General features: G+C 70.7%; 86 protein-coding genes and 10 pseudogenes (1 of these 96 running past the window's edge). 43 read left to right on the forward strand and 53 right to left on the reverse strand.

Annotated elements, in window-relative coordinates; translation table 11 throughout:
• From AB0D14_RS20945 to AB0D14_RS20975, 7 genes and pseudogenes are all read right to left on the reverse strand, one after another.
• Window positions 1-7,352, reverse strand: a 7,352-nt coding sequence (locus AB0D14_RS20945) for an amino acid adenylation domain-containing protein (RefSeq protein WP_362781152.1), incomplete at its 3' end; no start/stop codon positions are given.
• Window positions 7,353-7,840: 488 nt separating this feature from the next.
• Window positions 7,841-8,827 (reverse strand): TIGR01777 family oxidoreductase, encoded by a 987-nt coding sequence (locus AB0D14_RS20950; RefSeq protein WP_362781154.1) that lies wholly within the window; start codon window positions 8,825-8,827, stop codon window positions 7,841-7,843.
• Between the two features lie 79 nt (window positions 8,828-8,906).
• On the reverse strand, window positions 8,907-9,635 hold the full coding sequence (locus tag AB0D14_RS20955; RefSeq protein ID WP_362781156.1) for a spermidine synthase: 729 nt from the start codon (window positions 9,633-9,635) through the stop codon (window positions 8,907-8,909).
• A gap of 94 nt (window positions 9,636-9,729) precedes the next feature.
• Window positions 9,730-11,415: a ribonuclease J gene (locus AB0D14_RS20960; RefSeq protein WP_362781158.1), complete on the reverse strand. Its 1,686-nt coding sequence runs from the start codon at window positions 11,413-11,415 to the stop codon at window positions 9,730-9,732.
• A gap of 80 nt (window positions 11,416-11,495) precedes the next feature.
• Entirely contained in the window at window positions 11,496-12,425 is a 930-nt protein-coding gene (locus tag AB0D14_RS20965; RefSeq protein WP_362781161.1) for a squalene/phytoene synthase family protein, read from the reverse strand.
• A gap of 105 nt (window positions 12,426-12,530) precedes the next feature.
• Window positions 12,531-13,448 carry a lytic polysaccharide monooxygenase gene (locus AB0D14_RS20970; RefSeq protein WP_362781163.1) on the reverse strand — a complete coding sequence of 306 codons (918 nt, stop codon included), beginning with the start codon at window positions 13,446-13,448 and terminating at the stop codon, window positions 12,531-12,533.
• A 188-nt stretch (window positions 13,449-13,636) separates the two neighbouring features.
• Window positions 13,637-14,224: pseudogene (locus tag AB0D14_RS20975) on the reverse strand (IS200/IS605 family accessory protein TnpB-related protein); the annotation flags it as partial.
• A 24-nt stretch (window positions 14,225-14,248) separates the two neighbouring features.
• Between AB0D14_RS20975 and AB0D14_RS20980 the strand changes: the two are divergent.
• A pseudogene (locus tag AB0D14_RS20980) lies at window positions 14,249-14,605 on the forward strand (ABC transporter permease subunit); the annotation flags it as partial.
• A 78-nt stretch (window positions 14,606-14,683) separates the two neighbouring features.
• Window positions 14,684-15,682 carry a hypothetical protein gene (locus AB0D14_RS20985; RefSeq protein WP_362781164.1) on the forward strand — a complete coding sequence of 333 codons (999 nt, stop codon included), beginning with the start codon at window positions 14,684-14,686 and terminating at the stop codon, window positions 15,680-15,682.
• On the opposite strand, the gene AB0D14_RS20990 is transcribed toward AB0D14_RS20985, so the two are convergent.
• The 7 genes from AB0D14_RS20990 to rhaI form a co-directional block, all read right to left on the reverse strand.
• Window positions 15,649-16,803 carry a betaine/proline/choline family ABC transporter ATP-binding protein gene (locus tag AB0D14_RS20990; protein WP_362781166.1) on the reverse strand — a complete coding sequence of 385 codons (1,155 nt, stop codon included), beginning with the start codon at window positions 16,801-16,803 and terminating at the stop codon, window positions 15,649-15,651. The genes AB0D14_RS20985 and AB0D14_RS20990 overlap by 34 nt on opposite strands.
• Before the next feature lie 22 nt (window positions 16,804-16,825).
• Complete coding sequence (locus tag AB0D14_RS20995) at window positions 16,826-17,473, reverse strand: lactate utilization protein C (RefSeq protein WP_362781167.1); 648 nt, start codon at window positions 17,471-17,473, stop codon at window positions 16,826-16,828.
• Window positions 17,470-18,960: a LutB/LldF family L-lactate oxidation iron-sulfur protein gene (locus AB0D14_RS21000; RefSeq protein WP_362781169.1), complete on the reverse strand. Its 1,491-nt coding sequence runs from the start codon at window positions 18,958-18,960 to the stop codon at window positions 17,470-17,472. The genes AB0D14_RS20995 and AB0D14_RS21000 overlap by 4 nt, the downstream gene beginning before the upstream one ends.
• Complete coding sequence (locus tag AB0D14_RS21005) at window positions 18,957-19,709, reverse strand: (Fe-S)-binding protein (RefSeq protein WP_362781170.1); 753 nt, start codon at window positions 19,707-19,709, stop codon at window positions 18,957-18,959. Before AB0D14_RS21005 ends, AB0D14_RS21000 begins: the two co-directional genes overlap by 4 nt.
• A gap of 152 nt (window positions 19,710-19,861) precedes the next feature.
• On the reverse strand, window positions 19,862-21,325 hold the full coding sequence (locus tag AB0D14_RS21010) for a rhamnulokinase family protein (protein ID WP_362781172.1): 1,464 nt from the start codon (window positions 21,323-21,325) through the stop codon (window positions 19,862-19,864).
• A 17-nt stretch (window positions 21,326-21,342) separates the two neighbouring features.
• Window positions 21,343-23,382, reverse strand: a complete 2,040-nt coding sequence (locus AB0D14_RS21015) for a bifunctional aldolase/short-chain dehydrogenase (RefSeq protein WP_362781174.1) — start codon at window positions 23,380-23,382, stop codon at window positions 21,343-21,345.
• A gap of 300 nt (window positions 23,383-23,682) precedes the next feature.
• The gene (gene rhaI, locus AB0D14_RS21020; protein WP_362781175.1) at window positions 23,683-24,843 is read right to left on the reverse strand and encodes an L-rhamnose isomerase; all 1,161 of its coding nucleotides are present in this window, start codon (window positions 24,841-24,843) and stop codon (window positions 23,683-23,685) included.
• Between the two features lie 283 nt (window positions 24,844-25,126).
• On the opposite strand from rhaI, the gene AB0D14_RS21025 reads away from it, so the two are divergent.
• The 11 genes from AB0D14_RS21025 to AB0D14_RS21075 all read left to right on the forward strand — a co-directional run bounded on the left by AB0D14_RS21025 (window position 25,127) and on the right by AB0D14_RS21075 (window position 36,958).
• Window positions 25,127-26,644, forward strand: coding sequence for a sugar ABC transporter ATP-binding protein (locus AB0D14_RS21025; RefSeq protein WP_362781176.1), 1,518 nt, complete (start codon window positions 25,127-25,129; stop codon window positions 26,642-26,644).
• Complete coding sequence (locus AB0D14_RS21030; RefSeq protein ID WP_362781177.1) at window positions 26,641-27,681, forward strand: ABC transporter permease; 1,041 nt, start codon at window positions 26,641-26,643, stop codon at window positions 27,679-27,681. The genes AB0D14_RS21025 and AB0D14_RS21030 overlap by 4 nt, the downstream gene beginning before the upstream one ends.
• Window positions 27,674-28,699, forward strand: a complete 1,026-nt coding sequence (locus AB0D14_RS21035; RefSeq protein WP_362781179.1) for an ABC transporter permease — start codon at window positions 27,674-27,676, stop codon at window positions 28,697-28,699. Before AB0D14_RS21030 ends, AB0D14_RS21035 begins: the two co-directional genes overlap by 8 nt.
• Before the next feature lie 24 nt (window positions 28,700-28,723).
• Entirely contained in the window at window positions 28,724-29,809 is a 1,086-nt protein-coding gene (gene rhaS, locus AB0D14_RS21040; protein ID WP_362781181.1) for a rhamnose ABC transporter substrate-binding protein, read from the forward strand.
• A gap of 88 nt (window positions 29,810-29,897) precedes the next feature.
• On the forward strand, window positions 29,898-30,218 hold the full coding sequence (locus AB0D14_RS21045; protein WP_362781183.1) for an L-rhamnose mutarotase: 321 nt from the start codon (window positions 29,898-29,900) through the stop codon (window positions 30,216-30,218).
• 122 nt (window positions 30,219-30,340) lie between these two features.
• Window positions 30,341-31,762 carry a BNR repeat-containing protein gene (locus tag AB0D14_RS21050; protein WP_362781184.1) on the forward strand — a complete coding sequence of 474 codons (1,422 nt, stop codon included), beginning with the start codon at window positions 30,341-30,343 and terminating at the stop codon, window positions 31,760-31,762.
• A 78-nt stretch (window positions 31,763-31,840) separates the two neighbouring features.
• Window positions 31,841-32,866, forward strand: coding sequence for a LacI family DNA-binding transcriptional regulator (locus tag AB0D14_RS21055; protein ID WP_362781186.1), 1,026 nt, complete (start codon window positions 31,841-31,843; stop codon window positions 32,864-32,866).
• 180 nt (window positions 32,867-33,046) lie between these two features.
• On the forward strand, window positions 33,047-34,348 hold the full coding sequence (locus AB0D14_RS21060) for an alpha/beta fold hydrolase (RefSeq protein ID WP_362781188.1): 1,302 nt from the start codon (window positions 33,047-33,049) through the stop codon (window positions 34,346-34,348).
• A 101-nt stretch (window positions 34,349-34,449) separates the two neighbouring features.
• The gene (locus AB0D14_RS21065; protein ID WP_362781190.1) at window positions 34,450-35,226 is read left to right on the forward strand and encodes an SDR family NAD(P)-dependent oxidoreductase; all 777 of its coding nucleotides are present in this window, start codon (window positions 34,450-34,452) and stop codon (window positions 35,224-35,226) included.
• A 67-nt stretch (window positions 35,227-35,293) separates the two neighbouring features.
• Complete coding sequence (locus AB0D14_RS21070; RefSeq protein WP_362781191.1) at window positions 35,294-36,133, forward strand: pentapeptide repeat-containing protein; 840 nt, start codon at window positions 35,294-35,296, stop codon at window positions 36,131-36,133.
• A gap of 99 nt (window positions 36,134-36,232) precedes the next feature.
• The gene (locus AB0D14_RS21075) at window positions 36,233-36,958 is read left to right on the forward strand and encodes a DUF2470 domain-containing protein (RefSeq protein WP_362781193.1); all 726 of its coding nucleotides are present in this window, start codon (window positions 36,233-36,235) and stop codon (window positions 36,956-36,958) included.
• A 30-nt stretch (window positions 36,959-36,988) separates the two neighbouring features.
• On the opposite strand, the gene AB0D14_RS21080 is transcribed toward AB0D14_RS21075, so the two are convergent.
• The 5 genes and pseudogenes from AB0D14_RS21080 to AB0D14_RS21100 all read right to left on the reverse strand — a co-directional run bounded on the left by AB0D14_RS21080 (window position 36,989) and on the right by AB0D14_RS21100 (window position 40,889).
• Window positions 36,989-38,062, reverse strand: coding sequence for a hypothetical protein (locus AB0D14_RS21080; protein WP_362781195.1), 1,074 nt, complete (start codon window positions 38,060-38,062; stop codon window positions 36,989-36,991).
• A gap of 141 nt (window positions 38,063-38,203) precedes the next feature.
• Entirely contained in the window at window positions 38,204-39,424 is a 1,221-nt protein-coding gene (locus AB0D14_RS21085; protein ID WP_362781196.1) for an aromatic acid exporter family protein, read from the reverse strand.
• Between the two features lie 81 nt (window positions 39,425-39,505).
• On the reverse strand, window positions 39,506-40,000 hold the full coding sequence (locus AB0D14_RS21090; RefSeq protein WP_362781198.1) for an FBP domain-containing protein: 495 nt from the start codon (window positions 39,998-40,000) through the stop codon (window positions 39,506-39,508).
• Window positions 40,001-40,230: 230 nt separating this feature from the next.
• Window positions 40,231-40,452: pseudogene (locus tag AB0D14_RS21095) on the reverse strand (PAS domain-containing protein); the annotation flags it as partial.
• 50 nt (window positions 40,453-40,502) lie between these two features.
• Window positions 40,503-40,889 (reverse strand): hypothetical protein, encoded by a 387-nt coding sequence (locus AB0D14_RS21100; protein WP_362781199.1) that lies wholly within the window; start codon window positions 40,887-40,889, stop codon window positions 40,503-40,505.
• Window positions 40,890-41,266: 377 nt separating this feature from the next.
• Here AB0D14_RS21100 and AB0D14_RS21105 point away from each other — a divergent pair.
• From AB0D14_RS21105 to AB0D14_RS21115, 3 genes and pseudogenes are all read left to right on the forward strand, one after another.
• Window positions 41,267-41,404: pseudogene (locus AB0D14_RS21105) on the forward strand (aminoglycoside phosphotransferase family protein); the annotation flags it as partial.
• A gap of 68 nt (window positions 41,405-41,472) precedes the next feature.
• Entirely contained in the window at window positions 41,473-42,831 is a 1,359-nt protein-coding gene (locus AB0D14_RS21110) for an ROK family transcriptional regulator (protein WP_362781201.1), read from the forward strand.
• 86 nt (window positions 42,832-42,917) lie between these two features.
• On the forward strand, window positions 42,918-43,241 hold the full coding sequence (locus AB0D14_RS21115; protein ID WP_362781203.1) for a hypothetical protein: 324 nt from the start codon (window positions 42,918-42,920) through the stop codon (window positions 43,239-43,241).
• A 69-nt stretch (window positions 43,242-43,310) separates the two neighbouring features.
• Here the strand turns inward: AB0D14_RS21115 and AB0D14_RS21120 are convergent, their stop codons facing one another.
• The 3 genes and pseudogenes from AB0D14_RS21120 to AB0D14_RS21130 all read right to left on the reverse strand — a co-directional run bounded on the left by AB0D14_RS21120 (window position 43,311) and on the right by AB0D14_RS21130 (window position 46,512).
• Window positions 43,311-44,288: an SDR family NAD(P)-dependent oxidoreductase gene (locus AB0D14_RS21120; protein ID WP_362781204.1), complete on the reverse strand. Its 978-nt coding sequence runs from the start codon at window positions 44,286-44,288 to the stop codon at window positions 43,311-43,313.
• A 413-nt stretch (window positions 44,289-44,701) separates the two neighbouring features.
• Window positions 44,702-45,367: an HAD family hydrolase gene (locus AB0D14_RS21125; RefSeq protein ID WP_362781206.1), complete on the reverse strand. Its 666-nt coding sequence runs from the start codon at window positions 45,365-45,367 to the stop codon at window positions 44,702-44,704.
• A 105-nt stretch (window positions 45,368-45,472) separates the two neighbouring features.
• Window positions 45,473-46,512: pseudogene (locus AB0D14_RS21130) on the reverse strand (PHP domain-containing protein).
• A 97-nt stretch (window positions 46,513-46,609) separates the two neighbouring features.
• Here AB0D14_RS21130 and AB0D14_RS21135 point away from each other — a divergent pair.
• From AB0D14_RS21135 to AB0D14_RS21150, 4 genes are all read left to right on the forward strand, one after another.
• Window positions 46,610-46,846: a hypothetical protein gene (locus AB0D14_RS21135; RefSeq protein WP_362781207.1), complete on the forward strand. Its 237-nt coding sequence runs from the start codon at window positions 46,610-46,612 to the stop codon at window positions 46,844-46,846.
• Between the two features lie 357 nt (window positions 46,847-47,203).
• Window positions 47,204-47,566: a hypothetical protein gene (locus tag AB0D14_RS21140; RefSeq protein WP_362781209.1), complete on the forward strand. Its 363-nt coding sequence runs from the start codon at window positions 47,204-47,206 to the stop codon at window positions 47,564-47,566.
• A 3-nt stretch (window positions 47,567-47,569) separates the two neighbouring features.
• The gene (locus AB0D14_RS21145; protein WP_362781210.1) at window positions 47,570-48,349 is read left to right on the forward strand and encodes a hypothetical protein; all 780 of its coding nucleotides are present in this window, start codon (window positions 47,570-47,572) and stop codon (window positions 48,347-48,349) included.
• 2 nt (window positions 48,350-48,351) lie between these two features.
• A complete protein-coding gene (locus AB0D14_RS21150) occupies window positions 48,352-48,723 on the forward strand; it encodes a peptidase inhibitor family I36 protein (protein ID WP_362781362.1) in 372 nt (123 codons plus the stop codon).
• 142 nt (window positions 48,724-48,865) lie between these two features.
• On the opposite strand, the pseudogene AB0D14_RS21155 reads toward AB0D14_RS21150, so the two are convergent.
• The 4 genes and pseudogenes from AB0D14_RS21155 to otr(A) all read right to left on the reverse strand — a co-directional run.
• A pseudogene (locus tag AB0D14_RS21155) lies at window positions 48,866-49,741 on the reverse strand (glycoside hydrolase family 16 protein); the annotation flags it as partial.
• 243 nt (window positions 49,742-49,984) lie between these two features.
• Window positions 49,985-50,599: a VanZ family protein gene (locus AB0D14_RS21160; protein ID WP_362781212.1), complete on the reverse strand. Its 615-nt coding sequence runs from the start codon at window positions 50,597-50,599 to the stop codon at window positions 49,985-49,987.
• Between the two features lie 254 nt (window positions 50,600-50,853).
• Complete coding sequence (locus AB0D14_RS21165) at window positions 50,854-51,504, reverse strand: DUF4230 domain-containing protein (protein WP_362781214.1); 651 nt, start codon at window positions 51,502-51,504, stop codon at window positions 50,854-50,856.
• Window positions 51,505-51,749: 245 nt separating this feature from the next.
• Window positions 51,750-53,705, reverse strand: coding sequence for a tetracycline resistance ribosomal protection protein Otr(A) (gene otr(A), locus AB0D14_RS21170; RefSeq protein WP_362781216.1), 1,956 nt, complete (start codon window positions 53,703-53,705; stop codon window positions 51,750-51,752).
• A 274-nt stretch (window positions 53,706-53,979) separates the two neighbouring features.
• Here otr(A) and tuf point away from each other — a divergent pair, with 274 nt between their 5' ends.
• A complete protein-coding gene (gene tuf, locus AB0D14_RS21175; RefSeq protein WP_362781217.1) occupies window positions 53,980-55,173 on the forward strand; it encodes an elongation factor Tu in 1,194 nt (397 codons plus the stop codon).
• 4 nt (window positions 55,174-55,177) lie between these two features.
• On the opposite strand, the gene AB0D14_RS21180 is transcribed toward tuf, so the two are convergent.
• Together AB0D14_RS21180 and AB0D14_RS21185 are read right to left on the reverse strand one after the other, a co-directional pair.
• On the reverse strand, window positions 55,178-55,558 hold the full coding sequence (locus AB0D14_RS21180) for an anti-sigma factor antagonist (protein ID WP_362781218.1): 381 nt from the start codon (window positions 55,556-55,558) through the stop codon (window positions 55,178-55,180).
• A gap of 342 nt (window positions 55,559-55,900) precedes the next feature.
• Window positions 55,901-56,851 (reverse strand): NADP-dependent oxidoreductase, encoded by a 951-nt coding sequence (locus AB0D14_RS21185; RefSeq protein ID WP_362781220.1) that lies wholly within the window; start codon window positions 56,849-56,851, stop codon window positions 55,901-55,903.
• A gap of 70 nt (window positions 56,852-56,921) precedes the next feature.
• Between AB0D14_RS21185 and AB0D14_RS21190 the strand changes: the two genes are divergently transcribed.
• On the forward strand, window positions 56,922-57,956 hold the full coding sequence (locus tag AB0D14_RS21190; RefSeq protein WP_362781222.1) for a helix-turn-helix domain-containing protein: 1,035 nt from the start codon (window positions 56,922-56,924) through the stop codon (window positions 57,954-57,956).
• Between the two features lie 39 nt (window positions 57,957-57,995).
• Here the strand turns inward: AB0D14_RS21190 and AB0D14_RS21195 are convergent, their stop codons facing one another.
• The 4 genes from AB0D14_RS21195 to AB0D14_RS21210 form a co-directional block, all read right to left on the reverse strand.
• Window positions 57,996-58,562: a TetR/AcrR family transcriptional regulator gene (locus AB0D14_RS21195; RefSeq protein ID WP_362781223.1), complete on the reverse strand. Its 567-nt coding sequence runs from the start codon at window positions 58,560-58,562 to the stop codon at window positions 57,996-57,998.
• Window positions 58,559-58,921, reverse strand: coding sequence for a DUF1304 domain-containing protein (locus AB0D14_RS21200; RefSeq protein ID WP_362781225.1), 363 nt, complete (start codon window positions 58,919-58,921; stop codon window positions 58,559-58,561). Before AB0D14_RS21200 ends, AB0D14_RS21195 begins: the two co-directional genes overlap by 4 nt.
• Window positions 58,922-59,043: 122 nt before the next feature.
• Window positions 59,044-60,231, reverse strand: a complete 1,188-nt coding sequence (locus AB0D14_RS21205) for a helix-turn-helix domain-containing protein (protein WP_362781227.1) — start codon at window positions 60,229-60,231, stop codon at window positions 59,044-59,046.
• A gap of 216 nt (window positions 60,232-60,447) precedes the next feature.
• Complete coding sequence (locus tag AB0D14_RS21210) at window positions 60,448-61,872, reverse strand: MFS transporter (protein WP_362781229.1); 1,425 nt, start codon at window positions 61,870-61,872, stop codon at window positions 60,448-60,450.
• Between the two features lie 264 nt (window positions 61,873-62,136).
• Here AB0D14_RS21210 and AB0D14_RS21215 point away from each other — a divergent pair, with 264 nt between their 5' ends.
• The 5 genes from AB0D14_RS21215 (at window position 62,137) to AB0D14_RS21235 (ending at window position 71,059) form a co-directional block, all read left to right on the forward strand.
• Window positions 62,137-63,909, forward strand: coding sequence for a fatty acyl-AMP ligase (locus AB0D14_RS21215; protein WP_362781231.1), 1,773 nt, complete (start codon window positions 62,137-62,139; stop codon window positions 63,907-63,909).
• A complete protein-coding gene (locus AB0D14_RS21220) occupies window positions 63,906-68,192 on the forward strand; it encodes a beta-ketoacyl synthase N-terminal-like domain-containing protein (protein ID WP_362781233.1) in 4,287 nt (1,428 codons plus the stop codon). The genes AB0D14_RS21215 and AB0D14_RS21220 overlap by 4 nt, the downstream gene beginning before the upstream one ends.
• 61 nt (window positions 68,193-68,253) lie before the next feature.
• Complete coding sequence (locus tag AB0D14_RS21225) at window positions 68,254-69,216, forward strand: alpha/beta hydrolase family protein (RefSeq protein ID WP_362781235.1); 963 nt, start codon at window positions 68,254-68,256, stop codon at window positions 69,214-69,216.
• A 55-nt stretch (window positions 69,217-69,271) separates the two neighbouring features.
• On the forward strand, window positions 69,272-70,588 hold the full coding sequence (gene ccrA, locus AB0D14_RS21230) for a crotonyl-CoA carboxylase/reductase (protein ID WP_362781236.1): 1,317 nt from the start codon (window positions 69,272-69,274) through the stop codon (window positions 70,586-70,588).
• 78 nt (window positions 70,589-70,666) lie between these two features.
• Window positions 70,667-71,059, forward strand: coding sequence for a VOC family protein (locus tag AB0D14_RS21235; RefSeq protein WP_362781237.1), 393 nt, complete (start codon window positions 70,667-70,669; stop codon window positions 71,057-71,059).
• A gap of 63 nt (window positions 71,060-71,122) precedes the next feature.
• Here the strand turns inward: AB0D14_RS21235 and AB0D14_RS21240 are convergent, their stop codons facing one another.
• The 3 genes from AB0D14_RS21240 to AB0D14_RS21250 all read right to left on the reverse strand — a co-directional run bounded on the left by AB0D14_RS21240 (window position 71,123) and on the right by AB0D14_RS21250 (window position 73,108).
• Window positions 71,123-71,590 (reverse strand): peroxiredoxin, encoded by a 468-nt coding sequence (locus tag AB0D14_RS21240; RefSeq protein ID WP_362781239.1) that lies wholly within the window; start codon window positions 71,588-71,590, stop codon window positions 71,123-71,125.
• 63 nt (window positions 71,591-71,653) lie between these two features.
• Entirely contained in the window at window positions 71,654-71,947 is a 294-nt protein-coding gene (locus AB0D14_RS21245; RefSeq protein ID WP_362781241.1) for a DUF4235 domain-containing protein, read from the reverse strand.
• 144 nt (window positions 71,948-72,091) lie between these two features.
• Window positions 72,092-73,108, reverse strand: coding sequence for a glutathione S-transferase C-terminal domain-containing protein (locus AB0D14_RS21250; RefSeq protein WP_362781243.1), 1,017 nt, complete (start codon window positions 73,106-73,108; stop codon window positions 72,092-72,094).
• Window positions 73,109-73,220: 112 nt separating this feature from the next.
• On the opposite strand from AB0D14_RS21250, the gene AB0D14_RS21255 reads away from it, so the two are divergent.
• A complete protein-coding gene (locus AB0D14_RS21255) occupies window positions 73,221-74,201 on the forward strand; it encodes a cation diffusion facilitator family transporter (protein ID WP_362781244.1) in 981 nt (326 codons plus the stop codon).
• Window positions 74,202-74,312: 111 nt separating this feature from the next.
• Here AB0D14_RS21255 and AB0D14_RS21260 read toward each other — a convergent pair whose 3' ends face one another.
• The 3 genes from AB0D14_RS21260 to AB0D14_RS21270 form a co-directional block, all read right to left on the reverse strand.
• Window positions 74,313-74,762: a nitroreductase family deazaflavin-dependent oxidoreductase gene (locus AB0D14_RS21260; protein ID WP_362781363.1), complete on the reverse strand. Its 450-nt coding sequence runs from the start codon at window positions 74,760-74,762 to the stop codon at window positions 74,313-74,315.
• Window positions 74,763-74,947: 185 nt separating this feature from the next.
• Window positions 74,948-75,580 (reverse strand): LysE family transporter, encoded by a 633-nt coding sequence (locus tag AB0D14_RS21265; RefSeq protein ID WP_362781245.1) that lies wholly within the window; start codon window positions 75,578-75,580, stop codon window positions 74,948-74,950.
• Window positions 75,581-75,832: 252 nt separating this feature from the next.
• Window positions 75,833-77,293: an aldehyde dehydrogenase family protein gene (locus AB0D14_RS21270; protein ID WP_362781246.1), complete on the reverse strand. Its 1,461-nt coding sequence runs from the start codon at window positions 77,291-77,293 to the stop codon at window positions 75,833-75,835.
• A gap of 172 nt (window positions 77,294-77,465) precedes the next feature.
• On the opposite strand from AB0D14_RS21270, the pseudogene AB0D14_RS21275 reads away from it, so the two are divergent.
• Window positions 77,466-77,746: pseudogene (locus AB0D14_RS21275) on the forward strand (DUF1348 family protein).
• A gap of 51 nt (window positions 77,747-77,797) precedes the next feature.
• The gene (locus AB0D14_RS21280; protein WP_362781248.1) at window positions 77,798-78,322 is read left to right on the forward strand and encodes a flavoprotein; all 525 of its coding nucleotides are present in this window, start codon (window positions 77,798-77,800) and stop codon (window positions 78,320-78,322) included.
• Window positions 78,323-78,336: 14 nt separating this feature from the next.
• On the opposite strand, the gene AB0D14_RS21285 is transcribed toward AB0D14_RS21280, so the two are convergent.
• Window positions 78,337-78,495, reverse strand: a complete 159-nt coding sequence (locus AB0D14_RS21285) for a hypothetical protein (RefSeq protein ID WP_362781250.1) — start codon at window positions 78,493-78,495, stop codon at window positions 78,337-78,339.
• Window positions 78,496-78,589: 94 nt separating this feature from the next.
• Here AB0D14_RS21285 and AB0D14_RS21290 point away from each other — a divergent pair, with 94 nt between their 5' ends.
• Together AB0D14_RS21290 and AB0D14_RS21295 are read left to right on the forward strand one after the other, a co-directional pair.
• The gene (locus AB0D14_RS21290) at window positions 78,590-79,606 is read left to right on the forward strand and encodes an NAD(P)-dependent oxidoreductase (RefSeq protein WP_362781252.1); all 1,017 of its coding nucleotides are present in this window, start codon (window positions 78,590-78,592) and stop codon (window positions 79,604-79,606) included.
• An 18-nt stretch (window positions 79,607-79,624) separates the two neighbouring features.
• On the forward strand, window positions 79,625-80,272 hold the full coding sequence (locus AB0D14_RS21295; protein WP_362781253.1) for an HAD-IA family hydrolase: 648 nt from the start codon (window positions 79,625-79,627) through the stop codon (window positions 80,270-80,272).
• Window positions 80,273-80,370: 98 nt separating this feature from the next.
• Here the strand turns inward: AB0D14_RS21295 and AB0D14_RS21300 are convergent, their stop codons facing one another.
• Entirely contained in the window at window positions 80,371-82,236 is a 1,866-nt protein-coding gene (locus AB0D14_RS21300) for a glycoside hydrolase family 9 protein (RefSeq protein ID WP_362781255.1), read from the reverse strand.
• 154 nt (window positions 82,237-82,390) lie between these two features.
• Entirely contained in the window at window positions 82,391-83,653 is a 1,263-nt protein-coding gene (locus AB0D14_RS21305; RefSeq protein WP_362781365.1) for an arsenic transporter, read from the reverse strand.
• Between the two features lie 399 nt (window positions 83,654-84,052).
• Here AB0D14_RS21305 and AB0D14_RS21310 point away from each other — a divergent pair, with 399 nt between their 5' ends.
• Window positions 84,053-86,503 (forward strand): ricin-type beta-trefoil lectin domain protein, encoded by a 2,451-nt coding sequence (locus AB0D14_RS21310; RefSeq protein ID WP_362781257.1) that lies wholly within the window; start codon window positions 84,053-84,055, stop codon window positions 86,501-86,503.
• An 81-nt stretch (window positions 86,504-86,584) separates the two neighbouring features.
• On the opposite strand, the gene AB0D14_RS21315 is transcribed toward AB0D14_RS21310, so the two are convergent.
• Complete coding sequence (locus tag AB0D14_RS21315) at window positions 86,585-88,996, reverse strand: SpoIIE family protein phosphatase (RefSeq protein WP_362781258.1); 2,412 nt, start codon at window positions 88,994-88,996, stop codon at window positions 86,585-86,587.
• A 279-nt stretch (window positions 88,997-89,275) separates the two neighbouring features.
• Between AB0D14_RS21315 and AB0D14_RS21320 the strand changes: the two are divergent.
• Both AB0D14_RS21320 and AB0D14_RS21325 read left to right on the forward strand, forming a co-directional pair.
• Window positions 89,276-89,665, forward strand: a pseudogene (locus AB0D14_RS21320) (beta-galactosidase); the annotation flags it as partial.
• Between the two features lie 489 nt (window positions 89,666-90,154).
• Window positions 90,155-92,071, forward strand: a complete 1,917-nt coding sequence (locus AB0D14_RS21325) for an RICIN domain-containing protein (RefSeq protein WP_362781259.1) — start codon at window positions 90,155-90,157, stop codon at window positions 92,069-92,071.
• 46 nt (window positions 92,072-92,117) lie between these two features.
• Here the strand turns inward: AB0D14_RS21325 and AB0D14_RS21330 are convergent, their stop codons facing one another.
• The 3 genes from AB0D14_RS21330 to AB0D14_RS21340 form a co-directional block, all read right to left on the reverse strand.
• Window positions 92,118-93,287, reverse strand: a complete 1,170-nt coding sequence (locus tag AB0D14_RS21330; RefSeq protein ID WP_362781260.1) for a lactate 2-monooxygenase — start codon at window positions 93,285-93,287, stop codon at window positions 92,118-92,120.
• 300 nt (window positions 93,288-93,587) lie between these two features.
• Entirely contained in the window at window positions 93,588-95,189 is a 1,602-nt protein-coding gene (locus AB0D14_RS21335) for a cytosine permease (RefSeq protein WP_362781262.1), read from the reverse strand.
• A gap of 302 nt (window positions 95,190-95,491) precedes the next feature.
• Window positions 95,492-96,061 carry a hypothetical protein gene (locus tag AB0D14_RS21340; RefSeq protein WP_362781264.1) on the reverse strand — a complete coding sequence of 190 codons (570 nt, stop codon included), beginning with the start codon at window positions 96,059-96,061 and terminating at the stop codon, window positions 95,492-95,494.
• Between the two features lie 318 nt (window positions 96,062-96,379).
• Here AB0D14_RS21340 and AB0D14_RS21345 point away from each other — a divergent pair, with 318 nt between their 5' ends.
• Window positions 96,380-96,808, forward strand: coding sequence for a protease inhibitor (locus tag AB0D14_RS21345; protein ID WP_362781266.1), 429 nt, complete (start codon window positions 96,380-96,382; stop codon window positions 96,806-96,808).
• Between the two features lie 359 nt (window positions 96,809-97,167).
• Here AB0D14_RS21345 and AB0D14_RS21350 read toward each other — a convergent pair whose 3' ends face one another.
• Complete coding sequence (locus AB0D14_RS21350; RefSeq protein ID WP_362781268.1) at window positions 97,168-97,608, reverse strand: STAS domain-containing protein; 441 nt, start codon at window positions 97,606-97,608, stop codon at window positions 97,168-97,170.
• 258 nt (window positions 97,609-97,866) lie between these two features.
• Between AB0D14_RS21350 and AB0D14_RS21355 the strand changes: the two genes are divergently transcribed.
• From AB0D14_RS21355 to AB0D14_RS21375, 5 genes are all read left to right on the forward strand, one after another.
• The gene (locus AB0D14_RS21355; protein ID WP_362781269.1) at window positions 97,867-98,340 is read left to right on the forward strand and encodes a hypothetical protein; all 474 of its coding nucleotides are present in this window, start codon (window positions 97,867-97,869) and stop codon (window positions 98,338-98,340) included.
• Between the two features lie 16 nt (window positions 98,341-98,356).
• Window positions 98,357-98,890 (forward strand): GNAT family N-acetyltransferase, encoded by a 534-nt coding sequence (locus AB0D14_RS21360; protein ID WP_362781271.1) that lies wholly within the window; start codon window positions 98,357-98,359, stop codon window positions 98,888-98,890.
• Between the two features lie 64 nt (window positions 98,891-98,954).
• On the forward strand, window positions 98,955-100,454 hold the full coding sequence (locus AB0D14_RS21365; protein WP_362781273.1) for an ABC transporter substrate-binding protein: 1,500 nt from the start codon (window positions 98,955-98,957) through the stop codon (window positions 100,452-100,454).
• Window positions 100,455-100,469: 15 nt separating this feature from the next.
• Window positions 100,470-102,230: an ABC transporter permease subunit gene (locus AB0D14_RS21370; protein WP_362781275.1), complete on the forward strand. Its 1,761-nt coding sequence runs from the start codon at window positions 100,470-100,472 to the stop codon at window positions 102,228-102,230.
• Entirely contained in the window at window positions 102,223-103,545 is a 1,323-nt protein-coding gene (locus tag AB0D14_RS21375) for an MFS transporter (RefSeq protein ID WP_362781277.1), read from the forward strand. Before AB0D14_RS21370 ends, AB0D14_RS21375 begins: the two co-directional genes overlap by 8 nt.
• 38 nt (window positions 103,546-103,583) lie before the next feature.
• Here the strand turns inward: AB0D14_RS21375 and AB0D14_RS21380 are convergent, their stop codons facing one another.
• The 7 genes and pseudogenes from AB0D14_RS21380 to AB0D14_RS21410 all read right to left on the reverse strand — a co-directional run.
• Entirely contained in the window at window positions 103,584-105,092 is a 1,509-nt protein-coding gene (locus tag AB0D14_RS21380) for an MFS transporter (protein ID WP_362781279.1), read from the reverse strand.
• A gap of 140 nt (window positions 105,093-105,232) precedes the next feature.
• Window positions 105,233-108,001 (reverse strand): NHLP bacteriocin export ABC transporter permease/ATPase subunit, encoded by a 2,769-nt coding sequence (locus AB0D14_RS21385; RefSeq protein WP_362781367.1) that lies wholly within the window; start codon window positions 107,999-108,001, stop codon window positions 105,233-105,235.
• Window positions 108,002-108,137: 136 nt separating this feature from the next.
• The gene (locus tag AB0D14_RS21390; RefSeq protein WP_362781368.1) at window positions 108,138-110,354 is read right to left on the reverse strand and encodes an NHLP family bacteriocin export ABC transporter peptidase/permease/ATPase subunit; all 2,217 of its coding nucleotides are present in this window, start codon (window positions 110,352-110,354) and stop codon (window positions 108,138-108,140) included.
• 47 nt (window positions 110,355-110,401) lie between these two features.
• Window positions 110,402-111,208, reverse strand: a complete 807-nt coding sequence (locus AB0D14_RS21395) for an HlyD family efflux transporter periplasmic adaptor subunit (protein WP_362781280.1) — start codon at window positions 111,206-111,208, stop codon at window positions 110,402-110,404.
• 141 nt (window positions 111,209-111,349) lie between these two features.
• Complete coding sequence (locus AB0D14_RS21400) at window positions 111,350-111,565, reverse strand: type A2 lantipeptide (protein ID WP_362781282.1); 216 nt, start codon at window positions 111,563-111,565, stop codon at window positions 111,350-111,352.
• 536 nt (window positions 111,566-112,101) lie between these two features.
• Window positions 112,102-112,797 (reverse strand): type 1 glutamine amidotransferase domain-containing protein, encoded by a 696-nt coding sequence (locus AB0D14_RS21405; protein WP_362781284.1) that lies wholly within the window; start codon window positions 112,795-112,797, stop codon window positions 112,102-112,104.
• Between the two features lie 232 nt (window positions 112,798-113,029).
• Window positions 113,030-113,149 (reverse strand): annotated as a pseudogene (locus AB0D14_RS21410) (thioesterase); the annotation flags it as partial.
• Between the two features lie 185 nt (window positions 113,150-113,334).
• Here AB0D14_RS21410 and AB0D14_RS21415 point away from each other — a divergent pair.
• Complete coding sequence (locus AB0D14_RS21415) at window positions 113,335-114,681, forward strand: S1 family peptidase (protein ID WP_362781286.1); 1,347 nt, start codon at window positions 113,335-113,337, stop codon at window positions 114,679-114,681.
• A gap of 112 nt (window positions 114,682-114,793) precedes the next feature.
• Window positions 114,794-115,343 (forward strand): annotated as a pseudogene (locus AB0D14_RS21420) (response regulator transcription factor); its annotated part runs 176 nt beyond the window's last position; the annotation flags it as partial.

The raw sequence follows: 115,343 nt of genomic DNA on the forward strand, positions 1-115,343 counted from the left end.
GGGACGTCCTGGTGCGCGAACGCGGCCAGGCCGTTTTCGCGGACCTGTTCCAGCAGGGCGGTGAATGTGGGGTCACCGGACAGGTCGGTGCGCATTACCAGGGTGTTGACGAAGAATCCGACCAGGTCGTCCAGTGCCTCGTCGGTGCGTCCGGCGACCGGGGTGCCGAGCGGGATGTCGCTGCCTGCGCCCAGCCGGGACAGCAGTACCGCCAGCGCTGTCTGGAGCACCATGAACACTGTCACGCCCTGGGTGCGGGCCAGTTCGGCAACCCGGGCATGTACCTCGGCCGGCACATGGATGTTCACCTGGGATCCGCGGTGCGAGGCCACCGTTGGCCGTGGCCGGTCGAACGGCAGCACCAGTTCCTGCGGTAGCCCGTCCAAGGCCTTGCGCCAGTAGCCCAGCTGCTCGTTCAGCAGGCTGTCGGGGTCGGTCTCCTCGCCGAGCAGCTGGCGCTGCCACAGCGTGTAGTCCGCGTACTGCACCGCCAACGGCTCCCACTGGGGTGCCCGCCCGGTAGTACGGGCCGTGTACGCGGCCGACAGATCCCGTGCCAGCGGTCCCATCGACCACCCGTCACCGGCGATGTGATGCACCACCATCACCAGCACGCACTCACCCGGCCCCACCCGCAGCAGCCACGCCCGCAAGGGAAGCTCCGCCGCCAGGTCGAACGCGTGACCCGCCAGTCCGGCAACCGCCTCCGTCAGGCCCTCCCGTCCCACCTCGACCACCGGCAGATCAAACGAGGCAGGCGGGGCAAGAATCTGCTGATACGGGCTGCCCTCGTCGGCCGGGAAGACCGTCCGCAAGACCTCGTGCCGGGTCACCAGATCGCCCAGTGCCATCCGTAACGCCTCGACGTCCAGGTCGCCGGTCAGTCGCAGAGCCACGGGAATGTTGTAGGTGGCCGAAGGGCCTTCCAGCTCGCCCAGGAACCACAACCGCTGCTGCGCGAACGACAACGGCATTTGTTCTGCCCGCTCGACTCGTTCCAGCGGTTGGCGTCTCGTGCCGGAGGAGGTCAACCGGCCCGCCAGGGCGGCCGGGGTGGGTGCCTCGAAGAGTGTCCGGATCGGCACCTCGGCTCCGAAGACCGATCGGATGCGGCTCACCAGCCGGGTCGCCAGGAGTGAGTGGCCGCCCAGTTCGAAGAAGTTGTCGTCCACGCCGACCTGGGGGAGGCCCAGGACTTCGGCGAAGACGGTGCACAGGATTTCCTCCTGCACCGTGGCCGGCCCTCGGCCGCTGTCGGCCGTCCGGTAGTCCGGAGTGGGCAGGGCCCTGCGGTCCAGCTTGCCGTTCGCCGTCAGCGGCAGCGCATCCAGGACCACCAGCGCGGACGGCACCATGTACTCCGGCAACACCTCGCCGAGACGAGTGCGCAGCGCGGCAAGATCCACACTCGCGGTGTTGCCGTGACTGCCGCCGCCGCTGCTGCCGCTGGACGGGACGAGGTAGCCGACCAGCTGCTTGTCGCCGGGGCGGTCCTCACGCACCACCACCGCCGACTGGGCCACGGACGGGAGCGCAGTCAGTACGGCCTCGATCTCACCCAGCTCGATCCGGAAACCCCGGATCTTCACCTGGTCATCCGTACGGCCCAGATACTCGAGTTGTCCCTCAGAGCTCCACCGGGCCAGGTCGCCGGTGCGGTACATCCGCTCACCCGGGGTGAAGGGGTTCGCGACGAACCGCTGCGCGGTCAGCCCCGGCCGGTCGAGATAGCCACGGGCCAGCTGCACCCCGGCGACATACATCTCACCTGCCACCCCGGGCGGCACCGGCCGCAAGGCTGAGTCCAGCACGAAGACTCTCATGTGCCGAACGGAACGGCCGATGGGGACGCCACCATCCAGCACATCCGGGTCCCCGGGACGGATGGTGAAGGTGACACATCCGACGGCCGCCTCGGTCGGACCGTACTCATTCGTGATCAGGACGTCGCGGTGCGCGGACCGCCACCGTGTGAGCTGCTCGCCTGCAAGGCTTTCGCCGCCGACGACGAGGTCTCCCCGGGCGAAGGATCCGGCGGGCTCTTCGGACAGAAGGCCCAGGTGGCTCGGCGTCACCTTCAGGAAGGTGGGCGCCAGTTCAGCGGGAAGCCCGTCCCGGATATCCGCGATGTGCAGGGCACCGCCCGAGATCAGCGTGCCGTACAACGGTGTGACGGTCAGGTCGAACGCAGCCGACGAGTGCAGCACGGTCCGACCACTCAGCCCGGGGTACGCGCTGATTGCCCAGGTGAGGTAGTAGGAGACTGCTGCGTGGCTTACCACGACGCCCTTGGGGCGTCCCGTGGAGCCGGAGGTGTAGATCACGTAGGCGGGGTGGGCGGGCAGGAGTGCCGCTCCTCGCTCGCGGTCCGTGAGGTTGTCCCCGGCCATGGTGGACAGCGCCGCCGTGGTGTCTGGGGCATCCGTCACGATGCGCGTCACACCGTCATCCACTGTGCCTGTCATCGCCTGGTGTGTCACCAGCAGTGTGGCCTGGGCGTCGTTGAGCATGTAGGTGATGCGGTCGGCGGGGTAGGCCGGGTCGATCGGGACGTACGCGGCTCCGGTCTTGACCACTGCGAGGAGTGCGGCGACGAGGTCGGCGGAGCGGTCCATCATCACCGCCACACGTTCTTCGGGCCGGGCGCCCCTGCCCACGAGGACGCGGGCCAGCCGGTTGGCCCGCGCGTTCAACTCCGCATAGGTCGCCTCGGTACCGTCGAAGACCACCGCGGTCGCGGCGGGGGTGCGGGTGACCTGGGCTTCGAACAGTTCGGCCAGCGTGGCCGGCGGAACCTCGTGGGTCGTGTCGTTCCACCCGGACAGGATCTGCTCCCGCTCCGCGGTGTCCAGGACATCGATGCGGCTGACCGGCAGCGACGGATCCGCGGTCACTGTCTCCAGGACCATGAGGAAGCGCCGTGCGATCGCCTCGACACTCGCGGGATCGAACAGGTCGGCGGCGTAGGTGATCAGTCCGGTCAGGCCCGCCGGGGTGCCGCCGTCGGTGATCTGCTCGGCGATCTGGAAGTCCAGGTCGAACTTGGCAGGAAGGACGCCCGCAGGCAGTGCCTCGATGTTCAGACCGGGCAGGTCGAGACGCGCTTCGGCGGTGTTCTGCAGGGTGAGCATGACCTGGAACAGCGGATGGCGGGCCATCGACCGGGCCGGGGCGAGGTCCTCCACCAGCCGCTCGAACGGCACATCCTGGTGCGTGTAGGCGCCGAGGTCAGCTTCCCGTGTTCTGGCCAGCAGTTGCAGGAAGGTCGGATCGCCGGACAGGTCTGAACGCAGGACGAGGGTGTTGACGAAGAGCCCCACCAGATCGTCCAGTGCCTCGTCGGTGCGGCCGGCTATCGGGGTGCCGACCGGAATGTCGTCTCCGGCCCCCAGCCGGTGCAGCAGGACGGCCAACGCAGCCTGCACCACCATGAACACCGTCACGCCCTGCACCCGGGCCAGCTCAACCAACTTCTGGTGCACCTGCGCGTCAATGGTCAGTCCGACACTGCCACCCCGATGGGAGACGACCGGGGGACGCGACCGGTCGAACGGTAACGCCAGCTCCTCCGGCAGGTCGGCCAGTGCCTGGCGCCAATAGGTCAACTGCTCGCTCAGGACGCTGTCGGGGTCGGTCTCGTCACCAAGCAGCTCGCGCTGCCACAGGCTGTAGTCGGCGTACTGCACCGGCAACGGCACCCACTCCGGGGCCCGGCCAGTGGATCGGGCGGCATACGCGGCCGACAGATCCCGCGTCAGCGGGGCCAGGGACCACCCGTCACCCGCGATGTGGTGCACCAAGATCATCAGGACGTGCTCGTCAGGACCGGTCTCGAACAGCCAGGCCCGCAGCGGGATCTCGGTGGCAAGATCGAAGTGGTGACCTGCGCTCTCGGTGATCGCGGCCTTGAGGTCAGCTGTCCGTTGGACCGCGAGTGGGACCGGGGCGTTCTCGACCGGCAGGATCTGCTGGTGGGGCTGCCCGTCCACCGTCGCGAACACGGTGCGCAGTACCTCGTGTCGGCCGACCACATCACGCAGGGCGGCCCTCAGCGCGTCGACGTCCAGGTCGCCGGTCAGTCGCAGAGCCACGGGAATGTTGTAGGTGGCCGAGGGGCCTTCCAGCTCGCCCAGGAACCACAAGCGCTGCTGTGCGAACGACAACGGCATCTGTTCCGCCCGCTCGACTCGTTCCAGCGGTTGGCGTCTCGCGCCGGAGGAGGTCAATCGGCCCGCCAGGGCAGCCGGGGTGGGTGCCTCGAAGAGTGTCCGGATCGGCACCTCGGCTCCGAAGACCGATCGGATGCGGCTCACCAGCCGGGTCGCCAGGAGTGAGTGGCCGCCCAGTTCGAAGAAGTTGTCGTCCACGCCGACCTGGGGCAGGCCCAGGATCTCGGCGAAGACGGTGCACAGGATTTCCTCCTGCACCGTGGCCGGCCCCCGGCCGCTGTCAGCCGTCCGGTAGTCCGGAGCGGGCAGGGCCCTGCGGTCCAGCTTGCCGTTCACCGTCAGCGGCAGGGCCTCCAGGACCACCAGCGCGGACGGCACCATGTACTCCGGCAACACACCCTGCAGATGCCTACGCACTACGGCGATGTCCACACCCTCCGGACCGCTCGCCGGGACGAGATAGCCGACCAGGCGCTTGTCGCCGGGGCGGTCCTCACGCACCATCACCGCTGCCTGGGCCACGGACGGGTGGGAGAGCAGCGCGGCCTCGACCTCACCCAGCTCGATACGGAACCCGCGGATCTTCACCTGGTCGTCGGTCCGCCCGAGATACTCCAACTGCCTGTCGGCGTTCCACCGGGCCAGGTCGCCGGTGCGGTACATCCGCTCACCCGGGGTGAAGGGGTTGGCCACAAACCGCTGGGCGGTCAGCCCCGGCCGGTCGAGATAGCCACGGGCCAGCTGGATGCCGGCCAGGTACAACTCGCCCGCAACACCCACCGGCGACGGCCGTAACGCCGCGTCCAGCACATAGACCTGCGTGTTCCAGACCGGGCGTCCGATGGGGACACTGCTCCTGCTGGTGTCGCTGTCACACGTCCATGCGGTGACCTCGACCGACGCCTCGGTGGGACCGTAGAGATTGTGGAGCGGAACGTCCAGTACGTTCCGGAACTGCCCGGCGACGTCGCCGGGCAGCGCTTCACCGCTGCAGAACACAGCTCGCAGGTCGGTACAGGCGGCGGCGGCCGGTTCGCGGAGGAAGACCTGCAGCAGGGACGGGACGAAGTGCGCGATCGTGACACGTTCGCGTTGGATCAACTCGGCCAGGTACTCGGGGTCGCGGTGGCCCGAGGGCTTGGCGACCACCAACGTCGCCCCCTGGAGCAGCGGCCAGAAGAACTCCCGTACCGACACATCGAAACCGAAGGGGGTTTTCTGCAACACCCGGTCCGAGGCAGTCAGGTTGTAGGCGTCCTGCATCCAGGTCAGCCAGTTGACGAGACCCGTGTGGGGTACGGCTACGCCCTTGGGCTGCCCGGTGGAGCCGGAGGTGTAGATGACGTAGGCGGGGTGGGCGGGCAGCAGGGGGGTGCGGCGTTCGGTGTCGGTGGGGTCGGTGTCCTGGAGGTCCTTGAGTGCGGTGGTGGTGCGGTCGGCGTCGAGGGCCACGTACGGCGGGTGGCTGTCGGTGAGGCGGGAGGCCAGGTCCGTGCTGGTGAGCACCAGGAGAGGTTGGGCGTCGGCGAGGACGTAAGTGATGCGGTCGGCGGGGTAGTCCGGGTCGATGGGTACATACGCGCCGCCGGCCTTGACCACGGCGAGGAGGGCGACCACCAGGTCGACGGAGCGGTGCATCATGACCGCGACCAGCGACTCGGGCCCCACACCCCGGTCGATCAGCAGGCGGGCGAGGCGGTTGGCGCGGGCGTTGAGTTCCCCGTAACTCAGTTCCAGGTCCTCGAAGACGAGGGCGGTCGCGTCCGGGGTGCGTGCGGCCTGGGCCTGGAACAGTTCCGGCAGCGTCGCCGCGGGCACCTCCCGGGCGGTGTCGTTCCAGCCCTCGAGAACCAGACGCTGCTCGGAGCGGCTCATCAACGTGATCTGGTGTACGCGTTCCTCCGCAGTGGAACGCGCCATCCAGTTCATCACGTCAAGGAATTTCGCAGCATGCTCATGCGCTGCTTCCCGGCTGTAGAGATCCGGGTTGGCATCCACAACCACGGATATGCTTCCGTCGGATGACCTGTCGTACACCGAAATCGACAGGTCATTGAAATTTATGCCACCGAGCCCATGTGCACTGCCGGGGGCGTCACCAAATTTTAGATCGTAGTCAAAGGAGACGATATTGATCAGTAGAGGGTATAGTCCGCTGCGCCCTACGAGTTTCAGGTCTCTGAGGATGTCCTCGTAGCGGTATCGCTGATGCCGCAAGGCATCTCTTACTCCGCGAGACACCTGCTTCACGAGTTCCCTCGCTGTGGCCTTCGGCTGCACTGTGAGGCGCAGAGGAACGATATTCGCCGTCATTCCTGGGATGTTCCGCAGTGCACTTGCTCTGCCCATTACGGGAACCCCGAGAATGATGTCCTCTTGTCCCGTTGCGCGATGCAGGTAGGCGGCGCTCGCGGCTAAGGCCAGTCCCGAGAGGCTCGTTCCCAGCCGACGTGCGGAGCTTCTGAGTTCTGCGGCGGCCTCGGGAGGGATGCGGAGCGTATGACGTGTTAGTTCATGAGGTGTGGTGGAAGGTTCCCGGCCACTCAAGCTGACCGGTTGAGGGTGATCGGAAAGACGATCCGTCCAGTACTCCCGGTCCAGTTCGAATTCTGCGGACGCCCGGTAATCGGCATCGGCGTCCATCAGTACGGAACTCGAGGGAAACGCACCCTCCGTGAGGGATTCGCCGACCAACAGTGCCGTGTATGCTGCAGCGACTCGGGTGGCTATCAGGACTCCTGCGAGTCCGTCCGCGATGATGTGGTGCATTCGCTCGTACCAGAAGAAGAGATCTTCATCCACCTTGAATATGGCGTGGGTGAAAAGTCTACCGCCCTGGAGATCCGCTGGACGTCGCATGTCCGCCTGCATCCAGCTCTCCGCGCTGGAACGGGGATCTTCCTCACCGCTCACGTCGATCACGTGAAACAGCCAATCGCCCCCCAGGTCAAAATGCTGCCGCGGGACTTCGTCTGCGGTTCCCTCGAAGCGCAGACGAAAACAGTCGACTTCTTGGACGACTCTTCGCGCGGCAGCCTCGAATAAGACTGTATCCACCTTTCCGTTAATCTCTACGTATTCGCCCATGTTATAGATCGGATTATCCGGATTCAGTTGCTGCGCATGCCATACGCCAAGCTGTCCGGCCATCAGTTCACGACGGCCGCCATGTGATCCAGACATCTCGATACCTCGGTCAATGTTCGCGCTCCGGGCCAGGAGCGATCAATTAGGCAATTTGACAACAATGTTGATCACTTTACCTTCTCAAGTCGAACTGAACGCTGTCAACTTTCTTGGCGTGGATTGCCCTTTATTTCCTAGTAGGTTCCTTGCCGGGCGGGTGTGGTCTCGTCCGTACGTTTTCTTTGCCTGGTCGATGATTTGTATTCCCGCCGCGTTTTCCGGCAGGCTCGCGGCGGTGAGGTCACGGCGAGGATGGGCCCGGCTTCCGCTGACTCACGGCAGGGCGTGATCGTGGCCGCATCGGAGGGTTTCGTTCGAGCTTCCCCATCGCCTGCTTCTGCGGTGGTCCGGCTCTCGTGAACTCGATGGTCGGAGCCGCCGGCTCCGCAGTTGACGCCGGGCACCTGACCAGGCACGTGCGTCACCGATCTGATCGCCTTTCGCCGCGACTGATGGCCGACCCTCTGTCTACGCGGCGTGGCTGCCTACGCGGCGTGGCTGCTCGATTCACGGGCCCGGCCCGATGCCGCACGAACCGACCTGGACTGCTGTACGAGGGATGTGGCGGCCCCCTCCCACTCGGGATACGCGAAGGCGAATCCGGCCGCGCGCAGCCGACCCGGCACCACCCGACGGCTCTTGAGCAGCAGCTCCGTGTCCGAGCGCAGCGCGAACGCTCCCAGCTCGGCCATCCAGCGTGTCGCCGGCAGCCCCACCGGAACGCCCCAGGCCCTGCGTAGCGCCCACATGAAGTCGCGGTGCGGAAGGGGGCCGGGCGAGGCGAGGTTCACTGGTCCCTCAAGGTCGTCCCGGGCGATCAGGAACTCCACCGCTCGTACGAAGTCCTCGTCATGGATCCAGGAGACGTACTGCGCGCCGCCGGCCACCGGACCGCCCAACCCGAGTCGCGTCAGCCTCGACAGTACGTCGAACACACCGCCCCGATCCGGGCTCATGACCATCGCCGAGCGCAGCGCCACCTTGCGGGTCGCGGGAGTCGGCGCCTCGGCCTGCGCCCGCTCCCAGTTCTTCGCGATCTCGACGCTGTACGCCCAGTAGTCCGGCACCCCGGCCTCCGAGCCGCCGATCAGCCCGGTCGCCTCGTCGTGTGCCGCGTCGAAGCGGTGGGCGTAGACCGTCGCCGTACTCATCTGCAGCCAGACGCGCGGTGGCCGCGCGGCGGCGGCGATCGCCTCGCCGACCACCCGTGCCGAATCCACCCGGGAGTCCATCATGGCCCGCAGGTTCTCGGCGGTGTACCGGCAGGAAACGCTGCGCCCGGCCAGGTTGATCACGGCATCGCAGCCGTCGATCGCCGCGGCCCAGCGGCCGAGCGTGGCCCCGTCCCAGCCGATGTCGTGCGCCCGCACGGGACGCCGGGTCACCACCGTGACCTCGTGGCCGGCCGCCGTCAGCGCACGGTCGAGAATCGCGCCCACCTGTCCGGTTCCCCCGGGCAGCACTACCTTCATCGAGCCCCCTCGGCTTCGGTCGGCATCAACGTATCCCGTATTTTTGAACGGGTTCAACTAATGCCGCCGAACTGTTTGCCTACCGCGGCCCCGGTTCTGTCCTGGCCACGTAGACGGTGTTGGTCGAGGTGCCGCCCTGCAGGGGATTGTCGAAGGCGACGACATGGGCCGCTGACTGGGCGAAGACCTCGGTGAGTGCGGAGGTGAACTGTTCGTCCGGCGGGTCGTTCGACCACAGGGCGAAGACCCCGCCGGGGTGGAGGCGTTCGGTGAGAGCGCGGAGCCCGGCAGGCTGGTAGAGCGCCGCGTGGCGCGGGTGGAGCACATGGCGCGGCGAATGGTCGACATCCAGCAGAACGGCGTGGAAGCGGCGGCCCGGCTCCGTCGGGTCCAGGCCGCCCGAATCGGCCGCCATCGCGAAGAAGTCGCCCTGCACCAGCCGGCAGCGGGCGTCCGAAGTCAGCCGGGAGCCGAGAGGGACCAGGCCTCGCCGATGCCAGTCGATGACTTCGGCGAGGGTGTCGATCACGGTCAACGAGCGCACCCGTGGGTCGTCCAGCACGGCCTCGGCGGTGTACCCGAGCCCGAGTCCGCCGACGGCGACGTCCAGTTCGGTGCCCGGCAGTTCCGCCAGCCCGAGTTCCGCAAGCGCGATCTCGCCGGCTGTGAAGAGGCTGGACATCAAGAACTCGTCGCCGAGCTTCACCTCGTACACATCGGTGTCCGATGCCGGGTCGCGGCGACGCCGCAGGCTGATGTCGCCCATCGCTGTCGGGCGCCAGTCGATCTCCTCGAAACGCGCGCTCATCCATCTACCTTTCTGACGCACCGTCGGCGCCCGAGGCCGGTGCCCGAGGCCGGTGCCTGCTGCCGGCAGGGCGGGAAAAGGGAAGGGCCGCCGGTCAGGCGTCGATGATGACGGGGATGATGAGAGGCCTGCGGCGGTGGGTACGGAAGGCCCAGTTCGCCACGGCGCGGGCGATGAGCTGTTCCAGCTGGTGCGCGTCGCCGACGCCTTCCTGGGCCGCGGTCGCCAGAGTCTTCTCGATGACAGGGATGACCGGTTCGAAGGTGGCGTCGTCGTGGACGAACCCGCGGGCCAGGAAGTCGGGAGTCTCGGCAAGGGCGCCCGTGTCGGCGTCGACGATCGCCACCACGGTGACCACGCCTTCCTCCGCGAGGGTGACGCGGTCCTTCAGGGACGCCTCGGTGGCGCCGCCGACCGCCATGCCGTCCACGTAGACGTTGCCCGCGGGCACCTTGCCGGTGATCGACGCACGGCCGTTCACGAGGTCGACGACGACACCGTCCTCGGCGATGACCACTCGCTCGGGATCGACTCCCGTACGGATGGCCAGATCGGCGTTGGCGCGCAGGTGGCGCCATTCGCCGTGCACGGGCATGACATTGCGGGGCTTGACGATGTTGTAGCAGTACACGAGCTCACCGGCGCTGGCGTGCCCGGAGACGTGCACCTTGGCGTTGCCCTTGTGGACGACATGGGCGCCCCACCGGGTCAGCCCGTTGATCACCCGGTAGATGGCGTTCTCGTTGCCGGGGATCAGGGAGCTGGCGAGCAGAACGGTGTCGCCCTTGCCGACGCGGATCACATGGTCGCGGTTGGCCATCCGGGACAGAGCCGCCATCGGCTCGCCCTGGGATCCGGTGCACACCAGGGTGATCTTGTGGTCGGCCAGTTTCTCCATTTCCTTGGTGCTCACGACCAGACCGCTGGGAACCTTCAGGTACCCGAGGTCGCGGGCGATGCCCATGTTGCGGACCATGGAGCGGCCCACGAAGGCGACCTTGCGGCCGTGCTGGTGCGCGGCGTCCAGGACCTGCTGGATGCGGTGCACATGGCTGGCGAAACTGGAGACGATCACCCGGCGCGGGGCGGTACGCATCACCTGCTCGATCGCCGGGTTCAGATCGCGTTCGGAGGTGGTGAAACCGGGGACCTCGGCGTTGGTGGAGTCGGTGAGGAAGAGATCGACGCCTTCCTCACCGAGGCGGGCGAAGGCGCGCAGGTCGGTGATGCGATCGTCCAGTGGGAACTGGTCCATCTTGAAGTCACCGGTGTGCAGCACCATCCCGGCGCCGGTGCGGATCGCGACCGCGAGGCCGTCCGGGATGGAGTGGTTGACCGCCACGAATTCGCAGTCGAAGGGGCCGAAGCCGCGCCGGTCGCCCTCACGTACCCGCACCGTGCGCGGCCGGATCCCGTGCTCCTTGAGCTTGGCCTCCAGGAACGCCAGTGTGAGCTTGGAGCCCACGACAGGGATGTCGGAGCGCTCACGGAGCAGATACGGCACGCCACCGATGTGGTCCTCGTGGCCGTGGGTGAGCACCACGGCGACGATGTCGTCCAGGCGGTCACGGATCGAGGTGAAGTCCGGCAGGATCACGTCCACGCCGGGTTGGGTCTCTTCGGGGAACAGCACGCCGCAGTCGACGATGAGCAGCTTGCCTGCATGCTCGAAGACGGTCATGTTGCGGCCGATCTCACCGAGACCGCCCAAGGCGACGACCCTCAGCCCTCCTTCGGGCAGGGGAGGGGCGGCTTTCAGTTCGGGATGCGGATGACTCATATTCTGACGTTACCGGAGAGTCCGCCGAGGTGATCCACTGGCTGCCCGGCAGGCCGGTTCAACAGGGCCGGCCGAAGCGGTCACCGGGCGGTTCCGGAAAGCCGGGAAGAGCCCCGGTGCCCCGGCGAGCGGCGGGCCAGCAGGCGCAGGCATGCCACGGGGCGGTCGCGTACGGGACGGCGGGTGATCGAGGCGCCCCGGGCCGTCACCGACCCCAGACGCTGGTGGTGCAGGTCCAGAATGAAACGCATCAGCCGCCGGTGTTCGTCCGAACAGTGGTCCAGCAGCACGGCGGACTCCCGGAGCGTGGCGCGCGCGGCCTGTGCGGTGGTCGCCATCAGCGCGCGCACTCCCGGCAGGTCGCGCCCCTGTTCGAGATCCTCGCGCGTGATGCCGTACCGGTCGAGATCGCTGACCGGCAGATACAGGCGCCCGCCCCGCAGGTCCTCGGACAGGTCGGTCAGTATGTCCGTCCGCTGGGCCGCGTCGGCGAACAGCCGGCAGGCCGCCGCGAACTCGGCACTGCCGCCGCCCTGATGGGCCAGCCCCGAGGTGATCATCAGGAACGGCCAGGTGAGCTCTTCCACGTACCGCTGATAGTCGGCCTCGGTGGCGAAGCCGGGGAAGTCGAGGTCGATCCGCGCGCCGTCCAGGTACGAGTCGACCCACCGGCGCGGCAGCTCACGGTCGGCCGCGGTGTGCAGGAACGCGCGCAGCAGCGGATGGTCGGCGCTTCCCGAGCTGAGCGCCGCGCGCACCCGCGTGTCCCACGCGTCATAGCGTCGGGTGCGCTCCTGGACCGTGCCACGGTCGCAGACGTCGTCGGTGAACGACGCGAACGCGTACCCGGCGAGCACATGCGGCTGATGGGCCACGGGCACCATCAGGCGCACCGCCAGATAACCGGCCGGCTCCCGCCGCCGCATGAACCGCGCGACCTTCGTGTAGTCGTCGCCCAGTACGCCCTGGTTCACCCCGGCCGCTTCCAGGCTCCTCCGCCAGGTCCGCACGTTCCTCCCCGCAACTGCCGCTCTTCACTTCCGGACTTCCGAACTTCCGAAGCGACGCGCAGGCTATCAGTCACGTGATCTTCCGAGGACGGCAGGTCCGGGGCGTCAGCGCCGCCTGCGGAGGGTGAACGCGGCGCCCGCCGTGATCAGGAGACCCGCCGCGCCGCCCGCGATGAGGGGCAGGGCCGGTGCACGGTTGTCCTTGTCCGCGGTGGAGGAGGAGACCGCCTCGCCGGGCGCGCTGGTCAGGGTCTGGGTGGGTTCCACGGGCTTGCTCGCGACGTCGTCCGGGGACTTCGACGGGGCGGCGGTGGTCTTCGACGCGGCGGACTTCGTCGGCGGATCCACGGGCTCCGGCGTCGCGGACCCGACGGACCCGGCGCTCTTCTTCGCGCCGGGGAAGACCACGTCCGAGCACGAGTAGTAGGTGTCCGGCGTGCTGGTGTTCTGCCAGATCGTGTACAGCAGATGGCGTCCGGTGCGGCCGGACGGCAGCTTGGCCTTGATCCGGTAGGCGCCGTTCACCAGCTTCGGGTCGGTGGCCGTCGCGAACGGCTGGGACGGCAGGTCGGACCACTTGAGCGGCTTCGTCGGGTCGTAACCCTCCTCCGTCATGAACAGCTTGAACGTGCCGGTGTGCGGGATCGTCGACCGGTAGGTGAGCGTCATGCCCGCCCCGGCGGTCAGCCGGGTCGAGGGCCAGTCGGCGCGGGCCAGATCGAGGCCCCGGTAGGCGGCCAGACCTCCGCTGCACAGCTTGCCGTCGGGGACGACCTGCCGGTCCCGGCCGTCGACGCCCGCCAGCCGCAGGTTGTCGAAGACGGCGACGCCGGAGGCGACGGCGGCCCGGCAGGCCGCCGACTGCGCCCGCTGCCCGCCCTCGGAGGAGCAGGCCACCGCCCGGCTGACCGGATCCGTCGGCGCCCCGTGCGCGGCGGCGGGCCCGGCGGCCCCCACCGTGAGCAGGAGCGGGGCCGTCCCGACGAGAACGACGAGGGCGGCGGTACGGGGTGCGGTCGTCATGGGCGGGATTCCCTCCTGATGCCGCGGCAGGCAACGTTCGCCCGTCAAGGAGCGGCGGTCGGCGCGGCGAGAGCGCGTGCCGGGCGTCGCGACAGCGCGAACGTTGTCTGTCACGGCACCAGCACGGCGGGCGGGGGAGCCCGCTGCCTCTGAAGTACGGGAGAGGCACAAGGGGCGTTCAACCGTTCCTAGACACTGAGCGGGAGTGAGTCCTGTTGCCAGGACTGTTGCTCGGTGGCGCTGCCCCGGACGGTTTTGGGCAGGCTGGTCTCCCGCTTTCGCTCCACTTCCGGTGGCACGCATCGTGTGCGTGGTCCGGGTGGGTGGGGGCGGGTTTCCTCACGCCGCCGGATCTCCGCTCGGGCCTGGACGGTCCGATGCCCCTGCACATCACTCTGGTGTGCAGGGGGCGGTGTCGTCCGTCGCCGGATCGGATACCCGAGGGCGCGTCGCCCGACCGCGATGCTTGCCGCATCGTGCCGGGAAATTGTGCGAGTCGGTGTGGTCAGTGGTTTCTGCCAGTGCTGGGCACCCCACCGGCTGGTGTAGGCGGGGTCGACCGCGACGATGGCGATGTTCTGTTCGGCGGCCATCGACACCAGCCGGGCTTTGAGTTTCGCCGTCGGGAAGCGGGAGAGCATGCGGCGGAAGCGCTTGTTGCGGCCGTGCTTCTCTCGGCTGGTGCTGTCGGTGAAGTTGAGGTCCTCGATGGCGATCGCGGCGGCCCGGCACAGGCGGGTGTGGTGCAGCAGCCGGGTCAGCGCGTGCCGGATCTCCGGGCCGTGCCCGAGGACACCCGGCAGGCGGCCCGCGGCATGGGATACGGGCCCGTCAGACTGCTGCTGTCCATCGAGCTGCCGCTCGCTCTCCCCGCCGCCATGGCGGGGCTCAGGATCGCCACCGTCTCGGCGGTGTCGCTGGCCACGGTCGGCGCGATCGTCGGCTTCGGAGGGCTCGGCAACCTGGTGGCCACCGCCACGATCGCCGGGCTGGCGGGCGGCGGCGGACTCGGGCGGATCATCACCGCCGGCTTCAACCTGGCGAGTACGGCCCAGGTCGTCGCGGGCGCCGTCCTCGTGGCCGTCTTCGCGCTGCTCGTCGAAGGCGTCTTCGAGGCAGCCGAGCGGCTGGCGCCCCGCAAGGGCCTGCTGAAGTGACGGCTCCGTGACGTCGGTGACCGTACTGGTGCGGTGGGCCGCCTTCCCCACGGCGACGGGCCCCGGTACACGTACTTTATGAAGGACAACGGGGGACACCACCGGACCCGGTGGCAGAAAACACGCGAAACGATCGAGGGCGCAGGGACGAATCCGGCGCCCAAGGGGCTCCTCGACAGTGTGCAGCCCGAACTCGTCCAGGACTACGCGCAGTTCAGCAAGGTCTATCCGAAGCAGCAACTGCAACTGCAGTACCTCCACGGAGCGGCGCAACGCGCCTTCGAGACACAGACCCGGGAGTCGCTGAAGGTCACGGTGGAGTGCGTACTGCGGAACGTGCTGCGGGACCAGCGGCTGTACGACGCGCCCGGCGACCGGGACCTGGGCGACTATCTGAACCGGGAGATCGACGGCTTACGTGCCCGGCTCGGGCAGGACGACGCGGTGGCCGTCAGCCGCGGACTCAACTTCGGGCTCGGCGTCGGCGCGCTGTTCAGCGTGCTGTTACTGGGACTGCCGCTCCTCGCCGGTATGAAGCTGCTCGGCCTGGCCGACGTCACACTCAACTGCACCGACCGCTGGAGCCTGATGGGGGCCTTCGTCTGCGGAGGCGTCGGCGCGTTCGGATCGACGCTCAGCGTCCTGCTGAGGGTCCGCAGCAGTGAGGAGGTGGCACGGCGGCACATCAACGGACACCAGGGGGCCGTCGTCCCGGCCCAGGCGTCCCGGAGCATGCGGCACGAAGGCATCTACCGGGTGCTCGTCGGCTGGATCCTGGCCCTGGCCGTCTACTTCCTGCTCAGCGCCGGCTGGGTCACGGTCATCCACATACCGGCCGGCGCCGACGAGATCTGTGCCACCGACGCGGCCGCCGCGTCGAAGGGCACCGCCTTCTGGGGATTCTGGTGCGCCGTCGGCTTCCTGGCCGGCTTCAACGAACGCTGGGCCTTCGGACTCCTCGACCGCCCGGGCCACCGGAAGGGGAAGCCTGCCCAGACAGGCACAGGCACAGGCACAGGCACAGGCACAGGCACAGGCAAGCATCAGGCGTCGGCCACCGAGTCGAACTCCACCTGACCCCGCGGCACACCGAGCGCGTCCGCGTCGACCGACCGGCGCAGCGCCTCATGCAGCTTCGCCGGAGTCAGTACGCCGAGGAAGCGCGCCCCGTCGAGCACCGCCACCCACCCGGCGTCGTGCTGGAGCATCACGCCGAAGGCCTGCTTCAACGGGGCGCCCACCGGAACCCACGACTTCATCCGGTGGACGCGGGCGCCGACCGTGCCGCCCGCGGCGAGCCCGTCGACGCCCACCCAGCCGTGCAGATCGCCTTCCGCGTCCAGCACGACCGCCCAGCGCGCACCGGCCGCCCGGAGCCGGTCGGCGGCCCGGTCGGCGTCCTCGTCGAGGCGGGCGACCGGCGGCTGCTCCAGGTCGTCGGGCTCGATGTCGGTGACCGACAACCGCTTCAGCCCCCGGTCGGCGCCCACGAACTCCGCCACGTACGGGGTCGCCGGGGTACCCAGTACCGCGCCGGGCGTGTCGTACTGCTCGATGCGGCCCGGCCCGTACACGGCGATACGGTCGCCGAGCCGGACGGCCTCCTCGATGTCGTGCGTGACCAGCAGCACCGTTTTGCGCACGGCCGCCTGCATCCGCAGGAACTCGTCCTGCAACTGCTCCCGTACCACCGGGTCGACCGCCCCGAAGGGCTCGTCCATCAACAGCACCGGCGGGTCCGCGGCCAGCGCCCGTGCCACGCCGACCCGCTGGCGCTCACCGCCCGACAGCTGGTCCGGATAGCGCGGACCGAACGTCTTCGGGTCCAGGCCCACCAGGTCGAGCAGCTCGGCGGCCCGCGCCCGGGCCTTCGCCTTCTTCCAGCCGACGAGGGTGGGCACGGTCGCCGTGTTGTCGAGGACCGTCCGGTGCGGGAAGAGGCCCACCTGCTGGATGACGTAACCGATCCGCCGGCGCAGCCGCACCGGGTCGGTCGTCGCGATGTCCTCGCCGTCGACGAGGATCCGGCCGGAGGTCGGCTCGATGAGACGGTTGACCATCATCATGGTCGTCGTCTTGCCGCAGCCGGACGGGCCCACGAGCGTGACGAGTTCGCCCTTCGACACCTCGAAGGAGAGCCCGTCCACGGCGGTCGTACCGTCCGGATACCGCTTGGTGACCTGCTCGAACCGGATCATGCCTTCACGCCAACCGCGCCCGTCACTCTCCGCTCATCAGCACCACCTCAAGGGTGCGCGGCCCGTGCACCCCCTCGACCCGGTCGAGTTCGATGTCACTGGTGGCGGACGGACCCGAGATCCAGGTCAGCGGGCGGGCCGGGTCGAGGCGTTCCAGCCCCTGGGGGACGGACGACACAACCTGCTCGGGGACGCGTACGACACAGATGTGGTGGTCCGGGACCAGCGTGATCCGGCGGCGTCCCTGGTCCGGGCCGCCGTCCAGCACGATGGTGCCGGTCTCGGCGATGGCGACGGCACAGGCCGTGACCACGCTGTCGACGCGGTCCAGTTCGGCCGGGGTGTCCGCGGCACTGTCGGGCACCCGCGTGACGTCGGTGGCGGCGAGCCAGCCCGGGTCCAGGCCCGTCGGCACGGCGACCGACGCGGAGCCCCGCCCGGCCAGCAGCCGGGCGATCGTCGCCGCCAGCTCGCCGGCCGTACAGCGGTGCACGATCGCCCGGTAGTCCGCCAGGTTCTCCGCCAGCAGCTCCACCGTCCGCTCGACACCCCGGTCCCCGTGCTCGCGCAGATACCCGCGTTCGAAGGCCTGGTCGTACGGCGTGTCGTCCCTCGGCACGTCGGCGAGCGCTCGCCGCACCCGGGCCAGGATCAGTTCCCTGCTGCTCACTTCGAGACGTCCTTTCCGCCGTGCGTCCGCTGCCACCAGTCGCGGAACGGCTCCGCGGGAACCGCCGGCACCGATCGGGTCTCGCTCCAGGCCTTGCCGGGGCCGGGCAGCGTCCGTGGGTGGAAACGGCGCGTCCGGGACGCGAGCCGCTGGCCCGTGCGCAGCGCGCCCGGATGACTGAACGCCCACCGCGCGGCGCGCATCGCCGCACGCTCGGCCGCGTGTCCCTTGGCGGGCTTGATCACGACCTTGGCGCCCTCGCGGGTCACGGCACCGCCCTGCACGACCCGCTCCCGCAGATGCACCAGTACCTCCGGGATGTCGATCGCCACCGGGCACACGTCGTAGCAGGCGCCGCACAGCGAGGACGCGTACGGGAGCGAGGCGTCGATCTCGCTCTCGATACCCCGGAGCTGAGGGCTGAGGATCGCGCCGATCGGGCCGGGGTAGACCGAGCCGTACGCGTGGCCGCCCGCCCGCTCGTACACCGGGCAGACATTGAGACACGCCGAGCAGCGGATACAGCGCAGGGCCTGGCGGCCCACCTCGTCGGCCAGCGTGTCGGTGCGCCCGTTGTCGATGAGGACCAGATGGAAGGTCTGGGGCCCGTCGGCGGTGTCGGAGTCCGTGGTGCCCGTCCACATCGAGGTGTACGGGTTCATGCGCTCGGCCGTCGAGGAGCGGGGGAGGGTCTGGAGGAAGACCTCCAGGTCCTGCCAGGTCGGCACGATCTTCTCGATGCCCACGACCGAGATCAGTGTCTCGGGGAGGGTCAGACACATCCGGCCGTTGCCCTCGGACTCCACCACGACCAGGGTGCCGGTCTCGGCGACCATGAAGTTGGCGCCGGAGACGCCGACCTTGGCGCGCAGGAACTTCTCGCGCAGGTGCAGGCGCGCGGCGTCGGCCAGCTCGGCGGGCGTGTCGGTCAGGCCCTCCGGCGCCGGACGGCCCCACTCGCCCATCTCCCGCGCGAAGATGTCGCGGATCTCGCCGCGGTTGCGGTGGATGGCCGGGACGAGGATGTGCGAGGGCCGGTCCTTGCCCAACTGCACGATCAGCTCGGCGAGATCGGTCTCGTAGGCGTTGATCCCCTCGGCTTCCAGCGCCTCGTTGAGGCCGATCTCCTGCGTCGCCATCGACTTGACCTTGACGACCTCGCTCTCGCCGGTCGTCTTGACGAGGTACGTCACGATCCGGTTGGCCTCGTCGGCGTCGGCGGCCCAGTGCACGGTGCCGCCCGCGGCCGTGACCGACTCCTCCAACTGCACCAGATACCGGTCGAGGTGACGGAGTGTGTGGTCCTTGATCTGCTTGCCGGCCTCGCGCAGCTCGGCCCAGTCCGACAGCTCCGCGACCGCCTTCTCGCGCTTGGCGCGGATGGTGTGCGTCGCGTGGCGCAGGTTGCCGCGCAGGGTCTTGTTGTGGACGGCTTCGCGCGCGGCCTTCGGAAAGGCCGGCATGCCGACGAAAGTGCCACCACTCATGCCAGTTCCTCTTCCGTGCTCGCCAGGATCTCCGCGATGTGCACCGGGCGCATGCCCGTCCTGAGCCGGGTCATGGTGCCTCCGATGTGCATGAGGCAGGAGTTGTCTGCGGCGCACAACACATCGGCGCCCGTCGACTCGGCGTTGCGGACCTTGTCGGCCCCCATCGCCGCCGATACATCGGAGTTCTTGAGGGCGAAGGTGCCGCCGAAGCCGCAGCACTCGTCGGCGCCCGGCAGCTCCCTCAGCTCAAGCCCCTTGACGGACTGGAGGAGCCGGCGCGGCCGGTCGCCCAGACCGAGACTCCGCAGCCCGTGACAGGTCGGGTGGTACGTGACGGTGTGCGGGTAGTACGCGCCCACGTCCGTCACCCCGAGCACGTCCACCAGGAACTCGGTCAGTTCGTAGGTCTTGGGCACGACCGGCGCGAGAGTGGTGGCGAGGCCGTCGCCGCGGCCCTCGGCGCGGGCCCGCTCGCCCATCCGCGGATACAGCTCGCGCACCATCGCGCCGCACGACCCGGAAGGGGTCACGATCGCCTCGTACTCACCGAATACATCGGAGAAGTGCCGGGCCAGAGGCTCGGCCTCGTGCCGGTATCCGGTGTTGTAGTGCGCCTGCCCGCAGCAGGTCTGCGCCATTGGGAAGTCGACATCGACGCCCAGCCTGGTCAGCAGCTTCACCACGGCCCGGCCTGTGTCCGGATAGAGCGTGTCGTTGACACAGGTCAGGAACAGTGCGACACGCATCGCGGCTCCTTGGGATCGGTCATCGGATGAGTGCACGTTACGCGGCGCTGGGCTTCGCCGGAATGAGGTGCGGCGACTGTGGGGTTTCGACTGCCGGTCGACCGTGGCCGGTCGCGCCCCGAGGCGGACCCATCGACACCGCCCGCGCCCCTTCAGAAACCCTCTAGGCGGGCCTCGGCCGCCTGCCACGCCGCCGTGGTGCCCTGCGGCTCGTAGCGGGTCAGCGGCTGTGTACGGGCCAGCAGTTCACGCATCGACGCGCGGTCGCCGGCCTGCCCGTGCGCCCGGGCCTGCACCAGGACGTTGCCCAGCGCCGCCGCCTCCGCCGGGCCCGCCACGACCGGCAGCCCACAGGCGTCGGCGGTGAGCCGGCACAGCAGGGCGTTGCGGGCGCCGCCGCCTACGATGTGCACGACGTCGACCGGGTGGTCGGCCAGCTCCTGCGCCTGGAAGACCGCCCGCCGGTGGGCGAGCGCCAGCGAGTCGAGGATGCAACGGGTGATCTCGGCGCGCGACCCGGGCACGGGCTGCCCCGACTCCCGGCAGGCGTCCGCGATACGGGATGGCATCCGGCCGGGAGCCATGAACGCCGCGTCGCCCGCGTCCACGAGGGACCGCAGCGGCGGCACCCCGGCGGCGGCGGCCAGCAGCTCTCCCAGGTCGGGGTCCCCCCACTCCCGCAGGCACTCCTGAAGCAGCCACAGACCCATGATGTTCCGCAGATAGCGGACCGTGCCGTCCAGGCCCAGCTCGTTGGTGAAGTTCGCCGCACGGCTCGCCTCGGTGAGGACGGGCGCCGTCAGCTCCAGGCCCGCGAGGGACCAGGTGCCGGTGCAGATGTACGCGAACCGCTCGTTCACGGCCGGTACGGCGGCCACCGCGGAGGCGGTGTCGTGGGAACCGACCGCCGTCACCGGTACCGGCCCCGCCAGCCCGGTCTCCTCCAGCACGCCGGGCCGCAGGAGACCGGCCGGATCCCCGGGCCGCCGCAGTGGCGCGAACAGCTCCAGGTCGATGCCGAGGCGCGCCGCGACGTCGTACGACCAGTCGCCGGTGCGCGGGTCGATCAACTGCGTGGTGGAGGCGTTGGTGAGCTCCGTGCCGGCCTCGCCCGTGAGCCAGTACGTCAGCAGGTCGGGGATGAGCAACAGCCCCTTCGCGTGGGCCAGCTGGGCCGAGGAACGGGCCGCCACCAGCTGGTACAGCGTGTTGAAGGGGGCGTACTGCAGTCCGGTGGCCGCGTACAGCTCGGCGGCGGGCACGGTGGCCCACACCTTCTCCGCGACGCCCTGCGTGCGGGTGTCCCGGTAGTGCACCGGGTTGCCGATCAGCGCCCCGTCGGCGTCGAGCAGGCCGTAGTCCACGGCCCAGCTGTCGATGCCGACCGAGTCGACGGGCCCGGCCGCGCGCAGCCCGTCGAGGACCCCCGCGTACAGCGCGAGGATGTCCCAGCGCAGCCCTTCGGGGGTCCGCACCGGCCGGTTCGGGAAGCGGTGCGCCTCCGTCAGCTCCAGCGAGTCGGGGCCCACGCGGCCGACCATGACGCGCCCGCTGGACGCGCCGAGGTCCACCGCGGCGTACGACTTCACAGCCGCCTCCCGAGTCACGTTCGTCATCGGACGAGTCATATCCGTCATCGGAGGAACGCGGCGGCGACACCGGCGTCGACCGGGACGTGCAGACCCGTGGTGTGCGTGAGGTCGCCGCCCGTCAGCGCGAACACGGCGTTCGCGACGTGCTCGGGGAGGACCTCGCGCTTGAGGATGGTCCGCTGGGCGTAGAACTCGCCGAGCTTCTCCTCCTCGATGCCGTAGGTGGCCGCGCGCTGCGCGCCCCAGCCGCCCGCGAAGATCCCGGAGCCGCGTACGACGCCGTCGGGATTGATGCCGTTGACGCGGATGCCGTGCTCGCCCAACTCGGCGGCGAGGAGCCGGACCTGGTGGGCCTGGTCGGCCTTGGTCGCCGAGTAGGCGATGTTGTTCGGACCCGCGAAGACGGCGTTCTTGGACGCGATGTAGATGACGTCGCCGCCCAGCTCCTGCGCGATCATCACCCGGGCCGCCTCGCGCGAGACGAGGAAGGAACCGCGGGCCATGATGTCGTGCTGGAGGTCCCAGTCCTTCGCCGTGGTTTCCAGGAGCGGCTTGGAGATGGAGATACCGGCGTTGTTCACGACCAGGTCGACACCGCCGAAGGCGAGGACCGCCGCCTTGAAGGCCTCGGCGATCTGCTCCTCGGAGGTCACGTCGACGGTGACGGCGACGGCCTTGTCGGGACCGCCGAGCGCGGTGGCGACCTCAGCCGCGTTCTCCCCGTTGAGGTCCGCGATCACGACACAGGCACCCTCGGCGACCAGCCGCTCGGCGATCGCCTTGCCGATACCGCTGCCGGCGCCCGTGACGAGCGCGACCCGCGTGGCGAGCGGCTTCGGCTCCGGCATTCGCTGGAGCTTGGCCTCTTCGAGGGCCCAGTACTCGATGCGGAACTTCTCGGACTCCTCGATCGGCGCGTACGTGGAGACGGCCTCCGAGCCGCGCATCACGTTGATCGCGTTGACGTAGAACTCGCCGGCCACGCGCGCGGTCTGCTTGTCCTTGCCGAAGGAGAACATGCCGACACCGGGGATCAGCACGATCGCCGGGTCGGCGCCGCGCATGGCGGGGGAGTCGGCGTCGGCGTGCCGCTGGTAGTACGCCGCGTACTCCTCGCGGTACTCGCCGTGCAGCTCCTTCAGCCGTGCGACCGCCTCGTCGAGGGAGGAGGCCGGCGGCAGGTCGAGAACGAGCGGCCTGACCTTCGTACGGAGGAAGTGGTCGGGGCAGGAGGTGCCGAGGGCGGCGAGGCGCGGGTGTTCGGCGCTCGCGAGGAAGTCGAGGACGACCCCGGAGTCGGTGAAGTGGCCGACCTGGGGGCGGTCCTGGGAGGCCAGCGACCGGATCACGGGCGCGAGCGCGGCGGCCCGCTCCCGGCGCTCGGCGCCGCCGAGAGCCGCGTACCCCTCGATGACGGGACCGAAGGGCTCGTCCTTCCCGCGCTCGACGAGGAACTCCTCGGCGGTACGGATGATCTGCAGCGAGTTGCGCTCGCACTCCTCGGCGGTGTCGCCCCAGGCGGTGATGCCGTGCCCGCCGAGGACACAGCCGATCGCCTGCGGGTTGGCCTCCTTGACCGCGGCGATGTCCAGCCCCAGCTGAAAACCGGGCCGCCGCCACGGCACCCACACGACACCGTCCCCGAAACACTCGGCGGTCAGCTTCTCCCCGTCGGCCGCGCAGGCCAGCGCGATCCCGGAGTCGGGATGCAGGTGATCGACATGAGCGGCATCCACCAGACCATGCATCGCGGTGTCGATCGACGGCGCCGCCCCACCTTTCCCGTGCAGGCAGTAGTCGAACGCGGCGACCATCTCGTCCTCGCGCTCGACACCCGGGTACACGTCCTTGAGCGCCAGCAGCCGGTCGATCCGCAGCACGGCGAGCCCGCCCTCGGTGAGGGTTCCCAGGTCACCACCGGACCCCTTGACCCACATCAGCTCGACGTCCCCGCCGGTCACGGGGTCGGTGTCGGTGCCCTTCGCGGACGTGTTGCCGCCCGCGTAGTTGGTATTACGAGGATCAGCACCGAGCCGGTTGGACCGACCCAGCAGAGCAGCGGCTTCGGGGTGGGGTGCCATGTTCCAGTTCCTTAAAGAAGAGATTGAGGAGAGAGGAGAAAGGGGCGCAGCCCCCTTTCAGGGGCGCGGGGAACTGCGCGACCAGCCACACACGACCGGCAGTCGCCCACCGGCCGGCAGGTCCCCTGAGGGGCGCGGGGAACTGCGCGACCAGCCACACACGACCGGCAGTCGCCCACCGGCCGGCAGGTCCCCTGAGGGGCGCGGGGAACTGCGCGATCAGCCGAACTCGACCGGCAGCCGACCACCGGCCGGCAGGCCAACGGCGAGCGAGCGGGCTGCCAAAGCCGAGCGCACCGACTACGCCCCCCAGCCGGCCTGCTGCCCACCCACCCGCTCCGCGGCGATCTTCTGCGCCCAGCCGGAGGCGTGGTACGCCGCGATCGGGTCCGCGGCCAGCCCCAGCTCCTCGCGGACCTCCGCCACCAGCGGCCGCACATCCGTGTTGTAGGCGTCCATGATGACGGCGTTCGCGGCGAGCACGTCACCGGACCGCTGCGCGGCGGCCAGGGCGTCCCGGTCGACGAGGAGCGCCTTCGCCGTGGCCTCCTGCACGTTCATCACCGACCGGATGATCGCCGGGATCTTCGCCTCGATGTTGTGGCACTGGTCGAGCATGAACGCCACGTCCGCGGTGAAGCCGCCGCCGCGAATGACCTCGTACATGATCCGGAACAGCTGGAAGGGGTCCGCGGCGCCCACCATCAGGTCGTCGTCCGCGTAGAACCGTGAGTTGAAGTCGAACGCCCCGAGCTTCCCCTCCCGCAGCAGCGTGGCGACGATGAACTCGATGTTGGTGCCCGGAGCATGGTGCCCGGTGTCGACGACGACCTGCGCCTTGGGGCCGAGCTTCAGGCAGTGGGCGTACGCGGTGCCCCAGTCCGGCACATCGGTCGCGTAGAAGGCCGGCTCGAAGAACTTGTACTCCAGCAGCATCCGCTGGTCGTCACCGAGGCGCTCGTAGACGAGGGCGAGAGCCTCGGCGAGCCGGTCCTGGCGCTCACGGAGGTCGTCCTGGCCGGGATAGTTCGTACCGTCCGCGAACCACAGCTTCAGGTCCTTCGAACCCGTGGCATCCATGATGTCCACGCACTCAAGCAGGTGACCGACGGCCTTACGGCGCACCGCGGCGTCCGGGTGGCAGACGCTGCCCAGCTTGTAGTCGTCGTCCTGGAAGGTGTTGGAGTTGATCGCGCCAAGGGTCAGGCCGCGCTCCTCGGCGTGCTTCGCCAGCGCCGCGTAGTCCTCGACCCGGTCCCAGGGGATGTGCATCGCCACGGTCGGCGCGGCCCCCGTGAACTCGTGCACCTTCGCCGCGTCGTCCAGCTTCTCGAAAGGATCGCGGGGGACCCCGGGCTGCGCGAACACCTTGAAGCGGGTTCCCGAGTTCCCGTACGCCCACGACGGCGTCTCTACTGCCTGGGTCTTGAGGGCGGCCTTCACCGCGGAGAGCTCGGTCACTTCGGGGCTCCTGTGACTTCCGTTGTGGCATCGGTTCCGAACGGCTTCTGAACACCATGGCTCTGAAACGATTCAGAAGGCAGAAGTTATGAGCCCCCCGAACGACTGTCAACCCCTCGCGCGATTACGCGTTGCCGTGACTTGGTTGTGACCTTTGGCTATCGAAAATTTCGGCCTGTACCCATTGACGTGACCTGGGCTACATGTCTAACGTCCCGGCAACCTAGTTGAAACCTTTCACGACGTCGTGAGGCCGCATCGCCCGCGTCGTTGAGGAGCCCTCATGACCCACCGGTCCGACGCGGATCCGGCCCCCGTGCTGGCACTCAAGGACATTTCGAAGTCCTTCGGCGCCGTACGCGCCCTGCGGGACGTGTCCCTGGAACTGTTCCCCGGCGAAGTGCACGCACTCGCCGGTGAGAACGGCGCGGGCAAGTCGACCCTCATCAAGACGCTCGCCGGCGTGCACCGACCGGACGCCGGTCAGGTGCTCCTGGACGGCGAGCCCACCATCTTCCACGGTCCCGCCGACGCCCGCGACGCGGGCATCGCGGTGATCTACCAGGAGCCCACGCTCTTCCCCGACCTGTCGATCGCCGAGAACATCTTCATGGGCCGCCAGCCGCGGCGCGTGCTCGGCCGGATCGACCACAAGGCCACGCACGCCGCGACCCTGTCCCTCATGCAGCGGCTCGGCGTAGAGCTCGACCCCGACCGCCCGGCGCGCGGCCTGTCCATCGCGGACCAGCAGATCGTCGAGATCGCCAAGGCGCTCTCCTTCGACGCGCGTGTCCTGATCATGGACGAGCCGACCGCCGCCCTCACCGGCAGCGAGGTGGCCCGGCTCTTCGGAGTCGTCCGCGCGCTGCGCGAGCAGGGCTCGGCCGTGCTGTTCATCTCGCACCGTCTGGAGGAGATCTTCCAGATCTGCCGGCGTGTCACGACGCTGCGTGACGGTGTCTGGATCTCCACCGAACCGGTCGACGACATGACCGAGGAGGACCTGGTACGCCGTATGGTCGGCCGCGACCTCGACGAGCTGTACCCCAAGCAGGACGTCCGGGCGGGCGAAGTCGCTCTGAGCGTAAGGCGCCTGACCCGCGAAGGTGTCTTCACCGACGTCTCCTTCGACGTCCGGTGCGGTGAGATCGTCGGCCTCGCCGGACTCGTCGGCGCCGGGCGTACGGAGGTCGCCCGGGCCGTCTTCGGCGTCGACCGCTGGGACGCCGGGGAGGTGGAGATCGACGGCAGGAAGCTGACGAACGGCGCGCCCTCCGCGGCCATGGCCGCCGGACTCGCCCTCGTTCCCGAGGACCGCCGCGCCCAGGGCCTGGTGATGGACATGTCCATCGAGCGCAACATCGGCCTCACCGGACTGCGCAAGACCGTCAAGGCGGGACTGATGGACCGCGGCGCCGAACGCAGCCGCTCCCTCGACTGGGCCGTCAAGCTCCAGGTCAAGTACGCGCGGATCGCCGACACCGTCAACACCCTGTCCGGCGGCAACCAGCAGAAGGTCGTCCTCGCCAAGTGGCTCGCCACCGGCCCGAAGGTGCTGATCGTCGACGAACCGACCCGGGGCATCGACGTCGGCACGAAGGCCGAGGTGCACCGACTGCTCAGCCAGCTGGCCGCCGACGGGGTGGCCGTCCTGATGATCTCCTCCGACCTGCCCGAGATCCTCGGCATGGCCGACCGGGTCCTCGTGATGCACGAGGGCCGGCTCACCGCCGAGATCGCACGCACCGACGCCACCGAGGAAACCGTGATGGCCGCAGCCACCGGGAGGGCAGCCGCGTGACGGTCACCACTCCCGAAACCGCCCCCGCCGCCGAGGTGCCCAAGTCCAGCGGCACCCGGCTGGTGGACCGCGTCTTCAAGATGCGTGAACTCGCCATCCTGCTCGTGTTCCTGGTGATGATCGTCATCACCCAGATCGGCAACAGCGACTTCCTGTCCGAACAGGGCATCAAGGACCTCCTGCTGAACGCGACCATCCTCGTACTGGTCGCCACCGGCCAGTCGCTGGTCGTCATCACCCGCAACGTCGACCTGTCGGTCGGCTCGACGCTCGGCATCAGCGCCTTCGCCGCCGGCACGTATCTCCAGGGCGGCGGCAACCCCGCCGTCGCGATTCTCCTCGCGGTCCTGCTCGGCATCGGCTGCGGCCTGGTCAACGGACTGCTCGTCAGCCTCGGCCAGGTACCCGCACTCGTCGTCACCCTCGGCACGCTCTACATCATCCGAGGCATCGACTCCATCTGGGTCGGCTCCCGGCAGATCACCGCGGCGGGCCTGCCCGACGGCTTCATCGACTTCGGCTCAGGCGGCCTCTCCGCCGTACCGTGGCTGGCGATGATCGCGCTGGTGGTGCTGGTCGCGACGGCGTACTACCTCAAGCACTTCGGCAGCGGCCGCGAGCTCTACGCGCTCGGCTCCAACCCGGAGGCCGCCCGCCTCGCCGGCATCCCCGTACGCAAGCGGATCCTCGCCGCGTACACCTTCTGCGGAGCCCTCGCGGGTCTCGCCGGCGCCCTGTACCTCGCCCGGTTCGGCAACGTCGACTCCGGAACCGGAAACGGCTACGAACTCACCGTCGTCAGCGCGGTCGTCGTCGGCGGCGTCGTCTTCACCGGCGGCTCCGGCAGCGTCTACGGAGCGGCCCTCGGCGCACTCCTCCTCACCTCCATCAACAGCGTGCTGCCCGCCCTCGGCGTCAGCTCCGTCTGGGTGCTCGCCATCAACGGCATCCTGCTCATCCTCGCCATCGCGGTCGACCGGATCGTCGCCCTGCGGGTGGCGACCGCCCTGAAGAAGAGGAACGCCCGCCATGGCTGACTCCGCTCTCACGCGCGCCGTCCGCTGGTCCGCCTTGAAAAGGTGGGATTCAGCCGTCGGCGCCCTCCTGATCGTTGTCCTGCTGCTCTCCTTCACCACCATGGACGGTTTCGGCAACGCCCTCAACCTGTCGTTCCTGATCGGCAACACGCTGCCCATCGCGCTGATCGCGCTGCCGATGACCCTGCTCGTGGTGTCCGGTGAGATCGACCTCTCGGTGGCCTCCACGGCCGGTCTGTCCGGAGCCGTGATGGGCGCCCTGTGGAACCAGGGCATGACCATCGAGACGATCATCCCGATCTGTCTGCTCCTCGGCGTGGTGTGCGGGCTGATCAACGGTCTGCTGGTGACCCGGCTGGGACTGCCGTCCCTCGCCGTCACCATCGGCACGCTCGCGGCCTACCGGGGCATCGCACAGATCGTGCTCGGTTCCGACGCGGTGACCGACTTCCCCTTCCAGTACCTGGACTTCGCGTCCGGCCGCATCGGCGACACCTTCGTCCCGTACGCCTTCCTCCCCTTCGTCGTGCTGCTCGCGATCGCCGTGGTCGCGCTGCACGCCACCCCGTTCGGACGCTCCCTGTTCGCGGTCGGCGCGAACGAGGAGGCCGCGCGGTTCGCCGGCATCCGCGTCAAGCGGCAGAAGCTGATCCTGTTCACCATGACCGGGCTCATGGCCTCGCTGACCGGCATCTTCTGGGCACTGCACTACGCCAGCGCCCGCTACGACAACGCCACGGGGCTCGAACTCTCCGTCGTGGCGGCCGTCCTGCTCGGCGGCATCGACTTCGACGGCGGCAAGGGCACGCTCGGCGGTGCGATCGCGGGAGTCTTCCTGCTCGGCGCGCTGCAGAACGTGATGAGTCTCCAGGACGTCTCCGCCCAGTCGCAGATCGTCGTCACCGGCGTTCTGCTCGTCCTCTCCGTGCTCGGCCCCCGGGTCGCACGGCAGATCTCCGTAGCGAGGGCGGGTCGCAGAGCCGCCTCCGCACCCGTCTCTGCACCCACCTCCTCGTAACTTCTGGCGAAAGGCTCCACCACCATGTCTTCCACCAAGCTCCGCCGGGCCTGTGCGGCTCTGGCCGCCGTCACCTCCTTCGCGCTGGCCGCGACCGCCTGCGGTGGCGGAACCTCCAAGGACGACGTCAAGGACGAGGGCGGCTCCAACGCCGCGGCCGGCAAGGCCGACCCGAACGCGGCCACCAAGAAGGGCCTGACCGTCGGCTTCCTGCCGAAGCAGGTCAACAACCCGTACTTCACCTCCTCCGACAAGGGCGGCGAGAAGGCCCTCACCGAGCTGGGCTCGAAGTACAAGGAGGTCGGCACCAACAGCGGCACCGACACCGCCGGACAGGTCTCCTACGTCAACACGCTCACCCAGCAGCAGGTCGACGCCATCGCCGTCTCCGCGCAGGACCCGGGCGCCCTGTGCACCTCGCTCAAGCAGGCCATGAAGAACGACATCAAGGTCGTCACCTACGACTCGGACACCAAGACCGACTGCCGCAACGCCTTCGTCTCGCAGGCCAGCGCCGAGGACCTGGGCCGGACCGAGGTGCAGCTGCTCGCCGAGCAGATCGGCTACAAGGGCGAGATCGCGATCCTGTCCGCCGCGCAGACCGCGACGAACCAGAACACGTGGATCGAATTCATGAAGGACGAGCTCAAGGACCCGAAGTACAAGAACATCAAGCTGGTCAAGACCGCCTACGGCAACGACGACGCCCAGCAGTCCTTCCAGCAGACCCAGGGCCTCCTCCAGGAGCACCCGAAGCTGGCCGGCATCATCTCCCCGACCACCGTCGGCATCAAGGCCGCCGCCCAGTACCTGTCGGGCTCCAAGTACAAGGGCAAGGTCAAGCTGACCGGCCTCGGCACCCCGAACGACATGCGCAAGTACGTGAAGAACGGCACCGTCGACGCCTTCGAGCTGTGGGACCCGGCGAAGCTCGGTGAGCTGGCCGCCCGCACCTCCGTCGCGATGGTCTCGGGCCAGATCACCGGCAAGGAGGGCGAGACCTTCAAGGCCGGCGACATGGGCGAGTTCACCATCGGCAAGGACGGCGTGATCAACCTCGGCAAGCCGACCGTGTTCAACGCCAAGAACATCGACCAGTTCGACTTCTGACACCGGCGCCGACAGGGGGGCCGCCCTCACGCGACGTGGGTGGCCCGGCCGACGGCACTCCACCCCCACGACCCTGGAGCGGCACTTCATGCAGCGCGTCTGTTTCCTGCTCAAGGTCCGCGAGGACCGGCTCGACGAGTACCGCGAGAGACACGCCTGCGTGTGGCCCGAGATGCAGGAAGCGCTCTCGGCCACCGGCTGGCACAACTACTCGCTCTTCCTTCGCGAAGACGGCCTCCTGGTCGGCTACTTGGAGACCGAGGACTTCGCGGCCGCGCAGGCAGGCATGGAGGCCACCGGGGTCAACGCCCGCTGGCAGGCCGAGATGGCGCCGTTCTTCGAATCGCTGGACGGCGCCAGGCCCGACGAGGCCATGAAACCGCTCACCGAGGTGTTCCACCTCGCCTGAACGCCTGAACGCCTGAACGCCTGAACGCCTGAACGCCTGAACGCCTGACCGCCTGACCACCTGATGACTGTGCTCTTTCCTCGCTCGTCCTCCTCGTCCCCACACGCTCAGGAGCCCCGGACATGAAGAGACGCACCCTGCTGGCGACCGCCCTGCTCGGCACCGTCGCGGTCCCCGCCTTCGCCGGTACCGCCAGGGCGGCCGCCCCCGGCCCCTCGGTCACCCGGGCCGGCACCACCACGCTCGACAGCCAGGCCCTCTACTTCGTCTCCTACGACGGCCTGGTCAACAACAACTCGTTCCAGAAGAACGGCCTGCTCACCTACAAGGGCTACCAGTACGCCGGCTGGTACACCGCCGACCGCAACGCGGTCATCGGCCGCCGGGTGCTCGGCGGGAGCAGCTGGTCGACGGTGAAGGTCGGACACACCCTTCGGTACGACGACTCCCACAACGTCATCTCGATGGGCCTCTCCAAGACCGACGGCCGGCTCCACCTCAACATGGACTCCCACAGCGACGGCTTCACCTACGTGAAGTCGATGGCCGGGCTCATGGACAATCCGGCGGGCCTGACCTGGACCACGAGCCGGTTCGGCGCCCCCCAGTCCAGTCTCGACGGGCTCGCGCCCACCACGCAGTTCACGTACCCGCAGTTCGTCTCCATGCCCGACGGGAAGCTCCAGCTCAGCTACCGCACCGGGGTGTCGGGCAACGGCCGCCACGCTCTCGCCGAGTACAACGGCACCTCCTGGACCAACCTCGGCGAGTGGAGCAGCTCCACCGGCACGTACACCAGCGAGCACGGCTCCAGCACCGTCCGCAACATGTACCTGCACGGCATCGACTACGACCGGAACGGCCGGCTGCACTCCTTCTTCACCTGGCGTGAGCAGAACGGCGCGGTGATGTGCAACGGCGGCGGCATCACCAACCACGACACGGGCTATGTCTACTCGGACGACCGCGGCCGTACCTGGCGCAACGACGCCGGTACGGTCGTCGGCACCACCGGCGCCTCCGACAAGGTCGCCGTCACCGACAGCGGCCTGGTGGTGGACGCCCTCAACCCGGACCACTCCCTGATGAACCAGGAGAGCCAGGCCACGGACTCCGCGGGCCGGCCGCACGCGATCATCAGCTATGTGCCGGGCCGCTTCGGGCAGTGCACCACCGACTATGTCGGTGACCGGACGGCGAACGGCCGCGCCTTCCACCTCCGGAAGACCGCCACCGGCGCCTGGCGCAAGACCGAGATACCGGTCGCCCTGAACTCCAGCCAGCGCACCAGGCTGATCCTCGACAAGTACGACAACGCGTACGCCGTTCTGCCCTTCGGACGCATCGTCGCCGCGTCCGCCGCCTCCGGACACAGCGACTGGACGACACTGTTCGACGGCAGCGGGCTGAACGCCTTCGGCGAGGTCCTCGTCGACGAGACCAGGATCGCCCAGGACGGCGTGCTGTCCATCCTGTACCAGGTCAGGTCCAGCGGCACGACACCATCGGCACTCCGTGTCATCGACTTCGGGCTGCCCGCGTGACGGAGTCCGTTCCGGGTGGGCACGCGGGTAATGTGACTGCGTGCCCGCCACTCCCCGTTCCATGGAGGTAACCGCCTGATGGCCCAGTCGGTGGGTATCAAGGACGTCGCCCGAGTCGCCGGAGTCTCCGTCGGCACGGTCTCGAACGTCATCAACCGCCCGGACACGGTCGCCTCCGAGACCCGCGCCCGCGTGCTCTCCGCCATCGACCGGCTCGGCTATGTCCGCAGCGAGTCGGCGCGGCAGCTGCGTGCCGGGCGCAGCCGGATCATGGGCCTGCTCGTCCTGGACATGGGCAACCCCTTCTTCGTGGACGTGGCGCGCGGCGCCGAGCGGGCGGCCCGTGAGACCGGGCTCGGCGTGATGGTCTGCAACAGCGCGCAGAGCGCCGGCGAGGAGGCCGACTACCTGTCGCTCTTCGCCGAACAGCGTGTACGGGGCGTCCTGCTGACCCCCGCCGACGCGACGGGGCGCAACATCGAGGCGTTCCGCCGCCACGGCATCCCTTTCGTCCTCGTCGACCGGGTCGCCGAGGGCACCACCGAGTGCTCGGTGTCCGTCGACGACGTGGCGGGCGGCGCACTGGCCGTACGGCACCTGATCGACGCGGGCCACCGCTCCGTCGCGTATGTGAGCGGGCCGCCCGGACTCACCCAGGTCACGGACCGTCGCACGGGCGCCCTGAACGCCCTCGACGAGGCGGGACTGGGTGCGCAGTGCCTGCGCGAGCTGCCCACCGAGCGCCTCGACGTGGCCGCGGGCCGCGACGCGGGAGCCCGGCTGCTCGGTCTGGCCGACCGTCCGACCGCTGTCTTCTGCGCCAACGACCTGCTCGCCCTCGGCGTCCTCCAGGCGATGTTCGCGGCCGGCGTGAGCGTCCCGGACGACCTCGCGATCGTCGGCTACGACGACATCGAGTTCGCGGCCGCGGCGGCCGTCCCGCTGACCTCGGTACGGCAGCCGGCCGTGACCATGGGGGCGCTCGCCGCGGAACTCCTCCTGGAGGAGACCGAGGCCGAGTCGGCACCCGTCCCGCACGAGCACCGGCGCGTGGTGCTCCAGCCGGAACTGGTGGTCCGGCGCTCAAGTCTCCCGCCGCGCTGATCGGTTGTCCCGGCCGATCGCCCGGTCGGTGGTTCGCGCTGAGCGGTTGTTCAGTATGTTCGCCGTCATCAGTCTGATCGGCCGGTCAGTAAGGATTTCTTGATCCCCGGGCTCGGCTCACCGGAGAACTTGTGCTGAACTGGTTCGCGAACAGGAATCCGTCCGTCTCGGGAGCCCCTTTTGAGCGCCAGTTACCGTCAGCCCGGTGTCGTCCTCAGCGACCGCCGGTTCACCGTGCCCCTCGACCACGACGCCCCCACCGGCGAGACGATCGAGCTGTACGCCCGTGAGGTGGTCGCGAGCGACCAGGCGGACCAGGACCTGCCCTGGCTGGTGTACCTCCAGGGCGGACCGGGCTTCGGCGCCAACCGCTTCGTCGGCAGGCAGGCCTGGCTCGGCCGCGCTCTGGAGGAGTACCGCGTCCTGCTCCTCGACCAGCGCGGCACCGGCAGCTCCACGCCTGCAAACCGTCAGACGCTCCCGCTGCGCGGCGGCCCCCGTGAACAGGCCGACCATCTCGCCCTGTTCCGCGCCGACTCCATCGTCCGCGACTGCGAGGCGATCCGCCCGGCGGTCACGGGCGGTGCCCCCTGGACCGTCCTCGGCCAGAGCTTCGGCGGCTTCTGCGCGACCCACTACCTCTCCACCGCCCCCGAAGGCCTCAGTACCGCCCTGATCACCGGTGGACTGCCCACCCTGGACGGGCACGCCGACGACGTCTACCGGGCCGCGTACCCGCGTATCGAGCGCAAGGTCGCCGCGCACTACGCGCGTTACCCCCAGGACGTCGAGCGGGCCCGGCGGATCGCCGAGTACCTCCTGCGGAACGAGCCCGTCCTGAACGGCGGCTACCGGCTCACCGTCGAGGCCTTCCAGTCCCTCGGCATCCTCCTCGGCGGCGGCGAGGGCAGCCACCGACTGCACTACCTCCTGGAGAACGCCTTCGTCCGCACCGCCCAGGGGTCCGCCCTCTCCGACGCGTTCCAGGAGGAAGTCCAGTCCCTCCTCTCCTACGCCGGGCACCCTCTGTACGCGCTGGTCCACGAGGCGTGCTACGCCCAGGGCGACCGCCCCACCGCCTGGTCCGCCGAGCGGGTCCGTGCCGACTTCCCCCAGTTCGACGCGGCCAAGACCCTCGCGGGCGACGGGCCCGTCCTCTTCACCGGCGAGTCCGTCCACCCCTGGACCTTCGACTGCGACCCCGCCCTGCGCCCGCTGCGCGAGACCGCGGACCTCCTCGCCGAGCGCACCGACTGGGCCCCGCTGTACGACGCCGGCCGCCTCGCCGCCAACGAGGTCCCCGTCGCCGCGGCCGTCTACCACGACGACATGTACGTCGACACCGAGCACGCCCTGCGCACGGCCCGCACGATCCGCGGTCTGCGCACGTACGTGACGGACGAGTTCGAGCACGACGGAGTACGGGCAGGCGGCCCACGCGTCTTGGACCGCCTCCTGACCCTGGCGAGGGACGAGGCCTGACCCATTGGGGGCGCGGGGCTGTGACAAGGTGCGGCTGCGCCTCGTGGGCGCGCCCAGCCACATCGCACCCGCAGATCAAGACCACTCCCTAGGGTGAGCCCATGACACGATTCACCGGCTACGGCGTACTGATCACAGGCGCAGGACAAGGCATCGGCGAGGCAACCGCACACCGCTTCGCCGCGGACGGCGCGTCCGTGCTCGTCACGGATCGCGACCTGACGCGTGCCACGCGGGTCGCCGACGCGATCAAAGCGACCGGCGGCACGGCCGAACCGTACAAGTGCGACATCGCCGACCGCGCCGAGGTCGAGGCGGCGGTCACCACGGCGGTGGACTCCTTCGGCAGCCTGGACGTCCTGGTCAACAACGCCTGCGCGTGCCACCCCGATCCCGCCTCCTTCGAGGAGCACGAGGACGGGCCCTGGTACGAGGACTTCGAGATCACGCTGCACGGCGCGTACCGCTGCATCCGCGCCGCCCTGCCGCACCTGGCAGCGGCCGGCGGGCGGGGCGCGATCGTCAACATCGGCTCGGTCAACGCCGAGCAGCACTTCGGTTCGCACGCGTACAGCGCGGCGAAGGCCGCACTGACCTCACTCACCCGCACCGTCGCCGTCGAATCCGCCCCGCGAGGGGTCCGGGTGAATCTCGTCGAGCCCGGCACCGTCCGAACCAACGCCTGGGACGGCCGTGGCGAGATCCTCGAACGAGCCGCCGCCCACTACCCGTTGGGGCGGGTCGGCGAACCCGCGGACATCGCTTCCGCCGTCGCCTTCCTCGCCTCGGCCGACGCGGCCTGGATCACCGGCGTGACGCTGCCGGTCGACGGCGGCCTGCTCGTGAGCAACCTGGCCATGCTCCGCGACATGTCGTAGGGCGGGCCGGGCAACCGCCGGCAGACCCCCTGATCGGGCTGGGCGCATGCTGCGTAGGGTGGGAGTCATGCGAGACGAACCCGCCAGTGCGGCACCCGCCCGCGCCGAACTGCAGGCGGACTGTGCCCAGTGCTTCGGGCTGTGCTGTGTCGCGCTGCCTTTCGCCGCCTCGGCGGACTTCGCGATCGACAAGGCCGCCGGCAGTCCGTGCCAAAACCTCCGGACGGACTTCGGCTGCGGCATCCACACGGAGCTGCGGCAGCGAGGCTTCAACGGCTGCACGGTCTACGACTGCTTCGGCGCCGGCCAGAAGGTCTCGCAGGTCACCTTCGGTGGTGAGAGCTGGCGCTCGGGCTCCCGGGACGACGCACGGCTGATGTTCGACGTGTTCCGGACCGTACGGCAACTGCAGGAACTGCTCTGGTATCTCACCGAGGCGCTCGGCCTGCCGGCGGCCCGCCCGATCCATCCGGAACTGCGCCGCGCTCTCGACCGGACCGAGTCGCTCACCCGCCAGGCGCCGGAAGAACTCGCCGAGCTGGACGTGGCGGCGGTCCGCGAGGACGTCAACGTCCTGCTGCTGCGCACCAGTGAGCTGGCCCGTGCCGGTCTCGGCCGGGGCAGGAAGAAGGAGCGCCGCGGCGCCGACCTGATGGGTGCCCGGCTCAAGGGTGCCGATCTGAGGGGCGCCAACCTCCGCGGCGCGTACCTCATCGCGGCCGACCTGACGGGCGCGGACCTGCGCGGCGCGGACCTGATCGGCGCCGACCTGCGAGACGCCGACCTCACGGACGCCGACCTGACCGGGGCCCTCTTCCTCACCCAGCCGCAGCTCAACGCCGCCAGGGGCAGCGCCGGCACCAGGCTTCCGGCCTCATTCACCCGCCCCGGTCACTGGACACCGTGAAGCCGACTGTGACGAAGGTGCCGTGACCGGCGCCGTGTGGTTGGCGTACACCTCGATCTTCGGTAGGTTAGGCAAGGCTTACCTAAGGGAGGTTTTGGGATGGGTGACCGTCACAGCTGGACGGCCGTACCGGCCATGGCGCAACGTGCCAGGTCGGTGCTCGCCGCCGCGTGGTCCTGCGCGGTGACCGCGGAAGGCGGTCGGGAGGAGTTCATCGGCGTACACACCGTCGCGGAGGACGGCCGGGTACTGCTGCACCTGCCGGACGACAGCATGCTCACCACGGCCGCGATCTGCGCCCCACGGGGAGAGCCGTCCGCCGTACTGGAGTTCGCCGACGTCGCGCCCGTGCCCGTACGTGACCGTATCCGCGCGCGCCTGTGGATGGCGGGCTGGTTCGCGCCCGAGGACGGACATCTGACGTTCCGTCCGACACGCGCCGTGCTGCGCGAGCCCGGCGGGGCGGTCGTCGTCGACCTCGACGAGTACGCCGCCGCCGAGCCCGACCCGCTGGCCCTCGCGGAGGCCCACCTGCTCACCCACCTCGCCGACGCCCACCCGGACGCCGTCGAGCGGCTGACCCGCCTCGTCGAACCGGACAGCCTGCACGGGGCCGTCAGGGTGCAGCCGTTCGCCGTCGACCGCCACGGACTGACGCTGCGCATCGAGCGCGCCCGCGGCCACGGCGACGTGCGACTGCCGTTCCACCGGCCCGCCGACGATGTCGGACAACTCACCGAGCGCATGCACGTCCTGCTGACGCAGGCGAGCACCGCGAGCTGCCCCCGCGCGTTGCAGCGGCAGCGCACGGAAGGCGACAGGTGACACGGACAGGCTCTCCGGCTCCGGTCGGGCTCACCAGTCCCCGTCACCGACCGGCTTGCCCGGTGCGTCGCCCAGCGGCTTCACCTGACCGGGCGACGGCGGCTGCCACGGTGTGTGGTCGTCGCCGAGCCAGTCACCGACCGGCTTGACCGCGCCGAGCTGGTCCGTGGGGTCGAGATCCGCGGCGTCCTGGTCGTAGTAGTCGAACCAGGGCAGCCCGGCCCTGGTGTAGGCCGCGCGGTCGACGGGGGACGGCGGGGGAGCCTCACCCGTGATGCGCCGCCACTCGGGCGGTGTCACGAGGTGCACGAAGACCCGCCCGGCCGCGGTGGTCGACCAGTCGGACAACGGGCGGTCGTCCCGGTAGACCTCCTGGCGCATCGAACCGCCGACGCCGAGGCCCATCGCCGCCGGGGCCCGGGGCGGAGCGCCCGCGGGGGCCGGCACCGGACCGCCCGGCTGCGCCGCGGAACCGGGCGCGGCGGACATCATCGGAGCGGCGGCGCCGTAACCCCCGGAGGGCATCATGTTCCGGTTGCGCTCCGCCACCTCCGCCAGCCGGCGCTGCTCCTCCCGCCACGCGTGCAGTGCGGCGTCGTTCAGCGGGAACGACTGCAGCTGTACGCCGCCCCACACCTCCTCGCCGGTCACCTGGCCCTCGACCGTGGCGCCCAGCCCGAGGGGGACCGCCACGAACTGACGGACCGTGCCCTTCCCGGAGTTGATGCCGTCGAGCCACGGCTGACGGGGCAGCACCACGTAGTTCTGCGGATCCCGAGCGGGCCGGGGGGTCCACGGCTTGCCGGACACCGCGCACACCTTGCCGACGCCCACCTGCAGGGCCGCCGGCTGCGTCGTGCCGCCGAAGCTCAGCCACATGGCCTCGCGCAGATAGACCGGCAGCATCACTCCGCCGCGTGCCAGCCACTCGGCGGGCACCGTGTCCGGATACTCCTCCACACGCCGCAGCGGGAACTCGCCGAGTCCCGGGGGCAACGCGTGCGTGCCTGTCTCGGGCAGGCGCAGGGTGCGAATGAACCGGACCCGCACACCGCCCGGCAGAAGCAGTGAATTCCCGTCGATCCGCACGGTGCCGTCGGCCATCCGCACTCCTCTGTCGCCATGTGGGCCGTTGCCGGGTGGGCAAGCGGTCCTGTCGTCGCCATGCGGTACGTCACACGGCGCTCGGTACGTCACTTAGAACGACTCGACAGGGCCGGGCGGTTCCGTCGGGCCGTTCTCACGTCAAGGGCGCAGGTGCAGGCGCAGGCGCTTGCCGAGACGGTCCAGCCGGGGCATGCGCTCGCGCTGTTCGCGTGTGCAGCGGTCCAGTTCCTCCAGGAGCCGGTGGGAGCGGCGCTCCATGTCGAGCTCGTCGAGGATCCGGGTGACCTCGGTGACCACGGCGCCGTACAACTGCCACTGGTGCGCGTCCCGCTGCACCTCTGTCAGCAGGAGTTGCGCCAGTTTGTCGCGGGTGGCCGTCGCGGCGGTGAGTTCCGAGCTGAGCCGGGACTCCGCGGACTCGGCGCTGCGGCTGACGTCGGTGGTGACCAGCACCGCGAAGCTGACCACGGCGTCACCGACCTCGGACAGGAGTTGCTCGAACGTCGCCCCGATGTGCGACTCGAACAGCGGCTCGGGGGCGCGCTCCTTGGTGAGGTCGGTGAGAGTGCGCGTGAGCACCCGCAGGACCACCGTGCAGATCTCCAGCGTGTCGAGGCCGGTGCGCAGGACGACCCGGTGCAACAGCCCTTCCCGTACCCGCGGATTGAGGCGCACGCTGTCCTCGGCCTGTTTGAGGGCCGCGTCCACGTCGACGATGTCGTGGTCGAGCCGGCGTGCCTCGTGGAGTCTCTCGGCCGCCACGGCCACCGGCGTGTGGCCGGCCGCCTCCTCGCCGACATGCAGCATCAACCGCCGCATCCGGCGCGCCAGATCCTCGATGGACTCGCCGGCGGCGCCGACCCACACCGGGGGAGCGAACAGCAGATTGCAGCCGAGCCCGACCACGGCGCCGATCACCGTCTCCAGGATCCGTGCCCAGGCCGTGTCACCGATCCGTGTGACGCCCAGGACCAGCATGGCGCTGATCGCCACCTCGGGTACGAACTCGCTGACCCGCACCAGGTGTCCGACGGCCAGCGAGGCCAGGATGAGCAGTCCGAGGCTCCACCAGGTCAGCCCCACCAGGGCGCTGAAACCGATGGCGACGAGGACGCCGGCCACCACGGCGTTCACCCGCCGTATGCCGGTGGTGAGAGTGGCGTAGAGCGTGACCTGGACGACGAGGAGCGCCGTCAGGGGAGCGGTGAGCGGGGCGGGTCCGGGGCTGAACCGCAGGGCGACCACGTACGCCACCGTCGCGGCCGCCGCCGCCCGGACCGTCTGGACGATCACGGGTTCCTGGCGCCACTTCGTCACCCGGGCGGTACCGGCGGTCCACATCTCACGTACATCTCGCATCCCTGGGCACTTCCCGTTCGACAGCCGCGTCGAACGCGTCCGAAGGATGCGGCTGCGCCGATGAGACGGACCGCCGGTCGGTCAGGAGCGCAGACGGTCGAGGAAGGCGGAGAGATGGCCGGTCATGCGGACGATCTGCTCCTCGACAGTGAGGCTCTCCTCGAAGCGGGACCCGGACCCGGGCAGCTTCTTGCCGCGTACGTAGAGGGAACAGGCGAGGTCGGCGCACATGTAGATGCCGACCGAGTTGCCTTCGCGGCCGACCGGGCCCGCCTTGCGTGCCGTCATCAGGGAGACACCGTTTCCCGGATGGGTGGTCAGACACAGCGAGCACATGCTGCGGTGCAGGAAGCCCCGCTGCTGGGAGGGGAAGCGCAGGGTCACGCCCTCGGCCCTGCCGGACCGCTCCGTCACCAGATAGCTGCGGTCGGGTGCCCCGGGATCGCGCCAGCCCAGGAAGTCCAGGTCGTCCCACGGCCGGTCCGCCAGGTCGCGTGGTACCGCCAGCCGTTTGGCCTCTCCCTTGGAGCAGTTGACGAAGGAGTCGCGGATGTCCTGCTCGGTGAGCGGTTGCATGGTGGGGGTCTCCTGACGGGGCGTGGGCAGCGCGAAAGCAAAACCTAGGGTCACTAGGTTATGGCCTAGGCTACATAGCCGTTCTGGAGAGAGCCAACGGATTTTCGGGCGTCCCTTATGGCGGTTCTTGTGGCAGTCCTTTATGGCGATCCTTTGGGCGAGGGTTCGGTAGGAGCGACGGACGGCGGCCAGAAGCCGGGGGCGAGGACACCCAGCGGGGTCTGTCGGCGGACCGAGATCTGATAGCGGGAGCGGTGCCGCAGCCGCAGTGTCTGGACGATCCGCTCCACCTGCGTGGCGTCCTGGGGGCGGAACAGGTCCAGGGCGTCGCGGCCGCGGAGGCCTCCGGGCGACGCGCCGCATTCAGCCGCCATCGCCGGGTTGGCCACGGTGATCGTCCCATGGAGATCACACACCGCGATCGGCATGGGGACGCGGTAGAAGAGGTCGATGGCGCGGTTGCGTCACACCACCGCGGCCTCGGAAGGAGCGTCGGGCATCGCTACGCGTCGTCGCCGAGGTCCGCGTCGGGGCCGGCGTTCGAGTCCGTGTCCGACAGGCGGAGTGCGAGGGTGCGCAGGAGATCGGTGCTCTTGATGTCGGAACGGTCCGTGTCGTGGATGTCGGCGAGTTCCGAGAACAGGAACGCGAAAGCGCCGACCAGGGAGATGGCCGCGGGCATCAGGGCGTCGACGACGGCTTGGCCCGCCTCGGCCGGGGTCGCGTCGCCGGGGACCTCGACCGACGGGAAGACCTCGGTCACCAGCCTGCCCAGCTGAGCCTCGCCGGCGTCTATGTCGACCTCGGTGTCCTCGTTGAGCCTGCGCACCATTTCCTGGGTCTCGGTCAGGACGCCGATCGCTCGGAGGATGATCTCGCTCTGTTCCATGCGCCGGAGCCTATGCGTTCCGCTTGTTCCGCGGGGAAAGGGTGCGGGCGTTGTGGCCCGGGTGCGCAGTTCCCCGTGTTCCCGGGGGCGCAATGGGTCGTGGGGACGAAAGAGGTACGCGATTGTGTAGTGGTGTGGTGTGGTGTGAGGGGGGCTGGGGAGTGCCCGTGTCTACGTCTGCGGCGACGGTTCACGTATGGCACCCGGTGTGCGCGACGCCTTCCGTACCCTGTACCGGGACCGTACGCCCGATGCCGACGGGCGCGGCTTGTGGCGAGTGGCTCAACGGGCTGATGGCGGCGGGCCGTTACGTGGAGGACGTCTACACGGCCAGGTGGCCGACGGGACGACGCTGCGACAGGACAGGGTGGGGCGGCATGCCGAAGGAACGGGCCGGACGGATTCTGGAGGCGGCCGGGATTCCGGCGAGCCGCCTCGCGCACTGCCGTCCGCTCAGCGGCGGAACGTACAACACCGTCGAGGAACTGCTGCTCACCGACGGAACTCGCCCGGTGACCCTCCGAGCCGCTTGATCCAAGGCGTGAGTATCTTGCAGGCAGGGGGTCCGGCGGGAAGGAACCAGATGGCGGGGCGGCACGGGCGCACAGTGCGTGACCTGCGACGAGGAAATCGCACGGCCGTGCTGAGGCGGCTCTACTTCGACGGGCCGATGAGCCGGTTCGAACTCGGGCCGGCCACCGGGTTGAGCTCCGGTTCCGTCAGCAACGTCGTCGCCGCCCTCGTCGCCGACGGCCTGGTGGAGGAGGCGGGCAGCGTCGACTCCGACGGAGGCCGCCCCCGCATCCTGCTCCGGGTCGCCCCCGCCAGCGGCCACATGATCGGCGTGGACGTCGGCGAGACCCGCGTCCGCGTCGCGCTCTTCGACCTGGCCCTGACCGAACTCGCCCGTACGGAAAGGCCCTTGGAGCATCAGGGGTACGACGTCGGCGTCATCGTCGGCCACATCCGGGACGGTGTCGCGGAGGTCCTGGCCACCGCCGGCATCGCTCCCGAGCGCCTGCTCGGCGTCGGTATCGGCGTCCCAGGCATCGTGGAACGCACGGCGCCCGACGGCGCGGTGGTGCACGGTCAGACCATCGGCTGGCCGTCCGTCCCGCTGGAGTCCCTGCTCCGCGCCGCCTGCGGGCTCCCGGACTCTGTGCCGTACTTCACCGACAACGGAGCCAGGACCCTGGGCCAGGCCGAGATGTGGTTCGGCGCCGGGCGCGGGGCGCGCAACGCGGTCGTGGTCCTCTTCGGCTCGGGTATCGGCGCCAGTCTCGTCTCCGACGACGTGGAACTGGGCCGGGCCGTGGAATGGGGACACCTCACGGTACGGGTCAGAGGGCGCCGCTGCCGTTGCGGTGCACTCGGCTGTCTTGAGGCGTACGCCGGGGCCGGAGCCCTGCTCGAACGCTGGGAGGAGGCAGGGGGAGAGCCGCCGAAGGGCGTCGACGAGGAGACCGCCCTCGCCGCCATGCTCGCTGCCGCCTACCCTGCCGACGGAGGTCAGGCCGACGGCGCGGCTGCCGACGGTGCGACGGCCGCGGGCTCGGCGGCCACGGGTTTGACGGCCGGGGGCTCGGCGGCGACCGGCTGGGCCGCAGTGACCGGCTCGGCGGCCGACCCGGTGGCGCTGGCCGTGCTGGAGGAGACGGCCGAATACCTGGGCGCGGGGCTCTCCGACCTGGTCAACCTCTTCCAGCCGGAACGGATCCTCATCGGAGGCTGGGCCGGACTCCAGCTGGGCTCCCGCTTCCTGCCCGCCGTCCGCGCCCATGCCGTCTCGTACGCGCTGCGTCACCCGGCCGAGCGGGTCACGATCGAACTCGGTGCCCTCGGTCCCGACGCGGTCACGGTCGGCGCGGCGATCCTTCCGCTGGCCGACTTCTTCGCACGCGGCGGACGTCGCGCGGCCATGGAGGAGCGCGCTCCGCATTGACGCCCGGGGGTTTGCCGAGCCGTTTCGGCAGGTACCCGCACCCTGGCCGACAAGGCATTTTCGCCCGACGAGGAGGGGAGCGCACCGTGAGCGACTACGGGACCAGGACGCCCGAGGAGAACGACGGCCCCGTGCCCCGGGACCTGCCGGACCAGCAGGCGCAGGAAGGCGAGGACCCCTGGGACGTCGTCACGCCGCCCGAGTCCGGGCAGAGCGCGGGCTCCGAAAGGGGTTCCGACGGGGATTCCGAGGGGGATTCCGACGGGGCCGGTGCGGAGGCGGAGCCGGACACCGGCGTCCCTGACGCCGGCGTTCCCGACACGGACGAGGCGGGTACCGGCCGACAGGGTGACTTGGGCACGAGCACCGTGCATCCCGAGGACCCGGAGCCGGAGGAGTCCCCCGCCTGAGACGGACGCGAAGCCTCCGGCGGGTGCGATGTCTCAGGGCGAATCGGATGCGATGCCCCAGCTGATGTCTCAGGCGAAGGCGTCGACGCCGGTGAGTTCCGCCGAGAGGGCCCACAGGCGGGCCGCCGACGCCGGGTCGACCGCATAGCCGCGCACGCCGGCCCGTTCGCTGTCGGCCGGAGTGATCTCGGCGATGTCGCAGTCCTCGCAGTAGACGCCGCCGATGCCGGAAAGCTGTGGAGAGGTCGCCGCCCACACCTGGGTGGCCGCGCCCTGTTCGGGGGTTTTGAAGGCCTCGGGGTCGAGCAGGGCGCCGTTCTCGTCGATCCAGCCGCGCTCCACCATCTCCTCCTTGGCCAGGTGTCGCTGGAGCGGCGTGAGGATGCCGCCCGGGTGGAGCGAGAAGGCCTGGACACCGTGGTCCTTGCCGAATGCGTCGAGCTGGACGGCGAACAGGACGTTGGCTGTCTTCGCCTGCCCGTACGCCGCCCACTTGTCGTACTCGCCGCTGTTCCAGTGCGGGTCGTCCCAGCGGATGTCCGAGTTGTGGTGGCCCGTCGAGGAGACGGAGACGACACGGGCGCCGCCCGGGGCGATCGCCGGCCAGAGCCGGTTGACCAGGGCGAAGTGGCCCAGGTGGTTGGTCGCGAACTGGGCTTCCCAGCCGGGGCCGACCCGGGTCTCGGGACAGGCCATGATCGCGGCGCTGTCGATGAGGATGTCGATGGTGCGGCCAGAGGCGAGGAACCGGTCGGCGAACGCCCGGACGCTGTCCAGGTCGCCGAGGTCGAGCTCGTCCACCTCGACGCCGTCGATACCGGCAACCGCTTCCCCGGCGACCGCGCGGCGCCGCGCGGGAACGACGACCCGGGCGCCCGCCTTGGCGAGGGCCCGCGTCGTCTCCAGGCCGAGCCCCGAGTAGCCGCCGGTGATGACCGCCAGCTTCCCCGTGAGGTCGACACCGGCGAGTACGTCGTCCGCGCTGCTCCGACGTCCGAAGCCTGACCCGATCTTGTGCTGTGCAGTCCTGTGCTGTGCTGTGGTCATACGGTCGACGTTACGAATTGAAGCGCTCTCGAAGTCAAGCGAAGCCGGTCCCGGGCCGCACGAACCAGGGTCCTGGGCCGCATGAACGGGAAAGGCCCCGACCGGACGGGGGAATCGCGGTCGGGGCCGTCTGTGGGTGGCCACGGATGGCGGTCGCCTCTCGGCGGATTGCTCCACAGGGCTTCAGCCGAACGATCTTCCCTGTGGGCGGAAGGTGAGGCCCGGGGACACTGTCCCATCCGCACCCACACGTGATTTAACGGGAAACTACTGGGGAGTGTTCCCAGGTCGGAAAGGTGCAGGTCGTGATCTGCGTCACGGCCCGCCCGCTGCGGCAGCGCACGCGCCGCCCGACGCCCCCCGGTTCGGTTGCCCGTTCAGCCGTTCGGCTGGTCGGCTGGTTGGCCGTGCGGTCAGCCTCTCGGTGCCAGAGGGCTTCCGGAGAGTGACGCGAGGAGATGGGCCGGGTCCCGATAGACGGCGCTCGCGCCGGCCTCTTCCAGGTCGGCACGGGGGATGCCGCCGCACAACAGGCCCACGCAGCGAACACCCGCCCGGGCGCCCGCACGCATGTCCCAGACCGTGTCACCGACGAAGACCGAGTGCTCGGCCAGGGCCCCGACCAGCTCCAGGGCGTGCTCCACCGGCTCGGGCGCGGGCTTCCCGGCGTTCACGTCGTCGGAGCTCGCCGTCGCCCTGATGACGTCGTCGGCGTCGATGGCCCGTCGGAGCGCCCCCAGCTCCGGTCCGCCCGCGGAGGTGGCGAGGACGACCGCCCAGCCGTCACGGTCCAGCCGGCGCAGCAGGTCCCCGGCAGCCGGCAACGGGGGCAGCCGCTCGAAGTACGTGCCGTACAGGGCCTTGTGAGCGGCGCTGATCGTGTCGTCCTCCCCGGTGTCCCGCCCGTCGCCCAGCAGATGTGCGATCAGGTCGTCGGAACCGAGGCCCACCGCCCGGTGGACGGCATGCATCGACACGTCGTGTCCGGCCTGCCGGAACGCCTCCCACCAAGCCGTCACGTGCAGATGGTTGGTGTCGACGAGAGTGCCGTCCACATCGAACACGGCCGCCCGCTCCATATGTTGTCCCTTCGCCGCAAAATCGCGTTGTCGCGCTGTCCAAGGTCTCCAAGGTCTCCAAGGTCTCCGAGGCCTCAAAGGCCCCCGAAGTCCCCGAGTACCGCGTCAGCGAGTCCGCACGCCCGACGGCGTTACCCGATCTCGCGTCCAGGCCAGCAGCTCCTGCGCCGGCCAGGTGGTGACCACGCGCTCCGGCGGCACTCCGCATTCTTCGGCCCGCGCACATCCATAGGCCTGCCACCCGAGCTGTCCGGGCGCGTGCGCGTCGGTGTCCACGGAGAACAGCACACCCGCGGCGACTGCCCGGCGGAGCAGCCGTCGGGGTGGATCGAGCCGTTCGGGGCGGCTGTTGATCTCCACCGCCGTGCCCGTCTCGGCGCAGGCCGCGAACACGTCGTCCGCGTCGAACTCCGACTCGGGTCGCCCGCGCCCGGTGACCAGCCGACCCGTGCAGTGCCCCAGCACGTCGGACCGCGGATCGCGTACGGCGGCGACCATGCGGCGGGTCATCGCGGCGGCGTTCATCCGGAGTTTGGAGTGCACCGACACCACGACGACGTCGAGCCGGTCCAGCAGCTCCGGTTCCTGATCCAGGGACCCGTCGTCCAAGATGTCGCACTCGATGCCGGTGAGCAGCCGGAAGGGCGCCCAGCGTTCGTTCAGTTCCGCTACAACGTCCAGCTGTTCCCGCAGCCGTTCGGGGGACAGGCCGTGGGCCACCGTGAGGCGCGGCGAGTGGTCCGTGAGGACCGCCCACTCGTGCCCGAGCCGCGCCGCGGTACGGCCCATTTCCTCGATGGGGCTGCCGCCGTCCGACCAGTCCGAGTGCAGATGGCAGTCACCGCGAAGCAGCGCCGTCAGCTCCTCGCCGCCCTGGACGAGGGGGTCCTCGGCAGCCCCCCCTCCAGTTTCTCCAGATAGCCCGGGACCTGCCCGGCCAGCACCTCGCGTACCACCTGCGCGGTCTTCGGCCCGATGCCCTTGAGCGATTCCAGTGAGCCCTCGGCCGCCCTCCGGGACACCTCCTCGGCGGGCAGCCCCGTGACGACGTCCGCCGCCGTGCGGAACGCCCGTACGCGATAGGTGGGGGCCTGGGACCGCTCCAGCAGGAAGGCGATACGGTCCAGCGCCCCGGCCGGGTCCATGCCTCCAGCGTGGCCCAGACCGCCCGGCACCGCACGACGACCGACAGCTCCGCCCGGGCAGGCTTATCGGCGGCACGCCTGTGGAACCGGTGGGATCATGACTGAAATCGCCAGCCCGCACATCTCGCACCCGAGGATCACGGTTCTGGGCGTCCAGCCCGGTGATCCGCCCTTCCGCATCGTGGAGATCGACGGTGCCGTCGTCGGAGAGGCCAAGAGCTTCACGGATGTCCTGGAGGCCGCCGCGGCATACGGCATCCCGGTGCACGACGCGGACGACCCGGCAGTGGTCCGCTGGGTCGGCGGCGACAAGCTCACCTGGCACCTGCGGTAGGACCTGTCCGGTCGATCATGGTGAAGGGGAGCTGCGGTGCTTTGTGAGCGCAGATGTGCGCACCACACCCCGCGTCTTCGCCGTGATCGACCAGACAGGTCCTGGGCGCTTCTGATGGTTCTCCGCGGCGACGGCGCGTCCGGGTGAATCGTGCGAGGGGCGCGTTGACCAGCGTCTTCGCGCCGTTGTGAGCCGTCGCGGGCGGCGTGGCGCCACGCATCCGCGGACTCCGGGAGACGAGCACGGCCGCGCATGGGGCGATTCCCAGGAGGGAACTTTGATCTTGCCGGCCGCCGGTGATCAAGGCCCGGCCAGGTTCTCCACGGCTTGCCCCGCTCTCGTACGACAGGAGTCGCCATGTTCCGCCGCCTCGCCCTGCCCGCAGCCCTGCTCGTCGCCGTGGCCGCCCTGGGCGCCGCCCCCGCGACGGCCGCCCCCACCACTCCCGCCGCGGGCTCCGTGTGCTTCTGGACAGGGGCCGGACAGCACGGCACGTCCTGGTGCTACACACCACCGGGCTATACGGACGTACCGGAGTTCCTCCATGACAAGGCGTCCTCCTTCCGGTCGGACGCCGACACCGCCGTGTACGCCATCGACTGGGCCCGCGACACCTGCTACCACCGCCTGATCCGTGCGCACGACCTGGCCGACAACTGGGCCTGGGGCGCCAGAATCGACGGGGTGTCCGACACCACGATGGGCTGCGAGGTCGGCTGAGCCGTGCGATTCGCACGCGCACTGTGCGCCGCCGTGCTGGTCGCGCTGACGCTCGGCGGATGCGGAGCCACGACCACGGATGCCGAACGGGCGGGGCCCACCCTCCCGAGCGGCGAACGGGAGCGGGACGACCTCATCAGGGCCGCCCAACAGGTCCTCGTCGAACGCTGCCTGACCGTGCGAGGCCTGTCCTTGGAGCGAACCGCCCGCGAACGCCGGAAGGACGGGGCCGGCCGGGAGAGGACCCGCGACGAGGACCGCCGGCTCCAGGGCGCCCTCTTCGGCAGGGGTCGTCCCGAGCTGTCCGTCACCCTCCCCACCGGCTACACGGTCAAGGCGCACACCGACGGCTGCCTGGCCGCCGCCCAGCGTGAGCTGTACGGGGACGAGCGGCGCTGGTTCCGTACCCAGGTTGTTGTGAACAACCTCCGTACAGAGGCCCGGCAGCACTTGAAGAGAGACCCCGACTACCGCGCGGCGCACGCCCGTTGGGTCCGCTGCGCCGAACCCGCCGCGGGGGCGAGGCCCGACCGGCCCGACCCCGGGGTGGCCGCACAGTGCGCCCACGAGAGCGGCCTCGACGAAGTGCGCGCCCGGCTCGAACCGGTCCTGCTGGCCCGGGTCCGGGCGAAGCGGCGCGACCAGTTGACCACCTACCGGCAGCTGCGCTCCCGCGCACTGCACCGTGCGGCGCATCTGTACGCCACACGGACCGTCCCGGAGCCGACCGTTCCGGAGCGGACCATTCTGGACAACCGACAGAAAGGCAGTACCCCTTCGTGATCATCAAGCGCTTCGCCGTCTCCGCAGCCGCAGCCGTCCTCACGCTGAGCGGCGGCCTGGCCCTGGCCGCGCCCGCCGGCGCCGCGAGCTGCCCCAGCGGTGACTTCTGCGTCTGGGAGAACGCGAACTTCGCCGGTCAGCGGGCCAACTGGTCCGGTGACGACGGCTGGTGGGAAGGCTGGATCGCCGACACCGACTCCTCGTGGGCCAACCACGGCATCTCGGGCCCCGGCGTCAAGGACCACGTCCGGGTGTACGAGGACGCCTGGCAGGGCGGCGACATGACGATCTGTCTCACTCCGGGTCAGGAGGTCGGTTACAACGGCGTGGCGAACGACCGGGGGGACTCCCACACCTGGGCCATGAACTGCTGACGGCGCCCGGGCGCGCGTCCGGCACGTGACCCGAGGAGGGGAGTGGCACGCCCGGTGGGGCCGGGCGTGCCACGTGACACATGGGTCACATGACGAACGTGCGGCAACTTCGTCCACCAGGACCCCTGTCGCGGCACTAGCCCGTCGTCACCTTCACCTCGTCCACGACGAGCTGCTGCGGGAAGGTGGTCGAGCCGTCCGGGTCGCCCGGCCAGTAGCCGCCCACCGCGAGATTGAGGATCAGGAAGAACGGCTTGTTGAACACCCACTGCTTGCCGCCCAGATCGGCGGGGGTGCGCCGCTGGTAGACCGTTCCGTCCACGGACCAGGTGACCGCGTCGGGCGTCCAGTCGACGGCGAAGGTGTGGAAGGCGTCGGCGAAGGCCTGTCCGCCGGGCAGCGAGTAGCCGGCGCCGATGCCGCCGGACCCGGAGTAGCCGGGGCCGTGCAGGGTGCCGTGCACGGTCGAGGGCTCGAAGCCGACGTTCTCCATGATGTCGATCTCGCCCGAGTTGGGCCAGCCGACCTGCCCGATGTCGTTGCCCAGCATCCAGAAGGCGGGCCACATTCCCTGCCCGCGCGGTACCTTCAGCCGGGCCTCGACCCGTCCATAGGCCGTGGTGAACTTGCCGGAGGTGTTGAGGCGGGCCGAGGTGTACTCGCAACGCCCGTACCAGCATTGGTAGTTGTTCGGGTTCTCGCGGCGGGCCGTGATCACCAGGTGGCCCTGGCCGTCCAGGGCAGCGTTGTTGTTGCCGGCCGTGTAGTACTGCCGTTCGTGGTTGTTGACGTTGTCGCCGGTCTCGATCTGCCACTTCGAGGAGTTGACGGCCGAACCGGCGGCGCCGTCGAAGGTGTCCGAGAACGTCACCGCCGCGGCGGCACGCGGGGTGGGGGCCGCCGGCGGGAGATCCGTCCGCACCGGATCCGCCTGTGCGGGTCCGACTGCGGCGGATGCGAGGAGGACGGCGGACAGGGCGGCGAAGAGGCTTCTGCGGAGCAGGCGTGGGGAATCCACGACTTCTCCCTTCCGTACGGCGATCCCGTGGGGAGGAGCCGACTGAGGTGGGGGGTATGTGCTGCCTCTTGTTTTAAGGAGTGAAGTAAGGGCGCGTCAAGACTTTGGTACGGACCATTCGTTCACACCCCGGACCAGCCTTCACGTCCCCCCGCCTCGGCCCACGCACCGCCCGGTCCTTCCCGCGCCCCAGCCCTCCCACGTCCCTGGCCTCCGCAACCCCGCCCTCCCGTCGCCCGGCCTTCAGGCCTTCCGGTCGCGCCGCTTCGGGTGTACCGCGCGACTGAGCCGGCGGCCGAGGAGCAGATATCCGATGAGGGCCCCGGAGGTGTTGAGGATGACGTCGTCGATGTCGAAGGCGCGTCCGGTGATCAGCGCCCCCTGTACCACCTCGACCATGAGCATCGCTGTCGCGGTCAGCAGGATGACCCGCAGAATGCCGCGCGCCCCGGGTACCAGGGCGGGCAGCAGCACGCCGAAGGGGATGCCGAGAACGAGATTGCCGCCGATCTGCTTGAAGGCGTCCCGCAGTTCGGGCTGGTCCAGATAGGCGCGCAGTGAACGGCCCGGGTGGAAATTGCTGTGCGTCAGCGACACGGAGGCCGGTGACGGCTGGAGCGTGAGCCGGGCCAGCACGGCGGCGAACGCCACCATGGCGGCGAAGGCGATGAGCATGACCAAGAGGCGCACGACGAGGGGAGGCCGACGTCGCTCGCGTGGCGCCTGCGGGGGCCGACGGCCGGTCCTTCCACGGCGGAAGCGCGATTTCGTGGAGTGAGAGTCCGACTTCGTGGTGCCTGAGCCTGACGCGGAGCGGAATCGAAAGGTGGTGCGAGGTCGTAGCGCTGCGCGGGCCATGCAACCCTCCAGTTTTCAACTGTGTTTCGGTGAAGGCCGGTTACCCGTGAAGTGGCCGAAGATGCGGCGGGACCACGGTCGGTGATCTCGGGGTGATCGCAGGATGGTCCTGGGGCGATCTCGGGGTGGTCTCGGGGTGGTCTTGGGACGATCTCGGGGTGATGTGAATTGTTCGGTCCGGCCCGAGTGGAGGCCCTGAACGAACGCGCCCGCGAGCAGTCACGCGCTGCTCGCGGGCGCGGTCCTGCCGGGACTCAGGTCCCGTAGGTCACGCGTACCTCCTTGAAGCCGAGTGAGCCCAGCAGCCCCTTGAGCATGCCGGTGGTGTTCTCCTCGGCGCGGGCGGTCAGTTCGCTGTCCTTCGCAGCGTCACCGATGTGCCGGGCGGCGAGCCGCTGCACGGCCCGCTCGTCGTTCGGGTTGTCCGAGAAGACATCGCCGAGCCGGTCGAGGAGGCCGCGCTGCTTGGACACGGCGTACGAGTGGTCGGGGTCGAGTGCGGGCTTGCCCAGGGCGGCGTGGGGGAGCTTGATCGTGGCCGCCGTGCGGTCTTTGTTGACCTTCACATCCTTGTCGCGGATCTTTCCGAGGTCGACATAGGAGTCGACGGTGCCCGCACCCACGTACAGGGTGCGTTTGCCGCGGACCGCGTCCGGCAGATACTTGGTGTCTTTCTCCAGATCCACCACCACCTGGAAGTTGCCCGAGGCGGCGTCGTAACGGCTGATGTCCTGGATGGACTTGAGGAGCGTGGGCCCCGTCCGGTCGTGGGTTTCCTCGCCGAACACGTCGCCCAGGCCGGGCAGCAGGCTCCACCGCAGACCGGCGAAGAACACCACCAGAACCAGTACGACGGCACTCACGATCTTCGCCCATCCGGGCATGCGCTTAAGGGACGTCGTCATGTGGACCGCCCTCCTTCCTCCTTTCTTGTGCCCCTCAAATGCCTTGGCAGACAGTCTTGTTGACCGAATGGTTGATTCTGAAAGGATGTCGGCGGCCGACGGGTGCGTGGAATCTCGTCCGGCACGCCCCACCAGTACCTGGCGGCTGCCGGAGCACCACTGGCCCGTCCGCCTCCGTTCGCCCCGTTCGTCCCCGTCAGTCGCGTGAGCCCGGCCCGCGACCGGGCGGCCTCGCTCCGTACCGGCTACCGGAGCGGACGGTCCCCCGAGTGCCGCGACCACCAGACGCCCTCCCCGTGCGTCAGGCCGGGCAGCCGTAGTTCGATGTCGCGCACGTGCCGGGCGGGGACCTGGCCCGTGACCAGCCATGAGGTGCGGCCGCCCGTGGTCTCCCCGAACTCCGCGCCGCACACGGCGAGGCGGGCGGTGACGGCGGCGAGCGCGTCGAGGGGCAGTTCGGCCTCGAAGGAGTGGTACGGCTCGTACACCCGTGTTCCCGCGTGCTTCAGAGCGCGGTGCAACACCACCGGCGTGAGCCCGCGGAAATCGCCCGCCGTGCTCATCGGTGCGAGGAAGCCGGAGCGGACGAGCGTGACCCGGCAGTCGGCCAACGGCCAGCCGTGCGGCCCGCCGGTGAGCAGCGTGGCGTGCACCGTGTCCTCGATGGCCTGGTGGAAGGCGCGGGGCAGGGCGCCGAGTTCGGTCTCGTACGTGAAGACCGTGCCGCGGTCGCGCGGACCCGGCTCGACGCGAAGGCCGACCGTCGCCCAGAAACCGGTGTGACCGTGTCGCTGGATCTCCTCGTACGCCTCACCCGTGCCCGCCGGACGCTCCAGGCACCGGATCCGGCTCGGTTCGAACTCGGCCTCGATGCCGAAGTCCTGTGCGAGGGTCGCGGCGAGGACCTCCTTCTGCACCTCGCCGTACAGGAGCAGCGCGGTGCTGCCGGACGGCCCGGGCCGCGCGTGGATCAACGGGTCCTGGTCGGCCAGGGCCAGCAGGGCGGAGCGGAGCGACGCCGCCCGATCGGACTCCCGGGCGCGGACCACGGTCTCCAGGGTGGGGGCGGCGAACTGCGGGGCGCGGTCCGGGCCCCGGCCGAGGCGGTCGCCGACCCGGATGCCGTGCAGGCCGTTCACCGCGGCGATGTTGCCGGCGGTGAGCGGCCCCGGCCGGCCCACCACGTCGAGGCCGAGAGCCCGGCCGGGCACCTGCGTCTCCCCGCCGTCCGCCTCGCGCCGCAGGAAGGTGAGCCGTTGACGACGCGTCACCTCGCCCTCGTACAGGCGGAGATAGGCGGTCCGGCCGCCGTCGGGCCGGGTGCGTACGGCGAAGACCGTGCCGCGTGGCTCGACGGCGGCCGGGGAGGTGGTCGCCCCGGGTGCGGGGACGGGAGCCGGGTCGGGTGTCGGAGCGGGTGCCGGAGCGGGTGCCGGAGCGGGTGCCGGAATCAACCGGGGCAGGGCTTCGACGAGTTCGGCGATGCCCTGGCCGCCGAGCGCCGACCCGAAGAGGACCGGATGCAGGGAGCCGTCGGCGGTCCGTGCGGCGAGCGCCGCGCGGAGGTCGTCCGGAGTCGGCGGCGGCCCGTCCACGACCGCGGCGAGGATGCCGGGGTCCGCCTCGGCGAGCGTCTCCGTCGTACGCGGCTCGTCCACGGCGCGCGGTACGACCTCGGCGTGCGCCGTGCCGATGCCGCGTACACCCGTGAGCGGGACGAGGTGCGGGGTCAGCTTCCGCCGGATGTCGTCGAGCAGGCCCTCCTCCCGCGCGCCCGCGCGGTCGATCTTGTTCACGAAGACGAGTGTGGGCAGCCGGAGCCGCCGCAGGGTCTTCATCAGGACCCGGGTCTGGGCCTGTACGCCCTCCACGGCGGACAGCAGCAGCACCGCTCCGTCGAGCACCTCCAGGGCGCGTTCGACCTCCGCGATGAAGTCGGAGTGCCCAGGGGTGTCGATGAGGTTGATCTGTACGTCCCCGGCGGTGAAGGCGGCGACGGCCGAACGGATGGTGATCCCGCGCTGCCGCTCGATCGCGCCATCGTCCGTACGGGTGTCGCCGGCGTCGACGCTGCCGAGCCGGTCGATGACTCCGGTGTCGAAGAGCAGCCGCTCGGTGAGGCTGGTCTTACCGGCGTCGACGTGCGCCAGGATGCCGATGTTCAGGGTGCGCGAGGAGCGCGCGGTGTTCAGGGAATGCATGCGTGGTCGAGTCCTCGAGAACGGTCGTCCGATGGGGGCGAGGGGTTCCGAGGAATCGGCGCATGCGAGCTCCTGAGGTCGTGGAGTGGTCCGTGGCCATCATGGCCCGTTCACGTGGGTCGGCCGCAACCGGATTTCCCGTCCGTGGACACGGCGTGCGAACGGCGGTACCGAGTAAGTACCGAACAGGCGAGGAGAGCGACCGAGCGGAACGGACCGCGGAACAGACCGAGCGGAGCACGCTCGCGTCACCGGGTGATCAGGAGGGCTTGCAATGGCCAAGGCGAAGTTCGAGCGGACCAAGCCGCATGTCAACATCGGCACCATCGGTCACATCGATCACGGTAAGACGACCCTCACGGCGGCCGTGACGAAGGTCCTGCACGACCGGTTCCCCGACCTCAACCCGTACACGCCCTTCGATCAGATCGACAAGGCGCCCGAGGAGCGGCAGCGCGGCATCACGATCTCCATCGCGCATGTCGAGTACCAGACGGAGCGGCGGCACTACGCGCACGTCGACTGCCCGGGACACGCCGACTACATCAAGAACATGATCACGGGCGCGGCGCAGATGGACGGCGCGATCCTGGTGGTCGCCGCGACCGACGGCCCGATGCCGCAGACCAAGGAGCACGTTCTGCTGGCGCGGCAGGTCGGCGTCCCGTACATAGTCGTCGCCCTGAACAAGACGGACATGGTCGACGACGAGGAGATCCTCGAACTGGTCGAGCTGGAGGTGCGCGAGCTGCTCACCGAGTACGAGTTCCCGGGCGACGACGTCCCGGTCGTACGGGTCTCGGCGCTCAGGGCCCTGGAGGGCGACAAGCGGTGGACCGAGTCTGTCCTCGAACTCCTCGCCGCCGTCGACGAGTTCGTGCCCGAGCCGGTGCGCGACGTGGACAGGCCCTTCCTGATGCCGATCGAGGACGTCTTCACCATCACGGGCCGCGGCACGGTCGTCACCGGCCGCATCGAGCGCGGGGTGCTGAAGATCAACCAGGAGGTCGAGATCATCGGCTTCCACGAGGAGAAGACGAAGACGACGGTCACGGGCGTCGAGATGTTCCGCAAACTGCTCGACGAGGGCCGGGCCGGGGAGAACGTCGGGCTGCTCCTGCGGGGCGTGAAGCGGGAGGAGGTCGAGCGGGGGCAGGTCGTCATCAGGCCGGGCTCGGTGACCCCGCACGCCGAGTTCGAGGCGAGGGCGTACATCCTGTCGAAGGACGAGGGTGGCCGGCACACGCCCTTCTTCCACAACTACCGGCCGCAGTTCTACTTCCGCACGACGGACGTCACGGGGGTCGTGACGCTGCCCAAGGGCACGGAAATGGTCATGCCGGGTGACAACACGACCATGCACGTCCAGTTGATCCAGCCGATCGCGATGGAGGAGGGGCTGAAGTTCGCGATCAGGGAGGGCGGCAGGACCGTCGGGGCGGGCCAGGTCACCAAGATCCTCAAATGATCCCTCACAAGTGCCCCGAGGCGGCCTCCGGGCGCCCGAGGGCCTCGTCCATGCTCGACAGGGGTGGCATGAGCGCGGCGAGTTCGGTCACGCGCAGGATGCGCAGGGTCAGCGGATGGGTGCAGACCAGGTGCACCTGTCCGTCCTGATCGAGGACCCGGCGCCGGGCCCGGTGCAGCAGTCGCAGGCCCGAGCAGTCGAAGAACTCGATGTGCCGCAGGTCGAGGACGACCTGCGCGCCCGGGTGTCCCGTCGCCGCGTCCAGCACCGGAATGATGTCCAGCGCGGCGAGGATGTCGATCTCGCCGTGGAATTCCAGCACGGTGTGCCCACGGTTCTGGTGAACGCGCAGGTGCGGGGAGTGTGGCCCAGGATTGTCACGCACGACGACATCACCTCCATCAGGGTCACCGGGGACCAGGGCGACGTCGTGACGCGAGCATAGAGCCGACATGGTGCAGCGTGAGACCCCTCCGCTGTCCCTCACCCAGCAAGTTACCCTCGTTAGAGGGAATTTCAGCATGTTCGATTGACATATGTCTGCCATTTAGGGAAAGCGTCGCGCATTCAATGCGCCCCGCGGTGCGCCCCCTGGCGCCCCGGTGACCGCCTGATCGGCGCATACCCGTTCGCGGCCCCCTCCGCCCCGTCGAGGGCGGCCCGCAGCGTGACAGAACCGACGGTGCCCCGCGGCGTCATCAGGGACGCCACGGGGCACCGCGAAGACCTACCGCACCTGCAGAACCAGCTTCCCCACAGTCCTCCCGGTGTCGCCGAGCGCGTGCGCCTTCGCGGCCTCGGCCAACGGGAACACCTCGGACACCGTGGCGCGCAGCCTCCCCGCGGCGACGAGTTCGGCGATCGCGCTCATCCCGGCGTGATCGGCCTCCACGAGCAACTCCACCGCCCGCACGCCGAGCCCCTCCGCCTCCTCGGCGAGCTCCGGGGACCCGGACACCAGGATCGACACCAGCAGCCCGCCCGCCCGGAGCGTCCGCAGCGAACGTGAGCGGTAGTCGCCCCCGACGGTGTCCAGGACGACGTCGACATCACGCACGGCCTCGGCGAAATCGGTCTCCCGGTAGTCGATCAGTTCGTCGGCGCCCAGCCCCCGCAGGAACTCGTGCTTGCCCGAACTGGCCGTACCGATCACATACGCCCCCCGCTCCTTGGCGATCTGCACAGCCAGGTGCCCCACCCCGCCGGCCGCGGCATGGATCAGCACCCGCTGTCCCGGCCGGACGTCCGCCGTGTCCACCAGTGCCTGCCAGGCGGTCAGCGCGGCGAGTGGTACGGCGCCCGCCTGGGTGTGGTCGACCTCGGCCGGCTTACGGGCGAAGGCCCGCGCCGGCGCGGTGACGTATTCGGCGTGCGCGCCTACGCCATACGGGTAGGGCAGCATGCCGAAGACCTCGTCGCCGGGCCGGTGGATGCTGACGCCGAGACCGACGGCCTCGACGACGCCGGAGACGTCCCAGCCGAGGACGAACGGCGGCTCTCCGAGGAACATGCCGTTCGCCCGGTGCTTCCAGTCGGTCGGGTTCAGGCCCGCCGCGTGTACCCGGACCAGCACCTCGCTCGGCCCCGGCTTCGGGATCTCCAGCTCCACCTCCTTGAGGGCCTCGGGACCGCCAAGGACGTCCTGACTGATCGCGCGCATCGTGTTCGCAGTGCTCATGCGCCCCAGCCTGCCCGGCTTTCACGGCCGCGGAAATGGCATGATTGCCATTGTTCGATAGGATCGTGCCATGCGAGCCATGCTGCAGACGGACTGCGGGGAGCGCCCCGTCCCTTCCGGAACTCCCGGCCCTCCTGGGGGCCGGGAGTACGACGGACACGTGGAGCGAGTCGTCGTACTCGCCCTCGACGGGGTCTATCCCTTCGAACTCGGCATCCCCAACCGCGTGTTCGGCTCGGCCGAGGGCCGGTACGAGGTGCTGACCTGCACGGTCGACGGGCAGCCGGTCCGCACCAGCTCGGACTTCTCGATCACCGCCGAGCACGGCCCCGAAGCGCTGTGTACGGCCGACACCGTGGTCATCCCGCCTTTCGCGCTCACGAACATCAGCGCCGGCCTCCCCGGCCCGGTGGCCGACGCGCTCCGGGCCATCCGGCCGGACGCCCGGATCGTCTCCATCTGTACGGGCGCCTTCGTGCTGGCGGCGGCCGGGATGCTGGCCGGCCGCCGGGCGACGACGCACTGGCGGCTGGCCGGGCTGTTCCGGGAGATGTTCCCGGACGTGGACCTCGACGCCGACGTGCTGTTCGTCGACGAGGACTCCCTCCTCACCTCGGCGGGGGCCGCGTCCGGCGTGGACGTCTGTCTGCACCTCGTGCGCAAGGACCACGGCAGCGAACTGGCCAACCGGGTGGCACGGTCCTGCGTGGTGCCGCCCTGGCGGGACGGCGGTCAGGCGCAGTACATCGAACAGCCCGTGCCCGAACCCACGGCGGCGAGTACCGCGGCCACCCGGCACTGGGCGCTGGAGCACCTGGACGAGCCGCTGACCCTGGCCGAGCTGGCCGGCCACGCCCGGATGAGCCCGCGCACCTTCGCCCGCCGCTTCAATGACGAGGTCGCAATGAGCCCCGGCCGCTGGCTCATCCAGCAACGCGTGCTCAGGGCACGGCAGTTGCTCGAATCCAGCGATCTGCCGGTCGACCAGGTCGCCGGCGAGGTCGGCTTCGCCACGGGCACCTCGCTGCGCCAGCACCTGCACGCGGCGATCGGGGTGTCGCCGCAGGCGTACCGGCGTACGTTCCAGGCGAGCCGGCAGCCCTGACCCGCCGGGACTCCCGGCAGCCCTGACCCGCCCGGACTCCTAGGAGCCCGTGTCCCACGGGACCGAGTGCAGGGCCACGAGCAGGCGCCACACCTTGTGGGCGATCTCCTGCGGCGTGCCCTCGACGAGCCCGTGCAGCCAGTCGGCGAGGACGCCGGCGAAGGCCGAAGCGACGGCGGTGGCGACGAGAGGGGCTTCCGGCGCGCCGACGAGTTCGCGTTCGGCGAGGCTGCGGGCGCGCAGGTCCTGGTGGAGCACTCGCCCGAGTGGACCGCCGCCGCCCGGGCTCAACAGGGTGCGGTAGAGCGGGGCGTGCGGGGGCAGGTCCGCGAAGAACGCGAGCAGGGCGTCCGGCGCCGACCTGGGGTCGGGCCTGCCCCGCCACGCGTGGAGGGCGTCCACGGCGTCGCGTACGACATCGGCGCAGGCGTCGACGGCCAGCGCCTCCAGGTCGGCGTAGTGCAGATAGAACGTGGCCCGGCCGACCCCGGCCGCGCGCACCAGCGCCGCGACGCCGACCTCCGAGAGCGGCCGTCGGGCGCACTCGTCGAGGAGGGCCCGGCGCAGCTTGGCCCGGGTGCGTTCGGCTCGGGGGTCGGAGGTCACCGGGCGGCGAGGACGGCGGCGAGGGCGAGCGCGCCGGGCAGGGCCTGCGCGAACAGGATGCGGCGGTTCGCGGTGACCGTCCCGTACACGCCCGCGACGACCACGCACGCCAGGAAGAAGACCTGGGCGCGGAATCCCGTCGGGTCGTCGGAGACCAGACCCCAGACGAGGCCGGCCGCGAGGAAACCGTTGTAGAGCCCCTGGTTGGCGGCGAGCGGGGCGGTGGCCCGCGCCATCTCGGGGTCGAACCCGTGCAGCCCGCGCCCCGGCTTCCGCTCCCACAGGAACATCTCCAGCACCAGGATGTACGCGTGCAGGGCGGCGACCAGGCCGACCAGTATGTCGGCGAGCGTCTGCATCGGAGAGGGGCTCCTTCGGAACGGCTTCCTGAAACTTCCTGGACAGTTGTCCACTATACATGGGCACCTGTCCAGAAAGTTTCGGATCGCGCACGCGCACGCCCGGGCGGTCACTGTGAGCGTCAGCGCGCCGGGGCAGCCCGTCGGAGGTTGAGCGCGCGCAGGGCCAGCTGCATCTCGAACTGGGCCGTGGGGTCGTGGAGCCGGTCTCCGAAGAGTTCGTCGAGCTGACGCATGCGATAGCGCACCGTCTGGGGATGGACGGCGAGACGGGCGGCGACCTCGCTCGCGTTGTGGCCGCACTGGAGCCAGCTGAGAAGCGTCTCCGCGAGGCGCTCCCGCTGGGGCAGCCGGACGCTGTCCAGGGGACGCAGATGCCGGTCGGCCATCGCCTCCACCAGGGCCTCGTCGCGGAACAGCAACAGCGTGGCCAGGTGGTCCCGGCAGCGCACCATCTCCGTGTCGGGCAGCACACCCCGCCGGGCCAGGTCCAGCGCCTCGGTGGCCCACCGCAGCGACCGCGCCCCCTCCTGGAGCGCGACGTTCGGCCCCATGGCGGCCCGTAACCCCTGCAGCGCCGCCGCGACGGCACGCGCCCGCCCGGGGCCCTCGGGGTCGGGCACCACCAGCACCGCGGGCTGTGCGTCGAACCGTGCCAGGAACCCCGGCGGCAGGATGGGCGGCGGTCCCGCGGTCCGCGTCCCGCGGTCGATGACGACCACGGCCAGTGAGCGGGGCACGGGCCACTGCGCGGTGTGCGCGAGATCGGTGATGGCCGCGATCGACGCGGGCGGGTCCACGATCAGCAGATCGATCAGCCGCGTACGCCGCTGCCGCAGTTCGCCGACCGCGTGCAGCCGTGCCTCCGTGTATCCGGTCGTCGTCGCGGCCGCCATCTCGTCCATGTGCAGGAACAGCGCCTCCCCGAACGCGGCCAGCACATGACGAGGCAGCAGATCGGCGTCGACCAGGGCGTTGATCCGACGCCAGGCCACCCGCGCACCGAGACGCAGCGCCGACTGGAACGCGTCGAGACTGCGCCCCTCGTCCGCCTCGCCCCGGCCGATGCGCTGATACGTCGCCTTCACCGGCTCCCAGTCGGTGTCGGGCTTCGCCATCCGCTCCAGGAACCCCTGCAGGGCGTGGTCCACGCCCTGGTGCACGACCTGCATGTATGTGTCGTCCGTCGGCCGGGCGTACTCCGGGATCTCGGTTCTGATCGCCTGTACGACCTCTTCGGTGATGTCGGCGAAGAACGGTTTGAGCTGGTCGTGCAGACCCGAGGGGAACGTCTCGAACGGGCCGTCCACCGGCTCGACAGAGGCAGAGGCAGAGGCAGAGGCAGAGGTAGGGGCAGGGACAGTGACGGCTGCGGCAACGGCTGTGGTCCCGGCCTCGCTCGCCGGCAGACGGAATCCGTTCACGCGGCGGCTCCTTCCGCGCACGGGAAGTGGGGCACACCGACGGTACCGGCACGGATTCTGCCCAGCTTCATCGGCGGCTGACAGAGGCACGCAGGGGACTTGTCACTTCATGACAACGGGGACCCGCGAGCGCGCCACGACCCGCCGGTGCCGGCCGCGGCGGCGCAGCGTCAGCAACGTGACGAGCGCGCCCGCCAGCACGCAGCACGCCGCGATCCGCAGCCCCAGGTCGTACCCCTCCAGGAAGGCATCGCCCGGGTCGGCGCCCGACCGCAGTTCGGCGCGCTCGCGCCGGGTGAGGACCACGCCCACCAGGACCACCCCGAACACTCCGGAGACCTCGCGCGCGGCGCTCACCAGACCGGTCGCCATCCCCATCCCGCTCTCCGGGACCCGGAGCAGCGAGCGCACCGTCAGGGGAGTGGTGAACGCGGAACCCCAGCCGATCAGCACAAGACCCGGCTGCAGATCCCAGAAGCCGGCACCCGCGCCCGTACCCGAGACGTACAGCAGCCCCACCGCCACCAGGCCGAGCCCCGCCGCGATCGAGACATGGGCCCCGAGCGCACGAGCCGCCGGCTCGGCCATCGGCGTCCCGAGCAGCAACGCGCCCGCCAGCGGCAGAAAGGCCAGCCCCGCCCCGGTCGGCGAGAAGCCCAGCACCCGCTGGAGATAGAGGGCCGTGAAGAAGAACACCCCGTTGACACCGATGCCCCACAGCACCTGCGCGACGATCCCACCGGTGAGGAACCGGTCCCGCAGCAGCCGCAGTTCGACGAGCGGCCGCGCGGCCCTGCTCTCCACGGCGACGAACGCGCAGGCGGCGACCGCCGAGACTCCCAGGCACAGCCGCACGGACATGGTGCCGAAGCCGTGCTCCTGGCCGCGCACGAGTCCGTACGTGAGCAGGTAGAGCGCGAGCACGGACAGCAGTACGCCGGGCACGTCCAGACCTCCGCGGCGGGGCACGGACCTGGCGGGCACGGCCGGCATCAGCAGCAGGGTGAGCAGCCCGAACGGGACGTTGAGTGCGAACACCCAGCTCCAGCCCCACCGCTCGGTGACGAACCCGCCCACCACCGGGCCCAGGGCCAGCGCCAGTGCCAGGGCCGCCGTCCACAGGCCCACAGCGGTCGAGCGCAGTCGCGCGGGCAGGTCGACCGCGATGACGGCGAGCGAGGCCGGAATGACCAGTGCGGCCCCGGCCCCCTGCACCGTACGGGCCGCTGTCAGCGCGCCCCCGCTGTCCGCGAGGGCGCACGCCGCCGACGACGCCGTGAACACCACGATCCCGGCGGCCAGCACGGACCTGCGTCCCCACAGATCGGTCAGTCGTCCGCCGGGCAGCAGCAGTGCGCCGAAACTGAGCACATAACCGGCAGCCGCCCACTCCAGGTCCGGGACCGTCAGGCCCAGTTCGCGCTGCACGGTCGGCAGGGCCACGTTGATGACCGTGTTGTCGAGCGTCGTGATGAAGCCGGTCAGTGTGAGCAGGGAGAACAGCGCGAACAGCCGTGCACGTCCCACTGGACGCTCCTTCCGCCGTCGCACGGATTGTCGGCGGGGAAGCGGCGCCCGGGCTCTGGCCCACGGCATGGAATCGACCAGGTGTCTTTGTCAGCGAACTGACAGAACGCGCGAGACGAACTGTCAGCGCGTCCTCTAACCCACCGGTAGCCCGTAGGCGGAACCTGGGTCACCGCTCCAGGCCGGTGTCCGCCCCACCGGGCACCGGCCGACCGACCACCGCCCGCCCCGACTCGCTTCGCCGCCGACCCAGTTGGAGCCGCCATGACCTCCGCCAGGCCCGCTGCCGACGCAGCCTCCCTCACGGACCACCTGAGTCACTGGGCCGCACACCGGCCGCAGCAACGCGCCTTCAGCCAGGTCGACTTCCCCGACAGCTCGGCCACCGGCCTGCACCGCACACTCGGCTGGCGGGCCCTGGACGCCCGGGCCAGAGCAGTGGCGGCCCGCCTCGTCACGGTCGCGTCCCCCGGTGAACGGGCCGCCCTCGTGCTGCCCCAGGGGCTGGACTACGTGGCCGGGTTCCTCGGCTGTCTGTACGCCCGCGTCATCGCCGTACCCCTCTTCGGGCCCGAACTCCCGGGGCACGAGGGCAGGCTGGCGGCCGTACTCGCCGACTGCGAGCCGGCCTGTCTGCTCGCCGACTCCGGCACGGCTCCTGCGGTCCGCGACTTCGTGCGGGACCGCCGGCTGCCGGACCTCCCGGTGATACCCGTCGACGAACTGCCGCTGCAGCGCCGCGGATCCGGCTCCGACGAAGCCAAGCCCGAGCCGAACGACATCGCGTATCTCCAGTACACCTCCGGGTCCACCCGCAGCCCGGCCGGCGTGATGATCAGCCACGCCAACGTCGTCGCCAACGCCCGCCAGGCCCTCGACGCGTTCGTCGACGACCCGGAAGCGGCCACGACGGTCGGCTGGCTGCCGCTCTTCCACGACATGGGCCTCGTCCTCAGCATCGCCGCACCCGTCGTGGGCGGATTCCCGTCCGTCCTGATGAACCCCGCATCCTTCCTCCAGGACCCCTCGCGCTGGCTGCGTCTCCTCGGCTCGTACGAAGGCACGATCAGCGCGGCCCCGAACTTCGCGTACGACTACTGCGTGGCCCGCACGGCCCCCGAGGTCGTCGACGAACTCCGCCTGGAACGCGTACGGGTGCTCATCAACGGCAGCGAGCCGGTACGGGCCGGCACGGTGGACCGCTTCCGTACGGCCTTCGCGCCCGCCGGGCTCGCCCCCGCGACGCACTGCCCGGCGTACGGCCTGGCCGAAGCCACCGTGTTCGTGACCGCGAGTTCGCCGGGCGAGCCTCCCTCGGCCGTCGCCTGCCACCCCGGCGCTCTCGCGGAAGGGCGTGTCGAGGAGACGGCGGTGGACGAGGGAGCGTCCGTGCTGGTCTCGTGCGGCACCCCGGTCGGGCAGGAGCTGCGGATCGTCGGAGCCGACGGTGCCGTACTGCCCCAAGGGCGCGTCGGCGAGATCCAGCTGCGCGGGCCCAACATCGGCCTCGGCTACTGGAAGCGGGCCGGCCTCACGGCCGAGACCTTCGGCTTCGGCGCGCGGGAGGACTGGCTGCGGACCGGCGATCTCGGCGCCCTGCACGACGGACGGCTGCTCGTCACCGGCCGCCTCAAGGACGTACTCATCGTGGACGGGCGCAACCACTACCCCCAGGACATCGAGGAAACCGTGCAGTCGGCTCTCCCGCTGGTCCGCCCGGACCACCTCGCCGCCTTCGGAGTGGCCCGGCCCGACACCGTCGGCGAGGAACTCGTCGTGGTCGCGGAGCACCGGCGGGACGCCGACCCGACGGAGGAGGACCTCCGCGTCGCCGAACGCGCCGTACGCGCCGCCGTCTCGGCCCGCCACGGGCTGCGCCTCGGCTCGCTGCTGCTCGTACCGCCCGGCTCCGTCCCCCGTACGAGCAGCGGCAAGGTGTCCCGCGCGGCCACCCGGACGCGGTTCCTCGACGAGGGCTTCGGGGGCGACGGGCTCGGGGGCGACGGCTTCGGGGACGACGGGTCCGGGCCGCGATGAGCGCGTCGCGCACGGAGGTCCGCGGGCTGGTCGCCGAACGGCTGCTCGACTGGTACGGCCTGCCGCCGGGCGAGTTGCCGGACGACCGTCCGCTGGCCGAGGCCGGACTGACCTCGCGCGACGCGCTGGCTCTGACGGCCGCGCTGAGCGAGCTGGTGGGGCGGCGGCTGCCCGACACGCTGTTGTGGGACGCGCCGACGATCGACGCCCTGGCGGAGCGGCTGGCCGAGGACGGGACGACGGCGCCCGCGACGCGCGAGGCATCCGGGCCGGCCGACGGGTCGACTGCCCCGCAGGAAAGATCGTCGTCCGCGCCGACCGCCGCGTCCACCGCCGCACGGGCCGCACCGCACAAAGGCGTCCCCGCGTCGCCGCCCCCCGATGCCGTCGCCGTCGCCGTCGTCGGCGTGGGCTGCCGCTTCCCCGGTGGCGTCACCTCCGCCGACACGTACTGGCAGCTCCTCACCCGGGGCCGGGACGCCGTCGGCACGCTTCCGGCGGGCCGGTGGGACCCCTTCGTACCGGACCCGGAACGGTTGCCGGACGACGTGAGCCGGCACGGCGCCTTCCTCGGCGGTCTCGACGTCATCGCCGGCTTCGACGCCGAGTTCTTCGGGATCCCGGCGCACGAGGCCGCCGCCATGGACCCCCAGCACCGCATGCTCCTGGAGGTCACCCGCGAAGCCCTCGACCACGCGGCCCTCTCCGCCACCGCGCTCACCGGCACCCGTACCGGGGTCTTCGTGGGCATCAGCGGCAACGAGTACGCGCACCTCACGACCGCCGACCTCCGCGCGGTGGACGCCTGGACGGCGACGGGCGCGGCCCTGAGCATCGCCGCGGGCCGCCTGTCGTACGCGCTCGACCTGCGCGGCCCCAGCCTGTCCGTCGACACGGCGTGCTCGTCGTCACTGGTCGCGGTGCATCACGCCGTACGCAGCCTGATGACGGGCGAGAGCGACACGGCACTCGCCGCCGGAGTGAACCTGCTTCTGACCCCCGCCGTCACGCTCGCCTTCCAACGCGCCGGCGCCCTCGCACCGGACGGCCGCTGCAAGGCCTTCGACGCCACGGCCGACGGGATCGTACGCGGCGAGGGCTGCGGGGTCGTCGTCCTGAAACGGCTTGACGACGCCGAACGCGACGGCGACCGCGTCCTGGCGGTGATCCGTGCGACAGCCGTCAACTCCGACGGCCGCTCCAACGGGCTCACGGCCCCCAACGCCGAGGCCCAGCGCGCCCTCCTCGCCGAGGCGCACACCGATCCGGGAACCGTGGACTACGTGGAGGCCCACGGCACGGGCACCGCGCTCGGCGACCCGATCGAGGCAAGCGCGCTCGGTGCCGTCCTCGGCCGGGACCGCGCCCCGGAACAGCCCCTCCTGATCGGTTCCGCCAAGACCAACCTCGGTCATCTGGAGGCCGCCGCCGGTATCGCGGGCCTGGTCAAGACCGTGCTCGCCCTGCACCACGGCGAGATCCCCGCCCAGTTGCACTTCACCCGCCCGGGCCCGCACGCCGACCTCGACGCGCTCGGCCTGCGCGTGGTCACCTCGCCCGAGCCCTGGCCCCGCTACTCGGGCACGGCCACCGCGGGCGTCTCGGCCTTCGGCTTCGGCGGCACGAACGCCCATGCCGTCCTCACCGAACACCGCCCGGCCGCCCGGCCGTCGGGGCCCGGAGCCTCCGACCGGACCCTGCGGGCCGAGTCGGCCGAGCGGGCCGAGCGGGCCGAGCGGGCCACGCTGCTCCTGCTCGACGGGCCGACCGCGGAGCGCGTGCGTGCGTACGCGGGCGAGCTGGCCGCCTGGCTGGACACCCCCGACAGCAGACGCGTACGCGAACGCGACCTGGCCCGCACCCTCGCGGGCCGCACCGGCCGCGGCCGCCACCGCGCGGCCCTCGTCACCCGGGACCGCGCGCAGACCGTCACCGCGCTCACCCGCCTCGCCGACGGCGCTCCCTCCTCCCACCTGATGACGGGGCACGGAGCACCGGGCGGGCCGGGACCCGTGGTGTGGGTCTTCTCCGGCTACGGGTCCCAGTGGCCCGGCATGGGAAGCCGGCTCCTCGCGACGGAGGATGTGTTCGCGGCCGCCGTCGACCGGCTGGAACCCCTCCTGCACGAGCACGCGGGCCTCTCGCTGCGCGCGGGACTCCGGCCCGACGCCGACCTGTCGACCCCCGCCACCGTCATGCCCCTCCTGTACGGCATGCAGGTCGCCCTCGCCGAACTGTGGCGCTCGTACGGCCTTGAACCCGCCGCCGTCATCGGCCACTCTCTCGGCGAGATCGCGGCGGCGGTCGTGTCCGGGGAACTGGACACGGCCACCGGCGCACGCATCGTCGCCGTACGCTCCCGGCTGCTGGCCCGGCTGGACGGCGGAGCCATGGCGGTCGTGGAACTGCCTGCCTCCGGCATCCCCCCGGCGGCGAAGGAGTTCCGGACCCTGCGGGTCGCCGTGCACGCCTCGCCGACCCAGAGCGTGGTCACCGGGTCGGCCGAGGACGTCGCCGGCCTGGTCGCCCGGGTGACCGAGCGCGGCGGATTCGCCCGTTCGCTGGGCGTGTCAGCGGCCGGACACTCACCCGAAGTCGAGCCGCTGCTACCGGAGTTCGCGTGGGAGCTGGGCGAGATCCAGCACTCGGCGCCCCGCTGCCGTCGCTACTCCACCGCGCTCGGTGACCCCCGAGAGGCCGGGCCCTGCGACACGGCGTACTGGGCGGCCAACCTGCGTAACCCCGTCCGCTTCACCCAGGCGGTACGCGCGGCGGCCGAGGACGGACACCGTGTCTTCGTGGAAGTCGCCCCGCACGCCACGCAGTCGCATCCGCTGAGCGAGACACTGCGCGCTGTCGCTGCCGGGGACGCGCTCGTCGTGTCCACGCTGCGCCGCGGCACCGACGACGCCGTGAGCTTCCGCACCTCGCTGGCCACACTGCTCGTCCACGGGGTCCAGGTCGCCCAGCCGCGGGAAGGGCTGCATCCCGGGGGGCGCATCGTGGACGTCCCGCCGCCCCGCTGGCGGCACCGCCGGTTCTGGGCAGGGGAGGAGACTGCCGAGGAATCGCTCCGGGCGACGCGGCCGGACCCGGCCGCGCCGCTGGGCCCCGCCGCGGACCCGCTCGAACGGCTCCGGCTGTGCGTGGCCGGGGTGATGGGGTACGGCCCCGAACGCCTGGACCCCGACACGCCGTTGACCGACCTGGGGCTGGACTCCCTCACGGCCGTGCGGATACGAACCGTGGTACGGCGGGAGTTCGACGTCGACGTGGAGCCGGGCGCACTCCTGAGGCGCGGCACACTCAGAGGGGTTGCCGAACTGCTGGGCGCCGGCGGCGAACCAGGCCCACCCGCCGCACCGGAACCGCGTGCATCCGCCTCCACGACGGGTTCGGCTCCTGGGCCTTCCGAGGCTTCCGGGGGGTCCGGGGGGTCCGGGGTTTCCGGGGGGTCCGGGCCCGAAGGGCCTGGGACGGCCCCCCTCGCCGGTCTGCGGACCTTCCCGGCCACCGGCCCCCGCACCCCCCTCTTCCTGGCCCACGCCGCCGGCGGTTCGGCCGCCGTCTACGCCCGGCTGGCGCACCGCCTCGACGGAGATCGCCCGTTGTACGGCTTCGACCGGCAGGCGGACCCCGACGACGTGCCCGGCCGGGCGGCGGAGTTCGCCCGGCGGATACGGGAGGTGAGTGCCGACGGGCCCTGGGCACTGGGTGGTTGGTCCTACGGAGGGCTGGTCGCCCAGGAGGCGGCCAGGCTCCTCGCCCCGCACGGCAGAGTGCGTGCCCTGGTCCTGCTCGACTCCGTGCTGCCGTTGCCCACCCGCCTCACCACGGCCGACCTGGCGCTCCAGCACTTCCGGGACTTTGCCGCATACGTGGAACGCACCTACGGCACAGGGCTCGACCTGCCGTACGACGAACTCGCCGGGCTCGACGACGCCGGGCGGATCGACCTCGTCGTCAAGGTGCTGAGGGACACCGTCGACCTGCCGGAAGCCGTCCTCGAACACCAGCGGACGTCCTACCTGGACCTGCGCGGCGGCGAGCGCCACCGGCCCGGCGGTTACACGGGAACCACCCTCCTCTACCGAGCGAGCGAGCCCGCCCCGCACACCGTGCGGGACCCCCGCTACGAGCGCGGTGACGCGACGCTCGGCTGGGACGCGCACTGCACCGACCTGACCGTCGTCCCGCTGCCGGGGCACCACCTGTCGCTGCTCGACCCACCGGTCGTCGACCACCTGGCCCGGCTGCTGACACGCGATCTGCGGGACTCCTGAAGGGACTTGGCTCATGACTCGTAAGCGCCCCCCGATGTGCAACCGAAGAGGTGCTGCTCTCGTGGTGGCAACGGCCCTGCTCGGCACGGGAGTTGTGCTCACCGCCCCGCCGGCCGCGGCCGCACCCGCCGTGGAGGCTCCTGTGGAGGCCGCCGCGGGCGCCTCCATCGTGGGTGAGAAGTGGCTCGACGCCCGGACCGTCGACCTCACGGTCGCCTCCCCGGCCGTCGGGGCCTCTCTGCCCGTACGCGTGATCCTGCCGACCGGGTACGCCGCTCAGCCGTCCCGTACCTGGCCCGTCCTCTATCTCCTCCAGGGCGCACACGACGACTACACGTCCTGGACCAGGGAGACGGACGTCGTCGACTTCCTCGCCGGACAGGACGTCCTCACCGTGATCCCCTCGTCCGGCCCCACCGGTATCCCCACCGACTGGTGGAACTTCGGAAGCGCCGGCGCACCGGACTACGAGACCTTCCAGGTCGGCGAGCTGATGAGCCTGTTGCAGCAGAAGTTCCGGGCGGGGACGAAGCGAGCCGTCGCCGGAGTCTCCACCGGCGGTTACGGCGCCCTGGCCTTCGCCGCCCGGCATCCCGGCACATTCGGAGCAGCCGCCTCGTACAGCGGGATCCTCGACACCACGGCCTTCGGCATGACGACCGTGCTCAGCGCCATCGTCGCCCGCGAACAACTGCTGCCCCTCACCCTCTGGGGCAGCTCCCTGCTCAACCGGGACAACTGGACCCGGCACAACCCCTCCGCACAGGCCCTCGGCCTCAAGGGCACCGGGCTGTACATCTCCCAGGGCAGCGGCCTGCCGAGCGGCGACTACAGCAACCTCGAAGGCGCCGCACTCGAAGGCGCGCTCTGGTCCCAGGCACACCGTTTCACCGAGCGGTTGGACGCCTTGGGCATACCGGCCCAGGTGCACTTCTACAGCGGGGGTGCGCACGCCTGGCCGTACTGGCGGCAGGAGTTCAAGGCGTCCTGGCCGACGCTCGCGAAGGGCCTCGGCCTGAGCTGACCCCCGGCCCGAGCCGAGCCGCCCCGAGCCGACCCCCACCCAAGGAGGAACCACCATGGACGCGCTGGCACAGGCCGTCGTCGCGGGAGCCGACCGCACGGAACTGGAACGCCTCCCGGTACCCGGCCGCTTCACCGCCGCCCACCTGCGCGCGGAGGACGTGGACAGTTTCGCCGGAGTCGCCGACAAGGACGTCCGCAAGTCGATCCACCTCGGTGACGTACCGATGCCCGAACTCGCCCCGAACGAGGTGCTGGTGGCCGTCATGGCGAGCGGCATCAACTACAACACCGTCTGGTCGGCGATGTTCGAACCCATCCCGACCTTCGCCTTCCTGAAGCACTTCGGCCGCCAGGACCGGTGGGCCGCCCGGCACGACCAGCCGTTCCACGTGATCGGCTCGGACGCGTCCGGCGTTGTCGTCCGCACCGGTTCGGGGGTACGGAGATGGCAGGTCGGCGACCAGGTCGTGGTGAGCCCCGTGTACGTCGACGAGGAGGACCCGGCGACCCACGCCGACGGCATGCTGGGCACCGGGATGCTGGCCTGGGGCTTCGAGACCAACTACGGCGGCCTCGCCCACTACTCCGTCGCCCGGGCCAGTCAACTCCTCCCCAAACCAGCCCACTTGACCTGGGAGGAGGCCGCCTCGAACCCGCTGTGCGCGGGCACGGCGTACCGCATGCTCGTCAGTGACCGGGGCGCCCGGATGACTCAGGGCGACGTGGTCCTGATCTGGGGAGCGGCAGGCGGTCTCGGCGCGTACGCGGTCCAACTGGTGCGCAACGGCGGCGGGATCGCCGTGGGGGTGGTCAGCAGCGAGCGGAAGGCGGAGTACGCCCGCCGCCTCGGCTGTCAGGTGGTCGTCAACCGGGAGGAGATCGGACTCACCGGCAGTGAGCCGCCCGCCGATCCCTCCGCTGTCGGCAAACGCCTCGGCAAGCTGATCCGTGCCGCGACGGGGGAGGACCCGCACATCGTCTTCGAGCACGTGGGCCGGGCCACCTTCGGCGTCTCCGTCTTCGTCGTACGCCGCGGCGGCGCGGTGGTCACCTGCGGCTCCAGCACGGGCTACCAGCACGAGTTCGACAACCGGTACCTCTGGATGCGTCTCAAGCGGGTCATCGGCAGCCACGGATCCAACCTCCACGAGCAGGCAGCGGTGAACCGTCTCCTCGACCTCGGCCACCTCGCCCCCGCGCTCACCGAGACCTACCCCCTCACCGACACGGCGGAGGCGGCCAGACTGGTCCAGAGCAACGCCCACATGGGCAAGATCGGCGTTCTCTCCCTCGCCCCGACGCCCGGCCTCGGGGTCACCGATCCCGTGCGCAGGGAAGGGGTCGCCCGCCCTGCCGATCGCACGTGCTGATCACGCGTTGACGGGGTACCCGGACACCGGAGCAGTGGGCGGACCGCCGTTCGCGCTCCGTCGGTCTTCGGAGGAGATATGGCACTGGTAGTGGCAGGCATCGTGGTCCTGGACTGTTCAGAGCCCGAAAAACTCGCCGAGTTCTACAAGGAGTTCCTCGACGGCGAGGAGACCGACGCGACGGCGAACCGGGTGGAGATCCAGGGAGCCGACGGAATGAGGATGGCGTTCCGGCGGGACGTGAACGCCACTCCGCCCAGCTGGCCGCGCCCCGAGAACTCCCTGCAGGCCCACGTGGACTTCCACGTCGAGGACATGGACGCGGCCGAGCGCAGGATCGTCTCCCTCGGCGGGCGGGCGCTGGAGGCCAAGGACGCGGGCGGCCCGCACGAGGAGCGCGGGTACGCGGACCCGTCAGGCCACTCGTTCACCCTGCGTCTGGCGCCGGCCACGGCTCCCAAGCAGGGCTGAACCGCCCCCGCGGCGGGCACGCAGGGGGCAGCGGCACGCAGAGGTCCGCGCAGCGGCGGGATCTCAGACGCGGTGCGCGCGCAGGGCCGCCAGGGCGCGGTCCGCGTGCGCACTCATCCGGATCTCGCTGCGCACCACTTCGAGTACCTTCCGGTCCTCGGCGATGACGAAGGTGACCCGCTTGGTGGGCATCGCCGAGAAGCCGCGCTTGACCCCGAACCGCGCACGGATCTCACCGTCCGGGTCGGACAGCAGCGGGAACCCGAGGGAGTGCTTCTGGGTGAACTCCTGCTGACGCTCGACCGTGTCACTGCTGATGCCCACCGGCCGCGCCCCGGCAGCCGCGAACTCGGCGGCCAGATCGCGGAAGTGGCAGGCCTCGGCGGTGCAGCCCGTGGAAAGCGCCGCCGGATAGAAGAACAGCACCACAGGCCCGACGCCCAGCAGCTCCGAGAGCTGCCGGGGCGTGCCGGTCTCGTCGGGGAGGGTGAAGTCCTCGACGGTGTCGCCCACTGCTGTCCCGTTCGTCACGACTGGCTCCCCTGGCTGTCGGCCACCTGAATGAAGACCAACCGTACTGGACGGTACGGGGCGTCAGTCGCGACCCCCCTTGTCGTCGCCGGGCCACACGCCGGTGGACCGCTCGATGGCCGTCGCACCCGTCCGGTCCACCGCGCTGCGCACGACCGCGAAGATCGCGCCCTGCACGGCCGCGGCGAGCAGCACCTCGCCCCAGCCGCGGTTCTTGTCCAGCGCGTCGGGTGCGTCGTCCTCGTGGCGGATCATCTTCCAGGTCTTCTGGAACGCCATTCCGGCGAGGGTTCCGCTCGTCCAGCCGAGCAGGAACCCGATGGGCTTGTAGACGACGGGCAGCTTCTTCTTCTGCACCTGGCTCTCCTTCGGCTCGTGTCTGAGGGCTCTTGTCCCTCAAGGGGCTCTTCTTCCTTGAAGACGACAGGCGAGTGTCCAGTTCAGCGGCGAATACGCGGCCGACCGCGCGGTATGCGCCCGGTGGGTGCCGGACACAGGCTTTCAGGGCCGGCCCGTCGCCGCCACCTCTTCGCCTGCGCGCACGGGTCCCGGCTGGCTCCCGTCGCCGAACGGGCGCCCGCCCAGTTCCTCGCGACCGTGTGGGGTCAGCCAGCCGGAGAGGTCAGGACCGAGCGGCACGACACGGGTCGGGTTGATGCCCTCGTGGACCTCGTAGTAGTGCCGCTTGATGTGGTCGAAGTCGACGGTGTCCCCGAACCCGGGCGTCTGGTAGAGATCACGGGCGTACGCCCACAGGACCTGGTCCTCCGTCAGTTTCCGGCGGTTGCACTTGAAGTGGCCGTGATAGACGGCGTCGAAGCGGACCAGCGTCGTGAACAGCCGGATGTCCGCCTCCGTGATCGTGTCCCCGACCAGATAGCGCCGCCCCGCCAGCCGCTGCGACAGCAGCTCCAGCCGGCGGAACACACCCTCGCAGGCCGCCGCGTACTCCTCCTGGCCGGTCGCGAACCCGGCCCGGTACACACCGTTGTTGACGTCCTCGTAGACCTCCGCCATGACCTCGTCGATCTCGTCACGGAGCCCTTCCGGGTAGAGGTCGGGCGCCCCTTCGCGGTGCAGGTCCCGCCACTCGGTGGCAAGGTCCAGGGTGAGCTGCTGGTAGTCGTTGGTCACCAGGCGCCCGCTGCGCACGTCCACCACCGCGGGCACACTGACACCGCCCGGATGACCCGGCTCCCGGGCCTCGTACGCCTCGGCGAGGTACCGGATGCCCAGCACGGGGTCGCGGCCGCCCGGATCCAGTGTGAAGCGCCAGCTGCGGTCGTCCTGGATCGGGTCGGTGACCGCCATCGGCAGGGCGTCCTCAAGACCCAGCAGCCGCCGCGAGATCACCGCGCGGCTCGCCCAGGGACAGGCTCGGCTGACGACCAGCCGATAGCGCCCGGCCTCGACCGGCCAGCCGTCGCGGCCGTCAGCCGTCACCCGGTCCGAGAAGTGGCTCTTCGACCTCTTGAAGGACTTCTTCCCGTACGCGCCGTTGCCTTCCGTGTCGCTCATTTCGCGTCTCCTTCCGTACGTGTCGTAGGTGCCGTACGTCTGCCCAGATGAGGGTTCCCCGAAATCCGCCGGCACCTCGTGTGAGGCGGGGGGAGCGGGGCATTCGGCGGAGGTGAACCGTGAGCCTTCCTCCCGTGCCGACCGCCGGACCCGTGTCACCGTGCTGGTGGCGCTGGCCGCCAACCTGGTCATCGCCGTGGCCAAAGCTGTCGGCGGTCTCTTCGCCGGATCGCCCGCGCTGCTCTCCGAGGCGGCGCACTCGGTGGCGGACAGCCTCAACGAGATCTTCCTCCTGGCCGCTCTGCGCCGCAGCCGGCGCCCCGCCGACAACCGTCACCCCTTCGGCTACGGAAAGGAACGCTTCTTCTGGTCCTTGCTGGCCGCCGTGGGCATCTTCCTGATGGGCGGCTGTTTCTCCTTCTTCCAGGGCTTCGAAGCCCTGGGCAGCGAGAGCTCGGAGTCCCACAGCGGGTATGTGGCGGGGCTCGTGGTCCTGGGCGTCGCGCTCCTCGCGGAGGGCGGGTCCCTGCTGCGCGCGCTCCATCAGGTGCGCAAACAGGGCGGCTTCTCCGCCGAGATCCGTGACCCGGCGCTGCGTACCGTCATCGCGGAGGACGGCACCGCCGTGCTGGGCGTCCTCCTCGCGATGGCCGGCATGGCCCTTCACATGGTGACGGGACAGGTCGTCTGGGAAGCCTCGGCCTCGATGGGCATCGGGGCGCTCCTCGTCTACGTGGCGTACCGACTGGGCCGTGACGCGCGCGACCAGCTGATCGGCCAGGCCACCGACGAGGAGTCGAGCAGCCGCATCCGTGCGCTGCTGGAGGCGCAGCCCGAGATCGACTCCGTGGAGTCCCTGCTGACCATGGAACTCGGCCCCGACTCGACCCTGGTGGCCGCCCGCATCGACCTGACACCCGGCCTGGACAGCGAGGAGGTCGAACTCGTCGCGCTGCGCATCAAGGGGTCCGTCTCCCGCTTGGTCCCGGCGGCCGACCAGATCTTCCTCGACGTGACGGATGCCCGTACCGCGCGCCGCGTGGCGGCACACGAAAAGGGCCCCGCCACGACGGGGGAGCGCGGCGGGACCTGAGAGTCGGGTGCCCGGCGCCCCCCGAATCATGCACACCTTTTCCGAGCGAGTTTCCGGACTTCGCGAAGACGCCGCTGAGGTGCTGCACAGACCCCACGGGCCGCTAGTTCGTCACTCGCCGCCGACGGGCTCCAGGACGAAGACCGGGATCTCCCGATCGGTCTTCTTCTGGTAGTCGGCGTACGACGGATACGCGGCGACCGCGCGCTTCCACCACTGGGCCTTCTCCTCGCCGGTCACCTCGCGCGCAATCATGTCCTGGCGCGTCGGGCCGTCCTGGAGTTCCACGTGGGGATCGCCGATGATGTTGTGGTACCAGACTGGGTGCTTGGGCGCGCCGCCCAGCGAGGCGACGGCGGCGTAGCGGCCCTCGTGCTCGACCCGCATGACCGGCGACTTGCGGATCTTCCCGCTCTTCGCCCCCCGGGTGGTCAGCACGATCACGGGCAGGCCCGTGTCCTGCAACGTCGTTCCCTCGGTACCGCCGGAACGCTCGTACAGCTCCACCTGATCGCGTACCCACTTGGTGGGGCTGGGCTCGTATTCGCCCTCAAGAGGCATGGCATCCATCCCATCGGTCGTCGCTGCGTATGATTTCTCCGTCCTTGATTGAACACGCTCACCCCGGCAGTTTCATCCCTCAGGAGCCGTTTCACCCGCACGCCCGCCCGGGTGCGGCCGGATGAGTCGACGGGCCCTGCCCGACAGGTGACCGTCGGGTGTTCCGAAAGCCGGCGGTGTGGGGATCACGAGGGGGCCACGATCATGTGTGCGGCCAGTGCCAGGATCACGGCACTGGACACCAGCGCCGTGACCAGCCGCCCCCGCCGGCCTGTCAGCGCCCGGCCCAGCAGCGTGCCACCGCCTGCGAGCAGCAGCTGCCAGCAGGCCGACGCGGCGAACGCGGCGAGGACGAAGACGCCCCGTTCCAGCGGGCCGGCAGCCGTCCCGGCACCGCTGCCGAGTACGAGCGCCACGAAGTAGACGACGGTGGTGGGGTTCAGCATCGTGATCCCCAGCAGAGCCAGAAAGGCACGGCCGGGACCAGAGGGTGCGGGGCGGCAGCGGGTCACGAGCCGGTGCTCCCGGTACCGGCGCAGTGCGGTGAGTCCGCCCCGGACGGCCAGGGCGATCAGCACGAGTGCCGAGGCCAGGCGCAGCGGGTCCAGAACGGGCTGCAGCGCGGTGGCGAGTGCGGAGCCGCCGAGTACGGCGGCCAAGGCGTACAGCCCGTCGGCCGTCGCCACGCCGAGCGCGGCGCCCACGCCGGTCTGCAGGGACGTACGGGCAGTGAGGGAGACGAGGTAGGTCGCGACCGCTCCGACGGGGACGGCGATGCCGAGTCCCGCGAGAAGCCCCGCGACGAGCGCGGCGGTCACGACCGCGGGAGCGAGAGCCTCCGCGGTCGGCCCCGCTGCCGCTGGCCCCGCACCGGACGATCGGTGGCGGAGACCGGCGGCAGCGGGGCTTCGAACGTGGTCATGGGCAGATGCTGGCGCCGGGACATTCCCCGCGGCAACTCATTTACGCCGCACGGCGATACGCGCCGTACCGGGACCGGTGAGGCGGGCCCGACTCACCCGGAATGGGAGCTCCTACGGAACGGGTACTCGCCCGAAACGGGAACTCACCTAGAACGGGAAGTGCGCGTGCTGCGTGGCCAGCGTCACCCAGCGGGTGTTGCTGAACGCCTCGATGCCCCAGCGTCCGCCGAAGCGCCCGTACCCGCTGCCCTTGAACCCGCCGAAGGGGGCGTTCGGTTCGTCGGCGACGGACTGGTCGTTGACATGCACGATGCCGGTACGGATCCGGCGGGCGACCTTGAGCCCGTGGGTGCCGTTCTCCGTGATGATCCCGCAGGTCAGCCCGTGCTCCGTGGCGTTGGCGAAGGAGACCGCCTCGTCGTCCGTGGTGAACGTGCTGATCACGGCGAGCGGACCGAAGGCCTCGCCCCGGTACAGCTCGGCCTCCTCCGGAAGGTCGGTCAGGACGGTCGCCGGATGCACGGCTCCGTCGGGGGCGCCGCCGCCGGTGAGGACGGTCGCGCCCTTGGCGACGGCGTCCTCCACGAGGGCCGCGACCCGGCGAGCGGCGTCCCGGGTGACGAGCGGCCCGACGACGGTGTGCGGGTCGGCCGGGTCACCGGACGCGAGAGATTCGGTCTTCGCGGTGAACTTGGCCGTGAACTCCTCGGCCAGGCTCTCGTGCACGAGGATCCGGTCGGCGGACATGCAGATCTGGCCGGAGTTCATGAAGACGGAGAAGACGGCGGCGTCGACCGCGTAGTCGACATCGGCGTCGTCCAGTACGATCACCGAGTTCTTGCCGCCGAGTTCGAGGAGCGCGGGCTTCAGGTGCTGTGCCGCGTGCACGCCGATGATCCGGCCGACGCCCGTGGAGCCGGTGAAGTTGACGGCTCGTACGCGCGCGTCGGCGACCAGGGCCTCGGCGACGGCGGCCGCGTCCTCGGGGGCGTTCGTGATCACGTTCAGGACGCCGTCGGGCAGGCCCGCCTCGCGCAGGATGTCCGCGATGAACAGGCCGCACGCGATCGGCGCGTCCTCGCTCGGCTTCATCACCACGGTGTTGCCCGCGGCGAGCGGCGCGGCGACGGCCCGGACACCCAGGATGACCGGGGCGTTCCAGGGCGAGAAGGCGGCCACGACACCCACCGGTTCGCGGATCGCGAGTCCCAGCGCGCCCTCCTCCTGCGCGCTCAGCACCTCCCCGCGCGGAGCGGTCACCGCGGCGGCGGCCTCGCGGAGGATGTTCGCGGCGAGACCGACGTTGAACATGGCCCAGGGCCGGGTGCCGCCGACCTCGCCCGCCATGATCCGTACTGCGTCGTCGGTACGCGCCTCCAGGAGGTCCGCCGCGGTGAGGAAGATCCTGCGCCGCTGCGCCGGACCGAGCGCCGCCCAGCCCGCGAACGCGGCGTCCGCGGCGTCCACCGCCCGGGTGACGTCCTCGACGCCGGCGGCGGCGACCGTGGCGTACACCTGTGAGCTGTAGGGATTCACGTCCTCGGCGGTGCGGCCGGAGACCGCGGGCAGGTCCTTGCCGCCGATCAGCAGGTCACGATGGAGGGTCATGCGCGGCTCTTCCCGTCGTGCGACGCGGCGCGCTCCGCGACGGAACCACACGCGTTCGCCTGGTGAACAATCGTCCATTGAACATTCAAGCGGAGTCTTGCAACCCGACGCGGCTCAGTCAATGGCCGCCGCGCCCACCCCGCTCCCGAGCTCACCTCCGAGAGGACTCCGCATGGACGACCGTCCGCCCCTGCCACCCTTCACCCGTGAGACCGCCGCCCAGAAGGTCCAGGCGGCCGAGGACGCCTGGAACACCCGGGATCCTACGAGTGCCGTGACACCGACGGGCAGTGGTGGCGCTCGTACGGCAACGAGCTCTGGGAGTTCGACGGGCACGGCCTGATGACCCGGCGCGAGGCCGGCATCAACGACGTGGCGATCGAGGAGAAGGAACGCCGGATCCTCGGCCCGCGACCGGACTCCGAGCGGGGGCACTCGTTCCCGGTGCGGTAGGAGCCGTTCCCGGTTCAGCAGGGGGCGTTCCCGGTTCAGTAGAGTTCTCGGGTGACTGAACCGGCCCGGAAACCCTTTCTCTATGTCGTCGTCTGCGCCGCCGGAGTCGCCGACGGCATCGGTGAGTTGATCACCCTGGCGCAGGAACGGGACTGGGAGGTCGGCGTCATCGCGACCCCCGCCGCGACCGGATTCTTCGACGTCGCGGCGGTCGAGGCGCAGACCGGCCGGCCGATCAGGTCCGCCTGGCGTATGCCCGGCGACCCGCGTCCGTTCCCGGACCCGGACGCCGTCACCGTGGCTCCCGCGACCTTCAACACCGTCAACAAGTGGGCGGCCGGAATCTCCGACACACTCGCCCTCGGCACACTCTGCGAGGCGTACGGAATGGGCGTACCGATCTCCGTACTGCCCTGCGTGAGCGAGGCGTTGACGGCCCACCCCGCCTACCGGGACAGCCTGGAAAGGCTGCGCGGGATGGGAGTCCGGTTCGGGGAACATGCTTTCGGCGGCCCCCGACAGGGAGGATTCGACTGGGAACAGGCCCTGGACCTGCTGGACCTGCTGGGCCGTTGAGGCGTCGCCCGTGCTCAGCAGCCCATGGGAGCGGTGTAGAAGATGTTGTAGAGGCCGTGGCCGCCCTGAGGAATTCCGTGCGGGGCCCCGCTTGGCGGGCAGGTCCGCTCCAGCGATCGCGAGTACGGCCCCGCCTCGGAGCCGTGACGGTCCTTCGGAGCCGTGACGGTCACGGGATTCCCGGTTCCCGAGGTCCGGTTCCCGAGGCCCGGGTGCGGGTAGCGACCGACCGTGCCGCCGAGAACCGTGACGGATGCGAGGAGAACCGTGAGCACCCCGCACAAGCCGCTCGTGATCCTGCGTGCCGCGCCGCACCCCAGGGAACGCATCTTCAGGCCGGACGCGCTGGCCCGGCTCCATGACCGCTTCACCGTCGTCGAGCCGGACACCGAGGAGGCACTCGACCGGGCCCTGCCGGACGCCTTCGCCGTCGTCGGCCAGCCCGACCTGCCTGCCGAACGCCTGGCGCGCGCCGGCGGGCTGAGGGCCCTGCTCAACGTCGAGGGCAACTTCTACCCGAACGTCGACTACGACGTGTGCTTCCGGCGCGGTATCCACGTCCTGGGCTGCGGACCCGCCTACGCCCAGCCCGTCGCCGAGTACGCTCTCGGGCTCGCCCTCGACCTGGCACGCGGCATCAGCCGCGAGGACCGTGCCTTCCGCGCGGGACGCGAGCGGTACGTGTCCGACGGCAACGCCGACGCCGTACTGCTGCGCGGCGCGGACGTCGGCCTGATCGGGTTCGGGAACCTCGGCCGCAGCCTCCATCCGCTCCTCGCGCCCTTCCGCCCGACCCTGCGCGTGTACGACCCCTGGCTGCCGCCCGCCGTCCTGCGCGAACAGGGCCTCGTGCCGGCCACGCTCGACGAGACCCTGGCCCGCAGCACGTTCGTCTTCGTGCTCGCCACCGTCACCGACGACAGCCGCCGGCTGCTCGGCGAGCGTGAGCTGGGACTGCTGCCCGACGGAGCCCGGCTGGTCCTCGTCAGCCGGGCACCCGTCGTGGACTTCCCCGCACTGCTCGCCCGGGTCGCCGCGGGCCGCCTCCTCGCGGGGATCGACGTCTGGCCCGACGAACCCGTCGCCGCCGACGATCCGTCCCGCGGCCTGGAGGGTCTGGTGCTCTCCGCCCACCGCGCGGGCGGCATCCCGGACGCCTTCCTGAGCATCGGCGACATGGTCGTCGACGACCTGACCCTGCTGGCCCAGGGGCTGCCGCCCGCCCGTATGCAGGCCGCCGCCCGTGAACTCGTCGGCCGCTACCGCAACCGCCCCGTCACCTGAGAGGCCCGGACCCCGGACATGAAGATTCCCTGCGAGGGCCTCCTCTTCGACAACGACGGCGTCCTGGTCGACTCCGACCTCGGCGTCGACCAGGCATGGAGCAGATGGGCCCGGGCCCGCGGACTGTCCGCCGAGCGGGTCACGGCGACGGTGCACGGAAGGCGCTCCGCCGACACCGTCGCACTCCTCGTGAGCGACCCCGGGGAGCGGCCGGCCGCCCTCGCCGAGATCGACCGCCTGGAGATCGAGGCGGCCGCCACCACGACCGCCCTGCCCGGCTCCCTCGACCTGCTGACGAGCCTGCCGCGGGGCAGTTGGGCCGTCGTGACCTCCGGAGTCACCAGGCTGGCCCGGGCCCGCCTGGCCGCCGCGGGTCTGCCCCTGCCGCCCGTGCTCATCACCGCCGACGACGTCAGCCATGGCAAACCCGCCCCCGACGGCTATCGCGCGGCGGCGGTGAGGCTCGGCGTGGACCCGGCGCGGACCGTCGTCCTGGAGGACAGCGCAGCGGGCGCCACGGCGGGGGAGGCGGCCGGGGCGTACGTCATCGGCGTCGGGCCGCGCGGCATGGACACCTGCGCCTCCGTGGTCGTACGCGATCTGCGCGGGCTGAGCTGGCACGAAGGCGTACTCGACCTGGGCGCGGCGGAGTTGCTCCGCTCCTGACCGAGCGCGGCCCCGGAGCCCGACGCGGCGTCCGAGGCACGCATGGCGCCACGGAGCCCCGCCCGGCGCGTACCGCGCGGGACTCCGGCACACACGCCCTAGTCGCGTGGCGGGCAGCGCTCGGCGGCGAAGGCCGCCAGCCAGGCCAGCGGGGCGTTCCAGTTGATCGTCACCTCGTTGGTGGAGTACGAACCGATGTCGTCGATGTAGCAGGCCGCGGGCGAGCACCCGGTCAGGTACTCCTGCGCCACCGGGTCCTGCAGACCGCTGTTGGGACCGCCCGCGAGGGAGCCCGCAGGCGGGTTCGGCAGCGAGGCGTCGTACTGGTTCGCCCAGAACCGGTGATGCTGGTTCCGGGCGTACGTGTCGCCGTAACCGGTGACGTACGAGAGGTCCATGGTGTTACGGCCCAGCAGGTAGTCCATCGACTCCAGCACCCCTGCCCGGTACCGCTGTCGACCGGTCAGCGCATAGGCGGTGGCCACGACGATCGCGTTGTTGGTGACCTGGCTGTTGGAACCCCACACATACCCGGTCGCAGGGATGGGCACCGCGTACCCCTGACCGGCCATCGTGGCGAGGTGCCCGTCGGCCGCGGCCGTCACGGACGCCCGTACGCGCCTGATGTCGGAGGCGGGCAGCCCGTTCGGCACGGTCGCCAGGGTCAGCCGGCCGAGGGCCGCGGTGTCGGCCCAGTTGAAACCGGTCGGCGTGAGCGCGTCGGCCGAGGTGTGCCAGGGCGAGGTGGTGACCGCGTCACGGTAGGCGCGTTCCCCGGTCGCCGCGTACAGCTCGGTCGCCGCCCAGTAGAAGTCGTCGGTGACCTGGGTGTCGTTGTAGGGGCCGCCGCCGGTGCTGTCCGATTCCGGCGCGTACACGGCGGGGTTGGCCTTCGCCGCGGTCCACGCAGTGCGGGCCACGCTCAGACACCGCTTCGCGTAGGCGGAGTCGTACGGCCTGAAGACGCGCGCGCACTGGGCCGCCGTGGCGGCGAGGTTGAGGGTGGCCGCGGTGGAGGGGCGGTGCAACTCGCGTGGCTGCGGGTCCTGGTCGGGCCGGGTCGGGATGCCCGTCCAGGCCGCGTCATGGATCTTGTGGAAGGCCATACCGGCATAGGGCTTCCCGTCCGGGACCTGCATCCGCATCAGGAAGTCGAGTTCCCAGCGGGCCTCGTCCAGGACGTCGGGCACGTCGTTGCCGCGCTCGGGGATCCGCAGGGTCGAGTCGCCGAGCGCGGACGCGGTGCCCGCCCTCTTGGCCCGCGCGAAGGAGTCGACGAGCAGCCAGACGGAGATACCGCCGTTGACGACGTACTTGCCGTGGTCGCCCGCGTCGTACCAGCCACCCCGCACGTCCTGGGTGTAGTCGCACACTCCGGCCTGGCACGGCACCTTCGTGTCACCCTGGTTGGGGGCGACCCCGACATGTCCGGCGGGCCGTGCGTAGGCGGGTCCCACCAGCGAGGCCTCGATCGGTGTGCCGCTGCGCTGGTGGTAGAAGAAGGCCATCGCGTCGGTGCGCAGGCCGTCGTAGAGGTCCGCTCGGATGTCGAACGGCGCGCTGCTCCACCCGTCGACCACCAGGACGTATCCCTGGCCCGTCCTGCGGTACGCGGAGAAGTCCGCCCCATGGGTCGCCTCGCCCGAGGCCGCGTCCGTGCCGCGTACGACGGTCCGGCCGGAAGCGGCCAGAGCGCCCGACGCGGTGCGCAACTGCCAGGTCAGTGGCTGGGTGGCCGCGGTGACCACCGTGGCACGTTTGGGGCCGTCCGGCAGGTAGCCCGCCTGGTTGACCCGTACCGGCGTGGTCGCGGCGGCGGGGTCCGCGGCGGACGGCGCCGCGGCCGCGCCAGGTGCGAGGGCCAGCCCGCCCGACAGCAGGACGGCGGTCAGCAGGCCGGCTGTCGCGCGTCTTCCGGTATGTCGTCTCCTGGGGCGGCGGTGCACGAGCGGGAACGTGAGCATGGAGCGCCTCCCGGTGCCTGGAATGGGGTCCATGGTGGCCGTCCCGTAAGGGCGCCAGGGACGGCAGAATGGTGGGAGCGCTCCCAAAACGGAGCATCGCATGGCCATGTCACAGCGTCAATGCTCCGTGCACGACCTCGCCGGACACATCGCGTCAGATCCCGAACACGCGCAGCGAGACCCACAGGGCCGCAACGGCCGGGATCAGCGTGGCGGGCACGGTGATCAGGCCGAGGCGGGTGAACTCGCCCAGATCGACGTCGTGATCGTGCTGGTGGACGATCCGCCGCCACAGCAGGGTCGCCAGCGAGCCGGCGTAGGTGAGGTTCGGGCCGATGTTCACCCCGAGCAGGACGGCGAGGATCGGCCCGGGTCCCGCCACCGCGGCCAGGGGCAGCAGGACCAGAACCGCCGGAAGGTTGTTGATGAGGTTCGCGAGTACGGCGGCGAGGGCGGCGATGCCGAGCAGCGCGGGCAGGCTCGCCGAGTGCGGGACCAGGTGCCCGAGCGCGTCCGAGAGGCCGTTGTCGACCACGGCACGCACCACGATGCCCAGGGCCAGGACGAAGGCGAGGAAGGGCAGCGAGGTGGCACGCGCGACGGCGAGCGGGGTGGTGCGCCCGCGGACCAGCGCCCGGACGGCCAGGACGAGGGCTCCCGCGAACGCCGCCCAGGCCGGTTCGACACCGAGCGCGGACGTCACGACGAAGCCCGCGAGGGTGCAGGCGACGGTGGCCAGCGCGAACACCGGCATGCCGACGGGATCGGCCTCGGCCTCGGCCGGTTCCGGGGATTCCCCCTTCAGGTCGTCGGCGAAGAAGCGCCGGAAGACCAGGTACTCGGCGGCGATGGCGACGGCCCACGCGGGGCCCATCAGCAGGGCGAACCGGGTGAAGCTCAGGCCACTGGCCGTGAACGCGAGCAGGTTGGTGAGGTTGGAGACGGGCAGCAGCAGCGACGCCGTGTTCGACAGGTGGGCGCACGCGTACACATGGGGCTTGGGGCGGGCGCCGAGGCGGGCCACGGTCGCGAACACCACCGGAGTGAGCAGGACGACCGTGGCGTCCAGGCTCAGTACGGCCGTGATGACCGACGCGAGAAGGAAGTTGGCCGCCAGCAGGCGTGGTGGCCGCCCCTTCGACGTACGGGCCAGCCAGGCGCCGCAGGCATGGAAGAGCCCCTCGTCGTCGCAGAGCTTGGCGAGCACGAGCACCGCGGCGAGAAACCCCACGACCGGGCCGAGCAGCTCGGCCTCGGCCCGCGCGTGGTCGAGGGAGATGGCGCCGGTGGCCATCACGAGGCCGGCGGCCGGGACGGCCACGGTGGCCTCCGGCAGGCCGAACGGCCGGATCACGGCTCCCGCCAGCACCGCCACGAGCAGCAGGGCGGAAATGGCGGTCGCGAGTGTGGAGCTCAGGGTTCGTCCTTCGGGAATTGCTGGTCGGTTTCGTTCCGTGTAATCGAATCAGACGGCAGCGCACTGCCGTGAAGGGGGGCGCGTGTCGCCGTCCAGTGCTTCTGCTCGCTCTTGAGCCGCATATTCCAACGTAATGGCGGCCGCTGTCGTCGGCCCGCCGACGTCAAATCGTTACTTACTCCAGGTAACTCGCTGTTCGTCATTCCGAACGGCATTGTCCGGGGCCCTTGTTGACACTTTGTCTCCGTCAAAAAGTGTTTAGGGAAAGGGGGTTGGCGGACGTTCTCTTGTTGCCTGAGGGTTTGCTGTGTCAAAGTGCAGCTTGTCAGCGTGCAGACAACGACTTCCATACCTCCTGGTATGGACTAATTCTGCAAGGGGCCATGGAGGAAAGTGCACGTGAACGACGCGACCCCGCCGAATTCTGCCGCCACCGGCAGTGCAACCGGCAGCCTGTTCGAAACGACCGACGAACGGCTCGCGGCAGAGCTGAAGAAGGGGTCCGGCAAGACGCCCGCCCGCTATCCCGCGGGGGAACTGCTGGGTCGGCACTGGGCGCCCGTCTTCTCGTACGCCCGGCTGTGTACGAACGGTGTGCAGTACGCGGGAATGCTCACCACCGCCGCATTCACCCGCCTCTTCGGGGAATCGGTCCGGCAGGTCGGGCCCAGGGCGGCCTGGCGGCCCGAGTTGCTGGTCGCCGTGCGCCGAATGGCGGGCGAATGGGACGCGGACAATCGTCGGGCGATGCTCCACCCCGAGCTGCAGTCCGCCCCGGACGGCAACGGGGACAACGGCAACGGAGGCAACGGGGACGCCTCGGCGCGGCTTCTTCCAACGGAGAACCGGCGCCTGGTGTCCCTCGCGTTCCAGCGGCTGCCGGAGGCCGCCCGCTGCCTTCTGTGGCACGCGGAGGCCGAGGCGGAGGAACTCGCCGTGCCGGCCCGGCTGCTCGGTCTCTCCGTCGCGGAGGCGCTCCGGGGGCTGGAACGGGCACGGGAGCTGCTGCGCCAGTACTGCCTCGAAGCCCATCGCGAACTCGCCCCCGACGACGAGTGCCGCCGCTACAGCAGGCTCCTGGACGTCTCGCTCCGGCGCGGCGGCAACAGCGTCGATCCCGATCTGCGGCAGCACATGGCCGGCTGCGAGCACTGCACGCACTCGGCTGAGCAACTGGATCAGTCGGGCGGTCGACTGGCTGTCCTCCTGGCCGAGGGGGTGCTGGGGTGGGCGGCCCGGCCGTATCTCGCCTCCAGGCCCGGACGCCGCGAGGGAGGCGAGGAGGTGAAGGCCGGGCCCGTGATGTCCACGGCCCCGGAAGGGGGGCCCCGCCCGTTCACCGGCCTTCGCCCGGGGACGGGCTTCCATCGGGCGGTCGGCCCTCAGCCGGGCGCCGGGCGTGCCTCGGGCGAGGCGTTCTCTGTGGACGCGCCCCTCGACTCCGATGTCGACCTCTACTCGGATTCCGACTCCGTATGGGGTAGCAGTCCCGGGCAGGGAGCCGATTCCCGTCCGGACACCGGCTCTCCGGCGGGTTCCGTCGCGTTCGCAGGCCCGGCTGCCGGGTCTCACCCGGCCCCCGGGCCCCTCGTGGGTGCCGGCGGCGGCGACGCGCGTACCGATTCCGAGCGAGGTTCCGGTGCCCGCCCGGGAGCCGGTGCCGACCCGGAGGCCGGTGCCGGTCCATACTCCGGTGCCGCCTCGTACCGCGGTGCCGGGCCGGCCCCCGGTGTGGCCCCGTACCCCGGTGCCGGCTCCCCTCTCGGCGGCGCGGGCCCGCGGTCCGGCACGAGTCCTCGCCCCGGCTCCGAGGCGTATGCGGGCTCCGGCCCCCGCCACGCCCTGCGGCTTCCGCCGCACGCGGACGCCCGCCCCGGCGATCCCGGGAGCCGCTTCCCGCGGCGGCGCCGCAATCTCGCCCTGGCCGTACTCGCTGTCAGCGGATGCGTTCTCGTGCCGCTGGTCCTGTGGTCCGGTGGCGGCGGCGACCCGGCGCCGTCCTCGGACGCGGGCTCAGGCGTGGGCACGGCGGCGGAGGAACCGGCCGGCCGGCCGAGCGGGATAGGCGCCGGCGACGCGGAACCCGGCACCCTGAGTGGACGGCTCCGCAACGTGGGCAGCGGCGACTGCGTCGGTATCGCCGACGGCAAGGTGCGCGGGGGCACGGAGGTCGTCCTGTCCACCTGTACCTCCTCGGAGCGGCAACAGTGGTCGTACGAGAGCGACGGTCTGCTGCGCAGCCTGGCCGACGACGACCTGTGCCTCGACTCACGGCTCCCCTCCTCGGTCCGTCTGGGGGCGTGCGAGGGGAAGGAGAACCGGGCGAACGCCCGCTACGACTTCACCCTGAAGGGGAACCTGGTGCCGTTGGGGCGGCCGACGCTCGCGTTGGCCCCCGTCTCGGGGGACGACGAGTCGGGGCTCGTCCTGAAGGCGCTCAGCGACGGACGAGCCCAGCGCTGGGAGATCGACCCGTCGGTGGACTCGCTCCAGATGGAGTGGATCACCTCGTACACGAACGGCGGCACGAACGGCGGCGCCGCCGCGCCCACACCGAACAGTGAGCCGAAGCCCAGCCGCACACCGCCGCCTCCCAGGCCCAAGCCCACGCCTACCGAGGCGTCCCCGACCCCGCAGCCCACGACCTCCGCTCCCGCCGGGACGTGTTACGGCTACTCCTGCTGGTACGACGACGGATTCGGCGGCGGCTACGGGGGCGGAGGTGGTTACGGCGGTGGCTCCGGATACGGCGGGGGAGGCTGGGGAGGTTACGGCGGCGGCTCCGGATACGGCGGCTCCGGATACGGAGGGGGCGGATACGCCGGGGGAGGCTACGGCGGCGGCCGTTGACGAGGCGGCGCGTCGGCCGGGCGGCACACCATCCGGTCGCAGGCCCCGTGGCGCGTGGCGTGTGGCAGTCCTCGCGGGACATCACGCCTCGCCGAACGTCAGTTCCGCCCAGATCGTCTTGCCCTCGGTGGTGTGGCGGCTGCCCCAGCGCTGGGTGAGCTGGGCGACCAGGAGCAGACCGCGGCCGCCCTCGTCGAACGTCTTGGCGCGGCGCAGATGCGGCGCGGTGTGGGAGGAGTCCGACACCTCCATGATCAGGGTGGTGGCGTTGTGGATGAGGCGCAGCCGGATCGGGCGTTCGCCGTACCGGATGGCGTTGGTGACGAGTTCGCTGACCACGAGCTCGGCCGTGAACGCCACCTCGCTCACGTCCCAGACCTCCAGTTGCCGCACGACCTGTTTGCGGATCGGGGCGACGAGGGCCGGGTCGGCCGGGACCTCCCAGGTCGCGACCTGGGAGGTCGGCAGGCCCTTCGTGCGGGCGAGCAGCAGGGCCACGTCGTCCGAGGACCCGGCCGGCGGCAGCAGGCACTGGAGAATGTCGTGGCACGTTTCGTCGAGGGAGCCCGAGGTCCGTGCCAGCGCCCGGTACAGCAGGGCGTGACTCTCGTCGAGGTCACGCTCGCGGCTCTCGACGAGACCGTCGGTGTAGAGGGCGAGGACGGTGCCCTCGTCGAGTCTCAGCTCGGTCGACTCGAACGGCAGCCCGCCCAGGCCGAGCGGCGGCCCCGGCGGTACGTCGATCTCCTCGGGCGGCCCGCCGGGCGGGAGCATCACCGGCGGTGGATGACCGGCCCGGGCGAGTGCGCAGTGGCGGGAGACCGGGTCGTAGACCGCGTACAGGCAGGTGGCGCCGACCTCGCCCGTGGTTCCTTCGCCGCCCGCCTCCGCCGAGAGGCGGACGACCAGGTCGTCGAGATGGGTCAGCAGTTCGTCCGGTGCCAGGTCGATGTCGGCGAGGGTGCGCACGGCGGTCCGTAGCCGGCCCATGGTGGCCGACGCCTGCAGCCCGTGCCCGACGACGTCTCCGACGACCATGGCGACCCGCATCCCGGACAGCGGGATCACGTCGAACCAGTCGCCGCCGACCCCAGCCCGCGCCGCGGGCAGATAGCGCGAGGCCGCCTCGACGGCGGCCGTGCGCGGCAGCGACCGGGGCAGCAGGCTGCGCTGCAGGGCGATCGCGGTCTCGCGCTCGCGGGAGAACCGGCGGGCGTTGTCGATGCAGACGGCAGCCCTGGCCGTGACCTCCTCGGCCAGCAGCACGTCGTCGGCGGTGAACGGGTCGGGCCGCCGGAACCGGGTGAAGACGGCGACGCCCAGGGTCGCGCCACGGGCCTGGACGGGCACGGACATCGTCGAGTGGATGCCGTGCTCCCTGACGCGAGCCTCGCGCACCGGGTCCCAGGCGAGCCACTCCGTGAGTGTGGTCCCGGGATCCGCGGCCACGACGGGCCGGCCGGCCAGCAGGGAGTCGGCCTGCGGTGAACCGGCGGGATAGGCGTCGATCTCTCCCAGCTTGGTCACCGCCTCCGGATCGCCGGGGTTCACCGACCGGTGGGCGGCGCGGCGCAGACTCACCGGGGCGACGACCGTTCCGGTGTACGGCTCGCCCCCGCGGTCCGGGGGATCCAGGAGGTCGACGCTGACGAAGTCGGCGAGCGCGGGCACACAGACATCGGCCAGTTCCTGCGCCGTACGGGTGACGTCGAGGGTGGAGCCGATACGGATACTCGCCTCGTTCACGAGCTGCAGGCGCTCCCGGGCGAGGTACTGCTCGGTGAAGTCGTGGGCGGACAGACAGACGCCGCGGACGCGGCCCTCGTCGTCGGTCAGCGGTGCCATCCGCGCCAGCCAGGCCTGGGCACGGCCCTCCGGGGCGGTGCCCAGATATGTCTGCACGTCCGCGCGCCGCCCGGTCAGGAGTACCCGGAGCATGTGCCCCTCCAGCTCCTCGTTCTGCGGTCTGCCGCCGATCTCCGGGATCCGCAGTCCGCGGATGTGTTCCTCCGGGAGGCCCATGAACTCTGCCATCACCGCGTTGACCCTGCGCAGCCGCAGTTGCTCGTCGAAGATCGCGGTCGCGCACGGTGCCTGGTCCAGGAACGTGGCGGCGAGCGAGTCGTCCTCCGTCACCGGGTCCCCGTCGTCCAGCGGGGTCACCACGAGCCAGTCGCTGCGGTCGCCGAGCGCGGGCCGCCGCCGGTGAGCGAGCAGCCACACGCACAGTGTGCGGCCGTCCTCGTGACGCAGCCCGAGCGTGCCGCTCCAGCGGTTTTCGGCCGACGGACGCCGTGGGGCCGCGGTGTCGGGGGCCAGCAGGTCCGCGGCGGGCCGCCCCACGACATCGGCCGCCGCACGGCCCAGCAGACGCCGGGCACCTTCGTTCCACTCGACGACGATGCCGTCACTGTCGATGACGGCCTTTGCCGTGCAGGTCTCGTCGAACGGGTAGCCCGGGTCGTCGCCCGATGTATCGCTGTGGCTCGTCACATCGCCGCCACTCCATTGCGCACACTCACGGTGAACAGGTGCATCACTTGTGTTCCAGCGTAGTGCGTCGGCGTTCTGCGCACACGGCGCACCGGTTTCCGCACCCGGGCACAGGCCGCCTTGCCAGGCCCGTCCGTCACGGCGGGATTCGGGCCGACGTGCCGGGGTGGACAGAATGCGCTTACCGGAGTCTTGACGGGCGCGTGTGTCCCGCTGTCAGAATCTGTTTGTTCACGTCTGGTTGTGAGTAGATGTGGGCCCTTGGTGAAAGGGAAACGCGTGACGGTGACTCGTAGGTCTCTACTGATCGCAGGCACAGCGACTCCGGTGGTCCTCGCCGGAGCCTCGGACACGTGGGCCGCCGAGGGGGCTCAGTACCGGGCCCGGACCGCGACAGGAGGGCGTTCGGTCCCGCTCCGCGACGGCTGGCGCTTCGCGCTCGTCGAGCCCTCCGGCAGCACGGTTCCGTCCGACGGCACCGATCCCGCCGACGCGTACGCCCGGGCCGCCGAACCCGGCTACGACGACTCGCGGTGGCGCCGGATCGCGGTGCCGCACGACTGGAGCATCGGGCCACCCCCACCACGGACCACGGCGCCGGCAGCGGGACCGGTTTCCTGCCGGGCGGTCTCGGCTGGTACCGGATCGCCTTCACCACTGCCGCCCGCGTACGACGGCACCACCTCCAACGTCATCGCGGTCCAGGTCCGGGCCAACTGCCCAGCAGCGTCTGGAGGCCCCGCCCCGCTGAAGTGACGCTCGCCCGCCTGACGTTCGGCGCCCTGCCCGGCATACACGAGGTGCTTGGCAACGAATACCATTGCGAAATCCACCGCGCCCGAGCCGAGTTGACCGCGATGAACACTGACTTACTGTCAATACGGGAATGTTGTTGAAGTAGCCCGAGCGCCTTGTTGGGTGTGAGCGACCTGTGCAAGGGTGAACGTCCGCGCACATGGCCAATGACCAGGTCTGATTCACTGCTCGGGATTCCATCGTGCCGCCAGGCCCAAAAGGCTCACGGCTGACGGACGCCGAGCGGTCGAACGCCCGGCCGCTTTCCGTTCGCCCTGCCCAAGAGGTACGCACCAACAGGAGCTCCTTTTCGGCGGTCGGAACTCCTGTGTGCCACCTTGTGCCTTGGAAGGAAACCGCTCAGTGCACACGCCCCACCCGCCTCGCCCGCCGTATCCGCCTGGCTTCGACGCCGTCCCCGGCGAATCCGACGAGATCCTCACGGCCCACCTCGGAGCACAGCCGGAGGGCGAACTCACCCACTCCGCCGCGCTGTTACTCGCGCGACACTGGCAGCCGACGCACGACTACGCGGTCATCTGCCTCGCTTCCTCGGCGAACGTCGCCTCCATGGTCACCGCGGCCGCCTTCCAGCAGGAGCTGGCACGCCTCCGGCACGCCGGGTCCGTCGTCGCCCTGCGTCCCCAGCTCCTGGTGGCAGTACGGGACATCATCGAGGTGTGGTCCGCGCAGGACCGTATATCCGAGGAACTGCCCGATCTCCGGAAACCGTCCGGGGGCCGGGGCATGCGCGTGACGAAGTCCATGACACCGAAGAATCGCAAGCTCGCGGAACGTTCTTTCCAGTCTCTGCCGGGACTTGCCCAGTGCCTGCTCTGGCACACCGAGGTCGAGGCCGACCACATATCCGTACCGGCCGGTCTCCTGGGTATGGACGCCGACACCGCGTCGGTGGCCCTGGATCAGGCCCGTGAGAAATTCCGTGAGGGCTGCGTACGGGCGCATCACGAACTCGCGCCGAACCAGGATTGCCGCCACTACAACCGACTCCTCGATGTTCCGATTCGGCGCGGCGGTGTCTTGCTCCCCGATGTGCAGCAGCATCTGCTGGGGTGCCGTTACTGCCGCTATGCGGCCGAGCAACTGAGCCATTTCGAGGGCGGACTCGGCGGTCTGCTCGCCGAGAGCGTGCTCGGCTGGGGTGCCCGTCGATATCTCGAATCGCGACCGAGCCGTCGTCACTCGGGGATCCGGTCCGTTCGCCACACCGGCAGACGCGCGGGCAGCGCCGGCCGCACCCCTCTGCTGTCCCCGTTCTCCGCCAGGCAGGGACGGCATTCCTCACCCGGCCCGCGGCACTCGAAGACCCTCCTCACCGGAGCGGGCCTCGTCTCGGCGGCGCTGCTCGCGACCGTCCTCGTCGCGAGCCTCTGGCCGGAGGACGACGGCGGCGCTGATCCCTCCTCCTCCGCCGGGGCGACCAGCAGTCTCACCCCCGGCGGGCAGGCACCGCCCGCCAGGTCGTCGTCCCCGCCCGACTCGGCGGGGCTCCCCACCGGGCCCGTCCGGACCCGGTTGCGCAACCTCGACGCCAACCTCTGTCTCGACATCAAGGGCGGCACCGCGAAGGACGGCGCAGGCACGGAGCTGGACACCTGCTCAGCCGCCCGGACACAGAAGTGGTCGTACGAGAAGGACGGGCTTCTGCGCAGCGCCGCCGATCCCGAGCTGTGCCTGGACTCGCATGTGGACGCCGGTGTGGTCATCCTGGGTCGCTGCGCCGCCGCGTCCGCCGCGCGGGGTGACGACGTGCGCTACGACCTCACCGTGCAGGGCGAGTTGCTGACCCGCTGGCAGGCCGGGCTCGCCGTCGCTCCCTCCTCGGACGACGCGGAGGCGGAGGTGGTGGTGAAGATCCGCGACAGGAGCGATGCCCAGCGCTGGCTCACCGACGACACCAAGGCGACCCCCGAGTCGCTGTCGATAGCGGGCACGGGTGCGCCGTCCAGCCCGCAGGCTGCCGACCCCTCGGCGGCCGACACGCGTATCGGCTCGGCCCCGGCGTGCGCCGAGCCCACGTGCGACGCCGGGCCGCGGTCCTCGGAGCCGGACGACCGGACGGAGCGGAACGACGTGACGGTGCGGGGCGACGTGACGGTGCGGGACGAGGGGACGGAGCGGGGCGACCGGGCGGAGCCGTCCCCCTCCGCGTCGAGCCCCTACGCGGTGCGGCGCGCCGGCACGGTCGACGACTCCGGCCCGCTTCCCGCCGATCCGCTGCCCCTGTTGCTGGTGAGGTCGGTCATCGGCTTTCTGTGACCTTGTGCGCTACGGCGTGACCTCACGGAGGCGGGTCGCGCGGCGGTCACGCGGGGCCCTCCTCCAGGTCGTCCGCGCCGAGGCCCGTCGGGCCGGAGTGTCCCGACAGGGCGAGGGTGAGGTCGAGTTCGGCGAGCAGACAGCGGATCACGTGCTCGACGCCGGCCTGGCCGTCGAGGCCCAGCCCATAGGCGTACGGGCGTCCGACGAGCACCGCCTCGGCGCCCAGTGCCAGCGCCTTGAAGATGTCGTCGCCGGTGCGGATCCCGCTGTCGAAGAAGACGGCCAGCCGGTCCCCGGCGGCCTCGACCACCCTGGGCAGCGCGTCGGCGGCGGCGACGGCGCCGGCCACCTGGCGGCCGCCGTGGTTGGAGACGACCACGCCGTCCATCCCGGCGTTGACGGCCCGTCGGGCGTCGTCCGGGTGGAGGACGCCCTTCAGGACGATCGGGCCGTCCCAGTTGTCCCGCAGGAACTCCAGGTCGGGCCATGTCTTCGCGGGATCCGCGAACATCCCGACGAAGTGCATGACCGCCGCGTCGGGATCCTCATGGACAGGCTTGGCCAGAGCGGCCTGGAACGCCGGGTCGGAGAAGTAGTTGGCGGTACCCACACCGTGCAGGAACGGCAGGTACGCCTGGTCCAGGTCGCGCGGACGCCAGGCCAGCAGGGGGGTGTCCAGAGTGACGAACAGCGCGGTGAACCCGGACGCCTTCGCCCGGTTCAGGAAACTCAGCGTGACCTCGCGGTCCTTCGCCCAGTACAGCTGGAACCAGCGCTCCCCTTCGCCCATCGCCTCCGCGACCTGTTCCATCGGCGTACTGGACGCCGACGACAGGATGTACGGCACGCCCTGCGCGGCGGCGGCCCGGGCGGCCGCCGACTCGGCGTCCGGGTGCATGATCGACAGGACACCGATCGGTGCGAGCGCGAGGGGCGCGGGCAGCGGGCGCCCCAGCACCTCGACGGACAGGTCACGTTCGTGCACGTCGCGCAGCATGCGCGGCACGATCCGGCGGCGGTCGAGCGCAGCCCGGTTCGCCCGCGCCGTACTGCCGGTTCCCGCGCTGCCCGCCACATAGCCCACCGGGCCGGGCCCCAGCCGCTGTTCGGTCAGCTCCTCCAGCCGGCTCAGGTCGGTGGGCAGCCGGGGCACCTCGCCGGTCATCCCGTTCAGATAGATCTCGTACTGGAAGTCCGCCCAGTGCTTCGTCATCCGTACGTTCCGCCTCTCGCCCTGGATCTCGTCGTCGAGATCGTGCCGCTCCGGCCCAGGACCGAGCGCCTGCGCGGCCGAAGACCGCGACGGTCCCGCGACGATCCTGACGAGCGGGACAAGATCCGTCCAGCACGAGGGCGTACCTGACGCGGCGACCGGTGCCGGCGACCCCTTCCGCAGGAGCTGTCCGGGTTTCGCCGTCGAGAGCCGTCGAGAGCCGCCGAGAGCGGTCGAGAGTCGTCGAAGGCGGGCGAAGGCCGAGCGGAGTTCAGCCGCAGGCGTCCCGGCCGCAGGCTCTCAGGACCCTTCGGCCGCCTTGGCGCTCCGGCTCATCCCGTGCTCGGCCTCGGCCTCGGCCTCGGCGCCGGGCCCGGTGATCGGCGGCACCGGCACGTCGACGGTACGGACCAGCCGCGCGCCCTCCGGCCCGTACGCCGCTCTCGGCTCGGGGAAGAACCACAGCAGCGACAGGAACAAGAAGGCCGCGACGGCCATCGAGATCGGCAGGCCGATGTCGACACCGCCGGCCAGATCACCGAGCGGGCCCACGAACTGGCCGGGGATGTTCGTGAAGAGGACACCGAGCAGGGCCGACACCCACCAGGCGGTCATGCCACGCCAGTTCCAGCCGTGCGCGAACCAGTAACGGCCGCCGCGCTGGCGCCGGTTGAAGACCTGGAGCGCGTCGGGGTCGTACCAGCCGCGCCGCGTGAGGAAGCCCAGCATCATCACGACCATCCACGGCGTCGTACACGTGATGATCATCGTGGCGAACGTCGAGATGCTCTGGACGAGGTCGAAGCCGAAACGGCCGACGAAGATGAAGGCGATGGACAGCACGCCCACCAGCACCGTCGCCCGCACCCGGGACAGCCGGGGGAACACGGACGAGAAGTCGAGCCCGGTGCCGTACAGCGCGGTCGTGCCCGTCGCCATGCCGCCGATCAGCGCGAGCAGACACACCGGCAGGAAGAACCAGCTCGGCGAGATGGCCAGCAGCCCGCCGACGAAGTTCGGGGCGGCGGGATCGACGTACTCCGGAGCCTTGGCGGCGATGATGCTCGCGGTCGCCAGGCCGAAGACGAACGGCAGCAGGGTCGCGATCTGCGACAGGAAGGCCGCCCCGACCACCCTGCGGCGCGGTGTGCTCGCCGGGATGTAGCGCGACCAGTCGCCGAGGAACGCGCCGAAGGACACCGGGTTCGACAGCACGATCAGCGCGGAGCCGATGAACGACGGCCAGAACAGATCCTGGGTCGCCGCGTCCGCGGACGCCGTGAAGGTCCCCGCGTACGAGGGGTCGAAGTCCCCGGCGAAGGCCACCAGGCCGACCAGGAACAGCAGGGTCGCCGAGACCACCGCGATCTTGTTGACGAACAGCATGAAGCGGAACCCGTACACGCACACCGCGAGCACCAGGACGGCGAACAGCGCGTACGCGACGACGTACGACAGGTCGCCGCGCTCCAGGCCGAAGAGCCGGTGCGCACCGCCGACCAGGGCGTCGCCCGAGCTCCACACGGAGATGGAGAAGAACGCGATGGCCGTGAGCAGCGACAGGAACGAACCGACGACCCGGCCGTGCACGCCCAGGTGGGCGGACGAGGAGACGGCGTTGTTCGTGCCGTTGACGGGCCCGAAGACCGCCATCGGACACAGGATCAGCGCGCCCGCGAGCACTCCGAGCAGCGTCGCCGCGAGTCCCTGCCAGAAGGAGAGCCCGAAGAGGATGGGGAAGGCCCCCAGCACACAGGTGGAGAAGGTGTTGGCCCCGCCGAAGGCGAGCCGGAAGAGGTCGAGCGGGCTCGCGCTGCGGTCCGCGTCGGGAATCCGCTCGACACCGTACGGCTCGACCTCGGTGAGTGACGGCGGGGGCGTGGCGGGGGAGTTCTGGGACAAGGAGGGGCTCCAGCGAGGGGCCGACACCCCGAGGGGCGGCAGGACGGGGGAGCGCGTGGTGACGCGGCTGGCCGGACGGCGTGTCGCTGTCGCGGGGGTGCGCGCAGCGCGGGGAAGCCGTCCCTTGGTGCGGTGATCCACCGAAGCTATGGGGCGGACCGAGGACCGCACCAGTGGACGAACCATCCATCTTTACATACTGGAGTGGACGAATGCGCCACCAGTCACGGTCGATCCACCAGCCGCAAGGGCTTCATCAGTCGCGGCCACTCCACCAGTCGCTGTCACTCCACCAGTCGTGGTCAGCTGTCGCCGGGAGCGGTGCCCGGCTTGTCCTCAGGGGCGGGGTCCGGTCCGTCGGGGCCCTGTGCGCGGACCCGCTGCACATGCTCCAGGGAGCCTCGCAGTTCCGTGAGCCAGTCGTCCGCGTGGCGTTCGACGAGGCGTACGCACCAGGCGAGGGCCTCGCTGCGGCTGCGGGCGACACCGGCGGCGATCAACGTGTCGAGCACCTGGCGCTGGGGCTGGCGCAACCGGGTCATGACGGGTGCGGCGACATGAGTGAACAGGGCGCGCTCGGTCCCGCACTCGACGCCCCACGAGACCTTCTTCTCGAAGCGCTGCTCGGCCTCCCGGGCCACGGCCACACGGGCGTCGCGGGTGCGCTCGCGGAACTCCTGGATCCGGGAGCCGACAGCCGCCTCCCGCTCGGTGTCCGAGGCGCCCTCGGCGAGCCGGGGTTCGGGGATGCGGCCGACGACGGTGATCTCCTCGCGGTCGATCGTGATCTCGCCGAGGCTCTCGAAGAGATCGTCGGGCAGACGGCCGGCGAACCAGCCGCGCAATTTCTCGTGCTGTTCGGTTGTAATCATGTAAGTACGATTACGCCGATGCCGTGGGAACGCAAGAGGTCGGCGTCCAGCGGGAAGCGGAACGTTTCAGGCCAGTTTCAGGCCCCCTGCTGAGCAGGGGATATTCGGCCAGCGAGTCCTTGTGGCGGCGCGGAACCCGCTCCGTTCCAAGGGGCGCGTGTTCGAGTTCCGTAACTTCGCGCCACTGATTCAATACGCAAGGTTACTGAAACGCGTGGGGTCGACGTGTGTTTCCGTCGTGGACTCGGCAGACTCGCGCTCGCCGCACCGGCACCACAGAGCCGACGCGGCGACCGACCGAGCGGAAGGATGCACACAATGCCGAACACCGCGCGCTGGGCAGCGACGATCACACTGACGGCCACCGCCGTCTGCGGTCCCCTCACCGGGACCGCTCTCGCCACCCCTTCGCCGACCTCGCTCTACGCCCCCTCGTCCCTGGTGTTCACCGTGGGCCACGGTGAGATCGCGGCCGAAGCCACACCTGAACGCGCGGCCACCCTGAGCTGTGCGCCGACGGCCTCGGGGACCCATCCGGCCGCGGCGTCGGCCTGCGGCGAACTGCGCGCGGCGGGCGGGGACCTCGACGCCCTGCCCGCCAGACCCGACGTCCTGTGCACCCGTGAATACGATCCCGTCGTCGTCACGGCCGACGGAGTCTGGCAGGGCAAGCGGGTCTCCTACGAGCGCACCTTCTCCAACGAGTGCGTGAAGAACTCCTACGGGATGACCGTCTTCACGTTCTGAGGGACCGGGGTCGCGCGGCCCTCCGAGTGCGTCGACGGAGACCCGCGGATGCGGATGGGGAGTGCGAGTCCCGTCGCGGAGCGCCACGTGACCTCGCAACAGGGGCCGGCGGAGACGGAGTGGGGCCGTCTCCGCCGGCCCTGGCGTCATCCGGAAGCGGTGATGTTCCAGACCCCCACCTCGCGGTGGCCGAACTGCGCGCCGGCGGGAGCCCCGACCGCGTACGAACTGAACTGGGACGCCGTGAACGCGAGTTGTACCACCGCAGCTTGTACCACCGCAGCCTGACCCGGTTGCGGGGCTCGGCCGCCCTCGACGCGTATCTCGAACGGCTCGGGACGACAGCTCGGTAGATCTCCTCAGCCGCTTTCCGGACGGGATGCGGGAGGAAGTTCCGCCAGGGGAGGGAAGCGGCTGAGCAGGCCCGAGGCCCGCAACAGCTGGTGGATGCGGGGCTGGTCGGAGACCACGCGGAGGGTGCCGCCGCGCTCCCTGGCACGGCGGTCGGCCCGGCACAGCACCCGCAGCCCCGAGCAGTCGAAGAAGTCGACCCTGCGAAGGTCCACCACGACCTGGGGTACGCCGCCCGAGGTGAGGGCGTCCAGGTGCTCGCCCAGTGCGCCGGCCGTCGCGATGTCGATCTCGCCCAGCGCCTCGACGACCATGAAGCCATCGCTCCGATAGCTGTGGGCGTAGGGGTTCGCCGGAGGTGGTCGTAACTGCTCCGCACCGCTGAGTCCGGGCTCCGGGGCGCAGCCCTCGGACGGTCCAGCGGGGTGGTCACGGCGGTTTGGTGGCACAGGTTCCACCTCGACGAGGGCAGACGTATCCGATCTTGGTTGCTACCCCTGCCGCGCCGGAATGATCCATACCGCACCTATTGCAAGATCTAATTCACTCGCCTCAGTGAATTTCGGCTGCAGCTGTTGACTTTTGGTCTTTGTGTTTGCTCAACATGTCCTGTTCACGGGGGTGTTGTGGACGTACAGTCACCGTGCTGCCCCGGACCCTGGCCGCACCACTTGTTCGTACGACTGTCTGGCCGAGGAGGGTTGGCGGTGGGATCGCCGGTACACGCTTCCTCGGACGGACCTGCGCTGCTCACTGAGCACGGGCTGATGGAACCCGTCCGGGAGATGGAGTTCACGGCCCATTTCGCCCGCGCCGACGGGGAGTTCGCGGCCCAGGCGGCCGCCGTGGCGGTGACGCAGGTGATCGATGCCCCGCTGTCGTTCGTCTCCCCGGTCCTCGACGCCGGCTGCTCCGCGAGCAGGTGCCTGCTGGCCCGCAGCGCCGCCGACACCTGCCGGATCGTCCTCACGGCGGACCCTTCGGGTATCACCGTCGCGGCCACCGACGACGTCGCGGTCTCGCTGGACGCGGTCGACCAGGCCGGCGCCAAGAACCTGCCGCTGCTCGCCGTCGTCGACGGACTGAACGTGCACCACGGCCCCGACGGCCATGTATGGGTCGTGTGGAAGGGATCGTGGCGGCGGACCGGCCTGCCCCCGGACGGACCCGCGCAGCCTTAATGCATATGATGCGCAAGTGCGCGACTACTGCATAAGAACGGCGACCCCCGACGACGTCGACGGCGCCCGGTCCGTGATGCTCGACACCGTGTACCGGGACTTCGGTACAGGGTACGTACCTCGCTGGCACCGGGACATCATCGACCTCCACGACGCCTACCTCGCGCCCGTCCGGCACACCCTGCTGGTCGCGGTCGACGAGCGGGACGGCACGGTGGCCGCGACCGCCGCGCTCGATTCCCGCGGTCCCGCCCATCCGCCGAACCCGCGCCATGTCGCCGAGCGCTACCCCTCCGGGGAGACCGCGCAGCTGCGCCGGGTGTACGTCCGCCCCGAGGACCGGAGGCAGGGCCTGGCCCGGCGGCTCGTGGGCGGGCTGCTCGACTTCGCGGTCGCCGACGCCGGCTATCGCTCCGCCTATCTGCACACCGACCCGGCGGTACCCGGCGCCGAGGCGTTCTGGCGTTCGCTGGGCGACGCGGTCCACGACGAGCGCGGGGAAACGGGCGGCGGCCAGGGAATCGTGCACTTCGAAGTGCCCCTGCCCTGACGGCGTGCCCCTGCCCCGACGGCGCGTCCCGTTTGCACGACGTCCCCCACGAATGAAAGAAATCATGCTCTCATCGCCGCGCCGTCGCCGGTTCGCCGCCGGACTGCTGCTCGCCCCCCTGCTCACCGGCTGCTTCGCCGCAGGCGGCGGCGAAGCGTCCTCCGACAGCCCGGAAGGCTCCCGGCTGCGGGTCGCGCTCGCCTTCCCGCCCGCCGAGAACTTCTCCCCGTACGGCGCCGACGCCACCCTCCTCAGCAGGCTCGGCGTCACCGAGGGCCTGACCCGCCTCGACGCCAACGGCGCCGCGGCCCCCGCGCTGGCCGAGTCGTGGAGCCGTGAGAACGACCGAAACTGGCTGTTCACCGTGCGGGACGCCACCTTCCAGGACGGCACCGAGGTCACCCCGAAGGCCGTCGCCGCGGCCCTCACCCGTGCCGCCGGCGCCGACCCCGTGACCGCCGCCCTGTCCGGCGTCGCGCTCACCGCCGAGGCCGCGGGCGAGGGTCGCGTGCGGGTCACCACCGCCGAGCCCGACCCCGCCCTGCCGTTGCGTCTCTCCAGCCCCGGCCTGGTGATCCTCTCGGCCGACGCGTACGCCGAGAAGGATGCCGTCAACCCCGTCGGCACCGCCACCGGGCCCTTCGAACTCACCGAGGTCACCGGCACCACCGCGGCCACCCTCGACCGCTTCGACGACTACTGGGGCGGCCGCGCCCAGGCCTCCGGCGTCGACGCGAAGTTCATAGCCGACGGCACCGCCCGTACCAACGCACTGCGCACCGGCGAGGCCGACATCGCCGAGGCCGTACCCGTCTCGCAGGCGGCCTCCCTCGACAAGGCGACCCGCCGCGAGACGGCCACCACCCGCACCACCAGCCTGCTGCTCAACACCAGGTCGGGCGCGCTCAAGGACCCGAAGGCACGGGCCGCCGCCCGCGAGGCGATCGACACCTCCGCCCTCGCCAAGGGCGTCTACGAGGGGCACGCCGATCCTGGCGTCGGCATCTACGGGCCCGCCCTGACCTGGGCGGCCGAGAAGCGGGTGAAGCCGGCCGGCCGGGCCGCGGCGGGCGCCGCCGACGGGAAAACGCTCACCGTGGCCACGTACGACAACCGGCCCGAGCTGCCCGAGGTCGCCCAGGTGCTGAAGCAGCAGCTGGAGAAGGCCGGGTTCGAGGTGAAGCTGGAGGTGCGCGAGTACTCACGGCTGGAGAGCGACGCGCTGGCCGGGAAGTTCGACGCGTTCGTGTCCGCCCGCAACACCATGCTCGACACCGGCGATCCCGTCTCCATCCTCGCCAGCGACTACACCTGCAAGGGCAGCTACAACCTGGCTCTGCTGTGCGACAAAAAGGTCGACAAGGCCGTTTCCGACGCCGAGTCGGTCACCGACACCGCGAAGCGGCAGGACGCGGCGATGACCGCCGAGGCGGCGATCCTCGGCACGGACGCCGTCGTGCCGCTGGTCCACCAGCGGATCATCACGGGCGTCGGCGCCGAGGTCAGTGGCGTACTGCTCGACCCGTACGAGCGCAGCCTCGTCGGCGTCGGCACCCGGCGCTGACGGGCGGCTGCACACGTGCTCAAGGCCGCCGTACGAGGCGGGGCGCCGGTGCTGCTCTGGCGCGCCGCCCTCGTGGCCGCTCTGCTGTGCGGCGTAGGGCTGCTGCCGTGGCTCACCCACACGGACCCCGCGCTCACCGTGCTCAAGGCGCGGTCCGCCGAACGCGCCCCGACCCCCGAGGTACTGGACGCGATCCGGGACCGGCTCGGCCTGGACGCCGGTCCGGCGAAGCTCCTCGGCGACTGGCTCGGCGGGCTGCTGCACGGTGACGCGGGCCGGTCGTGGATCTCCGGCGCGGAGGTCACGCCGTCCGTCCTCCAGGCACTCGGCGTCTCGCTGCTGCTGATGGGCGCGGCGCTGGCCGTCGCCGTGGTCACGGCGGTCGCCGTGTGCGCGCGGACCCTGCGGCTCAGGGCCGGGCGACGGCTCGACGAGCGGCGCTCAGCGGGCACCGGGTCGGCGATCCTGGCCACCCTGCCCGACTTCCTGACCGCCTCGGTGCTCGCCGCCGTCGTCGGCGTACAGCTCGGCTGGCTGCCCGCCCTCGGCTGGTACGGCCCCCAGTGGATGGTGCTGCCCGCGCTCTCGCTCGGCCTGCCCGCGGGCGCGCTGCTCGGGCGGATGCTCGACGACCTGCTGCCGGGCGCGTTCGCCGAGCCGTGGGCGCTGGCCGCCGCCGCGCGCGGAGTCCGCGGGCGGAGCATCGCACGGCAGGCACTGCGCCGCTGTGTGCCCGGACTCCTGCCGAACGTGGGGCTGTTCGTCGTCGGGCTGACCGGCGGCGCGGTCGCCGTGGAGCAGGTCTTCGACATCCCGGGGCTCGGACGGCTGTCCCTGCAGGCCGCGGTGGCGCAGGACCTGCCCGTCCTGCAGGCCGGCACCCTGGCCCTCGTGGTGCTGGCGGCAGCCGTCGGCGGCCTCGCCCGGCTCGCCACGCGCCTCATGATCGGCCCGGCCCTGCGCGACGACGCGCTGCCCTCACTGCACCGCCCGACACCGTCCCGGCCCACGACACCGCCACTGCTGTACGGCGCACTGCTGCTCGCCGTCGTCGCGCTGGGCCTTGCCCGGGACCCGCTGCGACTGAACACCACGGCCCGGCTCCGGCCCCCTTCCTGGGCGCACCCGTTCGGTACGGACGCCCTGGGGCGCGATGTGCTGGCCCGGGTCGGCCACGGGGCACTGGACACCCTGGCTGTGGCCGCCGCCGTCAGCGCGGTCGCGCTGGTCCTCGGCGTACTTCTGGGACTGCTGCCGCGGTTCTCCGGGCCGCTGGTCGACACGGTCAACGCCGTACCGCCGGTCCTCGCCGCACTCCTCGTCACCGCGGTCGCGGGCAGCGGGCCCGCCACCCCGGCCCTCGCGGTGACCGCCGTCGCCTGGGCGCCGCTCGCGGCCCACACCTCGGCCCTGCTGCGGCAGGAGCGGGCCACCACCCACCTGGTGGCGACCCGGGGCCTCGGCGCGGGCCCGCTCCAACTGCTCCGCCACGAACTTCTCCCGGCCGTCCTGCCGCCGGTCCTGCGCCACGCCCTGCTCCGCCTGCCGGGTGTGGCCCTGTCTCTCGCGGCCCTGGGCTTCCTCGGCCTCGGCGCGCAGCCGCCGTCCCCGGAGTGGGGCCTGCTGCTGTCCGAGAACCAGCCGTACGCGGAGCGGGCGCCCTGGGCGTCGATGGCTCCCGCTGCCGCGCTGGCCCTGCTGGGGGCCGTGGCGGTCACGGCCGGGGGCGGCGTCCGGTGGCCCCGGGCCCTTCGCATACGGCGGCGGGATGTCTGAGCCGACGCCGGGCCGCCGTAAGAGGAGAACTCTCTCCGCCCTGCGGACCTTCACCTCCCTCTCGCCGCTGCTCCGCCTGCTCGTCCTCACCCAGCTCGCCTTCAACATCGGCTTCTTCGCGGTCCTGCCCTTCCTCGCCGAACACCTGGGCACGGCGATCGGCATGGCGGGCTGGCTGGTCGGGCTGGTGCTGGGGCTGCGGACCTTCAGCCAGCAGGGCCTGTTCGTGGTGGGCGGCGTACTGGCGGACCGGTACGGGGTCCGCCCGGTGGTGCTCGCCGGATGCGTCCTGCGGATCGCCGGCTTCGGCTGGCTCGGCTACGCGCAGTCCACCGGGACGGTCGTCGCGGCCGTGCTCCTGATCGGGTTCGCCGCCGCGCTCTTCTCACCCGCCGTCGAGTCGGAGGTGGCCCGGCAGGCCGTGTGCCGGGAGGAGGCGGGCGAGGGACCGCGGACCCACGTGCTGGCCCTGTTCACCGTGGCCGGCCAGGCCGGCGCGTTCCTCGGCCCGTTCCTCGGCGCGCTGCTGCTGGGCGTGGACTTCCGCGCGGTCTGCCTCGCCGGGGCCGGAGTCTTCGTGCTGGTCCTGGCCGGACATGCCTGGCTGCTGCCGCAGCACATCCCCGGCCGGGCCCGCACCCGCAGCCGGGGCGGGCTCCGGCGCCTGGTGCGCAACCGCGGCTTCCTCGCCCTGTGCTGCGCGTACGGCGCCTATCTGCTGGCGTACAACCAGCTGTACCAGCTGCTGCCCGTCGAGGTGGCGCGCGCGGCGGGCTCACAGGCGCCGCTGGCCTGGCTGTTCGCGCTCTCCTCGCTGCTGGTCGTGACGGCCCAGCTGCCCCTCACGCGCTGGGCGGGCGACCGGCTGGACCTGCGGCTGTCCATGGCGATGGGGCTGCTGCTCATCTCGGCAGGGTTCGCGGTCGTGGCAGCGGCCCGGCCCGCCGGATGGACGGGAACCGTAGGACTCCTGCCCGTGGCCGGTTACGTCATCCTGCTCACCCTGGGCCAGATGCTGGTCGCGCCCGCCGCCCGAGCCTGGGTGCCCGACCTCGCCGAGGACGGCAGGCTCGGCCTCTACACGGGCGCGCTGTCCTCGGTCTCGGGGCTCATCGTTCTCGTCGGCAGCGCGGCCACCGGCTCCCTCCTCGACACGGGCCTGCCCCTGGCGGTTCCGTGGCTGGTCCTCGCGGCGGTCCCGGCGGCGGCGGTCGCACTGCTGCCGCGCCCAGCCCCCACGCCGCCGCAGCCAAAAACACCTTCCCCCCGCTCCCCGGAGGGACCACGCAGCAAAGAGGGGCCGCCGTCTCCCTGAAGACGGCGGCCCCTCGGCCTTGCTGCGACGCGGGTGCGTCACATGTGGACGACCGGCGCGGCGTCCGGGTCCTGCTCGGGAACCCCGCGGCGGAAGAGCAGGAACGTGATCAGCGCGCCCGCGGCGAAGAAGCCGGCCGACCACCAGAAGGCGGTGGTGTAGCTCTCGATCGACGCCTGGGCCCGGACCAGCTTGTCAGCCGGGTTCCTGCCGACCAGGTAGCTGGTCGCGGCGCTCGCGGCCAGCGTGTTGAGGAGCGCGGTACCGATGGAACCGCCCACCTGCTGCATGGTGTTGACCGTCGCCGAGGCGACACCCGCGTCCTGTGCCGCGACCCCGCTGGTGGCCAGGGCCATCGCGGGCGGCATCACGATGCCGAGGCCGGCGCCCATCAGGAGCAGCGGCGGCAGTACCGCGGTCGAGAAGTCGGAGGCGACCCCGATGCCGGTCAGCCAGGCCATCGCGACCGCGGCGAGCGCGAAGCCCGCCGGGATGACGGTCTTGGGTCCGATGCGCGGCACCAGGATCGTGGTGGACACCTGGGCCATGACCATCAGCGCCGCCATCATCGGCAGGAAGGCCACACCGGTTTTGGTCGGGCTGAAGCCCAGGTTCAACTGCAGGTAGTAGGTGAGGAAGAGGAAGACACCGAACATGCCCGCGCCGGTCACCAGGACGGCGATGAACGAGGCCGCGCGGGTGCGGTCCAGCAGGACACGCATCGGCAGCAGCGGGTGCGCGGAGCGGGTCTGCCACCAGCCGAACACCGCCAGGAGCACGCCGCCCGCCACCAGGAAGCCCCAGGTCTGAGGTGAGTTCCAGTCGTGGGTCTCGGCGTTGGAGAAGCCGAAGACCACGGAGAAGAGACCGGCGGAGACCAGCAGCGCGCCCGGCAGGTCCAGCTTGGAGTTCGCGGCGTCGCGGTGGTTGTTCAGCAGCACCCAGCCGCCCGCGAAGGCGGCGACGGCGAAGACGACGTTGACGTACAGCGTCCAGCGCCAGTCCAGCGCGTCTGTCAGCACACCGCCGAGCAGCAGGCCGAGCGCGCCGCCCGCACCGGCGATCGCGCCGTACACGCTGAACGCCTTGGCGCGCTCCTTGGCGTCGGTGAACGTCGTGTTCAGCAGGGAGAGCGCGGCGGGAGCGAGAAGCGCGCCGAAGACACCCTGCAGGGCACGCGCGGTGACGAGCATCCCGAAGCTGTTGGACGCACCGCCGAGCACGGAGGCTCCGGCGAATCCGGCGACACCTATGAGGAAGGCGGGCTTGCGCCCGAAGAGGTCGGCGATCCGGCCGCCCAGCAGGAGCAGGGAGGCGAAGGCGAGCGCGTACGCCGTGACGATCCACTGCCGGTTGCCGTCGGTGAACCCGAGGTCGGCCTGGGCCGACGGCAGCGCGATGTTCACGATGGTCGCGTCCAGCACCACCATCAGCTGCGCGATGCCGATGATCGCGAGGATCCACCACCGGTTCGCCGGCGGCGACGCGCCGGGCGCCTCCGCCGTGCCCTTGCGGGCACCTTCGGACAGGGTCTGGGTCTTGGACATGGGAGCACCACTCCAGGGAAGTTCGCTCGGGACGGAGGAGCACGTAAACGAAACTGTTTCGTACTCATCGAGGCTAGACCACTTTCATCGAAACGACCAAGTTTCGCTGGCGAGATGGACATCACACGCCGATACGGCGGTCACTGCATCTGGCGGCGCACCAGTTCGTGCAGTCGGCCGCCCGTGTCCGCGAGCAGCTGTGCGGGCGTGCCCTGCTGGGCGATCCGGCCGTCCTCCATCACGATGACGCGGTCCGCGTCCATGACGGTGGACAGCCGGTGCGCGATCACCACGCGGGTGGCGTTGAGCGCTCGGGTGCTCTCGATGACCGTGCGCTGGGTCTCGTTGTCGAGGGCGCTGGTCGCCTCGTCGAAGAAGAGGACGCGCGGGCGGCGGATCAGCGCCTGGGCGATCATCAGACGCTGGCGCTGGCCGCCGGAGACCGCTCCGCTGCCGGAGACGATGGTGTGCAGACCCATCGGCATACGCTTGATGTCCTCGGCCAGCCCCGCCATCTCCGCGGCGGCCATCGCCTCCTCGGGCGTGTAGGGCTCCGTGCCGCAGATGACGTCCAGGATCGAGCCGGTGAACGGCTGCGCGTGCTGGAGCACGACACCGCACTGGCGGCGTACGGCGGACTGGTCGAGTGCTGCCAGGTCCTGGCCGTCGTACAGCACACTTCCCGAGACCGGCTTGTCGAAGCCGATGAGCAGCCGCAGCAGGGTGGACTTGCCGCAGCCGCTGGGGCCGACGACCGCCACGAACTCGCCGGGCCGGATCGCGAAGGACAGGTCGTCGAGGACCAGCGGCCCGTCGTCGGTGTACCGGAAGGACAGCTTCTTCGCCTCGATGGCACCGGACAGCTCGGCGGGGCGCGTGCTCGCCACGCGTACCTCCGGCTCCGCGTCGAGAACCGGCTTGATCTCCTCGAACATCGGCAGCGCGGCGACCATCGACACGAAGGAACCCGTCAGCTGGGTGACCGAGGTCAGCAGCATGGTCATCGAGGTGTTGAAGGTCAGGAAGGCGGCCGGCGACAGCGATCCGCGCGCGGGTCCCGCCAGCAGCATGAACATGATGAGCGAGCAGAGCGGCAGGTACACCGAGCCCAGCACGGTCGTGAGGTTCTTGATCCGGCCGACCCGCTGCTGGAGCTCACGGCTGCGGGCGAACTCGCCCGCCCAGGCCGCGTACGCGTAGTTCTCCGCCGCCGCGACCCGCAGCTTCGGCAGACCCCGCAAGGTCTGGAACGCCTGGTTGTTGAGCTTGTTGCTCAGCACGATCAGCCGGCGCTGCCAGCGCACCTGCCACAGACCCAGGCCGAGGAACACCGCGGCGATCACCACGAGCATCCCGATCGCGGCGAGCGCCATCGGGACGCTGAACCAGAACAGCAGCGCGAGGTTCATCACGCCGACCGTGACCGACTGGACCACCACCGGTCCCAGGCCCGCCATCATGCGGCGGATGGCGCTGATGCCCATGGCGGCACTGGCCAGTTCACCGGTGGAGCGCGACGTGAAGAACTTCGTGGGCAGCCGCAGCAGCCGGTCCCACACGGCCGGCTGGAGCGTGGCCTCGATACGGCCCTCAAGCCGCAGCATGGTGAGGTTCTGCATCAGCGTGAACGCCGCCGACACCACACTGGCGACCATGATGGCCAGGCAGACCTGGACGATCAGGCTCTCCTGGGCCTTCGGTACGAACTCGCCCAGCACCTTGCCCGTCGCGATCGGCACCAGGGCGCCGAGCGCCACCGTCACCAGACCGCTGAGCGCCAGGTTGCGCATGTCCCCGCCGGTGCCCTGGAGGCTGAACCGCAGCAGCCGCAGCGGGGTCAGCCCGCGCTCGGGCAGCGGCCGGTAGAACATCACCGCACGCGCCTCGAACTCCGCCGCGTTGGCCTTCTCGACCGGTGTCTCCCGGCCGCTCGACGGATGCACCGCCACATAGCCGCCGCGCCGCCACAGCAGTGCGACCGGAGCACCCGACGCGAGCCGGTGTCCGACGAGCGGGCCGACGTTGTCGCGCCACCAGCGCCCGTCGAGGCGCACGGCACGCGCCCGGACCCGGGAGGCGAGCGCGATCCGCTCGACCGGGTCGATCCGGTCGCTCTCCGCGCCGCCCTTCGCGGGGTCGGAGAGGGTGATCCCGGCCGCGCGGGCGACGAGCACGCAGGCCGCGTACGTGGCATCGGCGTCGGCCGCGCCGGGGCCCGGCCCCGAGCGCTTGGATATGGAGGCCAGCAGGGTGCGGTCGGCCTGGGCGCGGACCGCCTCGCCCGCCTTGATGCCCGCGGCCGTCCGGTTCTCGTGAGTGAGCTCCAGCTGTTCGATCCAGCGGTCGAGCGTGGCCAGCAGCCGGTACTGCCGGTCGACCATCGCCTGCCACATCGCGGGGTCGACCAACAGGTCCGCCGCGGTCTCGGCGCCGTACAGGGAGCCGTACTGCACACTGCCCGGCGCCACCTGTGTCCACAGGATGTCGTCGTCCGTCAGCGCCGCACCGCGCTCGGTGGCGAGCGGTGCCTCGAACAGGATGGCGAGGCCCCGGCCGACGCCGAGGGAGAGGGCGTACTCCAGGGGGCTGGTCGCCGGGGGTACGTACTGGGGGTTGCCGTACTCGTCGTACGTCCACGTCTCGGTCTGCGGCGGCTGGTACAGCTCGCGCAGCTCGATGCGGCGCAGGACGCACTCGCGCAGCGGTCTGCCGACGAGCGTGTGCTGGGGTCCCGCGACCGGGCCGAGCAGCAGCGAGCCCGCTTCGAGCCGGCCGAGGTGGTGCCAGTGGCCCTGCTGGGCGGCGTCGACGGCGAACAGGTCCATGGCCCCGGCCGCGACGAGCCACAGGACGTGCGGCCCTTCGAGGTCCAGCCGGGTGAGGCCCGAGCCGTCGACCGGGGTGCCCATACCGCCGAGCGCGGCGAGCACGTAATCGCCCTCGGTGGCGGGCTGTTGCCGCTGTTCGCTCGCGCCGTGCTGCGGGTGCTGCTGGTTGGAGCCGTGCTGCGGGTACTGCTGGTTCTGCGGGTACGCGGACGTCATCTCATCGCTCCCTGACCAGCTCGGCGTAGGCGCCGCCGGCCGCCACCAGGGCGTCGTGACGCCCGCGTTCCACGACCGTGCCGTGCTGGAGCACCACGATCTCGTCGCTGTCGCGCACGGTGCTGAGCCGGTGCGCGATCACCACACAGGCACAGCCGCGCTTGCGCAGATTGTCCATCACGAGCTGCTCGGTCTCCGCGTCCAGCGCGCTCGTCACCTCGTCGAGCACCAGGATGCTGGGCCTGCGGACCAGGGCCCGCGCGATCTCCAGGCGCTGGCGCTGACCGCCGGAGAAGTTGCGGCCGTCCTGCTCGACCCGGCTCTGGATACCGCCCGGTCGGCGCATCACCACGTCGTACAGTGCCGCGTCCCGCAGCGCGGCCACCACCGCCTCGTCCGGGACCGACGGGTCCCACAGGGCGATGTTGTCGCGGATCGTGCCCTCGAAGAGGAAGACGTCCTGGTCGACGAAGGAGACGGAGGAGGCGAGCGCGCCGCGCGGGATGTCCTCCAGCCACTGCCCGTCGATACGGATCACGCCCTCCCAGGGCGTGTACAGGCCCGAGATCAGCCGGGACACCGTCGACTTGCCGCTGCCGGAACCACCGACGAGAGCGACCTGCTGTCCCGGCCCGACCGTCAGCGAGAACCCGGACAGCAGCGGCTTGTCGAGCGGGCTGTAACCGAAGGTGATGTTCTCCAGCTCGACGTGCCCTTGCAGCCTGCGGGTGCTGTCGCCCGCGCCGCGCCGGGAGTAGAGCGGGTCGGCGGCGAAGTTCTCGACGTCCTTGAGGCGGGCCACGTCGGCCGCGAAGTCCTGGATACGCCCTGCGACACCGTTGAGCCGGGTGATCGGTGCGGTGAAGCGCGTCACCAGTGCCTGGAACGCGACGAGCAGACCGACGGAGATGTGCCCCTCCACAGCCCGCATCCCGCCGATCCAAAGGATCAGGGCGCTGTTGAGCGTGGCCAGCGTGGGCGCGACGACCCCCAGCCAGGCGCTCGGCACTCCGAGGCGCTGCTGCTCCTCCAGGGTGGTGGCGTGCTGCCCGGCCCACTTGCGGAAGTAGCCGTCCTCGCCGCCGGTCGCCTTCATCGTCTCGATCAGCTGCAGACCGGAGTACGCCGTGGTGGTCAGCCGCGCGTTGTCGGCGCGCAGCTTCGCCGTACGCGTCGCGCGCAGCCGGATCACGATCCGCATCGCCACCACGTTGAGCAGAGCGACCCCGATGCCCACGGCCGTGAGCTGTGGATCGTAGGTGTAGAGCAGCACGGCGTAGAGGACCACGACAACGGCGTCCACGCCCGCCGCCGCGAGGTCCCGGGCCAGTGTCTCGGCCACCGCGTCGTTGGACTGGAGCCGTTGCACCAGGTCGGCGGGGCTGCGCTGGGAGAAGAACGTGACCGGCAGACGGAGCAGGTGCCGGAGGAACTTCGCGCTGCTGAGCGTGGAGGAGATGAGCCGGCCGCGCAGCAGGTTCGCCTGTTGCAGCCAGGTCAGCACCACCGTCAGCAGCACGCTCGCGCCCATCGACGCGAACAGCACCCCGAGCAGCGAGGTCTGCCCGCCGATCAGGAACATGTCGATGTACGTACGGCTGAGCGCGGGCACGGCCGCGCCGACCGCGACCAGCAGCAGACTGGCGAGAACGGCCGCGGGCATGGTGCCCGAGGTGCCGCGCAGCCGGGCCGGCATGGCGCCCATGACACCGGGCTTGCGGCCGCCCTTCTCGAAGTCCGGGCCCGGCTCCAGGACCAGTACGACGCCCGTGAAACTGGTGTCGAAGTCCTCCATGGGGACGAAGCGGCGGCCCTTGCCGGGGTCGTTGATGTGCACCCCGCGCCGGCCGAAGCGGCGCCCCGTCCCGTCGTAGACGACGTAGTGGTTGAACTCCCAGAACAGGATCGCCGGAGCGTGCACCTCGGCGAGCGCCGCCGTGTCCATCTGCATGCCCTTGGCCGTCAGGCCGTAGCTGCGGGCCGCCTTCAGCAGATTGCTGGCCCGGGAGCCGTCGCGCGAGACACCGCAGGCGATGCGCAGTTCCTCCAGCGGGATGTGCCGCCCGTAGTGACCGAGCACCATCGCGAGGGAGGCGGCGCCGCACTCCACGGCCTCCATCTGGAGGACGGTGGGCGTACGGACGCTCCTGCCCCGGCCCTTGGGGACCTTGCGCTTCGGCGGTGCGGTGCGGCGGCGGCCCCGTACGGGGGGCGGCAGTTGCGGCCCGGCGGTGTGTGTGGCGGACGAGGTGTCCTGGGGCGCGGTCACGGCAGCAGCCAATCGATCGGGCGCTGGTCGTCCAGGCGGATCGATCCGGAGGCCATGGCCATGGAGTCGAGCCGGAACGGCGGTCCCTGCACGGACGACCACTTGTAGCCGGACTTCGTGCCGGACGACCGGTCGAGCCGGACGAGGACGGCCACGGGCCTGCCCTTCTTGGTGAACTGCTCGCCCAGCTGGCTGTCGCCGAGGAAGGCGCCGATCTGCTGCGCCGACTGGGCGGCCCGGTCGACCGACTTCACATGGCCGCGCAGCACCCCGTACTCCTGGGTCGGCACGGACTGGACGGTCAGGTCGACGGCGGCGTTCGTGGGGATCGAGGCGGCGTTCTCGGCGGGCACGTACACCGTCGCGTACAGGGGGTCGTCGGCGTCGGCGACCTTCTCCACGGCGGCGACGTTCGTGCCGGTGCTGATGATCGCGCCGATCGTCGCGGCCAGCCCGGTGACCCGGCCTGCGGCGACGCTGCGTACGACCGTCTCGCCCTTCGCCGTACGGACCTTGAGGACGGGAGTGTTCGCTTTGATCCGTCGGCCCTGCTCGGTGAGGACCGAGGTGACCTGTCCGGAGACGGGGCTCTGCAGGAGGTAACTGCCCTGCCCGTGCGTGAGGATGGCGGGCGCGCTCACCGTGGACGCCACGGAGCCCGTCACGGCCCAGACCGACGCGGCCGCCATGACGACGACCGTCACGACCAGCACGAGCCAGCCCTGGGGGCGGGCGAAGCGTACCGGCAGGTCGAGTTCCTCCGGCGACTGCAGCTTGGTCAGGGCCTGTTGGCGGAACTGCACGGTTTTCTCACCTGCGAGTGACTGGTGGCGCGTCCCGGAGGCGAACCAAGCCAAAAAGCAAAAATAGGAGAAGCACCCATAAGTCCCGGAACCGGGGAACGGTTCCGGGACTCACAGCACGCTATGCGATCACAGAAGTGATCAGAGACCGGCGACCAGGCCGGTGACCGGGGCGGTGTTGAGGCCGGTCGCGCCCTCAACGGTGCCGACGGCCGTGTCGACGATGCCGGAGACCGGGGCGATGCCGTCCACGGCACCGGTGACGGTGCTGAGGGCGTTGACCGCGAGGCCACCGGAGACGTTGTCGAGCTCGGCGTCGGAGATCTCGACGGTCTGAACCTGGGGGGTGGAGTTCATGATGAACTTCCCTTCCTATTGATATTCACAAGGGGGGAGCGGCCCCCTCTGGGGAGATGGTCGGCCGCGACCGCGAGCACCCGGATCCCGGAACCGGAAAGCGGAAACGGAAACCGAACGGCCCCCGCGGTGCAATGGATCAAAGCACGGTGCCGGGTCGCGCATCCAATCAACGGGCCATGTGATCTGCGCGTTTGCCGTCCGGATCCGTTCATCGGTGCAGGCCTGGGCACCGCGTGGTGCCGACTTCTTCACATGACCCGAGGGTCATTCACATTTCGGCAACAGTGCCGAGATCCCGAATCGGGCACACCTCGCCAATGACGCGGCACGCGACGCTCCGTTGTGCGGATCCGTCGCGTGCCGTGACCTGGGTGCGTATTCGATGTGCAGATTTACTGAAGCCGGGATTCCGTTCCGACTGATGGGCGGACTGTTACTGCGGTGTAGCAGAGTGCAAGCAGATGGCCTCTGTTACGGAAGTGACGGCGGGCCCGTTCTCTGAGAAGCCGTCAGCCGGGCTTCCCGAGAAGCCGTCAGCCGAGCTTCTTGAGGAGCTCGGCCGCGAGCGGCGCGGAGGAGGCGGGGTTCTGGCCGGTGACGAGGTTCCGGTCGACGACCACGTACGGGGCCCACGGCTCGCCCTCCTGGAAGTCGGCGCCGATCTCCACCAGCCGGTCCTGGAGCAGCCACGTGGCCTTGTCGGCGAAACCCGCCTGGGTCTCCTCGGTGTTGGTGAACCCGGTCAGGCGGTAGCCGGCGAAGGCGTTGCCGCCGTCCTCCTTCGTGGCGGCCAGCAGCGCGGACGGGCCGTGGCAGACGACACCGAGCGGCTTGCCGGACGCCAGGGCGAGGGCGAGGAGCCGGCCCGAGTCGGCGTTGACCGCGAGATCCTCCATGGGGCCGTGGCCGCCGGGGTAGTAGACGGCCGCGTACGCGTCGAGGTCGACGTCCTCCAGGCGGATCGGACGCCGCAGCTCGTCGAACGAGGCGAGGGAGGCGGCGACCTTGTCCGCGCCCTCCTGTCCGCCGTTGAGCTCGGGGGCCAGGCTGCCCTTGTCCACGGTCGGCGCGACGCCGCCCGGGGTGGCCACGGTGATCTCGTGGCCCGCGGCCTTGAACGCCTCGTACGGGGCGACGGCCTCCTCGGCCCAGAAGCCGGTCGGGTGCTTCGTGCCGTCCGCGAGAGTCCAGAAATCGGCACCGGTCACTACAAAAAGAATCTTCGACATGCCTCGAAGGTAGGCCGATGGGACACGGAGAGCCAACAGGGGATTCGTTGGGGGGCGTCGGATTTGCCATGGCATCACGGGAACAGACCCGAACAGACGCCGGTGGGGCCCGGCGCGGGCCGAGGGCCATGTGGCCGTACTGCTGCCGATCTCACCCGCCGCAATGTGTTCCGGCCCGGCATGGCCCGACATCGGCCGGCCTACGTCCGGCTCGGCCCGGCCACTCGGACCGGGGGAGCTGCAATATGGCCCGGCGCTCGTCCGGTGTCTCCACGGACAGACCGAGTTCGAGCACCCAGGGGGCGAAGTTGTCCGCGAGGATCCTGTCCGCATCAGCGGTGGTCACCGTCATGCGGCCGTTGTTCCCCGCTGCTCCGGGCCGTACCTCCGGCTCGGCTGATTCGTGCTTTCGCAAAGGAAGTTGGGAACGAACGTTGAACGCCCCACGCACCGCTTGCGTATCAACAGCCATCCAGGCGCCCGCAGTCAGCCGCCAGTCGGCAGCTCGGACCCCCCAGTCCCCAGGAGGTCAAGAAGTTGAGTCACAAGCGGATACCGAAGCGCAAGGCCGTCATTGCCGCAGGCGGAGTGGTCGCACTCGGCGCGGCGGCACTCATCCTGCCCAACGCGATGGCGTCCCAGACCGATGCGACGGAAGGTGCCGCCCCCAGAACGGTGAAGGCCGCGGAAGCGTCCGACCTCGCCTCGCAGCTGGCCGAACTGCTCGGTGAGGACTATGCCGGCGGGTATTACGACGCCGGCAAGCAGCAGCTCATCATCAACGTCGTGGGCGACAACAACAACGTCATCCTGGCGGAGAAGAAGGGTGCGGTCGTCCGGGAGGTCGACAACAGCACCGCCGCCCTCAAGGCGGCCTCGCAGACGCTGAAGACCGAGGCGACCGTCCCGGGCACCTCCTGGGCCGTCGACCCCCGCACGAACAAGATCCAGGTCACCGCCGACAGCACCGTCACGGGTGCAAAGTGGGACCAGGTGGAGTCGACCGTCAAGTCCCTCGGCGAGGGCATGGCGACGATCAAGAAGTCCGCCGGTGAGTTCAAGACGTTCGTCGAGGGCGGCGACGCCATCTTCGGCGGCGGCGCACGCTGCTCGCTCGGCTTCAACGTCGTCGCCGACGACGGCAGCCCGGCCTTCCTGACCGCGGGTCACTGCGGTGTCGCGGCCGCCGAGTGGTCGGACTCCGAGGCGGGTGCGCCGATCGGTACGGTCGACGCCGCCACGGCCACGTTCCCCGGTGAAGGCGACTTCGCCCTCGTCAAGTACGACGACCCGGCGACCGTGGCTCCCAGCACGGTGAACACCGGCGAGGAGACCGTGGACATCACGGCCGCGGCGGACGCCGCGGTCGGCGAGGCCGTCATCCGGATGGGCAGCACCACCGGCCTCAACGAGGGTGAGGTCACGGGTCTCGACGCCACCGTGAACTACCCGGAGGGCACGGTCACCGGCCTCATCCAGACCAATGTCTGCGCGGAGCCCGGCGACAGCGGCGGCTCCCTGTTCACCGCGGAGGGCAGCGCGGTCGGCCTGACCTCTGGCGGCAGCGGCGACTGCACCGTCGGCGGCGAGACCTTCTTCCAGCCGGTGACCACCGCGCTGACCGCGACGGGCGCGACGCTCGGTGCGGGCGACGCCGGTGCCGGTGCGGGCGAAGAGGCCGGTGCGGGCGAAGAGGCCGGTGCGGGCGAGGAAGCGGGCGCGGGCGAGGAAGCGGGCGCGGGCGAGGAAGCCGGCGCCGGTGAAGAGGCGGGTGCCGGTGAGGAAGCCGGCGCCGGTGGCGACGCGGTCGGCGGTGCAGAGGAGCACGTCGGCGACCAGGCAGGTGAGGTCGCGGAAGACGGCTCGGGTCTGACGAACCAGTGACCTGAACTCAGTGACCTGAAGGGCGTCGGCAACGGCGTCGTTCTGGAGCGGCTCGGTCCTCCGGCGGGAGGACCGAGCCGCTCCGTTTGTATGGGGTCCTGTATGGGGCTGCATGGGGCCCGGTGGCTGGTTCTTCACGTCCGGGAGAAGCGATAGGTGGGTCGCGCCGGTCCGGGGGCACGCGCAGAGAGCGACGCAGTCGGCGGGAGCACAGCACGACGGGACAGCGCGACGGGACAGTCGGACAGAACCGTCGGACAGAACCGTCGGACAGAACCGTCGGACAGAACGGGCAGACGGGGTACGGGAGGGGCGGAATGTGATCCGGGTGCTTCTGGTGCACGACGTGTTTCTGGTCAGGTCGGTGCTGGCGGAGTGGCTCCGCCGGGAGTCCGACCTGACGGTGTTCGAGGCTCCGTGGGGCGGGGCGCTCCGGAGCGCTCGGTCACTGCAGCCGGACATCTGCGCGGTCGATCTGGAGCGGGCGGACTCGCACGGAGCGCCTCCGTTGGGTGAACTCTGCGGTCGCAACGAGAAGGATCCACGGCTGCTGGTGCTGGCCACGGCGCGCAAGCCCGGTCGTCTGCGGCGCGCCTTCGACGCCGGGGCGCGCGGTTTCGTGGACCAGGAGGGCTCGCCGCAGCGGCTGGTCTCCGCGATTC

This window comes from Streptomyces sp. NPDC048484, from assembly GCF_040651415.1.
Classification (GTDB): domain Bacteria; phylum Actinomycetota; class Actinomycetes; order Streptomycetales; family Streptomycetaceae; genus Streptomyces.

Bases quoted from the DNA above. Each gene is read 5' to 3' on its own strand.
- tuf (WP_362781217.1), top strand. From the start codon at position 53,980: ATGGCCAAGGCGAAGTTCGAGCGGACCAAGCCGCATGTCAACATCGGC.
- AB0D14_RS20970 (WP_362781163.1), bottom strand. From the start codon at position 13,448: ATGACGACCGCACCCCGTACCGCCGCCCTCGTCGTTCTCGTCGGGACG.
- AB0D14_RS20955 (WP_362781156.1), bottom strand. From the start codon at position 9,635: ATGAGCGCGCGTTTCGAGGAGATCGACTGGCGCCCGACAGCGATGGGC.
- AB0D14_RS21330 (WP_362781260.1), bottom strand. From the start codon at position 93,287: ATGACGAAGCACTGGGCGGACTTCCAGTACGAGATCTATCTGAACGGG.
- AB0D14_RS21385 (WP_362781367.1), bottom strand. From the start codon at position 108,001: ATGGGCACCCCGGTCGACGGCTCGGGCCTCACCCGGCTGGACCTCGAA.
- ccrA (WP_362781236.1), top strand. From the start codon at position 69,272: ATGGACGCGCTGGCACAGGCCGTCGTCGCGGGAGCCGACCGCACGGAA.
- AB0D14_RS21050 (WP_362781184.1), top strand. From the start codon at position 30,341: ATGAAGAGACGCACCCTGCTGGCGACCGCCCTGCTCGGCACCGTCGCG.
- AB0D14_RS21380 (WP_362781279.1), bottom strand. From the start codon at position 105,092: ATGTCCAAGACCCAGACCCTGTCCGAAGGTGCCCGCAAGGGCACGGCG.
- AB0D14_RS21165 (WP_362781214.1), bottom strand. From the start codon at position 51,504: ATGACGACGTCCCTTAAGCGCATGCCCGGATGGGCGAAGATCGTGAGT.
- AB0D14_RS21015 (WP_362781174.1), bottom strand. From the start codon at position 23,382: ATGGCACCCCACCCCGAAGCCGCTGCTCTGCTGGGTCGGTCCAACCGG.
- AB0D14_RS21080 (WP_362781195.1), bottom strand. From the start codon at position 38,062: ATGGCCGACGGCACCGTGCGGATCGACGGGAATTCACTGCTTCTGCCG.
- AB0D14_RS21005 (WP_362781170.1), bottom strand. From the start codon at position 19,709: ATGCGTGTCGCACTGTTCCTGACCTGTGTCAACGACACGCTCTATCCG.
- AB0D14_RS20950 (WP_362781154.1), bottom strand. From the start codon at position 8,827: ATGAAGGTAGTGCTGCCCGGGGGAACCGGACAGGTGGGCGCGATTCTC.
- AB0D14_RS21365 (WP_362781273.1), top strand. From the start codon at position 98,955: ATGCTCTCATCGCCGCGCCGTCGCCGGTTCGCCGCCGGACTGCTGCTC.
- AB0D14_RS21375 (WP_362781277.1), top strand. From the start codon at position 102,223: ATGTCTGAGCCGACGCCGGGCCGCCGTAAGAGGAGAACTCTCTCCGCC.
- AB0D14_RS21110 (WP_362781201.1), top strand. From the start codon at position 41,473: ATGGCGGGGCGGCACGGGCGCACAGTGCGTGACCTGCGACGAGGAAAT.
- AB0D14_RS21075 (WP_362781193.1), top strand. From the start codon at position 36,233: ATGGGTGACCGTCACAGCTGGACGGCCGTACCGGCCATGGCGCAACGT.
- AB0D14_RS21100 (WP_362781199.1), bottom strand. From the start codon at position 40,889: ATGGAACAGAGCGAGATCATCCTCCGAGCGATCGGCGTCCTGACCGAG.
- AB0D14_RS21260 (WP_362781363.1), bottom strand. From the start codon at position 74,762: ATGCCTCTTGAGGGCGAATACGAGCCCAGCCCCACCAAGTGGGTACGC.
- AB0D14_RS21220 (WP_362781233.1), top strand. From the start codon at position 63,906: ATGAGCGCGTCGCGCACGGAGGTCCGCGGGCTGGTCGCCGAACGGCTG.
- AB0D14_RS21250 (WP_362781243.1), bottom strand. From the start codon at position 73,108: ATGAGCGACACGGAAGGCAACGGCGCGTACGGGAAGAAGTCCTTCAAG.
- AB0D14_RS21025 (WP_362781176.1), top strand. From the start codon at position 25,127: ATGACCCACCGGTCCGACGCGGATCCGGCCCCCGTGCTGGCACTCAAG.
- AB0D14_RS21035 (WP_362781179.1), top strand. From the start codon at position 27,674: ATGGCTGACTCCGCTCTCACGCGCGCCGTCCGCTGGTCCGCCTTGAAA.
- AB0D14_RS21045 (WP_362781183.1), top strand. From the start codon at position 29,898: ATGCAGCGCGTCTGTTTCCTGCTCAAGGTCCGCGAGGACCGGCTCGAC.
- AB0D14_RS21345 (WP_362781266.1), top strand. From the start codon at position 96,380: ATGCCGAACACCGCGCGCTGGGCAGCGACGATCACACTGACGGCCACC.
- AB0D14_RS20990 (WP_362781166.1), bottom strand. From the start codon at position 16,803: ATGATCCGGTTCGAGCAGGTCACCAAGCGGTATCCGGACGGTACGACC.
- AB0D14_RS21400 (WP_362781282.1), bottom strand. From the start codon at position 111,565: ATGAACTCCACCCCCCAGGTTCAGACCGTCGAGATCTCCGACGCCGAG.
- AB0D14_RS21200 (WP_362781225.1), bottom strand. From the start codon at position 58,921: ATGCAGACGCTCGCCGACATACTGGTCGGCCTGGTCGCCGCCCTGCAC.
- rhaS (WP_362781181.1), top strand. From the start codon at position 28,724: ATGTCTTCCACCAAGCTCCGCCGGGCCTGTGCGGCTCTGGCCGCCGTC.
- AB0D14_RS21000 (WP_362781169.1), bottom strand. From the start codon at position 18,960: ATGAGTGGTGGCACTTTCGTCGGCATGCCGGCCTTTCCGAAGGCCGCG.
- AB0D14_RS21340 (WP_362781264.1), bottom strand. From the start codon at position 96,061: ATGATTACAACCGAACAGCACGAGAAATTGCGCGGCTGGTTCGCCGGC.
- AB0D14_RS21270 (WP_362781246.1), bottom strand. From the start codon at position 77,293: ATGACCCTCCATCGTGACCTGCTGATCGGCGGCAAGGACCTGCCCGCG.
- AB0D14_RS21055 (WP_362781186.1), top strand. From the start codon at position 31,841: ATGGCCCAGTCGGTGGGTATCAAGGACGTCGCCCGAGTCGCCGGAGTC.
- AB0D14_RS21085 (WP_362781196.1), bottom strand. From the start codon at position 39,424: ATGCGAGATGTACGTGAGATGTGGACCGCCGGTACCGCCCGGGTGACG.
- AB0D14_RS21185 (WP_362781220.1), bottom strand. From the start codon at position 56,851: ATGAGCACTGCGAACACGATGCGCGCGATCAGTCAGGACGTCCTTGGC.
- AB0D14_RS21090 (WP_362781198.1), bottom strand. From the start codon at position 40,000: ATGCAACCGCTCACCGAGCAGGACATCCGCGACTCCTTCGTCAACTGC.
- AB0D14_RS21190 (WP_362781222.1), top strand. From the start codon at position 56,922: ATGCGAGCCATGCTGCAGACGGACTGCGGGGAGCGCCCCGTCCCTTCC.
- AB0D14_RS20960 (WP_362781158.1), bottom strand. From the start codon at position 11,415: ATGAGTCATCCGCATCCCGAACTGAAAGCCGCCCCTCCCCTGCCCGAA.
- AB0D14_RS21300 (WP_362781255.1), bottom strand. From the start codon at position 82,236: ATGCTCACGTTCCCGCTCGTGCACCGCCGCCCCAGGAGACGACATACC.
- AB0D14_RS20985 (WP_362781164.1), top strand. From the start codon at position 14,684: ATGAAGGACAACGGGGGACACCACCGGACCCGGTGGCAGAAAACACGC.
- AB0D14_RS21160 (WP_362781212.1), bottom strand. From the start codon at position 50,599: ATGGCCCGCGCAGCGCTACGACCTCGCACCACCTTTCGATTCCGCTCC.
- AB0D14_RS21070 (WP_362781191.1), top strand. From the start codon at position 35,294: ATGCGAGACGAACCCGCCAGTGCGGCACCCGCCCGCGCCGAACTGCAG.
- AB0D14_RS21135 (WP_362781207.1), top strand. From the start codon at position 46,610: ATGACTGAAATCGCCAGCCCGCACATCTCGCACCCGAGGATCACGGTT.
- AB0D14_RS21065 (WP_362781190.1), top strand. From the start codon at position 34,450: ATGACACGATTCACCGGCTACGGCGTACTGATCACAGGCGCAGGACAA.
- AB0D14_RS21140 (WP_362781209.1), top strand. From the start codon at position 47,204: ATGTTCCGCCGCCTCGCCCTGCCCGCAGCCCTGCTCGTCGCCGTGGCC.
- AB0D14_RS21125 (WP_362781206.1), bottom strand. From the start codon at position 45,367: ATGGAGCGGGCGGCCGTGTTCGATGTGGACGGCACTCTCGTCGACACC.
- AB0D14_RS21405 (WP_362781284.1), bottom strand. From the start codon at position 112,797: ATGTCGAAGATTCTTTTTGTAGTGACCGGTGCCGATTTCTGGACTCTC.
- AB0D14_RS21235 (WP_362781237.1), top strand. From the start codon at position 70,667: ATGGCACTGGTAGTGGCAGGCATCGTGGTCCTGGACTGTTCAGAGCCC.
- AB0D14_RS21120 (WP_362781204.1), bottom strand. From the start codon at position 44,288: ATGACCACAGCACAGCACAGGACTGCACAGCACAAGATCGGGTCAGGC.
- AB0D14_RS21295 (WP_362781253.1), top strand. From the start codon at position 79,625: ATGAAGATTCCCTGCGAGGGCCTCCTCTTCGACAACGACGGCGTCCTG.
- AB0D14_RS21010 (WP_362781172.1), bottom strand. From the start codon at position 21,325: ATGACGAACGTGACTCGGGAGGCGGCTGTGAAGTCGTACGCCGCGGTG.
- AB0D14_RS21215 (WP_362781231.1), top strand. From the start codon at position 62,137: ATGACCTCCGCCAGGCCCGCTGCCGACGCAGCCTCCCTCACGGACCAC.